Raw genomic sequence first — 114331 nt, 5'->3', positions numbered from 1 at the left:
GACTTTGCCGTTGCGCACCACCTTACCGGCATCGCCGGTAAAAATAATATCGTCGCCACAGGCATAAACGGCATTAATTCCGTGAGTGTCTTTAATTTCATTTTCCACCCACTCCCGTTTATCCAAATCATAAGTGGCGTATCTGTCGCCAAAAGTGACAAACACCAGATAGCGATCCCCAATGATGTCGCTGGAACGCGGCCAGACTTGCGGCAGTATTTTGTCTTGGTGAACCAGGCTTAATCCGTCACGCCCTAAATTCCATATTCTGAAATACCGATCGTAACTTAAGCTGATGACCGTGTTATTTTTGACAATCAGACGTTTGACGCCTGATTGATGCGCGTCCACTTGTGAAACCTGCCTCCCCTGCTCGTCGAATACCGTGATGCGGCCTTCGTCATCACCAGAAACCAGCAACCCTTCTTTCGTCAGGCACAGCGTATCCGTTTCCACCCCGACCATATCAATCATGGCGCTTTGTTTCTGCTGAGAGAGGCTCCAATAGCGGATCGTGCCGTCATCCCCACTGGACACCAATACGTCCTCATCCTTCCATTCAACGGAAATGACATCGGCAGTGTGCCCCGAAAACTTGACCAGCAGCTTACCGTGCAGATCAAAAACGCGAACGTGCCGATCGCGAGACGCCGTCGCTATCCAGGGCTGGGTCGGATGAAAACTGATGCCCTCGACGTCATCGTCGTGCCGCATGACCGCATAAAGTTGCAGATCCGGAACGCTCCACACACGCAGGCTGTAATCGCTGCTCGACGAGGCGACGAAACGGCCGTCAGGACTGAACGTCACCTGATTGGCCAAATGGTCGTGGTAACTGACAGAAAGAGGCAAATGCGTTTTCGCATCCCAGAGAATCACTTTATTGTCATAACCGGCAGTGGCAACATAAACGTTGTTTGTCGCTATACCGCTAATCGGACTGGTGTGATACATAGTCATCTCCTGGTTCTATTAGATAGAAACAACTTTTCCGAACGTATGTCTGGCGATATCCGCCTTTGCCTGTATGTATTTCTGGTTGTCGCGTCCCATAAAGCACGATGTGGAAACCACTTTTTCAACCGCGATGCCTGAATCGGTTAGCGCCTGATGTTTATCCGGATTATTCGTCAGCAAAAAGACCTTTTCTATTCCCACCGCCAACAGCATCTCAGAGACGCAATGATATTCCCGTGCATCTTCAGGGAATCCCAAGAGTTTATTCGCCTGGAACGTATCATGCCCCTGATCTTGCAAGGCATACGCATCGAGTTTGTTATACAGCCCTATGCCTCGCCCTTCCTGAGGCAAGTAAGCGATATATCCGCCATGCTCCGTCATGATTTTTATCGATTCGTGTAACTGGTTGCCGCATTCACAACGTTTAGAACCGAAAACATCGCCGGTTAAACACTGGGAATGAATGCGAAGATAAGGGGTTCCCTGCGATTGCGATGTAATCTCGCCACCTTCTTTATTCTGCTTTGGGATATGAATAAGAAGCGCCTCACAATCAATGTTATTGAAGCTATAAAACCATGACGTTATTTTATTGTCTGTGATAAAAATTTTTATCTTATTTCTGACTGTCAGCATAGCTATTCTCCTCAGAGATCATCGAAAAGAGAGTAAGTCAGCATGCTGGAATAAATAACTGTTAATCTTGACAGGTAAGAAGCCATTGGAAAACAAATGGCATAAAACCGCCACCAGGTAGAATAAAAAACCACAAAACAAAAAAAGCCGAAACATATCACCAAACAAAAACGCAAAGCAGCTCACAACCAGCAAAAAGAGAAAGTAGCCGCCCTGTAAGATTCAACAGTTTTACATCCTCAAACACATCAAGCAATACTGATTACAGCATGAAAAAAGTCATGCTAACTGCAAACCGACATAAACTTAGGAGATTCACATGAAAGTAATCAAAACCGCAACTGCCAATGCACCTAAGACTATCAGCGTTCAGAAAGCTATTCGCTCTGAGAAGTAATCTCTTTATTTTTTGTTAGTCATAAATGGTGAACAGGTGATCCTGCTCACCATTTATCAATATTGGCGCCGCTTACCAAAGGATACGATATGTCTAAAGAGAACATTAATGCTTTCGCCTACGACCGGGAAATGAATATTGCTTTCGCCGGCACGAAAGGCGGCGAGATATTAATCATACCTGTAGATTCGTTCACGGTAAGCATACGAAAAAAAATCCACTGGGGAACGATTGAAGCGATTGCCATTTCCCCGGAAAGAAAGTTATTGGCTTGTTTATCCGGCGACAGGAAAGTCTCCATCCTGCGCTACGATGCCGACCATCGCCTCGACATCGTCTCCCTGTTCTCGGTCCGCGATATCGGGCCGGACGATTTCGGCATCTTTCATTCGACCTCTCAGGCGATCGCCATCCACCCGACCAAAGCACAGATAGCCACGCGCAGCGGCAACAGCGCCGTCGTCGAACTGGACTTTACGGGAACGCAGCTTTCTCAAGTGCGCGTATGCGAAGAAGATATTGCAACGCTCTGCTATTCATCGTCAGGCCACTATCTGCTGGCAGGCAGCACGGGCGGCACTATCGGACTCATCGCCAACGGCGAGTTGCAAAACAGCATCAAACCCGAAGGGCTCACAGAAACCGTGCATTGGTTCGAACCGCTAGAGGACGATCGCTACATTGTCGCTTGCGACTCACGCCGCGTATTGGAATTGCAAATCGATGAGAACAGGCGGCTGACCTATCGCAACGGCGAAGTTTTCGCGCATGACGACATGGAGCATGTCACTCTCAGCCACGACAAGAAAACTTGCCTGGCCAGCAGCTTTGACAGACGGATCTACCGCATTGATCTTGATTCGCTGAAAAGCACGGGAGTGGCACTGACTGCGGCATTCAAACTGCGGTGGACAAAATTCGTTAAAAATAGCGATCGCATCGTCATTGTGCAAAATCGCGACGGCAGTTTACTCAAAAGCGATATCCTGACGGGGGAAACGCTGGCGATGATAAAGAATACGCCAGACGCCATCTGGACGGCCTATCGCCGCCGAGACGAAATCATTTGCGCCGGCGAACGCGGCTACATGTATCGTATTCCGCTGCAAGAGGATGGTGCCTTGCTCGGCCTTCCAACCAAACACCTTTTAACGGATACGGACAGTGGATACATCAAACGCATTGTCCCTATGGAAGACGATGACCTTATCGCCGTGATGAGCCGTGGACGCATCATCGTCAAGCAAAACGGCGCCAGCATGACGCACGACTTGCCCACCGCCTTTCGCGACGTCTGCTACTGCCCGCAGCGCCAGTGTTGCTATCTGGCCAGCGAAGACGGCACCGTCTATCAATATTACCGCGGTCAGATCACCGCTCTTCATCAGGGGGACGAACCGATTTGGTCACTGGGCGTCTCGCCGGATGGCGCGACGCTGGCCTTTGCTGAACGCCTGGGCAAAATCTATTTATATGACCTGGAACAGAAGCGGGTCGTTGAAACCACCGACTGCCGATTGCCCAAACGCCTCAAGTGGTTTGATAACCGGACGCTCTATATTTCTTACAGCGGCTCCATCCATAAAATCTTCTTTGATGAACAGTGGCAACACCATGTTGAATTTATTCGCCCGAATGACAATACGGTGGAGGACTTCGTTTTCATTGATGACTATATCGTTTTCATCACATACAACCGCAGAATCTGGCTCTATGACCGTTTGTCCGCGACTCAGTTAGACAGCGTCTATAACAGCGAGGACTACATGAAAAACATTATACATATCAATGATAATATATTTGCGACTTTAGGACGCTCAGGCTATCTTCAACAATACGAACTGCATAACGAGCAGATAAAACCCGGCGTACCGTTGAAGATGGCGTGATACTCATGAATTTTTCGCAAAACACTTGCCTGGCCTTATTGATAGCATCTAATTTCTTCTCCTCGGTCGCCGTCAGCATAGGGATGTATATCATCCCTTGGTATATCAGCAATGACGGTGAGCAACCCAGGTTATTGGCGATGATGGCGACAATGTCCTCATTAACGCTGATCTTCATCACGCCATGGATCGGCATGCTGGTCGACAAATTCAATAGGAAAAACCTGCTCACGGCGCTCAATGTCCTCATTTGCATCGCTTTCATTCTGGCTATTTGCAGCCGGTATTTCTCTTTTAGCATTATGCTACCTTTAGTCGCCTCCTATTTCGTCGTTCAATTTTATTACGCTATTTTTTATATCGCCCGGCAGGGGTTTATTAAAGATATTTTCAGCGGTGATTACCTGTCACGAACCAACTCTCTTCTTGAGATGGAATCGCAAGCATCGACGCTGATCTCTGCGCTATTGGTCATCTCCGTATCGTCCTATTTGAGCTATGACACTATTTTTGTGTTGCTGGTCGTGCTGATCGTCATCTCTCTGTTTATCTTGTTAGCCATCCCCTACCAGCGGCGCTCCCCTGTAAACGCTCAGATGCCAAAAAGTTCGCTCATTCAGTTCCAGCCGGAAAACCGGAATGTCATTTTGTATCTTCTGATCGGCGCGGTGCCCTTCGTCTGCATCATGGTGGTTAATGTGATTCAGGCCCCCTTTATGCATGAAGTTCTGCATGCCTCGATTGAGTCTTACGCTTCTTTCGGCATCATTTATGGCCTGGGCGCCATTTTAGTCAGCCTACTGTTGGGTTGGCTGGCACCCAAATTCCCCGCGAGGAAATTGGTTCACCTCTTTACCGGCGGTTTCGCCTTAACGGTTCTGCTGATCGCCAGCTCTCCCACGTTGCCGGTGATTTTATGCGGGGCCTTCTTCCTAGGCTTATTCAATTCCGCATCACGCATAAGCAGCCAGAATGTCGTTCTTACCGAAATAGACAGTGAAAAAATCGGACGCGTTTTTTCGACCGGCCAGTTATTCACCTTGATCAACCGCGTGCTTGCGACGGGGCTGGTCGTCATCCTATTCCAGGAAAGTTACGAATATGCCTGGTCCTATGTGCTGATGATCAGCGCCATCGCCCCTGTCAGCTTAATGTTGTGGTCGTTTTATGCCAATCGGCCGCAGAAAATAAGGAGATCGTAATGAATGTCGCTATCGTGACCGGCAGCCATCGCAAACAATCAAACTCCCGAAATGTGGCGAATTATATTGCCCGTCAGCTCCAACAGAAGGATCACTTTGTCGATACGCTTGAATTAGCGGAAATCAATCTTCCCCTGTGGGATGAAGATATGGAAACGAATGAGCAGAAATGGTCGGTGCTTAAAACGTGCCATGAACGCCTGAGCAAGGCCGAAGCCCTGATTATCGTTACCCCAGAGTGGAACGGCATGGCACCGCCGATGCTGAAAAACTTCTTACTGCTCTGCGAAGCAGAATATGTCGGCCATAAACCGGCGCTGTTGGTCAGCGTGTCATCGGGCATGGGCGGCGCTTATCCGATCCATGAACTGCGGAGCAGCGGCTATAAAAACAACCATATCTGCTATCTCCCGGATCATATTATCGTGCGCTATGCCAACGATACATTGAGCTCCCCGCTGCCCGCTGACGACCATGAGCAGCTACTGCGGGCAAGGATCGACTACCAGCTAAACCTGTTGCTGCAGTATGGCGCGGCGTTGTCTCAAGTGCGCGCGTCCGGCGCCATTGATTTTGAGCAATTCCGCTACGGCATGTGACTGTTCGCCGCACGCAATGCCCGGCGCGCTCAAAACATCGTGCGGCGGGCAGCGTCCCGCCACACATTATTTTGTTTAACCGTTGGCGTAAGCCACTTTCTCAGCCTGACGGTGGGTGAACAGCACCAACAGCAGCGCCAATCCGGCAATGATCGCCCCCATCAGCGGCACGAAACTGTATCCCAGCCCGGCGGAGACTACCGCGCCACCGGCGGCGGCGCCCAGCGCATTGCCCAGGTTAAAGGCGCCGATGTTGACCGAAGACGACAACCCCGGCGCTTCGCTGGCGACACGCATCACGCGCATCTGCAGCGGAGGCACCACCGCGAAGGTCGCCGCGCCCCAAATCACCATGCCGATCGCGGCGCCGATGTCACTGCGCACCAGGAAGGGGATCAGCAGCATGATGGCCACCAACAGCAGCAGGAAGCCCTTCAGCGTCGCGCTCTCGGAACGGTCGGCGAACTTGCCGCCGAGGTAGTTGCCGATGGAGAAACCGACGCCGATCAGCACCAGCATCACCGTCACGAACAGCGGCGTCGCCTCGGTGATGTGCTGCAATACCGGCGAGATGTAGGTATAGAGCGTGAACATCGCGCCCGCCCCCAGCACGGTGGTCAGCAGCGCGGTCAGCACCTGCGGCCGCACCAGCACCGACAGCTCGCGCTTGACGTCAGGGCGCGCGCCAGCGCTGCCTTTTGGCAACGAGAACCACAGCCCCAGCATGGCGATCACGCGCAACCCGGCGTTTTTTGGCAGATTACGGCTTTTCGGCGATCTTGCGCAGGTATTCGTTATTTTTAAACGCAATAATGATCATTTCGAACGCCACGCGTACAAACACGCCGCCGAGGATGAGGCCGAACAGGCCGCGGAAGAACTCGCCATAAAACATCATGCCGATACTGCTGATCAACACGCCCAACAGCGCCAGCCAATAAACAACGGTGATGATTTTCGGCGTCAGCATCGCGTCAAAGAAGAAAATATTTCTCATGGTGAATCTTTCCTTAGTTCAGTATGTCATTATCCCAGAGGCGCCGCGCAGCGCGGCAGCCGTTTTGTCACACCCGTAATGATAGCGGCTAATGCCGCATAGGGAAGAGAAGAATCGGCCTGCTGTGCAAGGAAGGTTAATCCGGTTCGAGGTTACCGCTAACGGCAAGGCGATAAATCGCCCCTACGACATTCCGATTAAAAAACATCTCATTCCAGGCCCACCCCATAAATCCGTATAAAACAAAAACCCATCCAGTTGATTAATCAAAATAAAAAAACCAAACAACCTCATCCAATACAATATAAATATTATTTATAAAAACACATCACATTAATCTATTGGTTAAAATAAAACACTGCCATATTCACAATTAGCGAACCCATGGCATTATAAAAAATAAAGTTCAGGCGTATATTTCATATTCAGACCTGCGGGTTGAATATATACAAGGACGTGTAAATATCTGTCTTAGCGACGCTACCCTGGCGCCGCCCTGATTAAGGAAAGATCGCTATGTCTAAAGCACCTATCGGCACTACCGCCTCCACCGGGCAAAAATGCCCGGAGAGCGGCGTTTGGAAAGTCGTCGGCACGCCATCCACCACCGCCCCAATCGCCAAAGGCAATATCATGCCGCCTTATGGCGGTAAGGGCGTTACCTGGAAGCTCACTCAGTACGCATAACCCGTTGGTTATTTAGCCTCTTTCTTTGGAAGGGGCTTTTCGCTCTATTTTCTTCCGTTGCGCACTTTACCGACGCGCCACTGCGGCAAAACCGGTGGGCTAGCCAGAATTTGGCGCTGTTACCCATTTTGCGAGCCCGATTCCAATCCCCGCAACGAATCCCTGTAAATCCATCCAGCCTGTTCCCTGAGCGTTATCGCCGGAATATAGTCTTCTTGCTGCGGCAAAATCCGTAGCCGGGATTGGAACCCCGTCCCCCTTCAACTCTGAAAAGACTTGTGTTTTTTCAGCGCCTACGTGCACACTCAGTTCGGTGGCTCAGGCAGGGCAACCGCAAGGTTGGCCGGTGATTGAAGGGCCGGAGTTCCAAACCTGTCTGGGCCACCACCAAAGCTTGGAACTCTTTGGCAGTGGTGATAACCACCCTTCAAGGGAACATCATCATGACTGAAATGAATCAAACAACCACCGACAGCTCCATCACCCTCTTCCGCAACCTCATTGCCGACCTGCAATTCTATAAGCTCAGCGATATTCAATTGTGCGATCTCAGCGCCGTGGCTCAGGAGTCCGCAGAAGGGTTATGTCATGGCTTAGCGTATCTGGCGGAATCGCTGGAAAATGGGGAACAGCACTCAACAAGCAGCAGGGTGCAAATCAGCGCCTGGCTCAAAGCCTCTGCGCATCTGCTCCCCGCCCTGTCGGAACTGAGCGAGCAGGCGAACAACCATCTGTTGCAGATGTATGAAGAGCATGTTTATCAGTCCTAGTTTGCCCGCTATGTATTATTGATTTAATGGCGAAACCTGCAAAAAAGACACCGACCGCGAGTGTCTTTTTGCAGACCAAATGCAGAGTGCCCTACCTAAGCCCAACACTAAAAGTGCTAATATTTTATCCTTTTAAAGGATTTATAGAAGTAATATTAGCACTCCATACCATGTCATCCAGCCTTCGCAAATATGCTAATATTATGGCTATATCTATCTCTTAAAGATAAAATATTATCACTATGGCTAAAAAAACAGCACCCTTGCTTCCTGGCACAAACCAGTTGCTTACTGACTTTGGTGAGCGGCTGAAACTTGCTCGCCTACGCCGGAAGCTGACGGCCAAACAGGTTGCAGAACGGGCAGGCATGACGCCAATGACGCTACGCTCCCTCGAAGCGGGGGGCGCAGGCGTCACGATTGGCGCTTACCTGTCCGTCATGCAGGTATTGGGGCTTGAAAATGACCTGAATAAGCTGGTAGCCGAAGACGAACTGGGTCGCCAGCTTCAGGATTCTCGCCTGATAAAGAACGTAAACGTTTTATCTTCTAAAGTTACCCCTCCGCGCAAAAAAACCATGACTGATGCCAGGAACGCAGAGTCAGATAAGCAAGCAACAACAAAAGCCGACTTGCCCCCAAACAATACCGTCCGAAAAACGACAGGCACAACCTCGGCGGATCTGGCTTCCTTGCTAAAACCATTGAAAAAACCAATAAAAGGCAATTAACAATGGCAATGATCGGTGTATACGCAGACTGGGATGGATTACCAGAGCCAAAACGGATGGGTTTCTTACATAGCCGACAAACGCGCATGCGAGAACTCTTTGAATTTGAATACGATCCTCTGGCATTGGCCGATCCCGCTCTTAATCATCTACAACTTGACCCAGAAATACAGCTAGTTACCGGTGCTCAGTATCCCACTCAGCCAAAGGATAAGTTCGGGGTATTTGGCGATTCCAGCCCCGATCGCTGGGGCCGGTTGCTAATGAAGCGTCGCCTTGAACGTGATATTCGTGCAGGCAGTAAAGCGGTGGGAACCCGACTATACGAATCAGGTTATCTCTTAGGGGTGCATGACCTTTATCGAGTAGGCGCTCTACGTTATAAACTTGAAGATGAAGGTGAATTTCTCGATAACAGAATTGGCGTGGCGGCTCCACCTTTTACCGAAATTCAAGCTTTAGAAAGAGCCAGCCGTGCACTGGAAGAGGATCCTGACAATACATCCCCGCAGGGCCAGGAATGGTTGCGGATGCTCATTGCTCCAGGTGGCTCTCTGGGTGGTGCAAGGCCAAAGGCCAGCGTTGCTGATGAGCACGGCCATCTTTATATCGCAAAATTCCCAAGTACCAGAGACGATTATGATGTCGGTGGTTGGGAGATGGTCGTCAATGCACTTGCCGTTGGCTGTGGGTTGAACGTCGCGGCAGCAGAAGCGCATAAATTTGCCTGCGATCATCACTGCTTTATGGTCCGTAGGTTCGATCGTACCTGCACCGGACGGCGCCTTCATTTTGCTTCCGCAATGACGATGACCCGGCATCAGGATGGTGATGATGCCTCGACCGGTGCCAGCTATCTGGAACTTGCCGAAGTTCTGATAAGAGAGGGTTCGCAAACCAACCCCGATCTTAGGGAACTCTGGTCGAGGATCGTTTTCAATATCCTCGTATCCAACACAGACGATCACTTGCGTAATCACGGGTTTATTTTGGTGCCCGGCAGGGGCTGGCGGCTTTCAGAAGCCTACGATATAAATCCGGCCCCTTGGTCTGACGGCCTGAAACTTAATATCACCGAGTCAGATAATGCGTTAGAGCTCGAATTGGCACGTGAGGTTGCCGGATACTTTCGCCTAAGCATGGATGAAGCAGATGAAATAATCGAAAATTTTATTGGCATCGTTAGCCAGTGGAGAACCATTGCTAATCGTTTGGCGCTGCCTCTACGGGAACAGGAACGCATGGCTGAAGCATTTAGGGTTGCAGAAAATTAAACAGGCAATTTTAGTTAATCACGACAATACCCCTATTATGCCCCCAGAACCGTAATGATTTCAGTGGACGTCGGTTGACACCCGTGGATGATTTTGTAAGGGGTTTATTGACTTGAGGAGACTTCAGAAGAACTTGATTGGCGGGATCACAGGAGTCAAACCATCAGAATAACATGCTGATATTAATGCATAAAATAAAATATCCACGAACCAATACACACACACCTATACACAATTACGCGTGGCGACAGAGACTCTTAAAGCAGGGGTGAATGAGTCGAGCTTTTAGCTAACGGGAAGAGCGAAGCGCCACAGTCGCTCCAACATCAGCTTCCCAGAGCAAAAAAGCCTCACGCCACAAGCTGCGTGCCCCTGTCGATCTGGCTTGATAAACTGATTTTCGGGTACCCGACGGTCAAACCTTACGCCTGCTCAGCTTTCTCTATGCCCTCAAGCACGCGCAAAAGCAATCCCTTGCCATCCTCTGGCGCAAAATAGTTAAAATAACGCGCTTTGAATTCAGACTCGATAATACTGTCATCGTTCGACAGGAACGCTAACACTTCTTTTTTCAAATCTTGACGATCTTGCGTTGTTAATCCTTTTGTATAGATATCGATTGCATCATCAATAGTCTCCGCCCCGGTAATATAATCGAAGTCCTGATTCAGCGTACCTTCAATCATAATGTCAATGTTAGTGGTTAAAAGCATAAGTTAAACCTCGGGGAATGCGGTTAAAATATAATATGACTTACCATTATAGGTTTCATATTTAAGCACGACCTTTACCTTAGTGGCATTTACCAGCTTGTCGCTACCTCGAAACAGAGTATAACCAATTACTTTTCCCGTATCGTATGCAATAACTAAATTATGCCGTGGCTGGCCTGCTGCCCAAAGCTTTATCCACTCTTTATTTACCTTCAGCGCGTTGGAGATGGATGCCTCTGCCAAATTGATATTACTAAACGAGCTGACTGCATTAGGCTTTCGTACCCGGTGTTCAGTACTTTTAAGACGTGCGGCCAATTCTTCCTTCGCTTTGGCACCATGCACAGCGCGGCCGCACCAGCAAGCTCCAGCGTACCCATGACAAGTCCAAGCCCGCCATATAAACGATTACTTAGCGTTTCGCCTTCCGTAACCGATTTATCAGACAGCGCAGCAGCAAGCTGAACCGGGGACATCACTATTTTTATGCCATCATCCATAATGAAACCTCAAGTGATTAAAAGACATACGACCAGAGTTTACCCGCTTTCCCAGCTTCGGCTCCACCAACTATAAGAAAATTTCACAGAAAACCGCTCTGATGCATTGCCGTAGTCGTTGAAAAAAATGATTTTTTGGATTTTATCGGATGAGTACGGAAGATGTTTTGGGATCACAGGAGTCGCATTTGATATCTATAACCATTGAGCTTACTTGGTTTTATCGTGTTCGATTTTGGTTGGTGCCCCCAAATAATTTTGCCTGTGGGGTTCAAGGGGCTTTATGGGCGCTCTTTAGTGTCGGTTTTCCACCGCAACAAACCGGCAATATCCTTTTCCCCCGCAGCTTCTTTTAAGCGGCGCTGCTGCTCGGCATACTGGACGTATTCAGCCTGCGCTTTTTCATCTGCCGCTTTCTTACTGACCGTGCCAGCCCCTTGCAGAACGTCACGGTCATTGAATTGCAGAAACTGATCCAGCTTATCCTGCCAGTCACGCAGGAACACCTGTTGACGCCGCCGCGCCTGATCTTCGGCAAAATCCAACCACATGTTAACCACGCGGTTGAGTTCGCTGACTTCGTCTTGATTGAGATAATTTTTCGCCACTGTCACATCGCTTTTGCGCAGCTGCTCGCCTTTATAGCTGCTCAACCCCATATGGGGCTGGTTGGCATCGGCACGCTGATGGATGAGTTCGGCAGCTGTGTGGCCGGTGCAGGCAAAATGCAGCTTGTTCTGGATGGTTTGAAAAAACAACGTTGTCTCTTTGAGTGAAGGTTGGTAGTCGGCGGCTAATGCGAAGATCTCCCTAACCCGCAAATAAACCCGACGCTCACTGGCACGGATATCACGGATGCGCTCCAGCATCTCATCAAAGTAATCAGGCACTGCGGATGAACCCACGGGCGGGTTTTTAAGCCGCTCGTCATCCATCACGAAACCTTTGATCAGGTATTCCTGGAGTGTTTGGGTCGCCCACTGGCGGAATTGAGTGCCTCGGGGTGAACGAACACGATAACCGACGGCAAGAATAACGGGCAGACTATAGTGCAGGATATTGCGACTTACCTGACGAGCCCCTTCCTGCTGAACTTGTAAGTAAGACTTACAGGTTGCGTTTTGTTCAAGTTCCGCTTCTTCGTAGATCGCTTTGATGTGCTGCGTAATCGCCTGGGGAGTCACTTGATAAAGATTCGCGATGGTCGCCTGGGGCAGCCACAGCGTTTCTTGCTCAAAACGACATTCGACGCGCACTTCGCCGTCATCGCTGGCAAACATCACAAACTCACCTGCCGGTGATTGGGTTAATTGCTTGTTTGTCATGTCGCCTCCGTTTTAATCTGACTTACCGTGCTGTAATGCACCTAGTATGCCAGAGATCCATGTAGGGGCTCATTACGCGTCTGGCGTTTATTTTGCCGGCAACATGCCTGGACAATGCTTAGCGATGATGTCGTTCATCTTCTCCACGAGCTCCAGGCGTTTGAACATCAGATGCGGTTCCCGAGCCTGTCAGCAATCACGCCCGCAATCATCTTCCCCATTACGACATATATCTCAATGACATCATCTCCAGAATAGCATCCATTCCATGCCCCCCATTATGCCCCCAGAACCGTATTGATTTCAGTGGACGTCGGTTGACACCCGTGGATGATTTTTTAAGGGGTTTATTGACTTGAGGAGACTTCAGAAGAACTCGAATGGCGGAAGATCACAGGAGTCGAACCTGCCCGGGACCGCTGGCGGCCCCAACCGGATTTGAAGTCCGGCCGCCCCACCGGGGACGAGGATCTTCCTTCGGGAGTCAGAAGAAGCAAGAGGCTGATTATAGCGCAGTTTATCCTTAGCGCTAAGAGGGAAATGGTGCGGCCGTCGGCGAAGCTGCCGGCGGCCGGCGGGGTTACTTCAGCAGGTCCTTCACGTCCAGCAGGATAAACTCGTTGTCGTCCGCCACGTTGGGCTGGCGGCTGGAGGAGAACGGGAAGTTGTTGTCGTTGCCGACGATGATATGGCTGGCGTCCACCACGTCGACGTTCTCGATGGTGAAGAACGGGAAGGTCAGCACGCCGTCGTTCAGCGGTTTGCGCGCCAGTTGGTTCGGGTCCTGAATTTTCAGCAGGTCGATATAGGCCTGTTTCTCCACCGGTTTGCCGAGGTTGTCGTCCGAAAAGGCGATTTTATACACCCGTTTGAACTTCGCCACCTGGCTGAAGCAGTTGTCGGTCGGCGCGCCGGCGGTGCAGGCTTTGTCCGGCGTGCCCTCGCCGTTATCGCGCTCGATCACCAGGCCATGCGTGGCGTCGATCATATTGAAATCGCCGATGGCGTTTTGGTTGTCTTCCAGCACATATTGCCAGCTGCGCCCAGTCCAGGCCTGTTTTTTCACGTCAAATTCCAGCACCCGCAGGTAGCGTTTGCCGTCGACGTTTTCGAACTTTTCGCCGTCCCACAGCGCGCCTTCCAGCAACGGATACAGCTTGCCGCCGTCCAGCGAAGCCGCCATGCCCTCAAAGCCTTTGGAGCGCGCCACCTGGAAGTTCTGCTTGCCGTCCGGCGCGCCCGGCAGGGTCAGCGTCGGGTTGTCCGGCGATTTCACCACCTTGCCGTCCACCAGGGTGTCGAACACCGCCAGCACCTTGCCGTTCAGGTCGGCCTTGATCAGATAAGGGCCGAACTCATCGCCGATCCATAGCGCATCATCGGCGAACTGGAAGCTTTCCGGGTCGAAATCGCTGCCGGTCAGGTAGCGCCGCTCGGTGCTTTCATTGACGATGTGGAAAGGCACTTTTTTATCAGGATCCTGCAGGAATACCGTTTTCAGCGGCGTGACCGTGCCTTCTTTGAAATCGATCCGGTAATGATTGAGGTACAGCATGGCGTCCGGCGAGTTGGCCTTGCTGCCGAAACCGTTGTCGGTCAGCACCCAGTAAGTGCCGTCGGGCAGGTGCTTGATGCCGGAATGGCCCTGCAGCGGCTGGCCTGCAATCGGCAGGCCGATGCCGGTCAGGCGATCGGCGGATTTGCCCGCTACGCTGCCCAGTGCGGTAACGCGCTTGCCGCTGGTGTATTTGCCGCTTTGCTGCAGATCGCCCGGCGCGTCCTTGGGTGCGGAAACGGCGGATTTCACCGGCAGCAGCGCATGCCCGGCCAGGGTAGCCTGCACCGGCTGCGCCTCGGCCCACAGGTTGGCGCTCAGCGCCATGCAGCCGATCAGCAGCGCCAGACGGGTTTTGGTGTTGTGCATCTCATGGTTCCCTTATCGTTGTTATCGCCCAGAAGTAAAAGCAACGTCACTATAGGGAGCCGCAATGACAGAAATATTATTCGGCGAACGCCCGCCGGTAGCTGTGCGGATGAAAGCGCCAGGTAATGGCGATCAATACCGCCACCAGCAGCGCGTGGATCTGCCAGTCGAGCACGAAGCCGCCGCTGTAGTCGCGCAGCAGGCCGGAGAGATAAGGCGTCACACCCGCCAGCAGAAAGCCGATGCCCTGCATAAAGGCCACCAGCCGCCCGGCCGCCGCCGGCTGATGAATATGATCGAGCGCCAGCACCAGGCACAGCGGGAAAGCGCCGCCCAGTCCCAGGCCGGAGACCAGCACCCACAGCCACGGCAGGGTCTGCGGCAGGTAAATCAGGCCGATAAAACCGATCAGTTGCATCAGCAGCGCCAGCAGCAACAGCGGCCGCCGGTCATGGCCGCGCGCCAGCGCCGGCAGCAGCAGCGCCCCCACCACCTGGCCGAAGGTCATCAGCGCCAGCAGCGAGCCGCTGGCCTGCGGCTGCCAGCCGAGCTGCATGTAATACGGCGGCAGCCAGGCGATCAGGCTGGTGTAGCCGCCGTTGATCAGGCCGAAATAGGCGCCGAGCAGCCAGGCGCGGCGGTTGGGCAGCAGGCTCTGGCCCCTGGCCGCGCCAGGGGCGGAAAGGCGAGACAGCCCGCGGCTCACCGGCCACCAGGCAAGCAGCGCCACCAGCGCCGGCAATGCCCACCAGGCCAGCGCGCTGTGCCAATCGTGGCCCGCGCTCATCAGCCAGGGAGCGATCGCCGCGCCCAGCCCGCCGCCGCCCATCAGCGCCGCCGACCACAGCCCGGCCACCAGCGCCATTTGCTTGAGGAAATGATGCTTGATGATGCCGGGCATCACCGCCTGGATCACCCCAATCCCCAACCCGCCCAGCACCGCGCTCAACAACAGCTGGGTGCTGCCCGGCGCCAGCTCACGCCAGCCGGCGCCAAGGCCGATCGCCAGCAGGCTCAGCGCCACGGCGGTTCTTTCGCTGAACAGCCGGTTAATGGCGCCGCCCGCCAGCGCCATCAGGCCCATCATCAGCACCGGCAGGGCGGTCAACAGGGCCGCGCCGCCGAAGCTCAGCCCGGTGGCCTGGCGCAGCGTCGGCAGCAGCGGACCGATCGAGGTCAGCAGCGGGCGCATATTCAGGCCGATCAGCACCAGCGCCCACAGCAGGGGGTTGAACCAGCGGCGCGGTGTGGATTGATTAACAGAATGATTTAACACGGTATATTCCTGGCACAGCGAGAGAAAGAGTGCGGCGTCACAGAGGAGGCGCCGCAGCGTTGCATTACTCTAGGCAACGCCGCTAGTATTGGGAAATTAAATAATAAAATAACCAACAGTGGGAAAATGAATCGTTACCCGATGTTCAATCCGCAGTTACTGCTCAGCTTCGTGGCGGTATGCGACAGCAACAGCTTCACCCGCGCCGCGGAGCGGGTGTTTTTGTCGCAGTCCACCGTCAGCCAGCAGGTGCGCCGGCTGGAAGAGATGCTGGGCAAACCGCTGTTCGAACGCTCGTCGCATCAGGTTCAATTGACCGAAGAAGGCGAGAAGCTGCTGAGCTACGCGCGGCGCATTATCGCGCTGAACGAAGAGGCGCACGACGCGCTGACCGGGGTCTGGCGCGACGGCGTGCTGCGGCTGGGCATGCCGGAGGATTTCGCCGTGCCGACCACCGGGCTGCTGGCCGAATTCAGCCGCGAGCACCCGCACCTGCGGCTGGACGTCACCAGCGGCCTGAGCGCCGATCTGCACAGCGCCTACGCGCGTGAAGAGCTGGATCTGATCCTGGTGAAGCAGCGCCGCCGCCAGCCGCCGCGCGCCGCGCGGCCGGAACCTCTGCTGTGGTTGGACAGCCTGGCCTTTCCGGCCATCGAGCAATCGCCGGTGCCGCTGGCGGTGTTTCCGCTCAACGGCCTGTACCGCGAGGAGCTGTGCCAGGCGCTGGATAACCTCGGCAAGCGCTGGCGCATCGGCTACAGCAGCGCCAGCCTGGCGGCGCTGACCGCCGCCTCCGCCGCCGGGTTGGGCGTTACCCTGTTGCCGGCCGGCTGCCGGCTGCCCACGCACCGGGTGCTGGGCGCGGCAGAAGGGTTACCGCCGGTCGACAGCCTCGAGCTGGCGCTGTATTACCGCGACGGCGCCCCCGCCGCCACCCCGGCGCTGGCGGAACGGCTGCAGGCGTTTTGCGGGTTGGCCTAAACCCGGCTAATACCCGCCTTCGCCATAGCGCTGGCGATACTCTTTCGGCGTGGCGTCATAGCCTTTCTTGAACACCGAATAAAAATACTGCAGCGAAGGATAGCCGCACATTTGGGAAATCTCGTTGATGGTCAGCGAAGTGGCGGTCAGCAGGTTTCTGGCGCGATCCAGCTTTTCCTGATGGATCACATGGTGGATGGTTTGGCCGGTCTCGTCCCGGAAGCGCTTCTCCAGATTGGAGCGCGACATGCCGACCGCGTCCAGCACCTGCTCGACCTTGATGCCCTTACAGGCGTGATGGCGAATGTAGTGCATGGCCCGAATCACCGCCGGATCGCGCAGCGAGCGGAAATCGGTGGAGCGGCGTGCTATCACCTTCACCGGCGGCACCAGAATGCGCTGCAGCGGCAGGTCGCGCCGGTCAAGCAGTTGGTGCAGCAGCTTGGCGGCGCGGTAGCCCATCTGCCGGGTGCCCTGCGCCACCGAAGACAGCGCCACCCGCGACAGGTAACGCGTCAGCTCTTCGTTGTCGATGCCGATCACGCACAGCTTTTCCGGCACCGCGATGTCCAGATGTTCGCACACCTGCAGCAGATGGCGCGCCCGCGCGTCGGTCACGGCGATAATGCCGGTCTGCTGCGGCAGGGTCTGCACCCAGTCCGCCAACCGATTCTGGGCGTACTGCCAGTTCTCCGGCGCGGTGGCCATGCCCTGATACACCACGCCCTGGTACCGCTCCGCCGCCACCCGCTGGCGGAAGGCGTGTTCACGCTCCTGCGCCCAGCGTTTGCCGCCTTCGACCGGCAGGCCGTAGAAGGCGAAGCGGTTGATGCCCTTTTCTTTCAGGTGCATAAAAGCCGCGTCCACCAGCGCCTGATTGTCGGTGGCGATATAGTGCACCGGCGGGTAGTCCGCTTCGCGATGATAAGAACCGCCCACGCCGACAATCGGCACCCCGACGTTATGCAGCAAGCGCTCGATTTCGCGATCGTCGAAGTCGGCGATCACGCCGTCCCCCAGCCAGTCCTTGATGTTGTCGATACGGCAGCGGAAATCCTCTTCAATGAAGATGTCCCAGTCGCACTGCGAAGCCTGCAAATACTCCCCGACGCCCTCAACCACCTGGCGGTCATACACTTTATTGGCGTTGAACAGCAACGTAATGCGAAAGCGCTTCTCGAACATGCGTGATCCCCGTTAAGCAAACAGCTCTCTGGGATAGCACAGCCAGCTTCGAGAGCGGAATGCCCCACTGCATAACTGTGACCCCGGGCGCGATTGTCACGCCCGCCGCTTGGTGGCGGAGTCCATCCACACCGCCAGCAGCAGGATGGCGCCCTTGACGATGTACTGCCAGAAGGTCGGCACGTCCAGCATGCTCATGCCGTTATCCAGCGAAGCCATGATAAACGCCCCCATCACCGCGCCGGCCACGCTGCCGACCCCGCCGGCCAGGCTGGTGCCGCCGATCACGCAGGCGGCGATGGCGTCCAGCTCGGCGATATTGCCCGCCGACGGCGAGCCGGCGCCCAACCGCGAGCTGAGGATCAGCCCGGCGATCGCCACCATCAGGCCGTTGATGGCGAACACCGCCAGCTTGGTGCGTTCGACGTTGACTCCCGACAGGCGCGCGGCGTCGATATTGCCGCCGATGGCGTAGATCCGGCGGCCAAAGGCGGTGCGGGCCGCCATAAAGACCCCCGCCAGCATCAGCGCGGTGAGGATCAGTACCGGCGTCGGCACGCCGCGGTAGTCGTTAAGCAAATACACCGCGCCCAGCACCGACAGCGCCAGAACGCTTTGCCGGGTAACGTCGCCTGCCGCTGCCGCCACCGGCAATCCCAGCTGCGCGCGCCGGCTGCGCCGCCGCCACTGCCAGGCGACGAACAGCATCAGACCGACGGCGCCGATGCCAAACCCCAGCCCGTCCGGCAGGTAGCTCTGGCCAATCTGCGACATGGCGCCGCTGGTCGGCGCCACCGTGGTGCCGTTGGTGATGCCGATCAGGATGCCGCGAAAGGCCAGCATGCCCGCCAGCGTGACGATAAACGACGGCACCTTGCGGTACGCCACCCACCAGCCGTTCCAAGCGCCCAGCAGCAGGCCGGCCAACAGCGTCACCGCGATGGTCAGCGGCAGCGGCCAGCCGAGCCAGACGTCGAAAATCGCCGCCGCGCCCCCCAGCAGCCCCATCATCGAGCCGACCGACAGGTCGATCTCCGCCGAAATAATCACGAACACCATGCCGACCGCCAAAATGCCGGTGATCGCCGTCTGGCGCAGCAGGTTGGAAATATTGCGCGCGCTGAGATAGGCCCCCTCGGTAGTGAAGGTGAAAAACAACATAATCGCGGCGATGGCCGCCAACATCACCAACACCTGAAAGTTGACGGATTTCAGCCCCAACATCGTTTTTTTCGCCGTAACTTGCTGCGCGATGGCTTCAGACTGCGTGCTTTTCAACATCGGTTTCACTCCTCAATGCGGCTTCCATCACCTGTTCCTGGGTCAGGCCGCGGTTGGCCAACGACGCCTTGATGCGCCCCTGATGCATCACCAGCACCCGGTCGCTCAGGCCCAGCACCTCCGGCAGCTCCGAAGACACCACGATCACCGCGATACCCTGCTGCGCCAGCTGGTTGATCAATTTATAGATTTCCTGTTTAGCGCCGATGTCTATGCCGCGGGTCGGCTCATCCAGAATCAGGATTTTCGGCTTCAGCAGCAGGCACCTGGCCAAAATCGCCTTCTGCTGATTGCCGCCGCTCAGCCGCGCGATCGCCAGCTCGGGCGAAGACGTTTTCACCTTGAGCTGCGCCAGCGACTGGCGAATGGTCGCCTGCTCCCGCGCATCGTCGATCACCGTCAGCGCCCCGCTGAAATCGCTCAGCGCCGCCAGCGTCATATTGGCGCCCACCCCCATCACCGGCACGATGCCGTCGCGCTTGCGGTCCTCCGGCACCATGGCGATGCCGTGCCGCATCGCTTCGCGGCAATGGTCGATGTCGGCCGGCTGACCGTCGATGCTGATGCGGCCCTGCCAGCGGCCGGGATAGACGCCGAACAGGCACTGCATGGTTTCGCTGCGGCCGGAGCCCACCAGCCCGGCGACGCCGAGTATCTCGCCGCGCCGCAGGCTGAACGACACGTCGTCCACCCGGCGTATGTGGCGGTTAACCGGGTGCCAGGCGGTCAGGTTGTCCACCTGCAGGATCACCTCGCCGATGGCGTGCTGCTGCTGCGGATACAGTTCGGTCAGTTCGCGCCCCACCATCATGGCGATGATGTCGTCTTCGCTCATCGACGCCGCCGGTCGGGTGCCGATATGCCTGCCGTCGCGGATCACGCAGATCAGATCCGAGATGGCCTTCACCTCGTTCAGCTTGTGCGAAATGTAGATGCAGGCGATGCCGTGATCGCGCAGATCCTGAATGATCGCCAGCAGCGTGGCGGTCTCGCTTTCGGTCAGCGACGCCGTCGGTTCGTCCAGCACCAGCAGCCGCACCTGCTTGTTCAGCGCCTTGGCGATCTCCACCAGCTGCTGCTGGCCCAGCCCCAGTTCGCCGACGCGGACGTTGGGATCGACGTCCAGCTTCACCTGCGCCAGCATGCGCCGGCAGCGCAGGTACATGGCGTCGTAATCCATCACCCCGCGGCGGCACTGCTCGTTGCCGAGAAACATGTTTTCCAATACCGTCATCTGTTTCACCAGCGCCAGCTCCTGATGGATGATGGCAATGCCTTTCAGCTCGGTATCGCGAATGTTTTTTGCCGCTAATAAATCGTCCGAAAAATAAATCTCGCCCCGATAACTGCCGTGCGGATATATTCCGCACAGCACTTTCATCAGGGTGGATTTTCCCGAACCATTTTCACCGCACAGCGATAATACCTGGCCGGCCTCTAATTGCAGGCTGACATTATCCACGGCCTTGACCGCGCCGAATTGCATGGTGATATTTTTCATTTCCAATAGGCAGGGCATTATTCCCTCCGCATCACCGGGTTCGGCATTAATTAACGTCAGACTTCTTGTGGAAACCGTCGGCAATAATAGTGCTGTCGATATTCGACTTGTCTACCTGGATTGGCGTCAATAACCAGGCCGGCACCGATTTACTGCCGTTATTCAACGCGGCGTTGGATTTCGGCTGCTCGCCCTTGCCCAGCTGCACCGCGATGCCCGCCGCCTCGTCGGCCAGCTGGCTGATCGGCTTGTAGACCGTCATGGTTTGGGTACCGGCGACGATGCGCTTCACCGCCGCTAAATCGGCGTCCTGCCCGGAAATGGCGACCTTGCCCGCCAGGCCCTGCGCGGCCAGCGCCTGGATCGCCCCGCCGGCGGTGGCGTCGTTGGATGCCACCACCGCATCGATGTGGTTGTTGTTGGCGGTCAGCGCATTTTCCATAATTTTCAACGCATTTTCCGGCAGCCAGCCGTCGACCCACTGATCGCCCACCACCTTGATTTTTCCACCGGCGATCAGCGGCTGCAGCACCTTCATCTGCCCCTGACGGAACAGCTTGGCGTTGTTATCCACCGGCGAGCCGCCCATCAGGAAATAATTGCCCTGCGGCACTCGCTGCACCAGGCTCTGCGCCTGCAGTTCGCCGACCTTTTCATTATCGAAGGAGATATAAAAATCGATATCGGCGTTGTTGATCATGCGATCATAAGCCAGCACCTTGATCCCTTCGCGCTTGGCCTCGCCGATCACGTTGCTCAATACCTGGCCGTTGTAGGGAATAATCACCAGCACGTCGACGCCGCGGTTGATCATATTTTCAATCTGCGCCATCTGGGTCTCTTCATTGCCGTTCGCCGACTGGACGAACACGTCCGCCCCCAGCGACTTGGCCTTGCTGACGAAAATATCACGGTCTTTTTGCCAGCGTTCCAGGCGCAGATCGTCGATCGCCATGCCGATTTTGACTTCTTTGCTCAGCGCCGGTTGGCTGGCCAGCGCCAGCAGCGCGCAGACCGACAGAAACAGGGGTTTTAATTTCATCTTATATACCTTTGTTATTAAACCTGTAGGGGCAATAATTGAAACGGGCCGGTGGTTCAGCTTAGGGCGGATTGTTGACGCTTATTCTCACTTCGGCAATTACTGATTTTTACCGGCGAATTATGATTTTTGGTTTAATCTCGGTTTTATGATGGCGGTCATGCTTTCTCCTTGTAAACGCGCATGGCGACCAATAAAAATCGAATCGGCAACAATTAAAAACCCTATTATGCGAGCCAGCGCACATTTAATAATTCTGTGAATTTAAGTGTGAAATAACGTAATTGAGGCGCCGGCGGCTTACTCCGAAGATAAATGCATCCCGAAAACCGGGCATCGCTACCCAGGAGTCGATAATGCAATCCTATTTTGATCAGCTTGAGCAGGTCCGCTACGAAGGCCCAGACAGCAACAATCCGCTGGCGTTTCGCCACTACAATCCCGATGAGCTGGTGCTCGGCAAGCGCATGGCCGACCACCTGCGCTTCGCCGCCTGCTACTGGCACACCTTCTGCTGGAACGGCGCGGACATGTTCGGCGTCGGCGCCTTCGATCGGCCCTGGCAGCAGCCGGGCGACGCCCTCGAGCTGGCGAAGCGCAAGGCCGATGTGGCGTTCGAGTTCTTCCACAAGCTGAACGTGCCTTACTACTGCTTCCACGACGTCGACGTCTCGCCGGAAGGCGCATCGCTGAAAGAATATCTGCACAACTTTGCGGTAATGACCGATGTGCTGGCGGAGAAACAGCAAAGCAGCGGCGTGAAGCTGCTGTGGGGCACCGCCAACTGCTTTACCCATCCGCGCTACGGCGCCGGGGCCGCCACCAGCCCGGATCCGGAAGTGTTCAGCTGGGCGGCAACGCAGGTGTTCGCCGCCATGAACGCCACCCAACGGCTGGGCGGCGAAAACTATGTGCTGTGGGGCGGCCGCGAGGGCTATGAAACCCTGCTCAATACCGATCTGCGCCAGGAGCGCGAACAGATCGGCCGCTTTATGCAGATGGTGGTGGAGCACAAACACAAAACCGGCTTCCAGGGCACGCTGCTGATCGAGCCCAAACCGCAGGAGCCCACCAAACACCAGTACGACTATGACGTCGCGACGGTATACGGCTTCCTCCGGCAGTTCGGGCTGGAGAAGGAGATCAAGGTCAACATCGAGGCCAACCACGCCACCCTGGCCGGCCACTCGTTCCATCACGAAGTCGCCAGCGCCATCGCGCTCGGCATCTTTGGCTCGGTCGACGCCAACCGCGGCGATCCGCAGCTGGGCTGGGACACCGACCAGTTCCCGAACAGCGTGGAGGAAAACGCGCTGGTGATGTTCGAAATCCTCAAGGCGGGCGGTTTCACCACCGGCGGGCTGAATTTCGACGCCAAGGTGCGCCGCCAGAGCACCGACAAATACGACCTGTTCTACGGCCATATCGGCGCGATGGATACCCTGGCGCTGGCGCTGAAGGTGGCGGCGAAGATGGTCGCCGACGGCCGGCTGCATCAGCAGGTATCCCGCCGCTACGCCGGCTGGAACGGTGAGCTGGGCCAGCAAATTTTGCAGGGCAAACTGTCGCTGGAAGCGCTGGCGCAGTACGCTGAGCAACATGCACTGGCGCCGCAGCATGCCAGCGGCCGTCAGGAACAGCTTGAAAACCTGATGAATCGCTACCTGTTCGGTTAACTATGCCCAAAATAATTCGAGTTGCATCATGGCGGCAACCAAGCGCATCCCCGGAAGCGTACGGCCAGTACCTGGCAGGGGGGCGCAGGCAGCCAACACAGATGCAGCCTGAAGAATGAAGGGCATACCCGCGCGGCGCCCGCCGCCGCGCTTTAAAGGATCCCAATCATGTACATCGGCCTCGATCTCGGCACCTCCGGCGTTAAAGCAGTCTTGCTCGACGAACAGGGCCAACTGCTCGCCAGCCACGGCGAGCCGTTGGCCATTTCCCGCCCCCATCCGCTGTGGTCCGAACAGGCGCCGCAGGACTGGTGGCGCGCCGCCGACAGCGCCATGCTGGCGCTGGGCAAGCTGCACGGCCTGCGGCAGGTCAGGGCCATCGGCCTGAGCGGCCAGATGCACGGCGCCACGCTGCTGGACGCGCGCCAGCAGGTGCTGCGCCCGGCCATCCTGTGGAACGACGGCCGCAGCCTCGCCCAGTGTCAGGCGCTGGAGCAGGCGGTGCCGCGCTCGCGCCAGATAACCGGCAACCTGATGATGCCCGGCTTCACCGCGCCGAAGCTGCTGTGGGTGAAACAGCACGAGCCGCAGCTGTTCAGCCGCATCGACAAGGTGCTGCTGCCCAAGGATTATCTGCGCTGGTGCCTGACCGGCGAATTCGCCAGCGATATGTCCGATGCCGCCGGCACCCTGTGGCTGGACGTGGCGCGGCGCGACTGGAGCGACGAATTGCTGGCCGCCTGCGGCCTGAGCCGCCGCCAGATGCCGCAGCTGTTCGAGGGCAATCAGCTGACCGGCCAGATCCGCGCCGAACTGGCGCAGCGCTGGGGCATGCCGCCGGTGCCGGTGGTGGCCGGCGGCGGCGACAACGCGGCCGGGGCGATCGGCGTCGGGCTGTATCAGGCCGGGCAGGCGATGCTGTCGCTCGGCACCTCCGGCGTCTACTTTGCGGTCAGCGACGGCTTCCTCAGCAACCCGGCCGGCGCGGTGCACAGCTTCTGCCACGCGCTGCCGAACAGCTGGCACCTGATGTCGGTGACGCTCAGCGCCGCCTCTTGCCTCGACTGGGTTTGCCGGTTGACCAACGTCGACGGCGTCGCCACGCTGCTGCACAACGTCGAGCGGGCCGCCCCGGCGGAAACGCCGCTGTGGTTCCTGCCTTATCTGTCCGGCGAGCGCACCCCGCACAACAATCCCAACGCCAAGGGCGCATTCTGGGGCCTGACCCACCAGCACGGGCCGAACGATCTGGCGCGCGCGGTGCTGGAGGGCGTGGGGTTCGCCCTGGCCGACGGCATGGATGCGCTGCATGCCGGCGGCCTGCAGCCCACCAGCATCCGGCTTATCGGCGGCGGCGCGCGCAGCCCGTTCTGGCGGCAGATGCTGGCGGACATCAGCGGCCAGCGGCTGGAATACCGCACCGGCGGCGACGTCGGCCCGGCGCTGGGCGCGGCGCGGCTGGCGCAGATTGCGCTCAACCCGCAGCGCCCGCTGGCCGAACTGCTGCCCGAATTGCCGCTCGAGCAGCGGCATGTGCCGGATGCCGAGCGCCACCGGCAATACGCCGCGCAGCGCGCCACCTTCCGCGAGCTGTACCGCTGCCTGCTGCCGTTGATGTGATCGGGCGGTCATTGCCAAATCGAATAGTCACTATTGGCAAATTTCGCTGCCAACCCGTCGGTTCCTCTCCTAAATTGGGGGGTATTTTGATGCACCTCCCCTCTGGATTAAGGAACCGAACGTGGAAAAAGCCCAACAACAAAGCCGCAGAGCCTTCCTCAGCCAAACCGGCAAAATCACCACCGCCTGCGCGGTGATCGGCCTGACCGGCGGCGTGGCGCAGGCCTCCCCGGCCGCCGCCGGCCAGTGCGATCCGCAGCCGATGAGCCTGACCGACCGCCACTACCTGCTGAGCGAAGTGCGGCTGGAAGACGGCTTCGAATACGACGGCGAGACGGTGATCGGCACCCGCACCGCGCTGTACCAGCTGGAAATCAAAGACGGCAAGGTGGCCGCCATCCACGCGGCGGACGCCGCGCCGCCGGCCGGCATTCCCCGCTATAAGGCGCAGGGTCAGCTGCTGCTGCCGACGTTCCGCGACATGCACATCCATCTGGACAAAACCTTTTACAGCGGCCCCTGGCAGGCGCCGCGCCCGCGCCAGGGCAAAACCATCATGGACATGATCGCGCTGGAGCAGACGCTGATCCCGCAACTGCTGCCCACCTCGCAGCAGCGGGCGGAAAACCTGATCGCCCTGCTGCAGTCCAAGGGCAGCACGGTGGCGCGCAGCCACTGCAATATCGACCCGGTCAGCGGGTTGAAGAGCCTGGAGCACCTGCAGCGCGCGCTGGAAAATCACCGGGCGGATTTCAGCTGCGAGATCGTCGCCTTCCCGCAGCACGGCCTGCTGCATTCCAGGGTTGACGGCCTGATGCGCGAAGCGATGCAGATGGGGGTACAGTACGTCGGCGGGCTGGATCCGACCAACGTCGACGGCGCGATGGAGCAGTCGCTGGACGCGATGTTCCAGATCGCCCTCGACACCGGCAAGGGCGTCGACATTCATCTGCACGAAACCAGCCCGGCCGGGGTGGCCGCCATCAACTACATGATCGCCACCGTGGAGAAGAACCCGGCGCTGCGCGGCAAGGTCACCCTCAGTCATGCCTTCGCCCTGACCACCCTCACCCCGGGCGAACTGGCGGAAACCGCCACCCGGCTGGCGGCGCAGCGGATCACCATCGCGTCGACGGTGCCGATCGGCAGCCTGATGATGCCGCTGCCGCAGCTGAGCGAAAAGGGGGTATTTGTGATGACCGGAACCGACAGCGTGACTGACCACTGGTCGCCGTTCGGCAGCGGCGACATCCTGGAGAAGGCCAACCTTTATGCCCAGCTGTATCGCGGCTCCGACGAATTCCATCTGTCGCGGGCGATGGCCATCGCCACCGGCGGGGTGCTGCCGCTCGACGATAAGGGCCGGCGTACCTGGCCCAAAGTGGGCGACGGCGCCGAGTTCGTGCTGGTCGACGCCAGCTGTTCCGCCGAAGCGGTGGCCCGCCTGCCGGCGCGCAGCGCCACCTTCCATCGGGGGCGCCTGGTGGCCGGGCAAGTCAGCAAAGCCTGACGCTGGTCCGCTGACGCCACCATGATGGCCGTTTTTGGCCTTCTGCCTTATCGATTAGCGGCGCAGTATGGCGCCATACCTGATTGGCGGAGGGCCGAAAATGTCACAGAGCGCATTATTGATCATCGATGTTCAACAATCATTCCAGCATCGTCCATTCTGGCGGGAAGACGACCTGCCCGCTTTTCAAGGCGCGTTGGCGCGCCTGATCGACGGCTGCCGCCAACGGGGCGTGCCGCTGGTCGACGTCTTCCACGTCTCGCAGACAGGGCCTTTCTCGCTGGCTTCCGGCCACGTGCAGCGCCTGCCGTTCCTCCGCCATCGGGCGGATTTCACCGTCCACAAGCGGGTGCACAACGCGCTGAGCGAAACCGGGCTGGACGCCTGGCTGCTCGAGCGGCACATCAAGCACCTGATCGTCTCCGGCATCCGCACCGAACAGTGCTGTGAAACCACCGCCCGGGTGGCGGCCGATTTCGGCTATCGGGTGACCTTCGTCACCGAGGCGACGCTGACCTTCCCGATGCGCCACCCCGACGGCGGGGTCTTTACCCCCGAGCAACTGAAGCGGCATACTGAGACCGTGCTGGCCGATCGTTTCGCCCGCATCGCCAGCGTGGATGAAGCCCTGGCGCAACTCGAACAGGAGTGATCATGCCGCAGGCCGTCTACTTTCTGCTGCTGCCCAACGTGCTGTCGCTGGACGTCAGCGGCCCGGCCGAAGCCCTGCGCCTGGCCGGGCAGTTCAGCCTGCGCTACCTCGGCCCGACGCCGCAGATAGTCAGCTCCATCGGCCTGACGCTGGGCGGCCTGGCGCCGCTGCCCGAGCGGCTGGAGGACGGCGCCATTCTGGTGGTGCCGGGCGTCAGCGATTCGCAGCATTTCGCCGCCCATGCGGAAGCCGAACAGGCGCGCCGCTGGCTGACGACGCTGCGGCCCGATCTGCAACGGCGGCGCATCACGCTGGTCTGCATCTGCTCCGGCGCGCTGCTGGCGGCGCAGGCCGGGCTGCTCGACGGCTATCGGTGCACCACCCATCACGATCTGATCGCCGATATTCGCCGCCAGGCGCCGGCGGCGCAGGTGAAAGAGAACCGCATTTTCATCGAGGACCGCGGCGTCTGCACCACCGCCGGCATCACCGCCGGCATCGATCTGGCGCTGCACCTGGTCCACCGTTACTGCGGCGCCGCTCAGGCGCGCGAGGTGGCGCGTGAAATGGTGGTGTATTTCCGCCGATCCGGCGATGACCCGCAGCTTTCGCCCTGGCTGCGCCATCGCAACCATCTGCACCCGGCGGTGCACCGCGCGCAGGACGTGATGGCCGCCGAGCCGGAGGCCGAATGGTCGGTGCCGCAGGTGGCGGAGAAGGCGCACGTCAGCAGCCGCCATCTGGCGCGGCTGTTCCGCAGCCACGTCGGCATCAGCGTACGGGAATACCACGAACAGCTGCGGCTGGCGGTGGCGCAGCAGCGGCTGCAGCAGGGCTATGGGCTGGAGAAGGCCGCGCTGGCGGCGGGCTTTTCCTCCGGGCGCCAGCTGCGGCGCGCCCAGCAACGCCAGCCGCCGCTATGACACCAGGCGGCGGGTATCCAGCCGTTGCAGGCCGGCCGACAGCAGCAGGCTGAGCGCCAGCGCCACGCCGAACACCCAGAAGATATCCAGCAGCGGGTAGGCGGTGAGCTCCAGGTGTCGGCTGCGCATAAAGTTGACGATAATCGCGTGAAAACCGTAGACAGCCAGCGAATGGCGGGAAAACAGGCTCAGCCAGCCGATCGGCTCCGGCAGGCAGTTTTTCACCCATACCAGCAGCGATACCGCGGCGACAAACACCAGCGGGCCGCAGTAGATGTAGTAGGTATCGGCGAAATTGCCGTTGATGAACAGCTGGCTCTTGGTGCCGCGCGCGATCAGCGCCACGCTGAGAGCAAATCCCAGCGCCGCCAGCCAGCCGACGCCGCGCCGCCCGGTATCCATCATGCCGATCGCCCGTCCGGCCAGCGCATACAGCAGGTAATAGAAGGTATCGCCGTAGATGTACAGGTTGACCGGCAGCAGGTGCACGTTGTCGAAGGCCAGCTTGCCGGTGTTGGGATTGGCGACCACCGCCAGGATCGCCAGCACCGCGGCCAGATAACGGCGCGACACCGGTTTGACGCTAATCAGCGGCGAGAGCAGGTAAATAACGGCGATGGCGTAGAAGAACCACAGGTGATAAAACACCGGCTTCAGCAGAATGCCGCGCAGCGACGGCCAGAAACCGATCTTGGTGCAGGCCGCGATATAGATCAGCGCAATGACGCTGTAGAACAGAATGCAGCAGGCGATGCGGGTAAAATGCCGGCGGCCGGCGCTTTTCTCACCGAAAAACAGGTAGCCGGAAATCATGAAAAACAGCGGCACCGACACGCGCGACAGCGAGTTCAGCACGTTGGCGACATCCCAGTTGTGCACCCCCACCGCCACGCCGCTGGTGACGTAATAGGTGGTGGCGTGGATCATCACCACCATCATGCACGCCAGCGCGCGCAGGTTATCTATCCAGCCGATTTTATTGCTCAAGCGCGAGTCCGATAGGGTGTCTAATACTCAAATATGGCGAGTATATTTATATGTTGATAAGAGGGTATAAGGCACGGCGGCCGGCGACAACCCCAAAGCGAAATATCAGAATGTGCTGAAACAACACCTTATGATTGCTAAGGTGAACAATTGGCGGCAAAATAGCCGCCATAACTCGCTCAGTTTGCGCTTCCCGCCCTGGCAGTTCCTTTTTTCTTCTTTACTATCAGTACTATAAATATGAAAACGACTTTACCACCTGCGGCACGTCTGGGCCGACAGGCGCTTTTATTCCCTCTTTGTCTGGTGCTGTTCGAATTCGCCACTTATATCGGCAACGATATGATCCAGCCCGGTATGCTGGCGGTAGTGGCGGATTTCAACGCCGGCGAAGAATGGGTGCCGACCTCAATGACCGCTTATCTGGCAGGCGGCATCTTCCTGCAGTGGCTGCTCGGGCCGCTGTCGGATCGCCGCGGCCGGCGCCCGGTAATGCTGGCCGGGGTGGCGTTCTTTATCGTCTCCTGCCTGGCCATCCTGCTGGTGACCAACATCGAGCAGTTCATCTTCATGCGCTTCCTGCAGGGCATCGGCCTGTGCTTTATCGGCGCGGTCGGCTACGCCACCATTCAGGAATCGTTCGAAGAGGCGGTGTGCATCAAGATCACCGCGCTGATGGCCAACGTGGCGCTGATCGCCCCGCTGCTCGGGCCGCTGGCCGGCGCGGCGCTGATCCACGTCGCGCCGTGGCAGAGCATGTTCGTGCTGTTTGCGGCGCTGGCGGCCATCGCCTTCTACGGCCTGTGGAAGGCGATGCCGGAAACCGCCGCGCTGCAGGGCGAGGCGTTTTCCGCCGCCAACCTGTGGCGCGACTATCGCCAGGTGCTGGGCAACCGCCGCTTTATCTGCGGCGCGCTGGCGATCGGTTTCGCCAGCCTGCCGCTGCTGGCCTGGATAGCCCAGTCGCCGGTGATCCTGATCAGCGGCGAATCGCTGTCGACGCTGGATTACGGCCTGCTGCAAATCCCGGTGTTCGGCGCGCTGATCCTCGGCAACCTGACGCTGGCCCGCCTGACCGGCAAAAACAGCGTGGAACGCCTGATCAAGCTGGGGGCGGGGCCGATGATGCTGGGGTTGTTCATCGCCGCGCTGGCGACCCAGTTCTCCGGCCACGCCTACCTGTGGATGACCGCGGGCCTGAGCCTGTACGCCTTCGGCATCGGCCTGGCCAACGCCGGCCTGTACCGCCTGACGCTGTTCTCAAGCGCCGTCAGCAAGGGGACGGTTTCCGCCACCATGGGCATGCTGAGCATGATGGTGTTTACCGTCGGCATCGAGCTGGCCAAGGTCGCCTACGTCTGGGGCGGCAGCGGGTTGTTCAACCTGTTCAACCTGGTCAGCGGCCTGTGCTGGCTGGCGCTGGTGGCGCTGTTCCTCAGCAAGCGCCGCAGCGGCGGCGTAACGCCGACGCCGAGCGAAGCGCTGTAACCACCAACGGGGCTAAGGCCCCGTTCTTGATTGGTACTCGTGATAATGCAGGGGATGGAGGCTAACGCTCTTCACGTGTATGCCAAATACGCAGGATATAAATTGTTGAGGATTGAAGTTGGTAGCGCATTTCATAACGACCAACGAGTATACGCCTCACCTCATGCGGCATAAATTCATCCAATTTCTCCCCAATACGGGGTTATCACGCAGTACTTTCGGTGCTGCAACCAAAGCCTGTACCGTATTAGCTGCGGCAGCATGATTAACCGATGCAAGCAACTCAAACAAACGCGCCAAATCCGATAGCGCTTTACTTGTCCATTTTAAATCCATTAGCGCGGTACCGGCAGAGGCTTATCGCTGCTCAGGCTCGCGGCCCAGGCTTCAACCGATTCATGATCGATAACATTCTGCTGTTCGACATCGGTCAATGCCGCCAGCGTTAATCGACGACGTTCTTCTTCCTGATCGAGCCATGCGGTGAGCGCCTGCTTAACGATCCATCCGCGTGAGCGCTCCAGCTTGGCAGCCATCTCATCGACTTTTTCCACCAAGGGTAACGGCACATGTGCGGTGATGACTTTAGTATTCATCTAAATTGCCTCTGAACGGAGTCAATATAATCAAAATGATTAATTTTGATTATAACGCACAGCGGAACAAAAAACACACAATCAACCGCCAAACAGCCCGCGATCGCGCAGCAGGTGCTGGTTGCCCTTGCGGCGGGTAAAGCCGCTGCGGTCGAAGAACTCCAGCACCTGGATCGCCAGCTTGCGGCCGACGCCGAGCCGATCGCGGAAGTCGGCGGCGTTGGCGCTGCCCTGCTCCGCGTCGAGCTGGCGGATCAGCGCGGCGAACTGTTCGATGCGGCGGCTGAGGTAGTAACGATCCACCACCACCGCGGTGACGTGGCCCAGCTGGGCCGCCTTGCGCAGCAGCGCCCGCACCCGCGCCTCGTCCGCGCCCAGTTCGGCGGCCAGATCGCGCACCCACCAGGCCTGGTCGCCGAACAGCGGTTCAATCCGCTGCCACAGCGGCGCTTCTTCGGCGCTGAACGCCAGGCCATGCTCCGGCAGATGCAGCCAGCCGCGCGTATTGCGCAGCGCACCGGCCTTCAGCAGCCTATCGATCATCATAAACACCAGCGCCTCGTCCAGCGCCGGCAGCGCCATGCGCCGCAGACGCGCACGCCCCAACCCCAGCTGATCGGCGTGCTGTTGATGGTACTCCGCCAGCACCTGCAGCAGGCGGCTTTCGGCCTGCCGCACGTTGTCCAGCGCCAGCCCATGGTCGCCGACCACCAGCAGCGGCGGCTCCGACAGCAATTCAGCCAGCCCGGCGTCGGTCAGCTGGCGCGCCCAGGCGAACGCCGCCAGCGACAGCGGCCCCTGGGGCAGCAGCAGCCGCAGCGCCTGGGCATCGTCCGCGGCCTGCGCCAGCGCCTGCAGCCAGGCCAGAAACTCCGGCTGCCGCTTGCCGCGCTTTGGCGCCGCCAGGCGCAGCACCCGGGCGGCGCCCAGCGTCTGGCGCGCGCCGATATCGCGCAGCACCAGCCGATCGTTTTCCGCCAGCCACAGCGGACGATCGAGGATCAGCTCCGCCAGGCCGTCGTTCAATAGTGAGAGCCGCCCGGTAATGTGGCTGGCGGCATGATGCAGATGCAGCGGCTGCCAATGGCGGATCGGCGCATCGGCTTCCAGCGCGACCAGAATGCGTTCTGCCGCCTGCGGCGGCCGCTGCGCCAGCAGCCAGTCACCGCGGGTAATCTGTTCTTTGCCGACGTCGCCGCTGAGGTTCAGCGCTATGCGTTGACCGGCCTGCGCTCGCTCGACCGCCTGATTCTGGGCGTGCAGGCCGCGCACCCGCACCGGCGTATCCGCGCCGGTCAGCCACAGCGTATCGCCCACCGCCACCCGGCCGCCGAGCGCGGTGCCGGTCACCACCAGCCCGGCGCCCTTGACGCTGAAGGCGCGGTCCACCGCCAGGCGAAACCGGCGCGTCACCCCATGTTCGCCGGGCCGCAGCGCCAGCAGATGCTCGCGCAGCGCGGCAATGCCGCGCCCCTCGGCGGCGGCGGTGACAAACAGCGGCGCCCCGGGCCACCCCTGGCGGGCCAGCTCGTCATTTACCTGCCGGCGCACTTCGTCGATGCGCGTCGCCTCCACCCGGTCCGCCTTGGTCAGGGCCACCGTCAGCGCCGGGCGGCCGCTCAACCGCAGGATCGCCAGATGTTCGCGGGTCTGCGCCATCACGCCGTCGTCGCAGGCCACCACCAGCAGCGCATGGTCGATGCCGCCGACGCCCGCCAGCATATTGGCGAGAAACTTCTCGTGGCCGGGCACGTCGATAAAGCCCAATACCCGGCCGTCGGGCTGCGGCCAATAGGCGTAGCCCAGATCGAGGGTCATGCCGCGGCGTTTCTCCTCCGGCAGACGATCCGCGTTGATCCCCGAGATCGCCTGCAGCAGGGTGGTTTTGCCGTGATCGACGTGGCCGGCGGTGGCGATTATCATGCGCTCAGCGCCTCAATCAACGCGCCTTCCTGTTCCAGACAGCGCAGATCCAGCCACAGCCTGCCTTCGCCGATGCGGCCGATCACCGGCTGCGGCAGGCGGCGCCAGCGTTCCGCCAGCGCTTCCAGCGTGGCGCCGCGGCCGTCGAGCGGGGTAAAGGTCAGGGCATAGCTTGGCAGGCGATCGACCGGCAGCGAGCCGCTGCCGATCTGCGACCAGCAGGCTTCGGCGCGCAGCTGGAAATGCTCGCCGTAGCGCGGCGCCAGCGCCGGCAACAGGCGTTCTGCCATGTCCTGCATCGCCCGCTGCGGGCGGGTCAGCAGCCGCAGCGTCGGCAGCCGTTGCGCCAACAGTTCCGGCTGCAGGTACAGCCGCAGCGTGGCTTCCAGCGCCGCCAGGGTTATTTTGCCGACGCGCAGCGCGCGTTTGAGCGGATGCTGCTGCAGGCGGGCGATCAGCGCCTTTTTGCCGACGATGATGCCGGCCTGCGGGCCGCCCAGCAGCTTGTCGCCGGAGAAGGTCACCAGGTCGACGCCGGCGGCCAGCAGCCGCTGCGGCATAGGTTCGGCCGGCAGGCCGTATTGCGCCATGTCGATCAGCGAGCCGCTGCCCAGATCGGTGGCGGTCGGGATGCCCTGCTCCGCCCCAAGCTGCGCCAGCGCCGCCTCATCCACCGCCGCGGTGAAACCCTGAATGCTGTAGTTGCTGGTATGCACCTTCATCAGCAGCCCGGTCTGCTCGCCGATGGCGTTGCGGTAATCTTTCAGGTGGGTGCGGTTGGTGGTGCCGACCTCCACCAGCTGGCAGCCCGCCTGACGCATCACGTCGGGGATGCGGAACGCGCCGCCGATCTCCACCAGTTCGCCGCGCGACACCACCACCTGCTTGCCGGGCGCGACGGCCGCCAGCATCAGCAGCACCGCCGCCGCGTTGTTATTGACGATGCAGGCGTCTTCGGCGCCGGTCAGCCGGCACAGCAGGTCCGCCACCACCCGATCGCGGTGGCCGCGGCCGGCGCCGTCCAGATCGTATTCCAGCGTCACCGCCGCGCCCATGGCGTCGGCCACCGACGCGATCGCCGGCTGCGCCAGCAGCGCGCGGCCAAGGTTGGTATGCAGCACCGTGCCGCTGAGGTTGAACACCGGCAGCAGCGCCGGGCGTTGTTGCCGGGCCAGCTCGGCGCGCAGCGCCAGCGGCCAGTCGGCGCACCAGGCCGGCAACCGCTGCTGCTGCTGGATGGCATCACGCGCCTGCGCCTGCAGCCGGCGCAGCAGTTCGCTAATCAGCGTCTGGCCGTGCTGCGCCACCAGCGGTTCGATCGCCGGTTCGCGCAATAGGCGATCGATAGCGGGTAGCTGGCTGTAAAGAAGGTGGGATTCAGTGCTCATGGTCGCTCGGTTTTCAGTTTAGGGGTATCGGCATAACACAGCCCCGCCGCAGCGGGGACGGAGGGCAATCAGGGGGCAGCGTGCGGGCAAAGCTTTGGCGGGCGAACAGGCGTTCGGCCAGTTTGACCAGCGCCGGGCGTTCGACGCACCAGTTGGGCAGAATGCGGCGGAAGTTCAGGTAGCCCAGCGCGCAGCCGGTGGCGATATCCGCCAGCGTCAGCCGTTCGGCGTTCAGCAGCGTTTTTTCCTGCGCCAGCTTTTCCAGCGCGTCCAGCCCGTGCGACAGTTTGTCGCGCTGGCGCAGGATCCAGTTTTCATCCTGCTTTTCCGGCGCGCGTTTGCTTTCGCGGAACAGCGTGGCGGCCGCCTCGGTGACGCCGTCGGCCAGCGCTTCAATCTGGCGGATACGCAGCGCCGCGGCGCGATCGGCGGGCAAAAACGCCGGCGCCACCGCCAGCAGTTCCAGATACTCGGCCACCACCGGCGAGTCGTAAAACACCTCGCCGTCGTCGGTCACCAGCACCGGCACCTTGGCGAGCGGATTCAGCTCCGCCACCCGGCTGCCCGCTTCATACGGCGGATCGTTGACGAACTCGAACGCGATCCCCTTCTCCAGCAGCAGCACGGAGATCTTGCGCACAAAAGGACTGGTGTAACTGCCGATAAGCTTCATCCGATCTCCCCCGTTTCGCTCAACCCTGGCCATGGATGAAATAACCTTATTTCACCGCCAGGGTGTCGATAATCCGCTGCACCAACGCCTGATGCACCTCCGGCGTTTTGGCCGGCGACAGCATTTGCAGCGTCACCACCCGCTTGTTGAACACCGTCAGCATAATGGTGGACATCACCTTCTGGCCGTTGATGCTCTGTTCGGTATCCACCCGGCGAAATTTCTGTTTGCCGACGGTGAAGTTGTCTTCTTTGGTGGTCTGGATATTCTGGTAGCGCCCGGCCAGCTCGGTCAGCATGCTCTGCGTCAGCTCTTTCAGCATTTTATCGCTGGAATTGAGCTTCATGCCGTCCGGCGGAATGACTTCGGAAGACACCGCGCTCTGGCGCGATTTGCCGTCGAGGAACCGCTGAATGGTGGAGGTGCTGTCGTTGATGATGCCGCTGTTTTGAGTCTGATCGCTAAAACCCGCCGGCAGCTCGAAGGTCAGCCGGCCCTTTTGCAGCGAAACGCTCAGCCCGGGCGGCGGCGCCGGGGTTTCCACCGCCGGCGGCGCAGGCTGCGTCACGGTCGGTTTGGTATCGGGCTTCGGCACCTCGGGCTTGGCGTCGTCCTGGTTGTCGCAGGCCGCCAGCCCGATCGCCAGCACGGCGACCGCGGTAAATTTTGCAATGGTCTTCAACATCGTCATCCCTTTCCTTTCGCTTTGCGCGTCATTGCGTAAACGTAGCAACTCGGCCGGGCGAATGCCAGAAGCCCGGCCGGAAATTCATGAACCTTCCCCGCGGCGCAGTCGCCGATCGTCACTCCGCCGGGAACAGGAACGGGTTAATGCTGCTGCGGCCGAAGCCTTCGTCCTCCATCCTGGCGTCCAGCACCAGCGACGCCAGATCGTCGGCCACCGCCTCCACCTTGGGATCTTTTTCCTGGTACAGGATTTTCAGGTAGGTGCCGCAGTCGCCGCAGCTTTCCGCCTTCACCGCCGCCTGTTCGCTGTCCAGCGACCAGTAGTTGAGATCGCGGGTCTGCTCGCAGTTGCTGCACTTCACCCGCACCACGTGCCATTCGCTTTCGCACAGGTTGCAATGCAGGTAGCGCAGGCCGTTAACCGTGCCGATATGCACCATGCTGGCGACCGGAATGCTGCCGCACACCGGGCAGAATTGGCGGTGTTCGCCGTACTCGGCGCGCGCCTTGCCGGGGATCAGGCTGGCCATCTGCGCCCAGTAAAGCGACAGCGCGGCCCAGATAAACGGCGCTTTCTCGCTGCCCACCCGGCTGAATTCGCGGTTGAGCAAGGCGTCGGCCATCAGCTCCAGCTCGTGCGCCGAGGCTTTTTCCAGGTTGTCCAGCACCGCCAGAATAGGCTCCGGCGCCTGCGGGCGCAGCTCGGCTATCAGCGAGGTGAGCAGCCGCCGCCAGTGTTCGCTGCGCGGGTAAACGCTCAGATCGAGCGGCGGCTTGCCGCTGGCGGCGCCCTGCTGCAGAACTTCGGTCAGATCCAGCTGCAGCGGGTTGTCGTGCAGCGCATGGTGCTGCGCTTCGGCCAGCTGGGCGGCGAAGTTGAGATAGTCGCCCAGCGGGTTGTCGGTCGCCAGCTGACGCAGACGTTCCGCCCGGCGGCTGTACAGGCTTTTCAGATTGGCGAAAAGCAACGGCGGGATGGTCTCCGCCGTTGTGGACTTCTCGCGCTGTGCCCCTAACTGCTCTTTAGGAACGATGCGGATGCTCATCAGGGTTTGTCTTCCTGTTGTTTCTCGCGGACCTCACGGTACCAGCGCGGATGATGTTTCTTGGCCCAGGCCGCCGGCACCCAGCCTTCGACCATCGCGGTAATGGTGCCCTTTACCCACAGCGCGGCGTAAATGTGCACCATAATCACGATGATCAGGCCGACCGCGGCCAGCGAATGCACCAGCAGCGCGATGCGGATCAGCGGTATCGGGAACGACGGCGCGAAGTACGGCCGCCAGATCACCACGCCGCTGGCCAGCAGCAGCACCAGGCTGACGATTGCCGCCCAGAATACGCATTTCTGGCCGAAATTATAGCGCCCGGTGTCGCCCACTTCTTCGTTCATGGCGATTTTGTGGATGTTTTTGGCCCAGAGGATATCCTCGCGGTTGATCAGATTATGCTTCCAGTAGCGCAGGAACATGATCAGAAAGGCCGCAAACATGATCACCCCGACGAAGGGGTGCAGAATGCGCGCCAGCTGCGGCGTACCCAGGATGTTCATCAGCCAGTTGAAGGACGGGAAAAAGAACCCCAGCCCGCTGATGGCGGCGAACACGAAGCAGAACGCCACGATCCAGTGGTTGATCCGCTCCGGCGCGCTGTAACGCTGAATGCGCTTTTCCTTTCTCATTTGCGCGTCTCCTCATCGTGCAGCTCGTCGTGGTCTTCCTCTTCGACGCGGTTGGGGCCGACGCCGACATAGTGGAACACGCTGGCTGCGAAGGTGGCGGCAAAGCCGATGGCCGCCAGGGGTTTCCACACGCCTTTCCAGAAGGTCACCGCCGGGCTGATGCTCGGGTTATCCGGCAAGCCGTGATACAGCTGCGGCTTGTCGGCGTGGTGCAGCACGTACATCACGTGGGTGCCGCCCACCCCCGCCGGATCGTACAGACCGGCGTTCTGATAGCCGCGGGTATTCAGCTCGCTGACGCGTTCGGCGGCCACCTGCTTCATCGCTTCCTTGGTGCCGAAATGAATGGCGCCGGTCGGGCAGGTTTTCACGCAGGCCGGCTCCTGGCCGACGTCCACGCGGTCGACGCACAGGGTACACTTGTACACCCGGTTGTCGTCCTTGTTCATGCGCGGCACGTCGAACGGGCAACCGGCGATGCAGTAGCCGCAGCCGATGCAGTGCTCCGACTGGAAGTCGACGATGCCGTTGGCGTACTGGATGATCGCCCCTTCCGACGGGCAGGCCTTCAGGCAGCCCGGGTCGGCGCAGTGCATGCAGCCGTCCTTGCGGATCAGCCACTCCAGCTTGCCGTTTTCCTCCACTTCGGAGAAGCGCATCACCGTCCAGGATTTGGCGGTCAGATCGGCGGGGTTGTCGTACACCCCGACGTTGTGCCCGACCTCGTCGCGAATGTCGTTCCATTCAGAACAGGCTACCTGACAGGCCTTGCAGCCGATACAGGTGGTGACATCGATCAGTTTGGCCACTTCTTCCTGGTGATCACGGGCGCGCGGCGCCGGCGTGAAGCCATTGGTGGCGGATTTACGAATGATGTCCTGGGATTGCATTGCCATAATTCGTCTCCGTTACACCTTTTCCACGTTGACCAGGAACGCCTTGAACTCCGGCGTTTGCGTGTTGGCATCGCCGACAAACGGCGTCAGCGTATTGGCGATAAAGCCTTTCTTCGCCACCCCTTCGTAACCCCAGTGGATCGGGATGCCGATGGTGTCGACCTCCTGGCCGTGCACCTGCAGCGTGCGGATGCGCTTGGTCACCACCGCCTTGGCCTTGATGTAGCCGCGGTTGGAGCTGACCTTCACGGTATCGCCGTGCTGGATGCCTATCTTCTGCGCCAGCTTTTCGCCGATCTCCACGAACTGTTCCGGCTGCGCGATGGCGTTGAGCAGCGCGTGCTTGGTCCAGTAGTGGAAGTGTTCGGTCAGACGATAGGTGGTGCCGACGTACGGGAACTTGTCGGATTTGCCCATCGCCGCCAGATCGTCCTTGAACACGCGCGCCGCCGGGTTGGACACCACGTTCGGGTGCAGCGGGTTGGTGCCGAGCGGCGTTTCGAACGGCTCGTAGTGCTCCGGGAACGGCCCTTCCGCCATCTTGTCGGTGGCGAACAGCCGGCCCATGCCCTCGGGCTGCATGATGAACGGCCCGACGTCGCTGCCCGGCGCGGCGGTGCCGTAGTCCGGGATATCCACCCCGGCCCACTTGGCGCCGTCCCACTCCAGCAGCTGCCGCTTGGCGTCCCATGGTTTGCCCTGCGGATCGGCCGAGGCGCGGTTATACAGGATGCGGCGGTTGAGCGGCCAGGCCCAGGCCCAGCCCAGCGTATTGCCGAGGCCGGACGGATCGGCGTTGTCGCGCCGCGCCATCTGGTTGCCGGCCGGCGTCCAGCTGCCGGCGAAGATCCAGCAGCCGCTGGCGGTGGTGCCGTCGTCGCGCAGCTGAGCGAAGGAGCTGAGCTGCTCGCCTTTTTTCACCAGCACCTTGCCGTCGGCGTCGAGCAGGTCCGCCAGCGCCTTGCCGTTGCTTTCCTGCGCCACTTCTTCGGCGGCGGGGTTGTCCGGCGTCAGGTAATCCCAGGTCATGTTCAGCACCTGTTCCGGCACCGCACCGCCGTCGCGCGCGTACATCTCGCGCAGGCGGGTGAAGATGCCCGCCAGGATTTCCCCGTCGTTCAGCGCTTCGCCCGGGGCGTCGGCGCCCTTCCAGTGCCACTGCAGCCAGCGACCGGAGTTGACGATGGAGCCGTTTTCTTCGGCAAAGCAGGTGGACGGCAGGCGGAACACTTCGGTCTGGATCGCCGACGGGTCGACGTCGTTGAACTCGCCGTGGTTCTGCCAGAAGTTGGAGGTTTCGGTGTTCAGCGGATCGATGGTCACCAGGAACTTCAGCCTGGACAGCGACGCCACCACCTTGTTCTTGTTCGGGAACGAGGCCACCGGGTTGAAGCCCTGGCAGAAGTAGCCGTTGACCTTGCCTTGCGACATCATCTCGAAGTACTGCAGCACGTCGTAGCCTTTGTCCCACTTCGGCAGCCAGTCGAAGCCCCAGTCGTTGTCCTTCTGCGCCTTGTCGCCGTAGAAGCTCTTCATCATGCTGACGAAGAATTTCGGGTAGTTGCCCCAGTAGTTCACCTGGCCCGGCAGCAGCGCCTTCGGCGTGTTGGCCTTCAGATAGGTGTCGAGATCCGTCTGCTTCTCCGACGGCAGCGTCATGTAGCCCGGCAGGCTCTGCGACAGCAGGCCCAGATCGGTCAGCCCCTGAATGTTGGAGTGGCCGCGCAGCGCGTTGACGCCGCCGCCCGCCATGCCCATGTTGCCGAGCAGCAGCTGGATCATCGCCATGGTGCGGATGTTCTGCGCGCCGACCGAGTGCTGTGTCCAGCCCAGGGCGTACAGGAACGACGCGGTTTTATCCGCCACGCAGGTTTCGGCGATGTATTCGCACACCTGCAGGAAATCGTCCTTCGGCGTGCCGCAAATGTTGGTCACCACCTCCGGCGTGTAGCGGCTGACGTGCTGCTTGAGCAGGTTCCACACGCAGCGCGGATCCTGCAGCGTGACGTCGCGCTTGGCGTAGCCGTTCTCGTCGAACTGATAGTTCCAGGTGGTTTTGTCGTATTTGCGGTTTTCCGCGTCGTAGCCGCTGAACAGGCCGTCGTCGAAGGCAAAGTCTTCCCGCACCAGCAGGCTGGCGTTGGTATAGGCCTCGACGTACTCGCGGTTGATCTTGTTGTTGGTCATCAGGTACAGCAGGACGCCCGACAGGAAAGCGATGTCGGTCCCGGAACGGATTGGCGTGTAAAAATCCGCCACCGATGCGGTACGGGTAAAGCGCGGATCGATGACGATCAGCTTGGCTTTATTGTGAATTTTGGCTTCCATCGCCCAGCGGAACCCCACCGGATGCGCTTCCGCCGCATTACCGCCCATGACGATAATCAGATTCGCGTTCTTGATATCAACCCAGTGGTTGGTCATCGCACCGCGACCAAATGTTGGAGCAAGACTTGCTACCGTTGGTCCGTGTCAGACACGCGCCTGGTTGTCTACGGCAAGCATGCCGAGAGCGCGACTAAATTTTTGCGACAGATAACCGGTTTCGTTGCTGGCGGCCGAGGCGCACAGCATGCCGGTGCTCAGCCAACGGTTGACGGTAACGCCCTGTTCGTTGGTTTTGACGAAGTTGGCGTCGCGGTCTTCCTTCATCAGCGTGGCGATGCGGGTGAAGGCGTCGTCCCAGCTGATGCGCTGCCATTTGTCTGAGCCTGGCGCACGGTATTCCGGGTACTTGAGGCGGCTTTCACTGTGGATGAAATCAACCAGGCCGGCGCCTTTCGGGCAAAGCGCGCCGCGGTTTACCGGGTGATCCGGGTCCCCTTCGATGTGAAAAATGCTTTCTTTGGCGTTTTTGGCGCCATCGCCAAGGCTGTACATCAACAGCCCACAGCCGACGGAACAATACGTACAGGTATTACGGGTTTCACGGGCGCGCAGCAGCTTGTACTGCCGGGTCTCCGCCAACGCCACTTCCGGGGCAAAGCCCAGCGCGGCCACCGTCGTTCCTGCCATACCGCCAGCGCAGATCTTAAAGAACTGCCTTCTGCTGACCTGCATGGGGATCTCCTTTCACTCTCGATTGTCACATTGTTTCAAATGGCGCATTCCCCCCATCAAGCGGGAAGCGCGAATGTCACTGTTGTTATGATTGCTGCAAGACGGCGATAATATTACCACAGCGTGCTTGTGGTTGTTACAAATCGGTGCCGGTAAAGTGAACACTATAGCCCCGGAGGCGCACATAAATGTGATCCGCTTCACACGGAGGCCCGATGCCCGGCGCACGACAGTAACAGTATAGAGAGTAACCAACATCGCCGCGGTTCGGTGATGCAAATAGAGCTGTCGCGCTGCAGATCGGGCCGCTGTCTGTTCGCCGGTCGGAATTAACCATTTACTTTGTAGGGCATTGATAATCATTTTCAATATCATTTAATTAACTATAATGATCCGACTGCTTACGCGGTGCTCGCACCTTGCGCCGCCCATACACCACTGGAGATGATGATTATGAGTTATTCACTGCCATCCCTGCCGTACGCCTACGACGCACTGGAACCGCATTTCGACAAGCAGACGATGGAAATCCATCACACCAAACACCATCAGACTTACGTCAACAACGCCAACACCGTGCTGGAAGCTTACCCGGAACTGGCTCAATACGGCGTTGAAGAACTGATCCAGGATCTGGATAAAGTGCCTGCCGACAAGCGCACCTTCATGCGCAACAACGCCGGCGGCCACGCCAACCACAGCTTCTTCTGGAAAAACCTGAAAACCGGCACCACCCTGGGCGGCGATCTGAAAGCGGCCATCGAGCGCGATTTCGGCAGCGTTGAGAAATTCCAGGAAGAGTTCGAGAAGGCGGCGGCCACCCGCTTCGGTTCAGGCTGGGCCTGGCTGGTGCTGAAAGGCGACAAACTGGCCGTGGTGTCTACCGCCAACCAGGACAGCCCGCTGATGGGCGAAGCCGTTGCCGGCGCTTCAGGCTTCCCGATCATTGGCCTGGACGTGTGGGAACACGCTTACTACCTGAAATACCAGAACAAACGCCCAGACTACATCAAGGCATTCTGGAACGTGGTTAACTGGGACGAGGCCGCTGCGCGCTTCGCCGCGAAGAAGTAATTCGCGTTATCCCCTGAAGATGCCCGCTGATGCGGGCATTTTTTTGCCGAAAATCCGCTAAAGTTTGACCACCCTTTGCCGATGGTTTGTTCAATCGACGTTCGCCCGGAAAGGAAAAAGACTATGGCGGCATTGCACACATCGGCAGGAAAATTCATTCATCTCACCGTGGGTAAAAAGCTCGGCCTCGGCTTTGCGCTGTTGCTGCTGCTGGCGGTCACCATCGCCGGCACCGGGGCGCAGTACCTGCACATCATCGAGTCCCGCGCCGATCGCATCGACTTCAGCAACCGGTTGAACGACGAGATCAATCAGGCCAAATATAACCGCGCGATGTTCGGCCAGACCTATCAACCGGAATATCTGCACAGCAACCGCGCCAACATCGAAAACGCCGTCAAACTGATCGGCCAGGGGCAAGACCTGGACTGGGACCCGCAGAGCCGCAAGGACCTGCAGCGGCTGGTGACGTTGATCGGCGAATATCAGCAGCAGCAAAACGCCTTCGAGCGGGCGGTGGCGGCGAAAGACGCGGTGCGCCAGAGCTGGAACATGTCTGAGGTGCAGGCCAGCCTGAGCCAGCTGGAGCGGCAGCTCACCAACGGCGATCTGCAGCTGGCGTTCATCCAGCTGAACCAGAAGCTGACCCAGGTGCGCTACGGCGCGCGCGGTCTGCTGCTGAGCCTGGATCAGCAAGCCGAAGCGCCGCTGATGGCCGCCATCGATGAGGCGCGCGACGCCGCCGGCGCCCTGAGCCGCCGGGTTAGCGATGCGCAGCGCCCCCAGCTGCAGCCGCTGCTGACCGCGCTCGACGATTACAAGAAGCGCATCGCCGCCTACCTGCCGGCCTATCAGCAGGAACAGCAGCTCAGCCGGCAGCTGGGCGAAAGCGCCCGACAGATCGGCACGCTGGTCAACGCCTTTATGCAGGATGAGCTGGCGCAGACCCACAGCGACATCAATCTGGCGCAGCTGCAGATGGGCGTCACCACCCTGATCGCCATCGTCGCCGGGGTGCTGATCGCCTGGCGCATCACGCTGCAAATCACCCGCCCGCTGCACAGCACCCTGGCGATGGCGGAACGCATCGCCAGCGGCGACCTGCGCCAGGCGCAGACCAGCCACCGCCGCGACGAACTCGGCCAGTTGCTCAACGCGGTGGCGGCGATGAGCCAGAACCTGCGCGATATGATCGAGAAGATCCAGATGGGCGTCAGCCAGGTGTCCACCGCCGCGGCGGAGATCGCCGCCGGCAATACCGATCTGTCTTCACGCACCGAGCAGCAGGCGGCCGCGGTGGAAGAAACCGCCGCCAGCATGGAACAGCTGACCGCCACGGTGAAACAGAACGCCGATAACGCCCACCACGCCAATCAGCTGGCCACCGACGCTTCGCAAACCGCGCAGCAGGGCGGCAAGCTGGTGGAGAGCGTGGTCAGCACCATGCGCGACATTTCCAGCAGCTCTCAGCGGATCGCCGAAATTACCACCCTGATCAACGGCATTGCCTTCCAGACCAACATTCTGGCGCTCAACGCCGCGGTGGAGGCGGCGCGCGCCGGCGAACAGGGCCGCGGTTTCTCGGTGGTGGCCAGCGAGGTGCGCAACCTGGCGCAGCGCAGCGCCCAGGCGGCCAAGGAGATCGAAGGGCTGATCGCCGAATCGGTCAGCCGAGTGCAAACCGGCACCGAACTGGTGGAAAACACCGGCAGCACCATGGAGCAGATTGTCCGCTCGGTGACCCACGTGCGCGACATCATGGCCGAAATCGCCGCCGCCTCCGACGAGCAGACGCGCGGCATCGCCCAGATTGGCCAGGCTATCGTCGAAATGGACCACACCACCCAGCAAAACGCCGCGCTGGTGGAAGAGTCCGCCGCCGCCGCCGACTCGCTGGAAGAACAGGCCGAGATGCTGCTGCAGAGCGTCTCGGTATTCCGCCTGGCGGAACAGGCCGAGCCGCTTGCCGCCAAAGTTCCGGCGCCGAAAGCGCCGACGGTGAAGCAGCCGGTCGGCCAGGCTGCCGCGGAAGACAACTGGACCGCTTTCTGACGCCGCTCCCGCCCGGCTACTTTCGGGCGGGTTATCCTGTTCCTGCCGATCAACTCAGGCTATGCTGAACCTTCGACGCGAGACACGGAGGCGCATATGCATCACCCAGAAGTTTATATCGGCGGCATCCAACCCTATGCAGGCGGGCGCCCCAGCGCCATCGCCAAACGTCAGGTGGATGGCGCCGTCAGGCTCACGCCGCTCGGCCTGGAAGGCGACGAGCAGGCGGAGAAAAGCTACCACGGCGGGCCGGACCGCGCGCTGTGCCACTACCCGCGCGAACACTACGCCCACTGGCGCGAGCAGTTCCCGGCGCAGGCGGAGCTGTTCAGCGCGCCGGCCTTCGGCGAGAATCTCTCCACCCGGGGGCTGACCGAACACAACGTGTTCATGGGGATATCTACCGCTGGGGCGAGGCGCTGATCCAGGTCACCCAGCCGCGCTCCCCGTGCTTCAAGCTCAACTATCATTTCGCTATCGACGACATCTCGGTGCTGATGCAGCAAAGCGGCCGCTGCGGTTGGCTGTACCGCGTAGTCTCCCCCGGCATGGTCAGCGGCGATCGCCCGCTGGAGCTGGCGGCGCGCAGCAGCGACCTGTCGGTCGCCGAGGCCATCGGCATCGCCTGGCACATGCCGTTCGACGAAGAGCAGTATCGCCGCCTGCTGACGGTGGCCGGGCTGTCGGCCAGCTGGAGCAAAACCATGCTGACGCGCATCAACGAAGGCCGCCTCGAAGACCATAACCGCCGCCTGCTGGGGCGCTGAAAAACACCGGCGGGTACCATACCGTTGCGCAACTTCTTTCAGGCAGGAGCAGAAGCCATGAACACCCCTTCTCATTCGATTCATCACGCCGCAGCCGTTGGCTACCAGACCAACGCCGACCGCTACGTGAAAGGCCGGCCGGACTACCCGCCGGAAATCGCCGGCTGGCTGCGTGAGGTCATCGGCCTGCACGCCGGCATGACGGTTATCGATCTCGGCGCCGGCACCGGCAAATTCACCCCGCGCCTGCTGGAAACCGGCGCGCAGGCGATCGCCGTGGAACCGGTGGCGCAAATGCTGGAGAAGCTGTCGGCGGCGCTGCCGCAGGTGAAAACGCTGGCGGGCAGCGCCGAATCCCTCCCGCTGCCGGACGAGTCGGTCGATGCGGTGGTGTGCGCGCAGTCGTTCCATTGGTTCGCCACGCCGCGGGCGCTGGCTGAAATTCAGCGCATCCTCAAGCCCGGCGGCAAGCTCGGCCTGGTGTGGAACATGCGCGATGCGCGCGTCGGCTGGGTGCGCAAGCTGAACCAAATCGTCGACCGCCACGAGGGCGACGCGCCGCGTTTCTATACCGGCGAATGGCGCAAACTGTTTCCGTTCAAAGGTTTCGAACCGCTGCAGGAGCAGGTGTTTATGCTCAACCATCGGGGCGCGGTTGAGGATGTGATTTACAACCGGGTGCGCTCCACCAGCTTTATCGCCGCGTTGCCGCAGCCGCAGCAGGAGCGGGTGATCGAACAGGTTCGCCAGCTGGTGGCGGAGGAAGGGGAACTGCAGGGCAAGGAAGAGGTGACCGTGCCCTATCAAACCAAGGCGTACTTCACGACCAAGGGATAACATCGCGGGCGCCGCAGGGCGCCCGGGCAATCAGAACGCTTTCTTGGCGTAGCCGGTGACCGCCTTCAGGCCCATCTCACGGCCCAGCGCGGTCATCGGGTGCACCACGATCAGGCCGCGCACGCTTTTCTTCAGCGAGCCCATGTCGGCCTGCTCTTTCTTGGTGATCTCGCGGCTGAACGGCAGCTGGCTCAGCTTCTGCGCTTCCGCGCTCAGCTTCTCGACGCGCACGCCTTTCAGGCGCTCGATTTCCGCCGCCAGCTTCTCTTTCTCTTTGCTGTGCTGGGCGATCAGGTCAGGGTTGCCCTGTTGGATCACGGTGGCGTCTTTGTGGTTCAGTGCGTCCAGCAGGTCGCTAAGGCGCTTAATCTCTGCCTTTTCTTTCTCTTTCATGGTGTCTGGCCTGTTGTGCTCAATATGGCACGCTAATCAATGATGCCCACATTGTAGCAAAATGCGCGCGCCGTTACCCGTCTTGCGCAATGCCCGGCGGCAGGCCGCTCATCTCGCAGGCTTTGGCGCCGACGCGGGCCAGCGCCTGGGTGTAGCGCGCGTTGAACGGGTAGCAGCAGGACAACCGCAGCGCGTTGCGGTAACGGCCGCTGGGCGAATACAGCGTGCCCGGCGTCAGGCAGATTTGCTCCTCCAGCAGCTGATGAAACAGCGCCACGCTGTCGACCCCGGCCGGAAACTCCACCCAAAACACGAAGCCGCCCGCCGGCTGCGTCGCCCGGGTGCCGCGCGGGAAGTGCCGGGCGATCAAGGCCCGCGCCTCATCCACCTGGGCGGCATAGCGCTTGCGCAGGTTGCGCAAGTGATGATCGTAACCGCCGCTCTCCAGGAAGGTGGCCAGCGTTTCCGACAGCAGCTGCGATTCGGACATCGACGAAACCGCCTTCAGCTTGCGCAACGCCTCGTTAAAGCGGCCGCCGCTGATCCAGCCGATGCGGAAATCCGGCGCCAGCGTCTTGGTGAAGCTGGAGCAGAACAGCACCCAGCCATCGCTGTCGAAAGACTTCACCGCCGGCGACAGCGCGGCGCCAAACTGGATCTCGGCGTACAACCCATCTTCGATTAAAGGCACCTGGTGATCGTTCATCAGCCGCGCCAGCCGCTTTTTCGCCGCCGGCGGCATGGTGCAGCCCAGCGGGTTCTGCACCGTCGGCATGACGATCACCGCGTTCAGGCGTTTTTCATTCAGCAACAGCTCCAGCGCGTCCAGCGACAGCCCGTGCTGCGGGTCGGTGGGGATCTCCAGCGCCTTCAGCCCCAGGCTGGCCAGCAGCGGCAGCAGGTAAAAATAGGTCGGCGACTCCAGCCCGACGCAATCGCCCGGCCGGGTGATCACCCGCAGCGCCAGCTGCAGCGCCTCCATGCAGCCGTGGGTCAGGGTAATGTCCCCGGGCTCCAGCAGCATGCCCAGCGTCATCGCGCGGCGGGCTATTTGCTGACGCAGCCGCAGGCTGCCGGGCGGCAGCGCGTATTGGCCGATCAGGTTGGGCTGCCGACGCAGCTGCGACGACAGCATGCGCCCCAGCTTGCCGCCGGGATAAAAATCGGCGGTCTGCGGGCAAGCCAGCGAAATGTTGGTGAACTGCGGGTTTTGCTGGGCGGCGAACACGGCGTCGATCAGCGCCAGCACGTCGTCGGCCGGCGGCTCGATGCGCCCGCTGGGCTGAGGGGCCATTTTCAGCGCCGGCAGCGTGCTGCGCACGTAGAAGCCCGACTGCGGCCGCGCTTCGATCAGCCCGCGGTCCTCCAGCGTGCGGTAGGCCGACACCACGGTATTGATGCTGACGCTGTGGGTCTGCGCGCAGCGCCGCACCGAAGGCAAACGGCTGCCGGGCAGCAGCGTGCCGCGGCGAATCGCCTCCGCCAGCGTATCCGCCAGCTGCAGGTAGCGGGTTTCCGGTGTTTCATCGAGCAGGGTCACAGTTTCTCTCCAGGCAGTGGGTACAGTTTGAATTTCAGGCAACTGTAACCATGACAATAGCTGATTTGTGGTTCTGTCACCATTCATCGCGGCAGATTATGCTGATGCCTTGTTATTCAGCCCTTGCAAGGAACCCGTCATGCTGGACTCCGCCTTTGTCAGTTACGTCACCGTGATGTCGATCACCCCCGGCCCCAACAACCTGCTGCTGGCCTCGTCCGGCGTCAACTTCGGCCTGCGCCGCACCCTGCCGATGCTGTTCGGCATCAGCCTCGGCTGCGCGGTGCAATTGGCGCTGACCACCAGCCTGCTGGCGCTGGTGCTCAGCTGGGCGGGATCGATACGTTTTCCGCTGGCGGTGGTCGGCTGCGCCTATCTGTTGTGGCTGTCGTGGAAGCTGTTTCGCGCCGGTTCGCCGGACGCCAAACAGCAGGCGCGGCCGATGCGGCTGCTCAATGGCGCGCTGTTCCAGGCGGTCAATCCCAAGGCCTGGCTGATGGCGATTAACGTGGCTATTCTGTTTACGCCGCGCGAAGGCGCCAGCCTGAGCCATACGCTGATGACCATCGCCGCGTTCACCGCGTTGAACATCCCCTGCGTGCTGGTCTGGGCGATATTGGGCGACCGCCTGCGCGATGCGCTGCGGGTCGGCTGGAAACTGCGGCTGTTTAACGGCGTGATGTCGGGATTGATGGCGGCAACCGCGCTGTGGCTGCTGTTTGACGAATGGCGCGCGGCCTTTGCCTAACCGCGGCCGAGCGGGGACAGCCGGGAAGGCTGTTTGGCGCCGATGCCGGCGATCAAATCGGTGACCGACAGCACCATGGTGGAACGCACCATCTGCTGGTAACGCTGACGCTGCATGGCGATCAGCGATTCATCCGCTTCGCCGGGCTGCAGGAAAGCCGGCGCCGGCGGCAATGCGGCCACGCAGTGCAGCTCGCCGAACGGACCGAGAATTTCGTCGTCGACAAAGCGGTATTCCGTGCCGTCGTGGTTCAGCTCTTCGCGCAGCGCCATCAACAGTTCGGCATCTTCATACTCATGACGTGAAATCACCCCCAGCCCGTACATCAGCTTCAGGCGCACCGACAGTTCGCCCAGCGGCCCGGCGCCGGACAACAGCGGCTCGACGGCATATTTCACCGCGTAGTCATCCTTGCGGAATACCTGCACCACCAGCACGTTGAGCGCCTCCGCCAGCAGCTCTACCGCCGCGATCAGGAAACTGCGCACCGTCTTGCCTGCGTTCAGCTTTTCCAGAACCTGGTTTTCAAATGCCTGTGCTTCTTCCATCGTCGCTTTTCGAATGGCGTGGGGAGGGCCGTCGATGCCGAACTCGGGTTGCAGGAGCGCAGCAAGCTGCGCTCGGGTGTTCATCATCACGATTCTACTTGTGCATGGCGTTATACACAGCAACGGCCTCTTCTACAACCTCGCTTTCCGCCGGCAGGCCGGAAATTTGCGCCAGCGCGGCTTTCGGCCCCAGCTGGTTCAGCAGTTCCACCAGCTCCTGCGCCTGCGGATCCTGCACGCTGCGGTAGCTCATGGCGGCCGCGATGCCCTGGATCAGATTGGCGTGTGGCAGGCCATATTCCAGCGTGCCCAGCAGCGGTTTGATCAGGCGGTCGCCGGCGCTCAGCTTGCGCAGCGGCTGGCGGCCCACGCGTTCGACGTCGTCGTGCAGATAAGGGTTTTCAAAGCGGCCGAGGATTTTGTTGATGTAGGCGGCGTGCTTGTCGGCGTCGAAGCCGTAGCGTTTGATCAGCACCGCGCCGCTCTCTTCCATCGCCCCCTTCACCACTCGGCGGATGGCCGGATCGAGGATCGCATCGCGGATGGTCTGCAGCCCGGCCCGCTGGCCGAGGTAGGCGGTGATGGCGTGGCCGGTGTTGAGGGTAAACAGCTTGCGCTCGACGAACGCCATCAGGTTGTCGGTCAGCTCCATGCCGGCGATGGCCGGCGGTTGGCCCTTGAACTGGGTCTGGTCGACGATCCACTCGCTGAAGGTTTCCACCGTCACTTCCAGCGGATCGCTGCTGCCCGCTTCCGCCGGCGGCACGATGCGGTCCACCGCGGAGTCGACGAAGCCGACGTGCTGCTCGACCCACGCCCGCTCGTCCTGCGGCAGCGCGTCGAATACGTGCTGCTTCAGCTGGCTGGTGCCGCGCACCATGTTCTCGCAGGCGATGATGTTCAACGGCTGCTCGTTGCCCTGCCGGTGGCGTTTGATCAGCCCCCTGGCGATAGCGCCGGCAATTTTGCCGAGGATCTGCGGGCCGACGGCGGTGGTGACGATATCGGCTGCGGCGATCAGATCCACCGCTTCCTCACTGCCGCTGTTGACCGCGCTGACGTTATTGACGCTCTCGACCTGCTCCTGCTCGCCCACCACGCGCACCTGATAGCTTTTGCGGCTGTTCAGTTGATCCAGCACCGCCTGGTTGACGTCGGCGAAAGTCAGTTCGGCATGCGCATCCGCCAACAGCTTGCCAATAAAACCGCGGCCGATGTTCCCGGCGCCGAAATGTAATGCTTTCATAACCTTACCTTCCTAATGTCGAAGGGTGCAGCAAGCTGCACCCCAAAAATGATTCTGTTGTCAGGCTTTCTTGCCGCCGAGCAGCTCCAGCACTTCCTGCACGCTGGTGGTGTGCGCCAGGCGTTCGATGACGTCCTCATCGTCCAGCGCATTGGTCAGGCTGGTGATCACCTGGATATGCTCGTTGTTGCGGGCGGCGATGCCGATCACCAGGCGGGCCACTTCGTCTTCTTCTTCGCCGAAGCGCACGCCCTGCGGATACTGGCAGAACACCACGCCGGTGCGCAGCACCCGATCCTTGGCCTCGATGGTGCCGTGCGGCACGGCGATCGATTCGCCCAGGTAGGTGGAGGTGAGTTTTTCGCGCTCCAGCATCGCCGCGACGTATTCCGGCTCGACGTAGCCGCCCTTCACCAGCTGCTCGCCGGCGAAGCGGATCGCCTGCTCTTTATCGCTGGCCTGCAGGTTGAGGAACACGTTGCTTTCGCTCAGTTTGAACAGGTTCTGCTCGCTGGCTTCGAAGCTGTCGTCCAGCGCGCCGATCACCTTCTGCTGGTGGTCGGTGGTTTTGTTGGCCGCGACCAGGCGCTCGACCAGATCGCTGTACAGCTTGCTGTCGAGGAAGTTGGTCAGCGAAATATGCTGCGCCTGCGGCGCATGGCGCATCGCCCGCTCGGTCAGATCGCGGTGGGTGATCACCAGGTCCACATCGTCCGGCAGGTTGTTGATGGCGCTGTTGGTCACCGAAATGTTGTTCAGCCCGGCATCGTTCACTTTCTTGCGCAGCACGCCGGCGCCCATGGCGCTGGAGCCCATGCCCGCATCGCAGGCGACGATGATTTTACGCACGGTGGTCAGGTCACCGTCGACCGCCGCCTGAGCGGCTGCGCCGCCCTTGGACTGGGACTTCATTTCCTGCATGCGGCGGGTGGCCTCTTCCAGATCGTCGTCCTCTTTCACCTTCGAGGTTTTCAGCAGGAATGCGGCGACCACGAAGGACACGGCAAAGGCCGCAACCACCGCCGCGATGTTGGCGAAGTAGGCGCCTTTCGGCGTCATCGCCAGAATCGCCAGGATAGAGCCGGGGGAAGCCGGAGACACCAGGCCGCCGTTCAGCAGCGTCAGGGTGAAGACGCCGGTCATGCCGCCCAGGATCACCGCCAGCAGCAGGCGCGGGTTCATCAGCACGTACGGGAAATAAATTTCGTGGATGCCGCCAAGGAAGTGGATGATCGCCGCACCGCCCGCAGACTGCTTGGCGCTGCCGCGGCCAAAGAACATGTAGGCCATCAGCACGCCCATGCCCGGACCCGGGTTGGCTTCAATCAGGAAGAATACCGACTTGCCGGCCTCTGTGGCCTGCTGAATGCCCAGCGGCGAGAAGATGCCGTGGTTGATGGCGTTGTTCAGGAACAGGATTTTCGCCGGTTCGACGAAGATCGACGCCAGCGGCAGCAGGTTGTTCACCACCATGACGTGCACGCCGGCCGCCAGCAGTTTGGACAGCACCTCCACCAGCGGGCCAATGCCCAGGAAGGCCAGGATCGCCAGCAGCATGCCGATGATGCCGGCGGAGAAGTTGTTCACCAGCATCTCAAAGCCGCTTTTGATCTTGCCGTCCACCCAGCGGTCGAAATGCTTGATGGCCCAGCCGCCCAACGGGCCGGCGATCATCGCGCCGAGGAACATCGGCATATCGGCGCCGACGATCACGCCCATGGTGGTGATGGCGCCGACCACGCCGCCGCGATCGCCGCCCACCAGCCGCCCGCCGGTATAACCGATCAGCAACGGCAGCAGGTAGGTGATCATCGGGCCGACCAGCTTGGCCAGGGTTTCATTCGGCAGCCAGCCGGTAGGAATGAATAACGCGGTTATGATACCCCAGGCGATAAAGGCGCCAATGTTGGGCATCACCATGTTGCTCAGGAAGCGGCCAAAGTTTTGCACTTTAACCTTGATGTCTGGTGAAAACATAAAACACACCCCTATTGTTACGCGCTGACAATAGAGCGCGTGATTATTGTTGTGACGATCCAGCCGTGTTTATCGCTGTATGCGCAGTGGACTCTATCACGCCGTATTGACCACGCGAACTTCGCGAAATTTTTGTGACAAACATCACGTATAACACCCCACAACACCGCCACTTATAGTGATTAAGATCACACTAATGCCGTGTAAAAAAGCCACAACGACCATAAAGCGCGCCTAAATCGCACAATAATGTGACTAATATCTCATTTTTAAATTGCGGGTTTGTTTTTATTTTGTGATAAACATCACAATTTATTTTGCCTGCGCGGGCCGAATCCTGGCCCTGCGGCGATCTTCCCTGTGAGCATTCATCCCGCCGGGAAATAGCGATGCGATGAATGAAAGAAAACTACATGATAAAACGGAATGATTACTCGAAGTGTAGTACAGAAGCGCAGCGCAAGAAGCGAGCAAGCTATTGGAAACGCTGAGGGGAAATAATAAAGGCCGGCAAGCCGGCCTTTAATGCGTAGTGAACAAGGCTTACTGCATCACGCTCTGGATGGTCCGTTGCGCATTCAGCAGATTCTGCTGCTTGGCCACCAGGTTCGACATCATGGTGTTGTACTGCGTCGCCTGTTGGGCGGTGCGGAACTGGACGCCATTGTTGTTGAAGCTCACCTGATTGCCCTGGGTCTGCAGGAAATCGCCCACCTGCACCAGATCCTGCACGAAGCCGGCGGTGGTCGGGATGGCCGGCATCAGCGCATTCGCCGGGCCGGTGACGATTTTGTCATAGGCCTGGTTATAGACCGCTTTCAGGTCATCCGGCTGCTTCAACGCCGCCCGGGCGGTATCCGCCTGCGATTTGGCCGACTGGATCTGCTGGCCGAGCAGGTTCAACGCCCCTACCGATTGCTGCAGCGCGTCGCGCTTGCTCATGTAGTCCTGCGCGGTGCGGATCTGGTTAATCTGATCCAGCGCCGGCGTCAGGCTGGCATCGACCGACTTGGACAACTGCTGGGAAAAGCCGACCAGAATGGCGTAATCCCCGGCATAGTTGCCGAATTTCTGTTTCTGATCTTCGCTCAGCGTGGGTATGCTCGCCCCGCTGCGCATTACCGTGTTCTGTAAGTAATCAATGAATGCCTTGCGTTGTTCCGGCTCTTTATCGCCGCAGGCGGTCAGCTGCATGACCACCAACAATGCCAATACCGGTGCCAACCAACGCGCGAAGCCTCTGCTCTGGATCCCTACCGCCATGTGACATAACTCCTGTTATAAACCTGCTTTTTCATCGGACTCCGTCCCTTTTTCTGCACTCCGTGCGCCTATAAGAATAGATCAACTGACGGCGATCCGATACGCGATTCCGTTTGCGGTGAACATTGTCTGGTTAAAAACGGCGTACTGCGTGTACCACGTACGCATGGTACACTTTTCCAACGTTTATCGTCGGGCCAACTTGCTCATGTCCTCTTATCAACCGCCGTTGACCATCACCCCCTCCATTCTGCATCTGGCGACAGACGTAGGGGCCGCGTTGGCCCGTTTGACGATGCAAGCGGAACAAGAGCACACGTTGCGGCTAAGGCGCATAAACCGCATTCGCACCATTCAGGGCTCGCTGGCTATCGAGGGCAATACGCTGAGCGAAGAGCAAATCACCGCGATTATTGCCGGTAAGCGCATCATTGCACCGCCGCGCGAGGTTCAGGAAGCCATGAATGCCATCCACTGCTATACGAACCTGAGTAATTGGCATCCGGACAGAGAAAACGATTTACTCGGCGCGCACCGCATGCTGATGAGTAGCCTGCTGGCGGACGCCGGTCACTACCGCCAGGGTGGCCTCGGCGTCATGAACGGCACCACCGTCATTCATATGGCTCCCCCGGCAGAACGAGTGCCGCTGCTAGTCCGTCAATTGCTAACCTGGCTACAGACAACCGATCTTCCTGCGCTCATCGCCAGCTGCGTATTTCATTATGAATTCGAATTTATTCATCCGTTTACCGATGGAAACGGCCGTATGGGCCGCTTGTGGCAAACGCTGATCCTGTCCCGCTGGAACCCGCTGTTCGCCAACGTGCCGGTTGAAAGCCTGGTGCACGACAACCAACCCGGCTACTACCAGGCACTAAACTTCAGCACGCTAAAAACCGACTGCGCCCCCTTTGTAGAATTTATGATGGAAATGATTCTGCAGGCGCTTAAGCAGAGCACTGGCCCCCAAGTCACCCCCCCAAGTCGCAGAGCTGCTGGAGGTATTACAAGGTGAGATGGCGCGCGAAGCGATACAGCTTGCGCTGCAGCTGCAGGATAGAAAATCTTTCCGCGAACGCTATCTGAAACCGGCTCTCAATGCAGGATGGGTCGAAATGACCCTGCCGGAAAAACCCAATAGCCGCCTGCAAAAATACCGCCTGACGACTGCCGGCAGCGCGCTGCGCCTGCGGATATAAAAAGGCGCCCAAAGGCGCCTTTTCAGGGTGAACCGCGATTACTGCAGCACGGAGATATCCGCCACCTGCAGGAACAGCTCGCGCAGCTTGCTCAGCAGCGTCAGGCGGTTGACGCGCACCGCGTCGTCTTCGGCCATCACCATGACGTTGTCGAAGAACGCATCCACCGGCTCGCGCAGCGCAGCCAGCTCCACCAGCGCATCCTGATAGTTGCCCGCGGCGAAATACGGCTCCAGCTTATCGCGCAGCACCACCAGATGCGTCGCCAGCTGGATTTCAGCCGCTTCCTTCAGCACCGAGGCGTGTACGCGGTCGTTCAGCGTATCGGTCGACTTGGCCAGAATATTGGAAACGCGCTTGTTGGCAGCGGCCAGCGCCGCCGCTTCGTCCAAGGTGCGGAAGTGGCTGACGGCTTTGACGCGCGCGTCGAAGTCGGCCGGTTTGGTCGGACGGCGCGCCAGCACCGCCTGGATGGTGTCGACCGCATGGCCTTCTTCCTGGTACCAGGCGCGGAAGCGGCCCAGCATGAATTCCACCACCTCGTCGACCACCTTGGCGTTGGTCAGCTTGCTGCCGTACAGGCGCACGGCCTCTTCGGTCAGGGTCTGCAGATCCAGCGGCAGGTTTTTCTCGACGATGATGCGCAGCACGCCGAGCGCGGCGCGACGCAGCGCGAACGGGTCCTTGTCGCCTTTCGGATGCTGCCCGATGCCGAAGATGCCGGCCAGGGTGTCCATCTTGTCGGCGATCGCCAGCGAGCAGGCCACCAGCGACTGCGGCAGCGCATCGCCGGCGAAGCGCGGCTGATATTGCTCGTTCAGCGCGACGGCCACGTCTTCCGCTTCGCCGTCGTGACGCGCGTAGTGCATGCCCATCACGCCCTGGGTGTCGGTGAACTCGAACACCATGTTGGTCATCAGGTCGCACTTCGACAGCAGGCCCGCGCGGGTAGCGTGGTTGACGTCGGCGCCGATCTGGCCGGCAACCCAGCCCGCCAGCGCCTGAATGCGGTCGGTCTTGTCGCGCAGGGTGCCCAGCTGCTGTTGGAACAGCACGGTTTCCAGACGCGGCAGGTTGTCTTCCAGGCGTTTTTTGCGGTCGGTGTTGAAGAAGAACTCGGCGTCGGCCAGGCGCGGACGCACCACCTTCTCGTTACCGGAAATGATTTGCTGCGGATCTTTCGATTCGATGTTGGCGACGAAGATAAAGTTCGGCAGCAGTTTGCCCGCGGCGTCGTACACCGGGAAATACTTCTGGTCGCCCTTCATGGTGTACACCAGCGCTTCCGCCGGCACCGCCAGGAATTTCTCTTCGAACTTCGCGGTCAGCACCACCGGCCATTCCACCAGCGAGGCCACTTCTTCCAGCAGGCTTTCGCTCAGATCGGCCTTGCCGCCAATCTGCTGCGCCGCCAGCTCGGCGTCGCGCTTGATCAGCGCCTTGCGGGCTTCGTAATCGGCGACCACTTTACCGCGCTCCAGCAGGATCTGCGGGTATTGGTCGGCGTTGTCGAGGGTGAACTCGGCTTCGCCCATAAAGCGGTGGCCGCGTACGGTGCGGGCGGACTCGATGCCCAGCACGGTGCCCGGGATCAGTTCCGAACCCAGCAGCAGGGTCACGGTGTGCACCGGGCGCACGAACTGCACCTCGGAATCGCCCCAGCGCATCAGTTTGGGGATCGGCAGCTTGCTCAGCGCAGTGCTGACCATGCCGGCCAGCAGTTGCTGCGCAGACTGGCCCTTGACGTGGGCGCGGTATAACAGCCACTCGCCCTTGTCGGTCACCAGGCGCTCGGCCTGATCGACGGTAATGCCGCAGCCGCGCGCCCAACCTTCGGCCGCTTTGCTCGGTTTGCCTTCGGCGTCGAACGCCTGGGCGATCGCCGGGCCGCGTTTTTCAACTTCGCGATCGGCCTGCGCCGCGCTCAGGTTGGCCACTTTCAGCGCCAGACGGCGCGGAGCGGCGAACCAGCTCACTTCGCCGTGTTCGAGGTTGGCGTTATCCAGCTCGGCGGTAAAATTGGCGGCAAAGGATTCCGCCAGTGAACGAAGAGCCTTCGGCGGCAGCTCTTCCGTGCCGATTTCCACCAGGAAAGTCTGTTGAGTCATGGCTGCCTCTTAGTTCTCGTTCTTTTTGCACATCGGGAAGCCCAGCGCTTCGCGGGAAGCGTAGTAGGCCTCGGCAACGGCTTTGGTCAGCGTGCGGATGCGCAGAATATAGCGCTGGCGCTCGGTCACCGAGATCGCCTTGCGCGCATCCAGCAGGTTGAAGGTGTGTCCCGCCTTCAGAATGCGTTCGTAGGCCGGCAGCGGCAGCGGTTTTTCCAGCGCCAGCAGCGACTGGGCCTCTTTCTCGTACTGCTCGAAGCAGGAGAACAGGAAATCCACGTCGGCGTATTCGAAGTTGTAGGTGGACTGCTCCACTTCGTTCTGATGGAACACGTCGCCGTAGGTGGTGACGCCCAGCGGGCCATCGCTCCACACCAGATCGTAAACGCTGTCCACGCCCTGGATGTACATCGCCAGGCGCTCCAGACCGTAGGTGATCTCGCCGGTCACCGGCTTGCACTCCAGGCCGCCGACCTGCTGGAAGTAGGTGAACTGCGTCACTTCCATGCCGTTCAGCCACACTTCCCAACCCAGGCCCCAGGCGCCGAGCGTCGGGTTTTCCCAGTTGTCTTCAACGAAGCGGATGTCGTGAATGGTCGGATCCAGACCCAGCTCTTTCAGCGAGCCCAGGTACAGTTCCTGAATGTTGTCCGGCGATGGCTTAATCACCACCTGGAACTGGTAGTAGTGTTGCAGACGGTTCGGGTTTTCACCGTAGCGGCCGTCGGTCGGGCGACGGGATGGCTGCACGTAGGCGGTAGCCATCGGCTCCGGGCCCAGTGCGCGCAGGCAGGTCATCGGGTGTGAGGTGCCCGCGCCGACTTCCATGTCCAATGGTTGAACGATGGTGCAGCCCTGGCGCGCCCAATAGTCCTGCAGTGTCAGGATCAGGCCCTGAAAGGTCTTGGTATCAAACTTTTGCATGTTGAATTCGCACGCGATACAAGTGGATTTAGATGGAATGCGCCAGTATACCCGTTGACCGTAAGATATACAGCCTGAATCCGGCAACAAGTGCGAATCGGTCGAGAAGCGTTGAATTTTCATGCACCCTAATGAGGCAACTGCGCCCGCAGAGTGCCCATTTTCCGCCGGGCGGCCGCCGCTCGCCGCCGCCGGCGCAAAAACGCCGCTGGCACCGATCTTGCTGCTTCCTGATATCCAACATGCCAGGAGGTTCGCTGATGACCCACGCCCTGACCGACAGCCGTTATCGTTACCGCATTTTCGCCATGGTGTTCTTTATTGCGCTGATCAATTACGTCGACCGCGGCGCGCTGTCTTTCGCCGCCAACGATATCTCTCGCGAGTTCAACTTCAACAAGGCGCAGCTGGGCGCCGTATTGGGCTATTTCGGCTTCGGCTATCTGTTCGGTTCGCTGTGCGGCGGTTTCCTGGCCGACCGCATCGGCACCAAAAAAGTCTGGCTGCTGGCCGGCGCCCTGTGGTCGCTGCTGGAGATCGCCACCGCCTGGGCCGGTGAGCTCGGGGTGGCGCTGTTCGGCGGCTCGGCGATCATGGGCTTCGCCGCGCTGCGCATCATGTTCGGCTTCGCCGAGGGGCCGGCCTATGCGCTGATGAACAAGACCATCGCCCACTGGGCGCCGCGCAAGGAGCGGGGCTTCGCGCTGGGGATTGGCCTGCTCAGCACCCAGGTCGGTTCGCTGCTGACCGCGCCGCTGGCGGTCGGCCTGCTGCTGCTGACCGACGACTGGCGCAGCATGTTTATCCTGCTGGGGCTGTTCTCGCTGCTCGCCATCCTGCTGTTCGCCCGCTACTTCACCGACGCGCCGCAGCAGCACCCGCAGGTCAACGCCGTCGAACTGGCGGCGATTGGCGCCGATCAGGAAACCGACACCGCGCAAGCGCGCCTGCCGTGGTGGGCGTTCTTCACCAACCGCACGCTGGTGTTCAACGCCCTGGGCTACTTCTCCTTCCTGTACGTGACCTTTGTGCTGGTCACCTGGGGGCCCAAATACCTGCAGGATACCTTTAACTACGACCTGCGTTCGCTGTGGTACGTGGCGATGATCCCCTGGAGCGGCGCCTGCTTCACCGTGTTGCTGGGGGGGCGCATTGCCGACGCCCTGCTGCGGCGCTTCGGCAACCTGCGGCTGGCGCGCAATCTGTTTGCCGCGCTGACGCTGCTGCTGACCGCCACCTGCTTCCTGCTGATCCCGTTCATGCGTTCGCCGACCGAAATCATTCTGCTGATGACCCTGGGCAATGCGCTGAATGCGTTGGTGAATAACGTCTACTGGTCGGTGGTGATCGACGTCACGCCCAAAGCCTCGGTGGGGGCGTACAGCGGCATGACGCTGGCGATCGCGAACATCGCCTCCATTACCGCCCCGATGCTGAGCGGCTGGCTGGCGCAACATCATGGCTACGGCGCGATGTTCTTCGCCACCGCGGTCGTCTCGTTCTGCAGCATGCTGTGCATGACCCTGCTGCAGCCGGAACGGAAAATGGCGGCGCCGCCGGCCAATCCGGGAAGCAACAAGCTGCAGCAAGCGCCGTTCTGAAACGCCGTCCGTACGGCTAATTATTCCCTGCCGGGCCCGGCACGCACCCGGCAGGGAATAATAACCGCGCCGGTGTTGAAAAACCTCCACGCAAGTAAATAGAATGAAAAAAACTATAACTCAGTGTTATATGATGCGTTTATCATGGCCATACCGCCGCCGGCTAAAATTTACTTGCCATAGTGACTCTGTTAGGATAAATAATTGTGGTTGCCTGGCGATTAAAAAATTAAATTCAATTAGGGAAAGTAGTTAAAATGATAGAGATCTTTGACGTAGGCTATAATCTGCTGTCTGATAATAGGTCGAGAGAGTTATTCTCTCTTAGAAAGAAAACGTTTAAAGATCGTCTCGACTGGATCGTAAATTGTGAAAACAACATGGAGTTTGACGCCTACGACGATCGTCACACCACCTATGTTTTCGGCACCTATAAAGACCAGGTCATTTGCAGCTTGCGTTTTATCGAAACCAAGAACCCCAATATGATCACCTGCGGGGAGTTCAACGAATACTTTAATAATATCAGCCTGCCCGAAGGGAATTATGTTGAAGCCAGCCGGTTGTTTATTGATAAAGAACGCGTACGTGCGCTGGAGCTCCGCCGGCAGCCGATCAGTTCGATACTTTTCCTGTCCATGATCAACTATGCCAGAAACTTTGGTTATCAAGGCATTTACGCCATCATCAGCCACCCTATGCTGGTTATTTTCCAACGTTCAGGCTGGCAGATCTCGGTGGTGGAAACCGGGTGCTCCGAGAAAAATCAAAATATTTATCTGGTCTATATGCCGGTAGATGACGACAACCAGCAGCGGCTGATCGCACGCATCGCCCAGCAAACCCCGCTGCCGGACAACGCTGCGGGCTCATGGCCGTTATCATTCCCCGTCGGCGGGAAGCGGGCGGATCAGCTGTAGCTCAACCCCCAGCCTGATGGCATGTTTGGCATTGGTGACGCCCAGCTTTTTGACCGCATTGCCAATGTGATATTTTACTGTGGTAAGTTTTATCCCCAGGATAAGCGCGATTTCCTGGTAGGATTTCCCCACGCTTGCCCAGTAAATAATCTCGTTCTCTCGTTTTGAAAAAAACTCCCGCTGGTTCATTCTTTCAAAATCTGCGGGGGTATTCACGTTCTGATAATTCGCCGTCAGCTCTTCATGCGTGGTAATCAATAACATCTGAATTTTGTCTTTGTTCTTTTCGAGCTGTTCTTCTATATCATCATCGCAATGTTTATCCAGCATAATGGAAAGCACCACCAGATTATGGTTGTGATCGTGCAGCACGAAGGTATATCCATTTATCACATTGTAATTCTTGCCCATATCAAATATTTTCGGCAACTTGAGCCCCGAACCGATCTTCAGATCTTTATCCCAGGTGAACGGAGTTATCCTGTGCGAGGCCGTAATCAGCACCGGATCGATAAATTGATAGTTGTTTTTAATATAAAACTCAAACCATTCCGTTCTGTTTGATATGATAGAAAAATTCGCCGGATTTCTTTTATTCATTATCGCATAAGCGTACTTGATGTTTTTGTATTCGCTTAGCGTTGCTTCCAGATGTTTTTTTATCGAGGCATTAATGTTTTCATCATTGAAAAATAAATTAGACACGCATCAACCCTCTTTAAAATAAAAACCAAAACACAAATAGCCGTCGAAGTATAACATAGAGTTATTCTCGAGCATAACCCTATTAAAATCCCAATAACCTTATATTATTGAGGAATATTAAAATATAAAACATCAATAATTAACGGCGCGCGTTCAGGATGAATAACGGGAATCTTTCATTTATCGGCCAGGATCATAATACAAGAACGGCTGGTGCGGCGCGCATTGGCGACATTAAATTAACACATCATGAACAAAACAATCACAATTGCGCATCATTAAACAAACAATATAAGGCGCGAATTTAAAAAAGAGAGGTGTTGGCGGGCAGCCGACAACGGGCTACGCGCCAGTGACTGCGGCGCCACTGGAGAAAGAAATTGACAGTGAATATTTGGTTATACAATAATAAGTAAAATTTTCCCTGGTGTTGGCCAAGTGGCTACCTGATCCTTAACCGGATCAGTTTTTTTTTGTACCTACTACTACCTTGTTGTTATGCAATAACAATAATGACTTTCCTCCCCCAATGATAGTTGTACTAAAGTACAGTTTTAGCCGTACCTTCGCCCTGAACCGCCCCCCGACGCCCCCACACATCGCCCGACTGCAGGCGGCCGCCGGCCTCAGAAACGCGCGCTGACGCCGACGTTATACATAAACTGTTCGCCGCTGCTCAGACCGCCGGTTTGCGATACCGTGGCGAATGCCGCCACCTGATCGGTCAGCGGCATATTGGCCCCCAGGGTAACGTCTACCCAGTTCTTGTCCTGGCTGGCGCTGTCGCGGGTGAAGGAAGTTTGGGTCGATTTCAAACCGCCGCCGGCGCGGTAGACCTCATCGCCGAACTGATGCTGATAGCTGACTTCGGCATAGGGATTAAACATGCCGAAGCGGGTGTCCAGCCGCCATCCCAACGCGCCAATCTGCGAATGATAGGTCTGATCGTTGAAACGCATGGCGGTGCTGTCATTGCCGTCTTCGCCGTAGCCGGCAACGCGGCTGTAGTCCCAGGCGAACTGCGCCATCGGCCCGGTGGTCAGGAAGTCGGCGATCGGGAAATCATAACCGGCAGTGACGCGCGCGCCCCACTGCTTGCCGTCCGTGCTGCCGGTCTCGGTGCGGGTCAGCGGCCCAAGCTGCACGCTGCGGCGGATATCGTCATAGTCCATCGCCGCATAATGCAGATCGGCGTTCACCCACCCCTGCTCAAAGATCGCCAGCGAAGTAAACGCCGAAAACAGCAAGCCCCGCGCCTTATAGTCATAACGGCTGGAGGGTTGCTGATCGTCGTTGGAACCGGAAATCAGCGCGCCGATCAGCCAACCGTCGGTCAGCTGATAATCCACCCCCACCGTCAAATTATGGGTGGTGGCATTGCCGTCGCCCGCCGCCAGGTTGGCGGAGTAGTCATAATGCTGGCCGGCATAGCCGCCGAATACGCCCAGCGATCCCTGCGGATTATCGCCGTTGCGCAGCTGCTGGAAACGGCTGTCGAGCGTGGCGCGGCTGTCGCGCGCCAACGCCGCCGTCGCCTGGTTCAGCGCCACCACCTGTGCCGGGCCGTCCAGTACCGCCTGAATATAATCGGCGATCAGCAAGTGCGCCTGCGGGCTGGGGTGAAAATGGTCGGAGAACAGGTAGGACTGGGCAGCGTCGAAGCCCGGCATGGCGGAACGGCATACCGCCGAGGAAACGCCGGCCGGGCAGGCCATCCCCGCGGTGTTGGCGAAGCCGAACTGCGCCGGATTGGCGATCGCCTCGCCGAACAGTTTATTGACGTCAACCCGCACGATATTGCCGCCGCCCTGCGCCAGCAGGCGGTCCTCGCTCTGGTTATAGAAATCGGTCAGCTGGGCGGCCTGGGCGCTCAGGCCGTCGTAGGCGGCGATCAGCTGGGCGGCGATCGCCTGCTGCACCTGCGGAACGGCGCTGCCCTGCTTCGCGGCGGCGGCCAGCGCGTCATGGATCGCCCGGGTGCGTGAAGCGTTGTCCGGAGTGGTCAGCGAATTGAGGGTGGCGTAAGCCGCCTGGATCGCGGCGCCCTGCACCGGCGGCAGCGCCTGCTGGATAATCAACTCCATCAGCTGCGGCGTGGAGCCGATATTCGGCACCGTGGGCACGATCACCGTGCCGGCGCCGGCATTCAGCAGGGAATGGACCTGCGCCGCCGCCGCCGCCGCGCTGTTATAAGCGACGCCGGGCGCGGTTGTCGGGTTTAACGCCGCCGCCGCCAGATCGTTGCCGCCGATCCAGTGAACATACAGACCGTCGCCGTCGGCCCGGCCATCGACCCGCTTGAGATAGCTCTGCAGCTGATCCTGAGTGTTGTCGGCCGGGTTCAGCGCAGGCACCGCCACGCCGCCGCCTGCGGCATAGTTGTCGCCGCCGTTGTCCGACGCCAGCAGCGCGGCGCCAATGCGCTGCGCCAACGCCTCGTCGTACAGCAGGTGCCGGTTGCCGTCATAGGTAAACCGGCCGTTGTTGCCGGTGTCGCTCAGGCTATCGCCAAATACGTAAATCCGATCGTAAGCCTGAGCCGGGGTCGTCATATAGCAGAATATTGCCACTGCAAGCGCCGCCGGGCGGGGCATGCGAGTTATTTTTAGAGGCATGAATCGACTCCTGAGAGCCAGCAAATGAAGGAAATCGCGTTTTTATCATTGGCCTGTTTTCACGTCGGCCATCTAGTAAATATTGCCGGCTTTTTCGCCACGTCAAGCCGGGTGATGATAAAACAATCAGAGGCTTGCCAAGTGCGCCGCTTCGGGCGATGATTACTGTAAATAAACACAGCACAGGGATAATCATTATGGCAGATGAACGTTGCGGTTGGGTGACGGCAGATCCGTTGTATCTCGCGTATCACGACAAGGAATGGGGGGCGCCGACCACCGATGCGCGCGAGCTGTTTGAAATGCTGTGTCTCGAAGGGCAGCAGGCCGGCTTATCCTGGATCACCGTGCTGAAAAAACGCGAAAACTATCGCCGCGCCTTCCACGATTTCGACCCGCAACGGGTGGCCGCCATGAACGAACAGGACGTGGAAAGGCTGCTGCAGGACAGCGGCATCATCCGCCACCGCGGCAAAATAGAAGCCATCATCACCAACGCCCGAGCCTATCTGGCGATGGAGGCGGCCGGCGAGGATTTCGTCACCTTCATCTGGCAATTCGTCGGCGGCCAGCCGCAGCTCAATGGCTGGCAGGCGCTGAATCAGGTGCCGGCCAAGACCGAGCTGTCGGACGCCATGTCCAAGGCGCTGAAAAAGCGCGGCTTCAAATTTATCGGTTCCACCATCTGCTACGCCTTCATGCAGGCCAGCGGCCTGGTGAACGATCATCTGACAGGCTGCATCTGCTACCCAAAGCCGCACTGATCCGCCCCTGCGGCCCGGCCGATCTGGAACGGCTGATGGCGCTGTGGCTGCCCAGCACCATCGCCGCGCACCCGTTCGTGGCCGAGGATTACTGGCGGCAAAGCGCCGCGCTGGTGCGGGAAAACTACCTGCCGCGGGCGCAAAGCTGGGCTTATTGTCAGGATGGCGAGATCGTCGGCTTCATCAGCGTGCTGGATGAGCAGTTTATCGGCGCGCTGTTCGTCGATCGCCGGTTTCATGGGCGCGGCGTCGCTGCGGCGCTGATGACGCAGGTGCAACGGCGCTACCGCCGGCTGAGCCTGGAGGTGTACCAGCAGAACCTGCGCGCCTGCGCCTTCTACCACAAGCGGGGTTTCCGGCCGACGCAGCGGCTGTTCAACGAGGAAACCCGGGCCTATACGCTGATCATGAACTGGTCATCGGCCGAAAACGGCGCGCCTTACGGTTAAAAATGGCGCATCCGGCTCGCGGATGCGCGCAATTCAGAATCCACTGCATGGCATTGCCCCGCGTTTTGCCGCATAACGGGTTCCTGCTGCTATGCGCTTATAATTTGTCACGTTTTTCTCCGGAACTGCCGGGGTTAAAACGCGTCATAGTAGCGCGGCGCGGCGGGCGTTTCCGTTGCGCTACCGATTTTTAGCGTCCCCGCCTGGATTGACGCACACAGATTCTGATGCCATTAAGGAAAAAAACATGAAAAAACGCATTGCGATTATTGCCGGCGCGGTGAGCATGGCGCTCACGCTGTCGGCCTGTACCACCAACCCGTACACCGGCGAATCAGAAGCCGGTAAATCCGGCATCGGCGCCGGCCTCGGCGCGGCGCTGGGCGCCGGCGTAGGCGTGCTGTCCTCATCCAAAAAAGACCGCGGCAAAGGCGCGCTGATCGGCGCGGCCGCCGGTGCGGCGCTGGGCGGCGGCGCGGGCTATTACATGGACGTGCAGGAAGCCAAGCTGCGCGACAAGATGAAAGGCACCGGCGTCAGCGTCACTCGCCAGGGTGACAACATCGTGCTGAATATGCCGAACAACGTGACCTTCGACAGCAGCAGCGCCACCCTGAAACCGGCAGGCGCCAACACCCTGACCGGCGTCGCCATGGTGCTGAAGGAATACCCGAAAACGGCGGTTAACGTTGTCGGCTATACCGACAGCACCGGTTCCCGTTCGCTCAACATGAATCTGTCGCAGCAACGCGCCGACGGCGTCGCCAGCGCGCTGATCACCCAGGGCGTGGCGGCGAACCGCATTCGCACCACCGGCGCCGGCCCGGACAATCCGATCGCCTCCAACAGCACGGCGGAAGGCAAGGCGCAGAACCGCCGCGTCGAGATCACCCTCAGCCCGCTGCAGTAATCCCGCGCGGGGCGCTCCGCCCCGCCGTTTCCCTCTTCCCCGCCATTCAACATTCCCGGCTGCGCATCGGGTGTGATAGTCTCCTTGGCAATTAACCGCAGGGGAGATCGGCTGTGAGCAGTGTGAAGGCAATGCGCGCTTCGGGGCGCGCCACCATCAGCGATGTGGCAAAAACCGCCAAAACCGGCAAAACCAGCGTGTCGCGCTATCTGAATGGTGAGCAGCATCTGCTTTCTGACGATCTCAAACGGCGCATCGAGCAGGCGATCCAACAGCTCGATTACCGGCCAAGCCAGATGGCCCGCAGCCTGAAGGGCGGCCAAACGCGCCTGATCGGTCTGATCCTCGCCGACATCACCAACCCCTATTCGGTCGACGTCATGCGCGGCATCGAAGCCGCCTGCCGCCAACACGGCTTTACCCTGCTGGTGTGCAACACCAACAACGAGGTCAATCAGGAACAGCACTACCTGCAGTTGCTCAGCAGCTACCGGGTGGAGGGCATCGTGGTCAACGCGGTCGGCATGCGTGAAGAAGCGCTGTCGACGCTGCAACAGTCGATGCTGCCAATGGTGTTGATCGACCGCAAAATCCCCGATTTCGACTGCGACGTGGTGGGCCTGAACAACCACGAAGCGGCGACCACCGCCACCGAACACCTGCTGCAACAGGGTTTTGAAGCCATTCTGTTCCTCAGCGAACCGATCGGCACGGTCAACACCCGGCTGGAGCGGCTGCACGCCTTCAATCAAACCATGGCGCAGCATGCCGATCTGCTGGCAGAGCGGGCGGAAACCCCGCTGAATGACCAGCAACAGCTGGAACAGGTGCTGAAGCACTTCAACGACGGCCATCGCGGCATGCGCAAGGCGGTGATCTCGGCCAACGGCGCGCTGACGCTGCAGGTGGCGCGCGCCATGCGCCGGCTGGGCATTCAATGGGGCAGCGATATCGGCCTGTTGGGCTTCGACGAGCTGGAATGGGCCGAGCTGGCGGGCGTCGGCATCACCACGCTGAAACAGCCGACCTACCGAATGGGCCATGCGGCGCTGGAACAGCTGGTGCAGCGCATTCAGGGGCTCGATGCGCCGATCGGCGAACGGATGTTCTCCGGCGAACTGATCGTGCGCGGCTCCACCACCCGCTAATCCGCTCTACGGGGCGCGCAGCGCACCCCGCTTTACGCTCCCCTCGCCTCTTTCGCGACTGTTTTTTGCGCAGCTTCGTGATTGCGATCATATTTTTACATTCTGTCGCTTTCGCTTGGAACCGGTTCCATTTAACGTGCTGGTAACAGCATTGGTGGGAACAACGCCACCTCAGGAGCCAAAATGAAAAAAGAAATTATCGTGGTGACCGGCGCATACGGCACCGATACCGTTCAACAGCACGGCGGCCAGGCCGCACTGTTGCCGATCATCGCCGGTGCGGGCGCCGACGGCGTGGAGATCCGCCGCGAACTGTTCGCCCCTCAAGAGCTGGACAGCCTGCCGGCGCTGGCGCTGGAGATTGAGCGCCAACGGCTGTTCGCGGTCTATTCCGCGCCTGAGGCGCTGTTCACCCCAGAACACGCGCTGAATCCCAACCTGCCGGCGCTGCTGGCGGAGGCCCAGGCGCTCAACGCGCGCCAGCTGAAGCTCTCGCTGGGCCACTACCAGCCGGGCTTTGATTTCACCGAGCTGAAGGTGGCGCTGGAGCAACATCCGGTCAAACTGGTGGTGGAAAACGACCAGACCCCGGACTGCGGCATTCTGTCGCTGCTGAACGCCTTCTTCCACGCGGCGGAAGATAACCATCTGCCGGTCAGCATGACCTTCGACATGGCCAACTGGCACTGGGTGGGGCAAGACGCCTTCGCCGCCGCCGACCGCCTGGCGCGCCACGTCAGCTATGTGCACGTCAAAGCCGCCACCCAAGGCCCGCGCGGCTGGCGCGCCATCGCGCTGGACGACACCGACGGCAGCTGGCGTACCCTGCTGGCCCGTCTGCCGCAGGATGCGCCGCGCGGTATCGAATTCCCGCTGCAGGGCGACTCGCTGGAAGCCGTCACCCGCCACTACGTTAACCTTCTGCGCGCGGAGTAAACATGATGACAACGCTGACAACCGCGCGCGACGCGCAATTGGACGTAGTTACGCTCGGTGAAGCCATGGCGATGTTCGTGGCGGCGCAAACCGGCGACCTGGCGGCCGTGGAGAGCTTCACCAAACGCATCGCCGGCGCCGAGCTGAACGTGGCGATCGGCCTGGCGCGCCTGGGGTTGAACGTCGGCTGGGTCAGCCGGGTCGGCAACGACTCGTTTGGCCGCTTTACCCTGCAACAGCTGAAAAAAGAAGGTATCGACTATCAGCAGGTGACGGTGGATGGCCATTACCCGACCGGTTTCCAGGTCAAATCCAAAAACATCGATGGTACCGATCCCAATGTGGAGTACTTCCGCAAAGGCTCCGCGGCCAGCCATCTGTCGACCGCCGATTTTAACCGCGATTACTTCGGTTCCGCGCGCCATCTGCACCTGAGCGGCGTGGCGGCGGCGCTGTCCGGCCAGTCGCTGGAGCTGTGCAACCATGCCGCTCGCGAAATGCGCGCCATGGGCAAAACCATTTCCTTCGACCCCAATCTGCGGCCGGTGCTGTGGTCCAGCCAGCAGGTGATGATCGAACAGCTGAACAAGCTGGCGTTCGCCGCCGACTGGGTGCTGCCGGGGCTGAAAGAGGGGCAGATCCTCACCGGGCAATCGACGCCGGAAGGCATCGCCGATTTCTATCTGGAGCGCGGCGTGCAGGCGGTGATCATCAAAACCGGCCCGGATGGCGCCTGGTTTAAAACCGCCGGCGGCGACAGTGCGGCGGTGGCGGCAATCAAAGTCAGCAACGTGGTGGATACCGTTGGTGCGGGAGACGGTTTCGCCGTCGGGACCCTCAGCGCCCTGCTGGAAGGCAAAACGCTGAAACAGGCGGTGCAACGCGGCAACAAAATCGGCTCGCTGGCGATCCAGGCCATCGGCGACAGCGAAGGGCTGCCGACCCGCGCGGCATTGGCTGAATAAATAAAATAAATACAAACAATTAAACCCAATCTCCAACACGGCCGCGCCTCTAGCCCTACAACTAGACCGCCGGGAGAGCATCTATACCCAACGATTTTCACGTTGCGGCGCGAAAGGCGAAGGGTATGCAACACCACTGAGGAACCCGAACATGAACAAAGCGACTATCGCCGCCAAACGCTGGTGGTACATCATGCCCATCGTGTTTATCACCTACAGCCTGGCCTATCTCGATCGCGCCAACTTCAGCTTTGCCTCGGCTGCCGGCATCAACGACGATTTGGGCATTACCAAGGGCATGTCCTCGCTGCTGGGGGCGCTGTTTTTCCTCGGCTATTTCTTCTTCCAGATCCCCGGCGCCATCTACGCCGAGCGTCGCAGCGTAAAAAAACTGATCTTCTGGTGTCTGATCCTGTGGGGCGGCTGCGCCTCGCTGACCGGCGTAGTGAGCAATATCCCGATGCTGGCCGCCATCCGTTTCATTCTCGGCGTGGTGGAAGCCGCGGTGATGCCGGCGATGCTGATTTACATCAGCAACTGGTTCACCAAGTCGGAACGCTCGCGCGCCAACACCTTCCTGATCCTCGGCAACCCGGTGACGGTGCTGTGGATGTCGGTGGTGTCCGGCTACCTGATCCACGCCTTCGGCTGGCGTGAAATGTTTATCATCGAAGGCATTCCGGCGGTGATCTGGGCCTTCTGCTGGTGGGTACTGGCGAAAGACAAGCCGGCGCAGGCCAAATGGTTGAACGAAGAAGAAAAACTGGCGCTGCAGCGTCAACTGGATGAAGAACAGAAGGGTATCAAAGCGGTACGCAACTACGGCGAAGCCTTCCGCTCGCGCAACGTGATCCTGCTGTGCGCGCAGTATTTCGCCTGGAGCATCGGCGTGTACGGCTTCGTGCTGTGGCTGCCGTCCATCCTGCGCAGCGGCATGCAGATGGGCATGGTGGAAGCCGGCTGGCTGTCGGCGGTGCCTTATCTGGCGGCGACCATCGCCATGGTGCTGGTGTCCTGGGCCTCCGATAAAATGCAAAACCGCAAGCTGTTCGTTTGGCCGCTGCTGCTGATCGGCGCGCTGGCGTTCTTCGGTTCTTACGCCGTCGGCGCCAACCACTTCTGGATCTCCTACGGCCTGCTGGTGGTCGCCGGCGCGGCGATGTACGCCCCGTACGGCCCATTCTTCGCCATCATCCCGGAAATGCTGCCGAAAAACGTCGCCGGCGGCGCGATGGCGCTCATCAACAGCATGGGCGCGCTGGGCTCGTTCTTCGGCTCCTGGTTCGTCGGTTACCTGAACGGCGCCACCGGCAGCCCGGCGGCATCCTATATGTTTATGGCCATCGCGCTGGTGGCGGCGGTGGTGCTGACGCTGGTGGTCAAGCCCGCCCGTAACGAGGTTCAGCCGCAACTGGCTTGATCTGGTTATACTTTATTTATACCTATGTTAAACGTGACCCAATGGATGTTCGTGATGAAGCCTTCTATCGTATTGTACAAAAGCCTTCCCGCCGACCTGCGCGAGCGGCTGGAACAGCACTTCACCGTGCACGCCTTCGACGGGCTGAACCCGCAAAACCGCGACGCGCTGCGCCAGACGCTGCAGCAGGCCGAGGGCATCATCGGCTCCGGCGGTAAAATCGACGAAGCCTTCCTGCAGCAGGCGCCCAAGCTGCGCGCCGCCTCCACCATTTCCGTCGGCTACGACAACTTCGACGTCGCGGCGCTTAACGCCCGCAACGTGCTGCTGATGCACACGCCAACCGTGCTGACCGAGACCGTGGCCGACACCATCATGAGCCTGGTGCTGGCCACCGCGCGCCGCGTAGTGGAAGTGGCCGAGCGGGTGAAAGCCGGCGAATGGCAGGGCAGCATCGGCCCGGATTGGTTTGGCGTCGACGTGCACCATAAAACCATCGGCATCCTGGGCATGGGCCGCATCGGCCTGGCGCTGGCGCAGCGCGCGCACTTCGGTTTCGGCATGCCGGTGCTGTACAACGCCCGCCGCACCCACGCGGAAGCCGAGCAGCGTTTCAACGCCCGTCGTTGCGATCTGGATACCCTGCTGGCCGAGTCCGACTTCATCTGCATTACGCTGCCGTTGACCGACGAGACCTTCCACCTGATCGGCCGTGACCAACTGGCGAAGATGAAAAAGAGCGGCATATTGATCAACGCCGGCCGCGGCCCGGTGGTGGATGAGCAAGCGCTGATCGAAGCCCTGAAAAACGGCACCATTCACGCCGCCGGGCTGGATGTGTTCGAGAAAGAGCCGCTGCCGGCGTCTTCGGCGCTGCTGACGCTGCCGAACGTGGTGGCTCTGCCGCATATCGGCTCCGCCACCCATGAAACGCGCTACGGCATGGCCGCCTGCGCGGTGGATAATCTGATCGCCGCGCTGACCGGCACGGTGAAAGAAAACTGCGTCAACCCGCAGCTGTTGCAGAAATAACCTATCGCGGCCGGTTATCTGCGGATAGCCGGCCGTGGTTTTCTTCCGGCGCCGGATGAAACAACGCCTGCAGCTGATGCTCTTCGGCGAAGTCCCGCAGCTCCGCCTCCTGAATCGCCTGCACTATTTCTTCCCGCCATCCTTTATCCGTCATCATTCGCCTCCTTGATTCGGTTGAACGAATTCAATCTGACCCAGGATGCGGATAAAACCAAGCGGAATCTGTCCGAAAACGCTCCCCCCTCCTCCTCATCCTCTAAAAATTCACGCCGGGATGAGGCCGTTTTCTCTCCTTTCGGCACACTGGCGACTCCCCTGGGATAAAAACGCTTCCTGCCCCGCGTAAGGAGAGCCATGAAACGCCTGACCCTACCCCTGTTAATGCTGCTGTCGCCGGCAGCGATGGCCGGCTGGACGCTGCAGGGCTTGCCGCCCTTCGACGAAACCGCCCCCGGCCTGTTTATCAGCCAGGCCACGCTGGCCAAAGGGCAGCTGCCGCTGCGGCTGCATCAGGACCAACAGTGCTGGCAACCGGCGGCGGCGGTGAAGCTGAACCAAACCCTGTCGCTGCAGCCTTGCGGCGCCAACCCGCCGGTCAACTGGCGGCTGTTCCGCGGCGGCGACTACCAGGTGCGGATCGATACCCGCAGCGGCACGCCGACGCTGCGGCTCGGCCTGAAGAGCGCGCCGCAGGCCGCCACGGCCGCCGTTACCCGCCGCTGCCCGCGCTGGGACGACGCGCCGGTGACGCTCGACGTCTCCGCCACCTTCGCCGAAGGCGAAACGCTGCGCGACTTCTATTCCGGCCAGACGGCGCAGGTGCGCCGGGGCAAGGTCACCCTGCAGCCGGCCGAGGGCAGCGGCGGGCTGCTGCTGCTGGAATCCACCGGGGCGAGCGAGCCGGCGGCCTTCAGCTGGCACAACGCCACGGTGTATTTCGTTCTCACCGATCGTTTCGAGAACGGCAATCCGGCCAACGATCACAGCTACGGCCGCCGCAGCGACGGCCTGCAGGAGATCGGCACCTTCCACGGCGGCGATCTGGCCGGCCTGACGCAGAAGCTGGATTACCTGCAGCGGCTCGGCGTCAACGCCCTGTGGATCAGTTCGCCGCTGGAGCAAATCCACGGCTGGATCGGCGGCGGCACCAAAGGCGATTTCCCGCACTACGCCTACCACGGCTACTACGCGCTGGACTGGACCCGGCTCGACGCCAATATGGGCAGCGAACAGGATCTGCGCACGCTGGTCGAACAGGCGCACCGGCGCGGCATCCGCATCCTGTTTGACGTGGTGGTGAATCACGTCGGTTACGCCACGCTGGCGGACATGCAGCAGTTTCAGTTCGGTTCGCTGTACCTGAAGGGCGAGGCGCTCGAAAAAAACCTGGGCAAACGCTGGAACGACTGGCGGCCAGGCCCCGGCCAAAACTGGCACAGCTTTAACGATGTCATCAACTTCAGCGACCGGGCCGGTTGGAGCACATGGTGGGGGAAAAACTGGATCCGCACCGATATCGGCGACTACGACTCACCGGGCTACGACGATCTGACCCTGTCGCTGGCCTTTCTGCCGGACATCAAAACCGAGGCGCCCGGCGCCAGCGGCCTGCCGCCGTTCTATCGCCACAAACCCGACACCGCCGCACGGGACATTCCCGGCGCCGCCACCCGCGACTACCTGACCACCTGGCTCAGCCAGTGGGTGCGCGATTACGGCATCGACGGTTTTCGCGTCGATACCGCCAAACATGTGGAAAAACCGACGCTGGCGCTGCTGAAACAGCGCGCCACGGCGGCGTTGGCGGCGTGGAAAGCCGATAATCCGCAGCAGGCGCTGGACGATGCGCCGTTTTGGATGACCGGCGAAGCCTGGGGCACGGCGTGATGAAAAGCGACTATTACCAGAACGGCTTCGACGCGATGATCAACTTCGATTTTCAGGACCAGGCGTCACAGGCGCTGGGCTGCTTCGCCGACATCGACGCCACCTACCGCCAGATGGCCGACAGGCTGCAGCAGTTCAACGTGCTGAGCTATCTCTCCTCGCACGACACCCGGCTGTTCTTCGCCGACGACGCCAAAGGTTCGCTGGCGCTGCAGCGGCGGGCGGCGGATCTGCTGCTGCTGGCGCCGGGCGCGGTGCAGATTTACTACGGCGATGAAAGCGGCCGCTCGCTGGGCCCGGCCGGTTCCGATCCGCTGCAGGGCACCCGTTCCGATATGAACTGGCGCGAACTTCAGGGCGACAAGGCGCCGCTGCTGGCCCACTGGCAGCGGCTTGGGCAGTTCCGCGCCCGCCATCCGGCGATCGGCGCCGGCGTGCAGCAGCCGCTGCCAAACGCCGGCTACTACGCCTTCAGCCGCCGGCTCGGCGAGGATAAGGTGATGGTGGTGTGGGTTGGCGATCGGTCATAATAATTCAGCGTAATATGCTGGAGATGAGCCTGTGGGCGAAGTTTATGCCCAAAGGCCGTTTTATGAACCGCATTGCACCCTGATTTATCTGGCGGTATGGTGGGCGATTACCTGCTAAAAACAATACTGCTGCACCTATGACTTTTTCACTTTTCGGCGACAAATTTACCCGTTACGCGGGCATCACCCGCTTGATGGACGACCTGAACGAAGGCCTGCGCACCCCCGGCGCCATCATGCTTGGCGGCGGCAATCCCGCGCAGATCCCCGAGATGGAGAGCTACTTCAAACAGCTGTGCCAGGACCTGCTCGACCAAGGCAAACTGACCGAGGCGCTGTGCAACTACGACGGCCCGCAGGGCAAGGATGCGCTGCTGAAAGCCTTGGCCAATCTGCTGCGCGACGAACTCGGCTGGCAGATCTCTCCACAGAATATTGCACTGACAAACGGCAGCCAGAGCGCGTTTTTCTACTTGTTCAACCTGTTCGCCGGCCGCTACGCCGACGGTTCGCGCCGCCGCGTGCTGTTCCCGCTGGCGCCGGAATACATCGGCTATGCCGACGCCGGGCTGGACGAAGGGCTGTTCGTTTCGGCCAAGCCGAACATCGAGCTGCTGCCGGAAGGCCAGTTCAAATACCACGTTGACTTCGAGCACCTGAATATCGGCGACGATATCGGCATGATCTGCGTGTCGCGCCCGACCAACCCGACCGGCAACGTGATTACCGACGAAGAGCTGATGAAGCTCGATCTGCTGGCGCAGCAGCGCGGCATTCCGCTGGTGATCGACAACGCCTACGGCGTGCCCTTCCCCGGCATCATCTTCAGCGACGCCACGCCGCTGTGGAACCCGAACATCATTCTGTGCATGAGCCTGTCGAAGCTCGGCCTGCCCGGCTCGCGCTGCGGCATCGTGATCGCCGACGAGAAGGTCATCAGCGCGCTGACCAACATGAACGGCATCATCAGCCTGTCGCCTGGCAGCATGGGGCCGGCGCTGGCGGCCGAAATGATCGAGCGCGGCGATCTGCTGCGCCTGTCGAACGAGGTGATCCGTCCGTTCTACCAGCAGCGCGTCGAGCACACCATCGAGATCATCCGTCGCTACCTTTCGCCGGAGCGCTGCCTGATCCACAAGCCGGAAGGGGCAATTTTCCTCTGGCTGTGGTTCAAGGATCTGCCGATCACCACCGAGCTGCTGTATCAGCGCCTGAAGCAGCGCGGCGTGCTGATGGTGCCGGGGCACTACTTCTTCCCGGGGCTGGAGCATGAGTGGCCGCACACCCACCAGTGCATGCGCATGAACTATGTGCCGGATCCGGAGAAAATCGAACGCGGGGTGGCGGTCCTGGCGGAAGAGATCGAGCGCGCGCATCAGGAAGCGGGCTGACGTCGGATAAGGGCGCATCGCCGCGCCCTTCGGTCATATCGCCCAGAACAGCACCGCCAGCAACTGCGGCGACATGATGCGCAGGAACATCGCCAGCGGATAAACCGTGGCGTAGGACAGCGCAGCGGCGCCGCAGCTGGGGTGCAAACCGTTGGCGAAGGCCAACGCCGGCGGATCGGTCATCGAACCCGCCAGCATGCCGGAGAGCGTCAGGTAGTTCATCTTGCCCAGCGTGCGCGCCAGAATGCCGACGCAAAGCAGCGGGATCGCGGTAATCAGCGCGCCATAGCCGATCCACGCCAGCCCTTCGCCATGCAGCAGGGTATCGACGAAATTACCGCCCGATTTCAACCCGACCACCGCCAGAAACAGCACGATGCCCAGTTCGCGCAGCGCCAGGTTGGCGCTCGGCGGCATAAACCAGTACAGCTTGCCGATGCTGCCGATGCGCCCGAGGATCAGCGCCGCCACCAGCGGCCCGCCGGCCAGGCCCAGGCGCAGCGCCGCCGGGAAACCGGGCACGAACAGCGGAATGGAGCCCAGCAGCACCCCCAGGCCGATGCCGATGAACACCGGCAGCATCTGCACCTGCTGCAGCTTCTGCTTCGCGTTGCCGACGATCGCCGCCACCGCGTCGATGGCCTCCGGCCGGCCGACCAGATTGAGGATATCGCCAAACTGCAGCGTGACGTTGCTGCCCGCCACCAGCTCGACCCCCGAGCGATTGAGGCGCGAGATCACCACGTCATATTTTTGTTTCAGGTTCAGATCGCGGATTTTGCTGCCCAGCACCCTTTCGTTGGTCACCACCGCCCTCACCACCTGCAGCGCGGTGCCGCGCGTCGACAGCGAAGCGTCCACCTCTTCGCCGATCACCAACCGGGCGTTTTCCAGACTCTCGCGTTTGCCCACCAGATGCAGGTAATCGCCGAGCTCCAGCCGCTCAAGCGGCGCCGGCACCATCAGCAGCTCGCCGCGCTTCAGCCGGGAACAGATGATGTCCTCGCCGTTGAGCAGCGGCACGTTCTTGATCGCCATGCCCTGCAGGTTAGGATTGCGCACCGCCACGTTCATGGCGTGCAGCAGCTCGCGCCGGCTCCCCGGGCCGCTGTCAAACGCCTGCGCCTCGCGCTCGATATTGATGCGGAAAAACAGGCGAATCAGCCACATCACCAGCAGGATGCCGCAGATGCCGAACGGGTAAGCCATGGCGTAACCCATCCCCATACCGTCGACCAATGACGGGTCCGAGCCGAGATCGGTGAGGATTTGCTGGCCCGCGCCAAGCGCCGGGGTATTGGTGACCGCGCCGGAGAACACGCCAAGAACGATCGGCAGCGGCACCTCGAACAGCTTGTGCACCGCCGCCGCCACCAGGCCGCCGGCCAGCACCAGCAAAATCGCGAAGCCGTTGAGCCGCAGGCCGGATACCCGCAGGGACGAGAAGAAACCCGGGCCGACCTGAATGCCAATGGTATAAACGAACAGGATCAGGCCAAACTCCTGGATAAAATGCAGCATATCGCCGTTCAGGTCGATCTGCCCCATTTGCGCGAAGTGCCCGACGATAATGCCGCCGAACAGCACGCCGCCGATACCCAGCCCAACCCCATACACTTTCCAATTGCCCATCCACAGCCCGAGAACGGCCACCAGCGCCAACATGCTGACGGTCAGGGCGATATCGCTCATAGCTCACATCCTTGCCAAAGTTGAACATCCGGCGCGCGGCCAAAGGCACACATTTTAAAGGGATTATGACACTCGCGATGCGGGGGGAATGTGGGGTACGCCACAGAACGCAACGGGGGAGATCCCGCTGGACCTCCCCCGTATCATTATCGCCGTTTTTCAGACGGTTATTTGGCTTCCAGCTCCGGCGTGCTGCCGATGGCGATGCGCTGCGGCTGCAACGCTTCCGGCACCTGACGCACCAGATCGATATGCAGCAGGCCATTTTCGAATTTGGCCTCGGCAACCTGCAGGTGTTCCGCCAGGGTAAACGTCAGCTGGAACTCTTTGCACACCAGCCCCTGATGCAGGTACTCGACCTGCTTTTCCGGCGGAGTCGGCTTGCCGCTGACGCTCAGGCGCGGGCCTTCCACTTCGATATCCAGCTCACTCTGCCGGAAACCGGCCAGCGCCAGGGAAATGCGATAATGGTTGTCGTCGCTTTTCTCAATATTGTAGGGCGGGAATCCCTGAGGCTCCTGGCCCCCATTGAGCTGGCCAGTTTATCAAAACCAATCCATTGACGCAGAAGCGGGGATAAATCGTAATTACGCATAGGGACAACTCCTTCTATTTAAGCGAGATGTGTTTATTCAGCCCCCTGTCGGCGGGCCGATAGCTATTGCATATTCACCGACGCGGCATGGCGCCGGTGAAAGAAGAATTATTTAATTTCGATGCGACGCGGTTTTAATGTTTCCGGCACGATACGCTGCAGATCAATATACAGCAGGCCGTTTTCCAGTTTGGCGCCCTTAATGTGAATATGCTCGGCCAGCTGGAATTTACGCTCGAAGTTTCTCTCGGCAATACCTTGATACAGGTAGGTTTTTTCTGCCGGTTCGTGATTATGGGCGCCGCGTACAATCAGCAGATTGTCCTGCGTGGTGATCTCCAGCTCCTGCTCGGCAAACCCGGCCACCGCGATGGCGATGCGATAATGGTTTTCATCCACCAGCTCGACGTTATAAGGCGGATAGCCGCCATTACCCTGGCTTTGTCCCGCCTCCAGCGCATTGAACAGGCGGTCAAAACCGATCGCGGAACGGTATAGCGGGGAAAGATCAAAGTTGCGCATAAAACAGCCTCCTAAGGCACTTCAGCGAGGTTTACATAAATAAGCCTTCCACTCCGGACAGGCTAATTGGCCAGAATTCCCTTACGGCAAATTCTTAATTCGGCCTTGCTAACAAAATGGGGGTCAGCTTCGTCATTTCAAGCCGGCGGCAGGCAAAAAATTGACAATCTGTGCTGCGAATGTTTTTTTATCACTTACACTAAAGTGAGAGAACCGCCACAGAGCGGGACTTTGCTTCTTTTAAAACATCGACGGGATGTTATAAATCAGGAAATTTTAGGGGCACAGCAACCCTGCAGGATGGATCAATGACAACGATAAAAGTGATAGCGACCAGCTGCATGCTGTTGGCGACCAGCGGTTGCTCCAGCGTGATGAGTCATACCGGCCCGAATCAGGGCTACTATCCCGGCACCCGCGCCAGCGTAGACATGCTGAAAGACGACAATACCAGCTGGGCGATGATGCCGCTGGTGGCGTTGGACCTGCCGTTCTCGGCGGTGGTGGATACCGTGCTGTTGCCTTACGACTACCTGCGTTCCGGCAGCGACGGCACCGCAGACTCACCGAAAGCGCGCATCCTGCGCGGCGAAGAGCAAAACCTGGCGGCCACCGGCAACCCGGGCCAGGGCGCCGATACCACCCCTCATTAATTCTCGCGGCGGGCGCTGCGCCGGCCGCCGCAACGCTTAGGCTTGCGCGACAAAAATCTGGCTGAACCCGCCGACTTCACGCATAAACGCCACTTTTTTACCGTCGGGTGAAAACACCACCGCGTCGCCCGACGGCGGCTGGGCGCTGCGCTGCGTCAAACGCCGCATGCGGCCGCCGGCGATGTCGCACAGCATCACGCTGTTATCGCACACCAGCGCCACCCTGTCGCCCTGCGGGTGCCAGCTGAACGCCGACTGCACGCCATGCTCGCCGTGCGTCACCTGATGCGGTTCGCCGCCGTTCGGCGACACCGTCCACAGTTGCACCACGCCGTTGTCGTCTTTCATCAGGAAGGCTATCCGGCTGCCGTCCGGCGAGCTGCGCAGCCAATGGCGCGGTGCGGTGGCGACGCCGGGATAACGCCGCCCGCCGGTAAAGGTCAACCGCCGCTGGCTCACGCCGCGCGGCGGCGCCGGCAAGGCGTCCTCGGTGCCCTGAATCGGCCGCGCGCCCGCTTTGGCGTAGTCGGCGTCGTGGTGCGGCAAATCGACAATAAACACCTCCGGCAGCTTCTCGCCGGCGGCGGACAGCGTATCGCCAATAAACGCCAGCGCCCAGCGCTGCCGCTGGCCGTCGGGCTTCAGGTAGCCATTGCCGCCAATCCAGCCTTCTTCATAGGCACGGGTGATCTGATCGCTGCCCGGCTGCGGCTGCGGCGTAGTCTCGCTGACCAGCACGCAGTAATGGCTGCCGTCATATTCACGCGGATGCTGTTTTGGCGGGTTCACGCCCTGCAGCGGCACGGCTACGCCGACGTTGCGCAGATCCAGCGCCGGATCGCGCTCATGCATCACGTGATCGTTATAGGTAAAGCTGAGCCGGCTGCCGTCCGGGCTGAACACGTGCACATGGCTGCCGCCGCGCAGCGCGCCGGGGGTGTAAGGCGCGGTAATGTCCAGCGCATCGAGGGTGATGGCCAGTTCGCGATCGGGTTCGCTGACGATCACCCCGCGACGATGGTGAAAATCGTAATGCCAGGCGCTGTCCGGATGTTCAGGGCCGTGGATAAAGGCGTAGCGGGCCGGCGCATCGGGGCTGACGGTGACCACGCCGACGTGAGCGCCGTGCTGGGCGCGGTACACCACCTCAACGTCGCCGCTGGCGACGTTGACCCGTTCAATGCTCAGGCCGGTGAAGGAGACGCCGGCGGGCCGCACGTCGTAGGCCAGCCACCGGCTGTCCGGCGTCCAGACGTTGATGTTGGTTAACTGATGTCCCCGTGGGTCGAAAGTCAGCTGTTTTTCCCGATGGCTCATGGCGGCTCCCCTGCGCATGCTGGCACTGAGCCGCCATCTTACCGGATCAGCCGACGCGTTTCACATCGCCGACCAGCAGCAGATACGACAGCGCGCCAATCAGCGCCACCGCGGCGATGTAGATCAACGAGGGCGCAAAGCCGTAATCCTGCGCCAGATAGCCCACCACCAGCGGCACCGTGATGCCGCCCAGCCCGCCGACGAAGTTGAACACCCCGCCGGTAAGGCCAATCAAGCGGGTCGGCGCCAGCGATGAAACCAGCGACCAGGTAATGGAGGCGAAGCCGTTACCGAAGAACGCCAACGCCATCAGCGCCATAATCCACAGCGGATCGTCGGTGTAATTAGCCCCCATGATGCAGGTGGAAAGCAGCAACCCGCAGACGATCGGCGTTTTGCGCGCGAAGCCGATGGATCGGCCGCTGCGCAGCAGCCGATCGGCGACAAAACCGGACAACAGCACGCCAAAGAACGCCGCCAGGAACGGCACCGTGGTCATGAAACCGGCGGTCAGCGCGGCGATATGCTTTTCCTGCGTCAGATAGTTCGGGAACCAGGTAAGAAAGAACCACAGCGTCGAAGTGATGGCGAACTGGCCCAGATAAACCCCGATCAGCTTGCGATGAAACACCAGCTTCCAGTCGGCGGCGGTCAGCGCCACGCGGTGCTTTTTCTCCGCCGCCGCGTCGCCGTCCACCATGCCGCCGCCGGCCTGAATATACGCCAGCTCGGCCGCATTCACGCCTTTGCTGTTGCGCGGCGACCGGTAAACCCGCCGCCACACCAGGGCCCAGACGATGCCGACGGCGCCGGTGATGATAAATACCCAGTGCCAGCTCAGCAGCTCCTGAACCCAAATCAGCAACGGCGTGAGAAACGCCAGCCCGACAAACTGCCCCGAAGTATAGAACCCGACCGCCGACGCGCGCTCCTGCTCGGGAAACCAGCTGGTGACGATGCGATTGTTGGTGGGAAAAGCCGGCGCCTCGAACAGCCCGGTCACCGCACGCAGGCCGATCAGCGACGCCAGCCCGCCGGCGAACCCCTGCAGCAGCGTGGCGACCGACCAGCCCATGATGGCGATGAAATAGGTCAGCCTGGAGCCGACGCGATCCAGGAACCAGCCGCCGGGGATCTGACACAGGGTGTAGGTCCAGGCAAAGGCGGAAAAAATATAGCCCATCTGCGCCTTGCTGATGCCGAACTCTTGCTGAATATGCGCCGAGGCCACCGCCAGGTTGGCGCGATCGACATAGCAGATCACTACCGTGACAAATATCATGAATAACGTCAGGTAGCGGCGTTTGCTTTTTGGTGTTGAGGTCAAGGTCATGTCCATTATCGTTATTCCGTTATGTTTCGGATTTTAATCATGGCGGGGCGCTGTTGTAGGGTAAGCCCCGCCGGGTCAGGGTTACGGATGATGATCGGCGGCGTTGACCGGGCCCGATGACGCGGCCGGGCGCGGATTTCGCCCCAGCCGCAGCCCCATCAATCCGCCGACGATGAGCGCCGCGGCGACCAGGATCAGCGCGGCGGTATAGCTGTGAGTGACGTCCTTGATTCGCCCCATCACCGGCGGAAATATCAGCCCGGCAATATTGGCCACCGCATTGATCAAGGCGATCGACGCCGCGCCGGCCACGCCCGCGACGGTTTCGGTCGTCACCGCCCAGAACACCGGCGTGATCGCCCAGTTCAGACCGACGGTCAACGCCAGCAGCCCGTAGGCCAGCACCAGGTTATGGCTGTAAAGCGCCAGCAACAGCAACAGCCCGGCCCCCATCAGCGGCAGCCCCAGATGCCGGGAGCGCTCTTTGGTGATATCGGAGTGCCTGCCGTTCAGATACATGAAAATGCAGGCGAACAGGAAGGGGGCGGCGGACAACAGGCTGACGATGAAATTGCTCTGTTCCGTCACCACGCCCTTGACGATCAGCGGCAAAAACAGGGTGATGCCGATGGTGCCGAACGCCTGCAGCAGCCACAGCACGCTTAACCACCATACGCGCCGGTTTTTCAGCGCCGTTTTCCAGCCGTGGCGATGGCCGATCGGCGCCTGGGCAGACTCCGCCGCCAGCGTGGCGGCCAGCCACGCTCGCTGCGGCGGGCTGAGCCAGCGCGCCTGCGCCGGCGAGTCATCGAGATAGAAATACACCACCACCCCCAGCACCATCGCCGGAATGCCCTCCAGCACAAACAGCCAGCGCCAGCCTTCGATACCGAAAAAACCGTGCATATTGAGGATCGAACCGGAAATCGGCAGCCCGATCACCGAAGCCAGCGCGGCGCCGATATAAAACAACGACATGGCGCGCGCCCGATCGCTGCGCGGATACCAGCAGGAGAGATAGTAGATGATGCCGGGGGTGAAGCCGGCTTCGGCCACCCCGAGTAAAAAACGCATGACATACAGCTGGAACGGGGTTTGCACCAGGCTCATGCCGGCGGCGATCGCCCCCCAGGTCAGCATAATGCGCGCGATCCACAATTTCGCGCCGACGCGGGTTAAAATAACGTTGCTGGGCACCTCAAATAAAATATAGGAAATATAAAATATGCCGGCGGCGATGCCGTACATTTCCGCCGTCATGGCCAGATCGGCATTCATTTGCAAGGCCGCAACGGAAATATTCGCGCGATCGATATAGGCGATCAGATAAAGAATCATAATAAAAGGTATGATTCTGACATTCATTTTTTTAATTGTTGAGGAGTACAGATCGTTATTCATCGCCTACCCTCACACGGTTTATTTGCAGGTGAACGCCTCGCCTAACGGCGACGTTAAGCGAGACAGGCTTGAGATGTCTTATTTAGCGTGACTTTAAAATTTTTTATTTATTTCGGACCAGCCCCTTACCACTCAGCGACGGCGCCGTCCGGATAACGCCACACCGGATTACGCCAGTCCGGCGCCTGCTTGCTGCGCGCGATCACCAGCTCTTCGTCGATTTCCACCCCCAGACCCGGCTTGGTGAGCGGATAAAAGTGGCCGTCGGTCATTTTGAAGTCGTCTTTATTCACCACATAGTCCAGCAGCTCGGCGCCCTGGTTATAGTGAATGCCCATGCTTTGCTCCTGGAACACCGCATTGCGCGCCACGAAGTCCACATGCAGGCAGGCGGCCAGCGCAATCGGCCCCAGCGGGCAGTGCGGGGCCAACGCCACGTCGTAAGATTCCGCCATCGCGGCTATCTTGAAGCATTCGGTGATGCCGCCCGCATGGGACAGATCCGGCTGAATAATCGCCAGGCCGCCGTCCGCCAGCACCCGTTTGAAGTCGAAGCGCGAATACATGCGTTCGCCGGCGGCGATCGGTATATGGGTCTGCGCCGCCAGGCGCGGATAATATTCCGCCTGCTCGGCCAGCACCGGCTCTTCGATAAACAGCGGACGGTACGGCTCCAGCTCCTTGATCAGGATTTTCGCCATCGGCGCGTCGACGCGACCGTGGAAATCCAGGCCAAACTCAATGCGGTTGCCGAACGCCTCGCGGATCTGCGCCACCACCGCCACCGCCGCATCCACTTTGCGCGCGCTGTCGATGATGCCCATTTCTTCGCAGCCGTTCAGTTTGAAGGTATCGAAGCCGATTTCCGTCAGCGTGTTGATGCCGGAAATAACGTCGGCGGGACGATCGCCGCCTACCCAGCTATAGGCCTTGATTTTGTCGCGCACCAGCCCGCCGAGCAGCTGATACACCGGCACGCCCAACGCTTTGCCCTTGATGTCCCACAGCGCCTGATCGATGCCGGCGATGGCGCTCATCAGGATCGGGCCGCCGCGGTAGAAACCGCCGCGATACAGGGTTTGCCAGATGTCGTTGATGCGCGCCGGATCCTGCCCGACCACATATTCCGCCAGCTCGTGCACCGCCGCCTCCACGCTGCGCGCCCGCCCCTCGATCACCGGCTCGCCCCAGCCGACGACGCCCTCGTCGGTTTCGATTTTCAGGAACATCCAGCGCGGCGGCAGCCGGTAGGTGGTCAGTTTGGTTATTTTCATTTTGTGGCTTCCTTATAGGCTCGAACAAAAGCGGCGGCCTGGTGCGCAGTACGCTCCAGCGGCTGACCGGCGCGATAGAGATCGCTGCCCAGCCCGGCGCCCACGCAGCCTGCGGCCAGATACCGATGCAAATTTTCCGGCGTAATGCCGCCAACGGCGAATACCGGCACCTGCGGCGGCAGCACGGCTTTCAGCGCCTTGATATAGTCCGGGCCGAAGGAAACGGACGGGAAGATCTTCAGCGCCTGCGCGCCGGCATCGAGCGCATTGAAGGCTTCGGAAGCGGTGGCGCAGCCGGCGCAAACCGTCATCCCAAGCGCCACCGCCCGCCGGATCACCGCCGGTTGGGTATTGGGCGTCACCACCAGCTTGGCACCCAGCGCCGCCAGCTCGTCAACCTGCGACGGCTGCAGCACGGTGCCGGCGCCAATCAAGGCGCGATCGCCGAAGGTTCTCACCGCATCGCCGATGCTTTGCCGCCAGTCCGGCGAGTTCAGGGGGATTTCGATCGCGTCGAACCCCGCCGCCAGCAACGTCTGCACGTGGGCGCCCGCCTCCTGCGGCAAAATGCCGCGCAGAATGGCGATCAGCGGCAGCTCAGTATTCCAGCTCATGCACAATGCTCCTTATTCCCGATTGGAAAGCCCGGTCGCCATCCAGAAAACGGTGGCGGATCCCGACCTTGTTCATCGCCTGGGCGTAGCGTTCGCCCAGCCGCGGATTGCCGATCAGCGTCAGCTCCGCGCCGGCGGGCAGCGGATATTGGCGCTGCATTTGCGCCACTTCGCTGCCGATCAACAGCCCGGACAGCCAGTCGCTAACCGCGCTTTTCTCCAGCCGGCCCAGCAGGTGCGCGGCGCGGGTTTCGAACAGGCGCTGCACGAGGTGGCCGTCGTTGACGCCGGCCTCCAGCCCGCGGGAAAACGCCCGAGCATCCGCTTGCTGGGCGCCCAGCCCCGCGCCGATCAGCGAGTGATGCAGCAGCAGGTGGTGCAGCTCGCCGGTCATCAGGGTGCGAAAATCCACCAGCGCGTCCCCTTCCATTCGCACCCATTTGCTGTGGGTGCCGGGCATCACATACAGCGCCGCAGGCCGCTCGGCGTAAGCGCCGATCAGTTGCGTTTCTTCACCGCGCATCACGTTGCAGTTGTCTTCGCGTTCGACGCTGATGCCCGGAATAATCCAGGCTTGATAAGGTAAAGCCGGCTCTACCGCGGTTAATCGCCGGGCAACCTCCGGCAAACGCGTCGGGCAAGGCAGATAAGGCACCTGCAGCCAGCCGGCGTTGCTGCCGATCATTCCCGCCATCACTACCGGCAGGGGTTCCGCCCAGCGCGCCATCAGTTCGCTGAATACCCGCTGCGGCGTTCGGCCGCCAAGACGGGTAACCCCGGCCTCGGACTGCAGGCTGTCGACGCAGGCGCCCTGCTCATAGCGCCAGGCGCGCAGGTTGGTGGACCCCCAGTCAATCGCGATAAAGCTGTCACTCATGTAATGTCCTTCAGGCGTTTGGTCGAGCTGGCGATCATCGTCAGCGCCGCACGCTCCGCGGCATCCGGATCCTGATGACGAATGGCGTCATACAGCTCCTGGTGCTCACGCAGGGTGCGCGGCATATTGTCTTCGTCCGGCATATAGGTGCGCTCAAACACCGCGCGCTGCAAAGAGCTGATCGCCACGCTGAGCTGTTGCAATACCGGGTTATGCACCGCCGCCAGTACCGCTTCGTGATAACGGATATCCGCTTCGTTAAAACGTTCGCGCTCCTGGTGGTGGGTGATCATGTCGTTCAGCGCGGCCTCAATCACCGCCAATTCGCTGGAGGTGGCGCGCTCCGCCGCCCAGCGGGCGATGGTCGGCTCCACCAGGTTGCGCACCTCGCTCATCGCCGCAATCAGCCGCGGGTCATAATCCTGAGCCAGCACCCAGTTCAACACCTCGGTGTCCAGATAGTTCCACTGGTTGCGCAGCGTCACGAAGGCGCCGCGGTAGCGTTTGACCTCCACCAGTCGCTTCGCCATCAGCGCGCGCAGCACTTCGCGAATGATGTTGCGCGAGGTCTGAAACTCCTCGCAAAGTTCGGCCTCCGCCGGCAAAGGTGACCCCGGCGGGTACTTGCCGCCGACGATCTGCCGGCCAACCTCGATGATGATCCGGTCCGTTTTACCGATCTGCTGCTTGTTCATGATTGCTCCGTGGCCTCGCCATAGTGATAACGGATTTACTTTACCCCGCGCCTCCGGCTGGCGTCCTGCGGTTGCAGCACAATCTTCGCTACTGTCCCATCAATCTATGCCAGATTGTAGTACCAACAAATAATGTTGTACTACAATCTGGATCACAAAATAGACAAAGCGCATCAGGGAATATGGGAAATTAAAGCGGGGAGGCCAGCCGACGGCTGGCCTTTTTGGCAGTAAAAGCTTACTTTTTCAGGCCGTTGAATTCGTCTTTGGCCTTTTGCAGCTGGGCGGCGAAGGTGGGTTCGGCATGCAAACGCGCCACCATGGCCGACGCCGCCATGCGCGCCGCAGTCACGTCGCTTTGCCAGTGATAACCGCAGATAACCCGGCTTTGGCCCATATCATAGCCGCGCTGCAGGATTTCACCCTGCCTGGCGGGGTTGATTTCAGCCAGCACCAGCGCGGTCGCCCAGCCGATGGTGGTATGGCCGGAAGGGTAAGAACCGTTCTTCGACAGGGTGCTTTCTTCGTCCGGTCGGCAGGTCGCTTCGTTATAAAACGCAAAGGGGCGAATGCGCATATAGTGATTTTTGGCGCTGCGGGTCGCCAAATCGCCGGCGTCTTCACGCATTTTAATCACCAGCTTAAACAGCTCCGGCGTTTTCCGTTGGGCTATTTCCAGGCCGAAGGCGTTGGAAAATGCGGCGGCAACGCCGTCCCCGGCAACGTGGGCGTCATCATAAGCCTGCTTGCCACGCGGAGTATTGCGCACTATTTTCCCGGCGTCGTATTGCGCTTTGTCATTCAGGAAATCAATGCTGTCCATCGCCGGCGGCGGCGGCAATAGTGCCAGGCTGTCGATGGACTGTGATTCTTGCAGAAAATAAACCTCAGGGTGGGTAGTGACATCTTTGGCGGCAAAGGAAAACTGCGTCAACGCGGCGCAGCTTAATGTGGCTAATAATATTTTTTTCATATCTATTCCCTAATTAAAATAATTAATATGGATGCAACTTCCTTGAAGAAAATAAGTTAAAAATATGGCCGGTTAACTATAAATTAATAAGAACTTTTCACCTCAATAGCGATCACAGAACTCAACATTGGCCTGCCGATCGAACCTGGGTTGTCAGGGGTTTACAAAGAAGACTAAAAAGTACATATTGGATTTTTAAGTCTACACATTACCCGTCTACAGGAGCCGGTATGAGCCACCTCTTCGATGCCATTGTTTCCGCCCACCGACAGCTGCGCCCGCAGGTTCGCGTCACCCCGCTGGAGCGCAGCGTACTGCTGTCTCGCCAGCTGGGCTGCGAACTGTATCTGAAATGCGATCACCTGCAGCCCACCGGCTCCTTCAAATTTCGCGGCGCCAGCAACAAGCTGCGGCTGCTGAACGACGAACAGCGCCGGCGAGGCGTGATTGCCGCCTCCTCCGGCAATCACGGCCAGGCGATGGCGCTGGCGGGCCGGATGATGGGCGTCGGCGTCACGGTGTACGCGCCGGAAACCGCGGCGGCGGTCAAGCTTGAGGCCATCCGCGCGCTGGGCGGCCAGGTGGAGCTGGTGCCGGGCGATGCGCTGAACGCCGAACAGGCGGGCGAAAAGGCCGCTCATGAGCAGGGCAAGGTTTATATCTCGCCCTACAACGACGAGCAGGTGATCGCCGGCCAGGGAACCTGCGGCATGGAGCTGGTTGAGCAGCAGCCCGACCTGGACGCGGTGTTCGTGGCGGTGGGCGGCGGCGGTTATATTTCAGGAATAGGTACCGTTCTGAAGCGATTGTCGCCGAAAACGCAGCTTATCGCCTGCTGGCCGGAAAATGCCACCAGCATGTACAGCGCGCTGGAAGCCGGCCATATCTTCCCGGTGGACGAACAGGATACGCTGTCCGACGGCACCGCCGGCGGCGTCGAGCCGGGTGCAGTGACCTTCCCGCTGTGTCAGCGGCTGATCGATCGCAAAATCTTAGTCAGCGAAGCGGAAATCAAAGCGGCGATGCGCCAGCTAGCCGCCAGCGACCGCTGGATCATCGAGGGCGCGGCTGGGGTGGCGCTGGCGGCGGCGATCAGGCTGGCGCCGGAATTCCAGGGGAAAAAGGTGGCGGTGGCGCTGTGCGGCAAAAACATCGTGCTGGAAAAATACCTCAAGGCAATCGCCGATGAAGACCGTTAATCGCCAACAGATCCTCGAGGTTTTCGATGCCGACAGCTTCACCTTGCTGCAGAAAGCAGGCTTTATCGCCTATTCGCAGCGGCGGGTGCAGCAGCCCCCGGTGCAGCATTTCCTGTTCGCGCAGGCCGACGGCGACGGCTGCATAAAATCCGCCTGGCTGGAGGGGGATCGGCAGTTTGTCGTTAAGGTTTCCACCGGTTTTTATCGCAACGCCGAGCGGGACCTGGCCAGCAATCAGGGGCTGATGATGGCCTTTTCCGCCGAGACCGGCCAACCGCAGGCGCTGCTGCTGGACGAAGGCTGGCTGACGGCGCTGCGCACCGCGCTGGCCGGGCGCATCGCCGCCGAACTCTGCGCCCCGGCGGAGGTTCAGGCGATCGGCATTATCGGTTGCGGCCTGCAGGCGCGCCTGCAGCTGCAGCAGCTGAAAGCGGTGACCGCCTGCCGCCAGGTGTGGTTATGGGGCCGCAGCGAGCAGGCGCTGCACACCTTGCGGCGCGACGCCGAGGCCGATGGGTTTCGGGTGCGGGTTACGCAGGATGCCGCGCAGCTGGCGGCGCACTGCCGGCTGATCGTCACCACCACCCCCAGCCGCGAACCGATTCTGCAGGCGGCGGATATCCGACCCGGCACCCATATCACGGCGGTGGGCGCAGACGCCGACGGCAAGCAGGAACTGGCGACCGAGCTGGTGGCCAAAGCGGATGCGATTGCGGTCGACGCGTTATCGCAATGTACGCAATACGGCGAGATAGCAACGGCTTATCGGCAGGGATTGCTGGCATCGACGCCGATTGTCGAGCTGGGCGCGGCGCTGCAGCAGGGGGCGAAAGTGCGCGGCAACGCGCAGCAAATCACCCTGGCCGATTTAACCGGGCTGGCGATTCAGGACGTGCAGATGGTGAAAGGGGTGCTGGCGGCGCTGTGAAGGGGCGCCAAAGCGCCCCTCGGCCTTAGGCGTCAAGCACGAACTTTTCGATGGCGCGCGCCACGCCGTCTTCGGTATTGGCGGCGGTGACGAACTGCGCCACCGCTTTCAGCTCAGGGATGGCGTTGCCCATCGCCACGCCGACGCCGGCGTATTCGATCATCGCCGTGTCGTTGGCCTGATCGCCCAGCGTCATCACGCTTTCCCGCGCAATGCCGAGATGCTCGGCCAGCATTCTGACGCCGGCGCCCTTATCGACGTTCTTGTGCAGAATTTCCAGATAGTAAGGCGCGCTTTTCATGATGGTGTAGCGCTCCCGCGTCTCGACGGGAATGCGCGCAATGGCGCGATCCAGCAGCTCCGGCTCGTCGATCATCATCACCTTCGGGAAGCGGATCTGGCGATCCATCTCCTCCACGCTGCGGTATTTCAACGGGATGCCGGTCATTTCCGACTCGTGCACGGTGTATTTGCCGATATCCTTGTTCGGGGTATACAGGGTATCGAAATCGAATGCCTGGAAGTGGACGCCAAACTCTCGCGCCATCTGCTCGAAGTGCAGGTAGTCTTCAAAGCCCAGGGTTTCCTGCAGGATGCAGGCGCCGTCGACCGCCTGCAGCACCAGCGCGCCGTTGTAGGTAATGCAGTAATCACCGGGCCCCTGAATGTCCAACTGACGCAGATAGTCCTGCACGCCGACGTAAGGCCGCCCGGTAGCCAGCACCACGTGCACCCCTTTGCGCCGCGCTGCGGTAACCGCCTGCTTTACCGCCGGCGTAATCTGGTGCTGCGGGTTGAGCAGCGTGCCGTCCATATCGATCGCGATCAGTTCAATAGCCATTCGAGCCTCTCCCAGTGGTTTTTTCCCATGCTAACGCGTTTCAGCCCATGCTGTCAGCGCCAAAAAAGGCGTAAAAAAATCCGCGCAAGTCACCCGGCGCGGATTTTGTTGGCCATTCAGCCCGTTAAATATCGATGTTCGCCGCTTTCAGGGCGTTTTCTTCGATAAAGGCGCGGCGCGGCTCAACCGCATCGCCCATCAGGGTGGTGAACAGCTGGTCAGCGGCGATGGCGTCCTTCACGGTCACGCGCAGCATGCGGCGGCTTTCCGGATCCATGGTGGTTTCCCACAGCTGCTCCGGGTTCATCTCGCCCAGACCTTTATAACGCTGCACCGACAGACCGCGGCGCGACTCTTTCACCAGCCACTCCAGCGCCTGCTCGAAGCTGTCGACCGGCTGGCGACGCTCGCCGCGCTCGATGTAGGCGTCTTCTTCGATCAGCCCGCGCAGTTTCTCGCCCAGCTGGCAAATCTTGCGGTATTCGCCGCCGTGGATGAAATCGAAGTCCAGCTGATAGTCGGTATCCACGCCGTGGGTACGGATGCGCAGCGCCGGCTCAAACATCTGGCGCTCGCGATTTTCGTGGATCACGAAGTCATAGCTGCTGCCGTGCTGCTCTTTGTCGTTCAGCAACTGCACCAGCGCAGAGATCCACGCCTTCACCTTGGCTTCGTCGCTCAGATCGGCTTCGTTCAGGGTTGGCTGGTAGATCAGGCTGTTCAGCAGCGCGCGCGGGTAGCGGCGCTCCATGCGGCCGATCAGCTTCTGCACGCTGTAGTGCTCAGCCACCAGCTTTTCCAACGGCTCACCGGCCAGGGCCGGCGCGCTGGCATTGGTGTGCAGCGTCGCGCCGTCCATCGCGATGGAAATCTGATACTGGTCCATCGCCTCGTCGTCTTTAATGTACTGCTCCTGCTTGCCTTTCTTCACCTTGTACAGCGGCGGCTGAGCAATGAACACGTGGCCGCGCTCAATGATTTCCGGCATCTGGCGGTAGAAGAAGGTCAACAGCAGCGTACGGATGTGCGAGCCGTCGACGTCGGCATCGGTCATGATGATGATGCTGTGATAGCGCAGCTTGTCCGGGTTGTACTCGTCGCGGCCGATGCCGCAACCCAGCGCGGTGATCAGCGTCGCCACCTCCTGCGAAGACAGCATCTTGTCGAAGCGCGCCTTCTCCACGTTGAGGATTTTACCCTTCAGCGGCAGGATAGCCTGGTTCTTGCGGTTGCGCCCCTGCTTGGCAGAGCCGCCCGCGGAGTCCCCTTCCACCAGGTACAGTTCGGACAGCGCCGGGTCGCGTTCCTGGCAGTCCGCCAGCTTGCCCGGCAGGCCGGCCAGATCCAGCGCGCCTTTACGGCGGGTCATTTCGCGCGCTTTACGCGCCGCTTCACGCGCGCGGGCCGCATCGATGATCTTGCCGACGACGATTTTCGCGTCGCTTGGATTTTCCATCAGGTAATCCACCAGCTTCTCGTTCATCAGCGTTTCAACCGCGGTTTTCACCTCGGAAGACACCAGCTTGTCCTTGGTCTGGGAAGAGAACTTCGGATCCGGCACCTTCACCGACACCACGGCGATCAGGCCTTCACGCGCATCGTCGCCGGTGGCGCTGACCTTGGCCTTCTTGCTGTAGCCTTCCTTTTCCATGTAGCTGTTCAGCGTACGGGTCATCGCGGTGCGGAAGCCGACCAGGTGGGTGCCGCCGTCGCGCTGTGGAATGTTGTTGGTGAAGCAGTAGATGTTTTCCTGGAAACCGTCGTTCCACTGCAGCGCCACTTCCACGCCGATGTCGTCTTTCACGGTGGAGAAATAGAACACGTTCGGGTGGATCGGGGTTTTGTTCTTGTTCAGGTACTCGACAAACGCCTTGATGCCGCCTTCGTAGTGGAAGTGGTCTTCTCTGTCGGAACGCTTGTCCTTCAGGCGGATAGACACGCCGGAGTTGAGGAAGGACAGCTCGCGCAGGCGCTTGGCCAGAATGTCGTATTCAAAGTCGGTGACGTTGGTGAAGGTCTGGTGGCTCGGCCAGAAACGCACCATGGTGCCGGTCTGATCGGTTTCACCCACCACTTTCAACGGCGCCTGCGGCTCGCCGTGGCCGTAGGTCTGCTCATGCACCTTGCCTTCGCGGCGGATCACCAGCTCCAGCTTCTCCGACAGGGCGTTAACCACCGAGACGCCCACGCCGTGCAGGCCGCCGGACACCTTGTAGGAGTTGTCGTCAAATTTACCGCCGGCGTGCAGCACGGTCATGATGACCTCTGCGGCGGAAACCCCTTCTTCCGGGTGAATACCGGTCGGGATGCCGCGGCCGTCATCCTGCACCGAAACCGAGTTGTCGGCGTGGATGGTCACCTGAATGTCGCTACAGTGGCCAGCGAGTGCTTCGTCGATAGCGTTGTCCACAACCTCGAATACCATGTGGTGCAGACCGGTGCCGTCATCGGTGTCGCCGATATACATGCCCGGGCGCTTACGCACCGCATCCAGCCCTTTTAATACCTTGATACTTGAGGAGTCATAAGAATTCGACATCAACGTTTCTCGCTCATTTTAGTCCTGTGGTTGAACCTCTATTTTACCTTGTTCCACGCGGAACATCTTGCCCTTTTCACCGGCCATGTCGGTCACTTGTTCAGCGCTGACTGCGCTGACAAAGACCTGGGCCTGGGTGGCTTTCAGGCGATCGGCCAGCAACCGGCGACGGCCGGTGTCCAGCTCGGAGGCAAAATCATCAATCAGATACAGGCAACGCCGCCCGCTCTGCCGGGTGAGAAACTCACCCTGCGCCAAGCGCAACGCGCACATCAGCAGCTTCAGCTGACCGCGCGATAACAAATCCTCTACCGGCGTGCCGTCGGCACGAATGCGGAAGTCCGCCTTATGCGGCCCCACCGCGGTATAGGTCAACGCCCTGTCGCGCTCGAACTGGCGCTCCAGCAGCTCTCCGTAGTCGCTCTCTTTGTCCCAGCCGCGCTGGAAAGAGAAACTCAGGGCGAATTCGGGCAGAAACTGCGCGCAGGTCGCGGTGATATCCGCGGCGATCGCCTCGCTGTATTCTGCCCGCCACTCGCTGATGCGCTCGGCCAACGGGATCAGTTCCTGATCCCAGGCGCGGATCTGCGCATAGCGACTGACCTGGCGCAGCGCGGCATTGCGCTGCTTCAGTAACCGTTTCAGGTTGCTCCAGGCGGTGAAAAAACCGGGTTCGTTATGGAAACATCCCCAGTCCAGGAAGGCGCGCCGGAATTTCGGCCCGCCGTTTAGCAGGGTAAAGCCTTCGGGAGTGATCAGCTGCATCGGCAATAGCTGCGCCAGCTCAGCCACTTTGTGGCCGTCGCTGCCGTCGATGCGCACTTTGCTGTCACCCTGACGGCTCTTGCTCAATCCTACGGATATTTCACGTTCTGCGCCTTCGATGCGGCCGTGCAGCACGAACTCCGGCTGGTCGTGGCGGATCACCCGCCCGGCCTGCAGGCTGCGAAACGCGCGCCCGTGGCCGAGGGTATACACCGCCTCCAGCACGCTGGTCTTGCCGCTGCCGTTGGCGCCAACCAGGAAGTTGAATCCCGGCGCCAGCGCCAAATCCGCCGCTTCTATATTGCGGAAGTCTTTAATCAGTAAACGCGTTAATGCCATGCCAATTCCATCACCGGGAAATTACGCTCTATGTGAGGGCGTTATCGGCGCTGGCAGTTTACGTGCGGACAGCGCGCAGCAACCGGAGCGTACACAGAGTACGTGAGGATTGCGAGCACTGCCCAAGCGTAAAATGGCAAGCAAGATAGCCCGGATATCGGTCACAACCGCATCGGCATGACGACGTATGCCGCCGCCTGGCTGGCGCCGTCTTCGATCTGCACGCTGGAGACCGAATCGGTCAGCAGCAGGCGCACATCTTCGCACTTGAGCGCGTTCAACACGTCGAGCACGTAGCTGACGTTGAAGCCGATTTCCATTTCGGTGCCGTCATAGCTGACATCCAGGATCTCTTCCGCCTCTTCCTGCTCCGGGTTGTTGGCGGTGATCTTCAGCTGGTTCTGGCTCACGTACAGGCGCACGCCGCGGAACTTTTCGTTCGACAGAATGGCCGCGCGGGCAAACGCCTGCTTCAGCAGATCGCAGCCGGCTTCCAGCGTTTTGTCGGGGTTTTTCGGCAATACGCGGCGATAATCAGGGAAACGGCCGTCGACCAGCTTGGAAGTGAAGATGAAATCGCCGACGTGGGCGCGGATGTTGTTGCTGCCGATCTGCAGCTGCAGCGGCGTATCGCCGCCGTCCAGCAGACGCACCAGCTCCATCACCCCTTTACGCGGCACGATCACCGAATGCGACGGCAACTGCTGGCCGATCGGCATCGAACACACCGCCAGGCGGTGGCCGTCGGTCGCGACGGTGCGCAGCTCTTCGCCTTCGGTTTCGAACAGCATGCCGTTCAGATAGTAACGCACGTCCTGATGCGCCATCGAGAACTGGGTGGCTTCGATCAGGCGCTTCAGCGTCGCCTGCGGCAGGGTGAATTCCACCTCGCTCTGCCAGTCGTCCAGATTCGGGAAGTCCGCCGCCGGCAGCGTGGACAACGAAAAACGGCTGCGGCCGGAACGCACCAGCATGCGCTCGCTTTCCAGCGTCACGGCGATCTCCGCCCCTTCGGGCAGGCCACGGCAGATATCAAAGAATTTACGCGCGGGCACGGTGGTCGCGCCCGCCTCATGCGGCTGGGACAGGGCGACGCGCGCCACCATCTCCATCTCCAGATCGGTACCGGTCAGCAGCAGGGAGCCTTCCGTCACCTGCAGCAGCAGGTTACCCAGAATCGGCAGCGTCGGGCGGCCGCCCAGCGGGCTGCTCACCTGTTGCAGCGGTTTTAGCAGATGCTCACGTTCAACGATAAATTTCATAGCGCTAGGAAGATAATGTTCTGATTAAATTGGAGAAATCTTCTTTGATGTCGTGACTTTCCTCACGCAACTGCTCGATCTTCCGGCAGGCGTGCAACACCGTGGTATGGTCGCGGCCACCAAACGCATCGCCGATTTCTGGCAGGCTGTGGTTGGTGAGTTCCTTTGCCAATGCCATCGCCATCTGGCGCGGGCGGGCAACCGAACGCGAACGCCGCTTGGACAGCAAATCCGCGACTTTAATTTTATAGTACTCGGCCACCGTCTTCTGAATATTGTCGATGGTGACCAGCTTTTCCTGCAGCGCCAGCAGATCGCGCAGCGCTTCACGCACGAAATCGATGGTAATGGCGCGGCCGGTAAAGTTGGCGTTGGCGATCACGCGGTTCAGCGCCCCTTCGAGCTCACGCACGTTGGAACGCAGGCGCTTGGCGATAAAGAACGCCACTTCGCCCGGCAGACGGATATCGTTCTCGTCGGCCTTTTTCATCAGGATCGCCACGCGGGTTTCCAGCTCCGGCGGTTCGATCGCCACCGTCAGCCCCCAGCCGAAGCGGGATTTCAGACGATCCTCCACCCCGTTAATCTCTTTCGGGTAGCGGTCCGAGGTCAGGATGATCTGCTGATTGCCTTCCAACAGGGCGTTGAAGGTATGGAAGAACTCCTCCTGCGAACGCTCCTTGTTGGCAAAAAACTGGATGTCATCGATCAGCAGCGCGTCGACCGAGCGGTAATAACGCTTGAATTCTTCAATGGCGTTGTTCTGCAAGGCTTTGACCATGTCCTGCACAAAGCGTTCCGAGTGCATGTAAACCACTTTGGCGTTGGCCTTGCGCGCCATGATGCCGTTGCCGACCGCGTGCAACAGGTGAGTCTTACCCAGGCCGGTGCCGCCATAGAGGAACAGCGGGTTATAGGCGCCGCCCGGGTTGTCCGCCACCTGGCGTGCCGCCGCGCGTGCCAGCTGGTTGGATTTACCCTCAACGAAGTTATCGAAGGTGTGCTTCGGGTTAACGTTGGAGCGGTAGGAGAGTTCAGGCTGCGGCGCCGCGTTGTCCCAGCTAGGGCGCGAAGGCGCCGCGGCGCGGGCTACCGGCGCGGCGGGCGCGCTGCTGCTGCTGACGCTGGCGGTGACGGTTTGGCTGATCATTTGGGTGATCGGTTTGCTGCCCACTTCAAAACGCAGCAAAGGCGCGTCCGTACCGCAGAAATCATTCAGCAGACCATTGATATTGTTTAAGTACTTATCGCGAACCCAATCCAGCACAAAACGGTTAGGCGCATACAGCGCCAGTGTGTTGTCACTCAGTTCCGCCTGCAATGGGCGTATCCACATACTAAATTCTGTGGCAGGTAACTCATCCTGCAATCGGGCAAGACACTGCTGCCAAAGCGAAAGTGACACGGCGGACTCCACTCGAACAAGATCAATAAAGAAAAGAATCAGGCTACTTTTTTATGACTCATGATTTTTGACACATACCCGGCATCGGCTGTTTGCCTGTGGGGGATGCGAACCGCCTTTCACGGTTTATGTCCCTCAGGATCTCCGCTTGAGAGATCGCGATCGGAATGACGGATCATAGCGCAATCCGCGCAAGAGATCCTCCCCTTCCTCACAGATTAGATCCATTTTATCCACAGGCCGCGGCGGGCGGCGATCTTTTCGCCGCCGCCGCCGAATTACAGGCGAGATCCCGGCCGCTGCGCCGTGATTTTTACATTGTCAACCGGTTATACCCTGTTATCCACGGAGGATCCTGCGCGATAAAGCAAAGGATCTCGCCGGGATCCTTGCGATTTCACCCCGAGTCCGTATAATCTTCGCCCTACGTGTGATACCTGGTTCCTTAACGGTGCGTCATTGGCCAGACAGGATTCTGCGGTGACCACGGGCCAAAACCGGATTTTACTCCGTATTGGCAGACAACCAGGTAGGCTAGCGCAATGTGAATTGACTCAGGACTGTACAATTATTACAATCCCGCCTCTTTATGTATTGCGATTGAGGCGTCGGTCATCTTCACGCCGAGTAGCCAAACGCGTTTACTGATCAGTAATTATTTTAAGTTTAGGTAGAAATCGCTATGAAACGCACTTTCCAACCGTCCGTACTGAAGCGCAACCGTAGCCACGGTTTCCGTGCTCGTATGGCCACCAAAAATGGTCGTCAAGTTCTGGCCCGCCGTCGTGCGAAAGGCCGTTCTCGTCTGACTGTTTCTAAGTAATAAAAGCTAACCCACTGAGTGGTTAAGCTCGCTTTTCCCAGGGAGTTACGTTTGTTAACTCCCACTCATTTCACTTTCGTCTTCCAGCAGCCACAACGGGCTGGCACGCCGCAAATCACCATCCTCGGCCGCCTGAACCAGCTGGGGCATCCCCGCATCGGTCTTACCGTCGCCAAAAAACACGTCAAACGCGCGCATGAACGCAACCGGATCAAACGCCTAACCCGCGAAAGCTTCCGCCTGCGTCAGCACGAGTTACCGGCGATGGATTTTGTCGTGGTGGCCAAAAAAGGGATAGCGGATTTGGATAACCGCGCGCTGACGGAAGCTTTGGAAAAATTATGGCGTCGCCACTGTCGCCAGGCTCCCGCATCCTGATCGGGCTGGTGCGAGCCTACCAGCTCGTCATCAGTCCGCTGCTTGGGCCTCGTTGTCGCTTCCAGCCGACATGCTCTCATTACGCAATTGAGGCATTAAGCAGGTTTGGCATGATAAAAGGCAGTTGGTTAGCATTGAAACGCGTATTAAAATGCCACCCCTTGAACCCAGGTGGCGATGATCCCGTGCCGCCGAAAACCGACGATAACAGAGAACACTAACGATGGATTCGCAACGCAATCTTCTCCTCATCGCTCTGCTGTTCGTGTCTTTCATGATCTGGCAGGCATGGCAAACGGACAACGCTCCGCAGCCGGCCGCACAGACCACGCAACAGACTTCGAACGCCGCTACCGGTGATGCCGCCAGCCAGGCTGTGCCAGCCAGTGGCCAGGGTAAACTGATTACCGTTAACACCGACGTGCTGTCGCTGACCATCAACACCCGTGGTGGCGATATCGAGCAGGCCAAACTGTTGGCCTACCCGGATACCCTGGGTTCATCGACTCCATTCCAGCTGCTGGAAACCACCCCGTCATTTGTCTATCAGGCGCAAAGCGGCCTGACCGGCAGAAACGGCCCGGATAACCCGGCAAACGGCGAACGCCCTCTGTTCCAGGCGGCGCAGGACAGCTACACCCTGCCGGAAGGCCAGGACGAGCTGCGCATTCCGCTGACCTTCACCGGTAAAGACGGCGCAACCTACACCAAGACTTTCGTGCTCAAGCGCAACCATTACGCGGTCGCCGTTGATTACAGCATCGACAACAAGAGCGCCACTCCGCTGGAACTGACCCTGTTCGGCCAGCTGAAGCAGACCACCGAGCTGCCTAAGCACCGCGACACCGGCAGCAACAACTTCGCCCTGCACACCTTCCGCGGCGCGGCGTACTCTTCCAGCGAAGACAAATACCAGAAGTATGCGTTCGACAAGGACGAAAACCTGAACGTCACCACTCAGGGCGGTTGGGTTGCCATGCTGCAACAGTATTTCGCCACCGCATGGGTGCCGGCGACTCAGGGCAGCAACACCTTCTACACCGCCAAACCGGGCGACAACCTGTCCACCATCGGCTTCAAATCTACGCCGGTCGTGGTGCAGCCCGGCGCGCAGCAGCAGCTGAACGCCACCCTGTGGGTCGGCCCGGAGCTGCAGGATCAGATGGCCCAGCTGGCGCCGCATCTGGACCTGACCGTGGACTACGGTTGGCTGTGGTTCATCTCCCAGCCGCTGTTCAAACTGTTGAAGTTCATCCACGGCTTTATCGGTAACTGGGGCTTCTCCATCATCATCATCACCTTCATCGTGCGCGGCATCATGTACCCGCTGACCAAGGCGCAGTACACCTCGATGGCGAAAATGCGCATGCTGCAGCCAAAACTGCAGGCGATGCGCGAGCGTATCGGTGACGACAAACAGCGCATGAGTCAGGAAATGATGGCGCTGTACAAGTCGGAGAAAGTGAACCCGCTGGGTGGCTGCCTGCCGCTGATCATTCAGATGCCCATCTTCCTGGCGCTGTACTACATGCTGATGGGCTCGGTCGAGCTGCGCCATGCGCCGTTCGCCCTGTGGATCCACGACCTGTCGGCGCAGGACCCGTACTACATCCTGCCAATCCTGATGGGCGTGACGATGTTCTTCATCCAGAAGATGTCGCCGACCACCGTGACTGACCCGATGCAGCAGAAAATCATGACCTTCATGCCGGTGATCTTCACCGTGTTCTTCCTGTGGTTCCCGTCCGGTCTGGTGCTGTACTACATCGTCAGTAACCTGGTGACCATTCTCCAGCAGCAGCTGATCTATCGCGGCCTGGAAAAACGTGGCCTGCACAGCCGCGACAAGAAAAAAACCTAAGCGTATTGTAGGGGTTCGGCGCGCCGGACCCTTGCAGTAACACCAAGAGGCGGTCATTAGACCGCCTTTTTGCATATTGAATCGTCAGAGAGAACCGTTATGAGCACTACCGATACCATCGTAGCCCAAGCCACCCCGCCGGGACGCGGCGGGGTCGGCATTTTGCGCATTTCCGGCCACGGCGCCAAAGACGTCGCTCAGGCGCTGCTCGGCAAGCTGCCGAAGCCGCGCTACGCGGACTATCTGCCGTTCCGCGACGCCGCGGGCGCCACGCTCGATCAGGGCATCGCGCTGTGGTTCCCGGGCCCGAATTCGTTTACCGGCGAAGACGTGCTGGAGCTGCAGGGCCACGGCGGGCCGGTGATCCTCGATCTGCTGTTGAAGCGCGTGCTGGCGTTGCCCGGCGTGCGCATCGCGCGGCCCGGCGAGTTCTCCGAGCGCGCCTTCCTCAACGACAAGCTCGATCTGGCGCAGGCGGAGGCAATAGCCGATCTGATCGACGCCAGCTCCGAGCAGGCGGCGCGCTCGGCGATGAACTCGCTGCAGGGGGCGTTTTCCACCCGTATCCACCAGCTTGTGGAAGCACTTACTCACCTGCGAATCTATGTGGAGGCTGCGATCGACTTCCCGGACGAGGAAATCGACTTCCTGTCGGACGGTAAAATCGAGGCGCAGCTCAACGGCGTGATGGCCGATCTGGACAGCGTGCGCGGCGAAGCGCGCCAGGGCAGCCTGCTGCGCGAAGGCATGAAAGTGGTGATCGCCGGGCGACCGAACGCCGGAAAATCAAGCCTGCTCAATGCGTTAGCCGGCCGAGAGGCGGCGATTGTCACCGATATCGCCGGTACTACCCGCGACGTGCTGCGCGAACATATTCATATCGACGGCATGCCGCTGCACATTATCGACACCGCCGGCCTGCGCGACGCCAGCGACGAAGTTGAGCGTATCGGCATCGAACGCGCCTGGAACGAGATCGAACAGGCCGACAGAGTGCTGTTTATGGTCGACGGCACCACCACCGCCGCCACCGAGCCGGCGGAGATCTGGCCGGAGTTTATGGCGCGGCTGCCGCAGCGCTTGCCGATCACCGTGGTGCGCAATAAGGCCGACATCACCGGCGAGACGCTGGGCATGACGGAAGTGAATGGCCACTCACTTATTCGCCTGTCGGCGCGCACCGGCGAAGGCATCGACCTGTTGCGCGACCACCTGAAGCAGAGCATGGGCTTCACCAGCAACATGGAGGGCGGCTTCCTGGCGCGCCGCCGCCACCTGCAGGCGCTGGAACAGGCGGCACAGCATCTGGTACAGGGCAAAGAACAGTTAGTAAGCGCTTACGCGGGCGAGCTGCTGGCCGAAGAGCTGCGGCTGGCGCAGCAGGCGCTGAGCGAAATCACCGGCGAATTCACCTCCGACGATCTGCTGGGGCGCATTTTCTCCAGCTTCTGCATCGGTAAATAACGAGGGTTCCACGGAAACAGCGAATGGGTCCTGCCTGGACGCGGCTCTCTGACCAAGCCGTTCGCACATAACGCACTGAACAAGGCGTTCAAGGTCGCATTGCAAGGGCAGGAGATTCCAGCCTTCACCATCCACGACTTGCGGCGTACGGCATCTACCCTGTTGCACGAAAAGGGTTGGGCATCTGACGTTGTGGAAAAAGCGCTAAACCACACCATCGGTGGCGTGCATGGTGTGTACAACCGCGCTGAATATTCAGAGCAACGCAAAGCTATGTTGCAAGCCTGGGCCGACACCATCGACTCTCTTGTACCTGCTACGAATCTTGTGGTTCTGCGGGTTTGAATCTGAAAACCAGGAGTTGGGCGCCAGAACTGCCGATTTTTTCGCTGGTCCGGTGCCCAACTTTTTTAGACGAACCATCACTGAACTGACATTTTATTTTTACTAAGCATCTGCATAACAGGCGTTGCAGAGATTGCTAACATCATCATGAGGCACCCCGAAGCCTGCCAAACAGAAATCGATTCGCCATTAATCAAACCAAACAAGGAGGCAAATACCAGGTCCATGTTAAAAATAAGTGCCGTTTGGGTGTCAGTGATTCTACGTTGCCAGGTCACCTGGATGAATAGACATACCGCAGAAACGAAGACGCCAGCGAAAAGCACAGCCACGATCACGTGCATCTTGAACATGCCGCTAACTCCATGCGCTACTGGCCAGTAACTCATAATCAATGTACCTGCCAGTAACTGCCAAAAAACTAGAGTAAAGCGGCTCACATCAAGAAGTCGAGAGAGAAAGCCGGTGATAATTATGGCCGCCGATATACAAAAAGCTGCCATTAAACCATACATGTAACCAATGCCGAGTCCATTCAGATGTAGGCCAGACATGAGAGCCACTCCCAAGAGTGATAGAACTACGGCTATTGCATCGCCCGCAGGAATGCGCCGATAATAACAAAATTCATAAACAGCAATGATCGCTGCACTCAGGCATACACAAAAGGCTGTTTCGGCTGAGCTGATGGTTTGAAGTGCCTTTGCCTGAAAAAAAGCCGAACCCATCTGCATGATCCCAATAGCCATACTGGCAATAAGTGTTTTTGTTGAGACTCGAATTCCCGCTTTAAGTGCAAATGGTGTGATAACAAGTAACGCTATCAGGTATCGCCCAAAGATATAAACACCAGGTTCGACGTCTGATACGGCGTTGTGGGTCAACGGGAAACCAATTCCCCATATCAGGGGAATCAGCAGCATTATTCCGATTGCCTTCCAATCTGTAAAATGGCTCATGCCTTTCTATCCACAAAATCGAGAACCTGGTTAGGCGAATATACCCACTCGGTGACTCTTGAGCTATTGCCGAGCTGTATAGACGCTTTCCTGATATCTCGGGTAACCAAAACCCGCTGCATCCATCGGTCCGTACCATCATAGCAAGCTTTAAATGCGGTCCTTCCATGAATAGTACGAAGGTTATCTAGTATGAGAATTTCCCCTTGTTCCAGTTCAAAACCATACAACGTATTATGCAAGAGGGTTCGTAACCGATCTAATGCCGCTTGTGATTCTACATCTATGCCAGCAATATATTCATCGTCGTAAGCGATAAAAGAACTATCTGAGGGGCCAAACAACACCTGAATCAACACGCCAGAGCCACGTTTCGCCAAGGTATTGCCGAAGTTGAAGTCAACACTGGTCCTGAATCGCTTACTTCGTAATATGGGTATATCATCAGGAAGAATGTTTTTATAAAAATCATCAACACTCACAACTATTGTTTTAGCTTTTCCTCCCGGGTCTTTACGTAATCCACAAAAAAGAAGGTAGTCTGGGTAAACTGGATGGTAGATATTCTCGTTATGTAAGTCGAGAAGAATCTCTGAACTTTCCGAAGATATCTCATTTTCACTACCCCGCTTTGGTCTCATATTGTGAATTATGGTTCCATTCCTCTCTTGTCGGTAGCTGAAAGGCTCGCCGAGAAAGCGAGACAGCATCATTAAATAAAATTCGCTGTAGTAAGTGTTCTTGCTACCGATAAGCTCATCAATACTATCGATTGTTGGGGGTAAATTTTCATCAAGCAACGCACCTTTGATGAGCAAGGCCCCATTGATATTTTTTCCTTTTCGAAAATCGATTAACCCAGGGTATTTATAAGGGTTAACCCGTTGCAAACACTCTTCCGCAAGGTCGGTGAAATCCTCAAAACTCTGGTACGGATTGAACAGATTTGCGTATTCCTTCACGTTATCTGCCCATCCAGATATATCAACTGTATCTATCGACTTTTTACGAATAATCATTTGGCTGTTTCTCCCCCGTCAATTATGAAATTTTGCCCAGTTATAAACGCCGCCTCATCTGAGCAAAGGAACGCAGTCATCGCTGCAATTTCGTCAGGCCGAGCATGCCTGCCCAATGGAATTCCTTTATTCACATCTTCAATCATTTCAGAAGTATATTCGGCGAGTTGCATGGGCGTGAGAACCGCGCCGGGAGATATTGAGACGACACGGATTTTAGGAGCAAGTTCGATAGCCATAGTACGAGTGAGTGAAATGATCGCCCCCTTCGATGCGTTGTAGTCCGCGTAGTGCGGGAACGCTCCTAAAGCATTCACAGATGCCGTATTAATAATTACACCTTCATGCATGATCTCCAGGGCTGCTTTGCTAACGTTAAATAGTCCATTGAGGTTAGTATCTATCACCTTATTCCATGCTTCGGATGAAATGCACCTGAAGCTTTGGTGGCGGATACTGATCCCTGCATTGTTTACGAGGATATCGATGCCGTTCCAACATTCACGAATGATAGAAAAAGAGTCGTAAACTGATTTTTCACAACAAATATCGCAAGCGAGGAAAATTTCGATTCCATTTTCTTTATGCGTTTGATCGGTAAATGGCGTGGTATTTAAATCTATAACAGCAACTCTTGCACCCTCTGATGCAAATCGCTTAGCAGTAGCTAATCCAATCCCACTTGCTCCTCCAGTCACAATCACCCGCTTATTCTCAAACCGCCTCATTTTTATTTGCCTCAAAATCAGGATTGTAAGTGGCGTCAACTTTGTGACGAAGATAAGGGAAGTCTCGGGTCAGTTGCGAAATGAGATGGCGTCCAATATTAAAATCGGGTGCACCAACCCGCTTTAGTTGCGTATCTGGGTTTAAATTCATGAAGAATGGGAAACTGTATCGTTCATCACCATTAGCTACTACTCGGTGATTAAGTGATTGAATCTCACCGCCTGATAGTATTTCCAAGACATCACCAGCAATCAGTAAAAGGGAGTTCCGCATTGCAGGCACGGCCTGCCAATCCCCATTTTTCTTGTAGAACAGTCCAGGAGAATCCTGCAACATAAGAGTGAAAAGCTCGTAATCGGTATGGGCTCCCATGCTTGATGCCAATTGGGTCTCTTCTGGTTCATGCGAAAGATAGTGGATCAGTCTGAGCTGACTTGCAGGACTACGGGTTGCATCAATAGCTCTGATACCGTGATGATCATAGTGTGATAAGAGATGTGATGTGATGGAACGTCCGAGTGCGAGGGAAAAATCAAAGTACCTGTTGATAACCTTAGCTGCATCCGAAATCTGCTCTGGATAACGATTCTCTCCGCTTAGAATCCAGTTTGATTCTCCTGTAAAGCCAATATCAAAAGCCTCGTAAACTCTCTTGTTTTCGTCAGCATATTGTCCTTTCTCTGTTATCGGGACGTATCCTCGATGGCCAATAGAGTCTCCAATATAGAGCTACATTTTATTTTCGTGAGATAATCCAAACAGTTGTTGGGCAACACGTTTTAGATGCACTGCCCCAGCACAAAATGCAGGGTCGGTGATATTTATGATGTGAATATGTCCAAACTCTTTAAGGGCTCCGATAAATTGTTTTACCTGAAAGTTATTGGTAGAAAAATCCGCATGCTCTATGACTGGTATTTTTTGAATGTTCATTTCGTGATTCCCTGATAGGTAAGCTTGAACGCTTATTTATTTACGAAAACAAATGAAACATCAGACCTGTCTTTTCGCGTACGTTAATCATCACTCAGTAAAATATTTTTTACCGTGCTATTTGATTAACTTATAGGAACATCTATATTTATCTCCATATGATTTATTGCATAATAAAAAATTTAAAACCAGAAAAAATCTCCACTAAAAAGCTAATACGGTCTATTGGATAGGTAAACAGGATCTATCATTAAGATAAATGATGATTTATTTTTTGGCTCAGATGCAATATTGGTGTCATGGTGGTATTTACTCGAGCGAGTAAAGGCAACAAGTGCAAACTTTTACCTGCCCAAGTACACCGCCGTAATCTGTGTCCTCTCGTGCCCCAGTTCCCGACGGATGGTTTGCCGCACCTGCATATCCAGCGCGCGCTGATCAGCAGTCAGTGACCACGCCGTAGGCCCACCAGCAGCCGGCGCTTTCCAGCCCGTCAAGCGCAGCACGATAAGCGCACGCCAGGCTGTTTCGTAGCCAGCACGCTGTCCTAGCGGCGTGGTGGTGAGATAAGGCCGCAATTGCGCCAGACTGGCCAGCGCACTGCGACCATCGACAGCGCGCAGCATGCGCAGAACCTGCCATGCATTGCGCTCTACCGGGGTGAGGCAGGCATCAAGCAGCAACGCTAGTGGTGTGATGAACGGAACGACATGCGCCTGCGGGATGAAGTTGCTGTGATTGCCTGTCATGAGAGATTTCCTGGATATAGGCCACGACGGCCCGTCCTTTGAATCTCATCGCATGGGGCTCCACACTTCCTCGAACAATACGGTCTGCAATACCACCGGGTTGATCGAGAAAAATCGGGGTGAAATACGTAGTGTTCGGCAGAGGAATCAGGAGAGTTTGGCATCAACGATGCGTCATTGGCGCGTCTTGAACGGCGTTGGCAACGGGGAACTTATCCACATCTCTCTATAGCCGCCAGATCGCGGGTCTTCCATTGTTATCCACAGCAGCATATGGAAGGCTGGACTCCAAAGTATGTCCAAGTTTATGTCCAAGATTTTAAAATACTCACAAAAAAGTGCTTTATAATCAAATTTGTAGGTGGCTTTCTCCAGCTTCTGCATCGGTAAATAAACTTGATTTGCCCCCCCGCCGTTGCGCGGGGGCATCTTCCGCTCATTATCTCCCAGAAGACTCAATAAATAGGATAAAACGCATACCGTTTTTTGATGATAAATCCTCGACTTAGGCTTAATCTAACACCCCTGCGTTATCAGCGACCCCTCTGTCATGGAGTGAACAATGGCGTGTCATTTTGCCCGATGGAGCCCAGCCTCCACCGTTCTGGATACCCGGAGACTCTCCGCCGAGGTGATTGCCGCAACCGCCGCATTTTCCATTAAGCGCCGCCAGCGTTTCCTGCAGGGGCGCATTTTGCTCGCCGAGCTGATGTTCTATCTGTATGGGCTGCCCCTGCTGCCGCCCATCGCCACCACGCCGACCGGCCGTCCCTGTTTCGCCGATCACCATCTGCCGGATTTCAGCCTGGCCTATGCCGCCAATACCGTCGGCGTGCTGCTGAGCGCCGAAGGCAAGGTCGGGCTGGATATCGAGGTGATGCGCGCGCGCGGCGGGCGTCAGAATGCGCTGCAGCCCCCGCACCCAACGCCGGCGGAAACCGCCTGGATCGCCGCGCAGGACGATCGGCTGGAGGCGGAAACCCAGCTGTGGAGCATCCGTCAAAGCGTGTTGAAAATTTCCGGGCTGGGCAACAGTGGCCAGTCGACGCTGCGTTTGCACCCGTTCTCCGGCCATCTGCGCTCCAGCGCCACCCCCGAAGTGCAGGTGATGAGCGATGCCGATGAGTACCTGAGCTGGGCCTGCGCGCGCGCGCCGGGACTGGAACGGCTGGTGTGCTGGCAATACGAAGATCCGCAGGGGCTGCAAAAGGACGGCGAGATCTCTGTGCGTTCTCCGGCCGAATCGACCCGCTTCGTCAGGCTGACCAGCCTGAACACCCCCGGCTGAAAGCGGCCACGGCGCAGACACCAAGATAAAACTTTCTTTAACGGATTAATTTCTGAAGAAAATTGTAAAGTCAGCTAAATATTCAGCAATTGCCTATTCTCACCTGCCCGTTTGGCCTACTATTTGTCCACGTTAGCCGCTGAATCTGTTCATTCGAAAGGGAGAATCACCATGTCAGACCAAGCATTAAAAATCGTCACCCTGCTCGGCAGCCTGCGCAAAGGCTCTTACAACGCCATGGTGGCTCGCGCCCTGCCAGGGCTTGCGCCGCAAGGCGTCGCCATCGAAGCGCTGCCTTCCATCCGCGATATTCCGCTATACGACGCCGACCTGCAGCAGGAGGACGGTTTTCCCGCCGCGGTTGAAGCCATCGCCGAGCAAATCCGTCAGGCCGACGGCGTGATTATCGTCACCCCCGAATACAACTACTCGGTGCCGGGCGGGCTGAAGAATGCCATCGACTGGCTGTCGCGCTTGCCGAATCAGCCGCTGGCCGGCAAACCGGTCGCCATTCAAACCAGCTCCATGGGGCCGATCGGCGGCGCGCGCTGCCAGTATCACCTGCGTCAGATCCTGGTGTTCCTCGATGCGATGGTGATGAACAAGCCGGAGTTTATGGGCGGCGTCATCCAGAACAAGGTGGATGAGCAGGCCGGCGAGCTGATTGAACAAGGCACGCTGGATTTCCTGACCGGCCAGTTGTCCGCGTTCAGCGACTTTATTCGTCGCGTGGAGTGATCGCCCCTGCGGCGCCCGCTCAGGCGCCGCGGCAGGACAAGAAGTCCTTAAACTCATTAAAAATTAAAGCCATACCATTATGCATTTTTTTATTTTAGCCGTGCTTTTCGCTTTCATCACCAGACCCGCATTCGCCGCAGAGGTGCGCTATCCCGCCGGCGAAGAACCGATAGCATTGCCGGCGCACAGCCCGCTGAACGCCCAGCTGTCGCGCTCGGCGCAGAACCAGGATGATAAAAAGCTCGAGGCCATGTCGCTGTACCTGACGCTGATGCGCGAAGACGGCCGCAACGTCTGGGCGCCCTACCAGCTGGCGGCCTCTTCGGCGGAAAAAGGGCAAACCGAGCTGGCGGAGCGCTATCTGCAGCTCAGCGCCAACCGCGGGCTGTGGTATTACTACAATTTGCTGGAGGACGACGCTTTCAACAGCATCCAGCACAGCGCCACCTATCAGTCGATCCTCGCCGCCACCAAGGCGCGCTATCTGCAGCACGCCCGGCAGTTTGAAGGCAAGGCCAGCGTTGCCCTGCCTGACGGCGCGCCGCCGCCGGAAGGCTGGCCAACGGTGATCTTCCTGCATGCCTACGGCAAAGCCGCCGCCATCAGCCCGGAAGAGCGGCTGCTGTTCGGCGAAATGGGCGTGGCCTACATCGAGATTAACGGTACCCAGATGCTGTCGGAAAACAGCTTCCGCTGGTCGAACTACAGCGATGAAAGCACCCAGAGCGCCATCCAGCGCACGCTCCGGCAGTACGCCCCGCAGTTGAAGCTGAATACCCAGCGGGTTTATCTCAGCGCCCGCGGCCAGGGCGCGCTGCATGCCGCCAACCTGGTGGCGAAATACCCGCAGTTTTATGCCGGGGCGTTACTGATCGCCCCCAACGGCGACATCGAGCCGGCGCAGCAGTCGCTGGCGGCGCATAAAAGGATTGTGGTGGCGTATTACGATCGGCAGAAATTCAGCGATCAGGCGCTGGCGCTGCATTTCGCCAATCTGTTCGGCGAGGAGAATCAGGTGCGAACGCTGCATTTCGCTCAGGGCGAGGATGTGGCCGGCAGCTGGCAGGCGCGGTTCAAACGGCCGCTGCAATGGGTGCTCAATCAGGCGCCGGACGCGACGCCGGGAGCGTAAATCAGCGGGGCCGGCACACGCGGCCCCGTTTGCATCAATGACCGTCGACGAAGGCAATCTTCAGCACAAACAGCAGCGCCACCACGATCACGCACGGGCCGATCTCGCGCCAGCGGCCGGTGCCGAGCTTCATCACGCAGTAAGAGATGAAGCCGAGCGCGATGCCTTCGGTAATCGAGAAGCTGAACGGCATCATCACCGCGGTGACGAACGCCGGCACCGCCTCGGTCAGGTCGTCCCACTTCACCCGCGCCAGGCTGGCGGTCATCAACACGCCCACGTAGATCAGCGCACCGGCGGCGGCGTAAGCCGGCACCATGCCCGCCAGCGGCGAAAGGAAGATCACCAACAGGAACAGAATGCCGGTCACGACGGCGGTCAGGCCGGTACGGCCGCCGACGGCCACGCCGGACGAGCTTTCGATATAGGCGGTGACGGAAGAGGTGCCCGCCAGCGAACCGGCGACCGAGCTGATGCTGTCGACGAACAGCGCCTGCTTCATGCGCGGGAATTTGCCGCTCTCATCGGTCAATCCGGCCTTGTCGGTCACGCCGATCAGCGTGCCGGAAGAGTCGAACAGGTTAACCAGCATGAAGGAGAAGATCACGCCGGCCAGGCCAAGGTTCAGCGCGCCGGTCAGATCGACCTGGCCCACCACCGAGGTGATGCTCGGCGGCATGGAGAACACGCCGCCGTATTTGACGTCGCCCAGCGCCCAGCCGATCAGGGTGGTCACCACGATGGATACCAGCACCGCCGCATGGAAGCTGCGTGAAGACAGCACCGCAATGATAAAGAAGCCGAGCGCCCCCAGCAGCACGTTGTGCGAGGTCAGGCTGCCGATGGTGACCAGCGTGTCCGGGTTGGCCACCACGATGCCGGCGTTTTTCAGCCCCATCATGCCGATAAACAGGCCGATGCCGCTGGTAATGCCGATCCTCAGGCTGACCGGGATGTTGGCGATCATCCAGTAACGAATGCGGAAAATGGTCAGCAGCAGCAGGCCGACGGCGCCCCAGAAGATAGCGCCCATGCCCACCTGCCAGGAAATGCCCATCGCCCCGACCACCACGAAGGCGAAGAAGGCGTTCAGACCCATCGCCGGCGCCAGCGCCACCGGCAGATTCGCCAGCAGCCCCATCAGAATGCTGCCGAAAGCGGCGATCAGGCAGGTGGTCACAAACACCGCCTGCGTATCCATGCCCGCCGCGCCCAGGATTTGGGGGTTAACGAACACGATATACACCATGGTCAGGAAGGTGGTGATACCGGCAATCGTTTCCGTACGCGCCGTGGTTCCATGCTGCTTGAGTTTGAACACGCGCCCAAGCAAACCTTGCTCTGCGGCAAGGCCAGATACTGGTTTGGTCATTATCAGAATTCCGAAGAGAGGAATGGACAGTCGCCGCTATCCCATACCCAAAATAATTTGGACTCGCATCACGACGGCAAGGACGCCCCCGGAAGCTTACACAAGTAAGTGACTGGGGTGAGCGCTCGCAGCCAACACAGATGCGGTTTCAAGTATGACGGGTATATAACAAAAAGTCAGGCTTTTGACGTCGCTCACAGGTTTTTTTCGCCGTCTTTACGGCCATAATCCCCAACTCATCGGCAAACCGGCATTAAGGGGTCGCAATCCTGGCCGATACGGTTAAAGTGAGGTATCTCCCCCTTTAACCCAGGACCCTTATCCCGATGGCTCAGATCGACTGCATTTTATTTGATTGCGACGGCACGCTGGTGGACAGCGAAGTGCTGTGCAGCAAGGCCTATGTGCACATGTTCGCCCACTATGGCATTCAGCTGTCGCTGGAAGAGGTGTTCAAAAAGTACAAAGGGGTGAAGCTGTACGAGATTATCGATCGGGTCAACGCCGAACACGGCGTCGCGCTGGCGAAAGAAGAGCTGGAGCCGCTGTACCGCCAGGAAGTGGCGCGGCTGTTCGACAGCGAGCTGCAGGAGATCCCCGGTGCGCGCAAGCTGCTGGCGCAGGTGACGGCGCCAATCTGCACCGTTTCCAACGGGCCGGTCGGCAAGATGCAGCACTCGCTCGGCCTGACCGACATGCTGCCCTATTTTGATGACCGGCTGTTCAGCGGCTATGACATCCAGCGCTGGAAACCGGATCCGGCCATCGTCTTTCACGCGGCGGAAAAGATGCGGGTGCCGGTGGAGCGCTGCATTCTGGTGGACGACTCCCCCGCCGGCGCCCAGGCCGGCATCGCCGCCGGCATCCCGGTGTTTTACTTCTGCGCCGATCCGCACAATCCGCCGATAGACCACCCGTTGGTGACCCCCTTCGACGATTTGAGCCAGCTGCCCGCGCTGTGGCGCGCACGCGGCTGGCAACTCACCCGCGATTAGCCGGCCGGCAGCGGCGGCTTGTTGCGCCACCAGCGCCAGGACCGCTTCAGCGCCCGGGTTTGCTCGCTGAAGCGGCGATTGACCGCGTTGGCCAGCAGGTCGAGCGCCAAACAGAAAATGAAGTATACCAGCGCGACGAACAGGAATACCTCCATCGGGTACACCATGCTGCGGTTGTTGACCTGCGTCGCCAGGAAGGTCAGCTCGCCGACGCCGACGATATAGGCCAGCGAGGTGTCCTTGATCAGGGAGATCCACTGGTTGATGAACGACGGCGCCATCATGCGCAGCGCCTGCGGCAGCACGATCATGCGCAGCGTTTGCCAACGGGTCAGCCCCAGCGACAACCCGGCCTGCCACTGCCCGGGGCCGATAGCGGCGATGCCGGCCTTCACCGCATGGGCCAGATAGGCCGAGGCGATCAGCGCCAGCGCGCACACCACGGTGGTAATTTCCGGGATGTCGACGCCAAATACGATGGGCAGCAGGAAATAGGTCCAGAAAATCAGCATGATCACCGGAATGGCGCGGAAAAAGCCCAGCGCCGCCGCCAGCAGCCCGGCCGCGACGCCGCGCGACATCGCCAACGCCACGCCGAGCAGCGTGCCGAGCATGGCCGAGGCCACGCCGGCCATCAGGCTGATCGCCAGCGTCAGCGCCGCGCCGCCCAACGGGCCGTCCGGCCAGGTGCCCCACAGCAGGTAGCCCAGGTTGTCGTAAATTACGCTGAAATCCATCTTAGTGCCCCCTCAGCGGCTTGCGCTGCTGGCGCCACATGCCCCAGCCTTCCAGCAGCGCGATGATGGCGATGTACAGCACCGTGGCGACGCCGAACGCCTGGAAGGTGCGCAGCGTTTCGGTTTCCACCTGTCGCGAAGCGTACGACAGCTCGGCGACGCCGATCGCCATGGTCAGCGACGAGTTCTTTATCACGTTCATGTACTGCCCCAGCAGCGGCGGCAAGGCGATTTTCAACGCCTGCGGCAGCACCACGTAGCGCATCGCCTGCCAGCCGGTCAGCCCCAGCGCGTTGGCGGCGTATTTTTGCCCGCCGGCGACGCCGCGGATGCCGGAACGGATCTCTTCGGCGATAAAGGCGGTGGAATACAGCGTCAGGCCGAAGAAGCCGGCGAGAAACTCAAACGACGGCCACTCAAGCGGGCCGATGCGGTGCGAGGCGTTCAACCACTGCATGGAGCCGGCAGGCAGGATCTGCCCGGCGGCGAAGTACCAGAAAAACAGCTGCACCAGCAGCGGCGTATTGCGGAACAGCGAACTGTAGGCCACCGCCAGCCAGCGCAACGGGCGCAGGCTGCTGTCGCGCATCGCCGCCAGCAGGAAACCCAGCAGCGTAGCCGCCAGGCCCGCACAGGCGGAGAGCCACAGCGTCAGCAGAAACCCTTGCCACAGCCAGCTCAGGTATTGCGGCGCCAACAGCCAGTCCAGATTCATGGTCATTCCTTGTCTTGCAAAATGCGTCAGGGGCGCAGCAAGCTGCGCCCCTACTCTCGCCTATCAGCCTGCCGACAATCAGGCCTTCGGCTGTTGATCCAACGGCGCGATCTTGAAATCGCCGCGCGGCTGCGCCGACTTGGTGTCCGGCCCGAACCAGCGATCGTAAATTTTCACCGCTTCACCGTCTTTTTCCAGCTTGATCAACGTGTCGTTGATGGTGGCGGTCAGGCGATCCTCGCCTTTCGGGATCCCCACGCCCTGGTATTCTTTGGTGATGCTGAACGGCGAGATCTCGAAGTCCGCCTTCTGCGCCGCCGGCAGGTTGCCGAGCAGGCCCACCAGCTTGGCGTCGTCCTGGGTGATCGCCTGCACGTTGCCGTTGCGCAGTGCCACAAACGCCAGCGGGGTATCGTCGTAAGAGATCACCTTGGCCGTCGGGTAGTGTTCGCGCAGCGTGATCTCCTGCACCGTGCCCTTGTCCGCGCCGATGCGCAGCTTTTTGATGTCTTCCGGCGTTTTCAGCACGCCCTTGTGGGCGATAAATTTCTGGCCGGTGGCGAAATACGGCACGCTGAAGTTCACTTCCTTGGCGCGCTCGTCGGTAATGGTGAAGTTGGCGGCGATCAGATCGACCTTCTTCGACACCAGCAGCGGAATGCGGTTGGCCGGGTTGGTGGCGCGCAGCTCCACCTTCACGCCCAGCGCCTTGCCGATCGCCTCGGCGACGTCAACGTCGTAGCCCACCAGCTTTTTGCTTTGCGGATCGATATAGCCGAACGGCGGGTTGCTGTCGAACACCGCGATGCGCACCACGCCGGCTTGCTTGATATCGTCGAGTTTGTCCGCGTGCGCGGCGCCGGCGGCAAGGCCGGTCAGACTGGCTAACAGCGTTAAGGCCAAAGCGCGATGTTTCATAAACAGCTCCTAAGTGGTTGATGTCCTGCTGGCTGATAAGCTAGCAAGAGCCACATAGGTCAGGAAATAATATAAAAAGCTATATTTATAACCTTTATATCTTTAGGCGTTTCAGATGGAATAAAGGCGCAGAATACTGCGCCTTCAGAGGACAATGCCCGGGGAGAGTTACTCTTTTTCTTCGTTTTTGCCGTCGGCGGAAAGCAGCTTTTCCAGCGCGTCGCCGCCGATATGGCGAAAATCCTGGCCTTTAACGAAGTAGAAGATAAATTCGCAGATATTCTGGCAGCGGTCGCCGATGCGTTCGATCGAACGGGCGCAGAACAGCGCGGTCAGCACGCTCGGAATGGTGCGCGAATCTTCCATCATG

The 114331-nt window shown here is 59.5% G+C and carries 102 protein-coding genes, 1 tRNA gene and 7 pseudogenes (2 of these 110 cut by a window edge); 46 read left to right on the top strand and 64 right to left on the bottom strand.

Going from position 1 to position 114331, the window contains the following annotated elements:
* Together D7I37_RS07640 and ribA are read right to left on the bottom strand one after the other, a co-directional pair.
* A protein-coding gene (locus tag D7I37_RS07640) for a WD40 repeat domain-containing protein (RefSeq protein WP_073970307.1) crosses the window boundary here: on the bottom strand, nucleotides 1–954 show its 5' portion. 762 nt of this gene lie to the left of the window's left edge; only the first 954 of its 1716 coding nucleotides appear in the window; the start codon lies at nucleotides 952–954; its stop codon lies off the left edge, out of view.
* An 18-nt stretch (nucleotides 955–972) separates the two neighbouring features.
* A complete protein-coding gene (gene ribA, locus D7I37_RS07635) occupies nucleotides 973–1596 on the bottom strand; it encodes a GTP cyclohydrolase II RibA (protein ID WP_061797898.1) in 624 nt (207 codons plus the stop codon).
* A 486-nt stretch (nucleotides 1597–2082) separates the two neighbouring features.
* Here ribA and D7I37_RS07630 point away from each other — a divergent pair, with 486 nt between their 5' ends.
* The 3 genes from D7I37_RS07630 to D7I37_RS07620 are packed head-to-tail and all read left to right on the top strand — an operon-like array spanning nucleotide 2083 to nucleotide 5683.
* A complete protein-coding gene (locus D7I37_RS07630; protein ID WP_061797897.1) occupies nucleotides 2083–3882 on the top strand; it encodes a WD40 repeat domain-containing protein in 1800 nt (599 codons plus the stop codon).
* Nucleotides 3883–3887: 5 nt separating this feature from the next.
* Entirely contained in the window at nucleotides 3888–5084 is a 1197-nt protein-coding gene (locus D7I37_RS07625) for an MFS transporter (RefSeq protein WP_095094941.1), read from the top strand.
* Entirely contained in the window at nucleotides 5084–5683 is a 600-nt protein-coding gene (locus tag D7I37_RS07620) for an NADPH-dependent FMN reductase (protein ID WP_061797895.1), read from the top strand. Before D7I37_RS07625 ends, D7I37_RS07620 begins: the two co-directional genes overlap by 1 nt.
* A gap of 75 nt (nucleotides 5684–5758) precedes the next feature.
* Here D7I37_RS07620 and D7I37_RS07615 read toward each other — a convergent pair.
* Nucleotides 5759–6430: pseudogene (locus D7I37_RS07615) on the bottom strand (MFS transporter); the annotation flags it as partial.
* Between the two features lie 13 nt (nucleotides 6431–6443).
* Nucleotides 6444–6680 carry a DUF4282 domain-containing protein gene (locus tag D7I37_RS07610; RefSeq protein ID WP_061797970.1) on the bottom strand — a complete coding sequence of 79 codons (237 nt, stop codon included), beginning with the start codon at nucleotides 6678–6680 and terminating at the stop codon, nucleotides 6444–6446.
* A 516-nt stretch (nucleotides 6681–7196) separates the two neighbouring features.
* Between D7I37_RS07610 and D7I37_RS26990 the strand changes: the two genes are divergently transcribed.
* From D7I37_RS26990 to D7I37_RS07590, 4 genes are all read left to right on the top strand, one after another.
* A complete protein-coding gene (locus tag D7I37_RS26990) occupies nucleotides 7197–7367 on the top strand; it encodes a hypothetical protein (protein WP_165283088.1) in 171 nt (56 codons plus the stop codon).
* Nucleotides 7368–7810: 443 nt separating this feature from the next.
* The gene (locus D7I37_RS07600; RefSeq protein ID WP_129543516.1) at nucleotides 7811–8137 is read left to right on the top strand and encodes a hypothetical protein; all 327 of its coding nucleotides are present in this window, start codon (nucleotides 7811–7813) and stop codon (nucleotides 8135–8137) included.
* 242 nt (nucleotides 8138–8379) lie between these two features.
* Nucleotides 8380–8868: a helix-turn-helix domain-containing protein gene (locus D7I37_RS07595; RefSeq protein ID WP_129543515.1), complete on the top strand. Its 489-nt coding sequence runs from the start codon at nucleotides 8380–8382 to the stop codon at nucleotides 8866–8868.
* A gap of 2 nt (nucleotides 8869–8870) precedes the next feature.
* Nucleotides 8871–10142 (top strand): type II toxin-antitoxin system HipA family toxin, encoded by a 1272-nt coding sequence (locus tag D7I37_RS07590; RefSeq protein ID WP_129543514.1) that lies wholly within the window; start codon nucleotides 8871–8873, stop codon nucleotides 10140–10142.
* Nucleotides 10143–10564: 422 nt separating this feature from the next.
* On the opposite strand, the gene D7I37_RS07585 is transcribed toward D7I37_RS07590, so the two are convergent.
* From D7I37_RS07585 to D7I37_RS07555, 7 genes and pseudogenes are all read right to left on the bottom strand, one after another.
* Entirely contained in the window at nucleotides 10565–10855 is a 291-nt protein-coding gene (locus D7I37_RS07585) for a contact-dependent growth inhibition system immunity protein (RefSeq protein ID WP_129543513.1), read from the bottom strand.
* A gap of 3 nt (nucleotides 10856–10858) precedes the next feature.
* Entirely contained in the window at nucleotides 10859–11200 is a 342-nt protein-coding gene (locus D7I37_RS07580) for an RNase A-like domain-containing protein (RefSeq protein ID WP_242502876.1), read from the bottom strand.
* Nucleotides 11201–11636: 436 nt separating this feature from the next.
* On the bottom strand, nucleotides 11637–12680 hold the full coding sequence (locus D7I37_RS07575; protein ID WP_129543512.1) for a virulence RhuM family protein: 1044 nt from the start codon (nucleotides 12678–12680) through the stop codon (nucleotides 11637–11639).
* Between the two features lie 87 nt (nucleotides 12681–12767).
* A pseudogene (locus D7I37_RS07570) lies at nucleotides 12768–12854 on the bottom strand (restriction endonuclease subunit M); the annotation flags it as partial.
* A 207-nt stretch (nucleotides 12855–13061) separates the two neighbouring features.
* Nucleotides 13062–13156: transfer RNA gene (locus D7I37_RS07565), tRNA-Sec, on the bottom strand.
* A gap of 104 nt (nucleotides 13157–13260) precedes the next feature.
* Complete coding sequence (locus D7I37_RS07560) at nucleotides 13261–14604, bottom strand: esterase-like activity of phytase family protein (RefSeq protein ID WP_129543511.1); 1344 nt, start codon at nucleotides 14602–14604, stop codon at nucleotides 13261–13263.
* 76 nt (nucleotides 14605–14680) lie between these two features.
* Nucleotides 14681–15880 carry a cyanate transporter gene (locus tag D7I37_RS07555; protein WP_129543510.1) on the bottom strand — a complete coding sequence of 400 codons (1200 nt, stop codon included), beginning with the start codon at nucleotides 15878–15880 and terminating at the stop codon, nucleotides 14681–14683.
* A gap of 126 nt (nucleotides 15881–16006) precedes the next feature.
* Between D7I37_RS07555 and D7I37_RS07550 the strand changes: the two genes are divergently transcribed.
* Entirely contained in the window at nucleotides 16007–16861 is an 855-nt protein-coding gene (locus tag D7I37_RS07550) for a LysR family transcriptional regulator (RefSeq protein WP_061797890.1), read from the top strand.
* Between the two features lie 6 nt (nucleotides 16862–16867).
* On the opposite strand, the gene xylR is transcribed toward D7I37_RS07550, so the two are convergent.
* The 4 genes from xylR to xylF all read right to left on the bottom strand — a co-directional run bounded on the left by xylR (nucleotide 16868) and on the right by xylF (nucleotide 21870).
* Nucleotides 16868–18046, bottom strand: a complete 1179-nt coding sequence (gene xylR, locus D7I37_RS07545) for a D-xylose utilization transcriptional activator XylR (protein WP_061797889.1) — start codon at nucleotides 18044–18046, stop codon at nucleotides 16868–16870.
* A gap of 96 nt (nucleotides 18047–18142) precedes the next feature.
* Entirely contained in the window at nucleotides 18143–19327 is a 1185-nt protein-coding gene (gene xylH, locus D7I37_RS07540; RefSeq protein WP_129543509.1) for a xylose ABC transporter permease XylH, read from the bottom strand.
* Entirely contained in the window at nucleotides 19305–20846 is a 1542-nt protein-coding gene (locus tag D7I37_RS07535) for a xylose ABC transporter ATP-binding protein (RefSeq protein ID WP_061797886.1), read from the bottom strand. The genes xylH and D7I37_RS07535 overlap by 23 nt, the downstream gene beginning before the upstream one ends.
* Before the next feature lie 28 nt (nucleotides 20847–20874).
* Nucleotides 20875–21870 (bottom strand): D-xylose ABC transporter substrate-binding protein, encoded by a 996-nt coding sequence (xylF, locus tag D7I37_RS07530; protein ID WP_061797885.1) that lies wholly within the window; start codon nucleotides 21868–21870, stop codon nucleotides 20875–20877.
* Nucleotides 21871–22226: 356 nt separating this feature from the next.
* Between xylF and xylA the strand changes: the two genes are divergently transcribed.
* The 5 genes from xylA (at nucleotide 22227) to D7I37_RS07505 (ending at nucleotide 28251) form a co-directional block, all read left to right on the top strand.
* Nucleotides 22227–23546, top strand: a complete 1320-nt coding sequence (gene xylA, locus D7I37_RS07525; RefSeq protein ID WP_061797884.1) for a xylose isomerase — start codon at nucleotides 22227–22229, stop codon at nucleotides 23544–23546.
* Between the two features lie 168 nt (nucleotides 23547–23714).
* The gene (gene xylB / locus D7I37_RS07520; RefSeq protein WP_061797883.1) at nucleotides 23715–25166 is read left to right on the top strand and encodes a xylulokinase; all 1452 of its coding nucleotides are present in this window, start codon (nucleotides 23715–23717) and stop codon (nucleotides 25164–25166) included.
* Between the two features lie 121 nt (nucleotides 25167–25287).
* The gene (locus D7I37_RS07515) at nucleotides 25288–26676 is read left to right on the top strand and encodes an amidohydrolase family protein (RefSeq protein WP_129543508.1); all 1389 of its coding nucleotides are present in this window, start codon (nucleotides 25288–25290) and stop codon (nucleotides 26674–26676) included.
* A 100-nt stretch (nucleotides 26677–26776) separates the two neighbouring features.
* Nucleotides 26777–27328 carry a cysteine hydrolase family protein gene (locus tag D7I37_RS07510; RefSeq protein ID WP_129543507.1) on the top strand — a complete coding sequence of 184 codons (552 nt, stop codon included), beginning with the start codon at nucleotides 26777–26779 and terminating at the stop codon, nucleotides 27326–27328.
* A 2-nt stretch (nucleotides 27329–27330) separates the two neighbouring features.
* Nucleotides 27331–28251 (top strand): GlxA family transcriptional regulator, encoded by a 921-nt coding sequence (locus tag D7I37_RS07505; protein WP_061797880.1) that lies wholly within the window; start codon nucleotides 27331–27333, stop codon nucleotides 28249–28251.
* Here D7I37_RS07505 and D7I37_RS07500 read toward each other — a convergent pair.
* Nucleotides 28246–29238, bottom strand: coding sequence for an acyltransferase (locus D7I37_RS07500; RefSeq protein WP_129543506.1), 993 nt, complete (start codon nucleotides 29236–29238; stop codon nucleotides 28246–28248). The genes D7I37_RS07505 and D7I37_RS07500 overlap by 6 nt on opposite strands.
* 240 nt (nucleotides 29239–29478) lie before the next feature.
* Between D7I37_RS07500 and D7I37_RS07495 the strand changes: the two genes are divergently transcribed.
* The gene (locus tag D7I37_RS07495; protein WP_095094918.1) at nucleotides 29479–30726 is read left to right on the top strand and encodes an MFS transporter; all 1248 of its coding nucleotides are present in this window, start codon (nucleotides 29479–29481) and stop codon (nucleotides 30724–30726) included.
* Nucleotides 30727–30787: 61 nt separating this feature from the next.
* Here D7I37_RS07495 and D7I37_RS07490 read toward each other — a convergent pair.
* The 10 genes and pseudogenes from D7I37_RS07490 to fdnG form a co-directional block, all read right to left on the bottom strand.
* Nucleotides 30788–31062: pseudogene (locus D7I37_RS07490) on the bottom strand (type II toxin-antitoxin system RelE/ParE family toxin).
* Nucleotides 31062–31322: a CopG family ribbon-helix-helix protein gene (locus D7I37_RS07485; protein ID WP_061797877.1), complete on the bottom strand. Its 261-nt coding sequence runs from the start codon at nucleotides 31320–31322 to the stop codon at nucleotides 31062–31064. Before D7I37_RS07485 ends, D7I37_RS07490 begins: the two are co-directional and overlap by 1 nt.
* A gap of 81 nt (nucleotides 31323–31403) precedes the next feature.
* The gene (gene selB, locus D7I37_RS07480) at nucleotides 31404–33245 is read right to left on the bottom strand and encodes a selenocysteine-specific translation elongation factor (RefSeq protein WP_129543505.1); all 1842 of its coding nucleotides are present in this window, start codon (nucleotides 33243–33245) and stop codon (nucleotides 31404–31406) included.
* Nucleotides 33242–34633 (bottom strand): L-seryl-tRNA(Sec) selenium transferase, encoded by a 1392-nt coding sequence (gene selA / locus D7I37_RS07475; RefSeq protein WP_129543504.1) that lies wholly within the window; start codon nucleotides 34631–34633, stop codon nucleotides 33242–33244. The genes selB and selA overlap by 4 nt, the downstream gene beginning before the upstream one ends.
* A gap of 13 nt (nucleotides 34634–34646) precedes the next feature.
* Nucleotides 34647–35306, bottom strand: coding sequence for a glutathione S-transferase (locus tag D7I37_RS07470; protein WP_129543503.1), 660 nt, complete (start codon nucleotides 35304–35306; stop codon nucleotides 34647–34649).
* Between the two features lie 46 nt (nucleotides 35307–35352).
* Complete coding sequence (locus D7I37_RS07465) at nucleotides 35353–35991, bottom strand: DcrB-related protein (RefSeq protein ID WP_061797966.1); 639 nt, start codon at nucleotides 35989–35991, stop codon at nucleotides 35353–35355.
* A gap of 118 nt (nucleotides 35992–36109) precedes the next feature.
* Nucleotides 36110–37039, bottom strand: coding sequence for a formate dehydrogenase accessory protein FdhE (fdhE, locus tag D7I37_RS07460; protein ID WP_061797872.1), 930 nt, complete (start codon nucleotides 37037–37039; stop codon nucleotides 36110–36112).
* The gene (fdoI, locus tag D7I37_RS07455; protein WP_061797871.1) at nucleotides 37039–37674 is read right to left on the bottom strand and encodes a formate dehydrogenase cytochrome b556 subunit; all 636 of its coding nucleotides are present in this window, start codon (nucleotides 37672–37674) and stop codon (nucleotides 37039–37041) included. The genes fdhE and fdoI overlap by 1 nt, the downstream gene beginning before the upstream one ends.
* Nucleotides 37671–38570 carry a formate dehydrogenase subunit beta gene (gene fdxH, locus D7I37_RS07450; RefSeq protein WP_061797869.1) on the bottom strand — a complete coding sequence of 300 codons (900 nt, stop codon included), beginning with the start codon at nucleotides 38568–38570 and terminating at the stop codon, nucleotides 37671–37673. The genes fdoI and fdxH overlap by 4 nt, the downstream gene beginning before the upstream one ends.
* A gap of 12 nt (nucleotides 38571–38582) precedes the next feature.
* A complete protein-coding gene (gene fdnG, locus D7I37_RS07445) occupies nucleotides 38583–41630 on the bottom strand; it encodes a formate dehydrogenase-N subunit alpha (RefSeq protein WP_154900074.1) in 3048 nt (1015 codons plus the stop codon).
* A gap of 453 nt (nucleotides 41631–42083) precedes the next feature.
* Here fdnG and sodA point away from each other — a divergent pair, with 453 nt between their 5' ends.
* The 4 genes and pseudogenes from sodA to D7I37_RS07420 all read left to right on the top strand — a co-directional run bounded on the left by sodA (nucleotide 42084) and on the right by D7I37_RS07420 (nucleotide 46360).
* The gene (gene sodA, locus D7I37_RS07435; protein WP_061797965.1) at nucleotides 42084–42704 is read left to right on the top strand and encodes a superoxide dismutase [Mn]; all 621 of its coding nucleotides are present in this window, start codon (nucleotides 42084–42086) and stop codon (nucleotides 42702–42704) included.
* A gap of 123 nt (nucleotides 42705–42827) precedes the next feature.
* The gene (locus D7I37_RS07430) at nucleotides 42828–44756 is read left to right on the top strand and encodes a methyl-accepting chemotaxis protein (RefSeq protein WP_129543502.1); all 1929 of its coding nucleotides are present in this window, start codon (nucleotides 42828–42830) and stop codon (nucleotides 44754–44756) included.
* A gap of 96 nt (nucleotides 44757–44852) precedes the next feature.
* A pseudogene (yiiM, locus tag D7I37_RS07425) lies at nucleotides 44853–45523 on the top strand (6-hydroxyaminopurine reductase).
* Between the two features lie 57 nt (nucleotides 45524–45580).
* Nucleotides 45581–46360, top strand: coding sequence for a class I SAM-dependent methyltransferase (locus D7I37_RS07420; protein WP_129543501.1), 780 nt, complete (start codon nucleotides 45581–45583; stop codon nucleotides 46358–46360).
* A gap of 30 nt (nucleotides 46361–46390) precedes the next feature.
* Here the strand turns inward: D7I37_RS07420 and D7I37_RS07415 are convergent, their stop codons facing one another.
* The gene (locus tag D7I37_RS07415; protein WP_061797862.1) at nucleotides 46391–46753 is read right to left on the bottom strand and encodes a YibL family ribosome-associated protein; all 363 of its coding nucleotides are present in this window, start codon (nucleotides 46751–46753) and stop codon (nucleotides 46391–46393) included.
* 73 nt (nucleotides 46754–46826) lie between these two features.
* Nucleotides 46827–48293: a PLP-dependent aminotransferase family protein gene (locus D7I37_RS07410; protein WP_061797861.1), complete on the bottom strand. Its 1467-nt coding sequence runs from the start codon at nucleotides 48291–48293 to the stop codon at nucleotides 46827–46829.
* A gap of 139 nt (nucleotides 48294–48432) precedes the next feature.
* Between D7I37_RS07410 and D7I37_RS07405 the strand changes: the two genes are divergently transcribed.
* Entirely contained in the window at nucleotides 48433–49041 is a 609-nt protein-coding gene (locus tag D7I37_RS07405; protein ID WP_061797860.1) for a LysE family translocator, read from the top strand.
* Here D7I37_RS07405 and D7I37_RS07400 read toward each other — a convergent pair.
* From D7I37_RS07400 to D7I37_RS07385, 4 genes are all read right to left on the bottom strand, one after another.
* On the bottom strand, nucleotides 49038–49589 hold the full coding sequence (locus D7I37_RS07400) for an MltR family transcriptional regulator (RefSeq protein WP_061797859.1): 552 nt from the start codon (nucleotides 49587–49589) through the stop codon (nucleotides 49038–49040). The genes D7I37_RS07405 and D7I37_RS07400 overlap by 4 nt on opposite strands.
* A 94-nt stretch (nucleotides 49590–49683) precedes the next feature.
* Nucleotides 49684–50835: a mannitol-1-phosphate 5-dehydrogenase gene (gene mtlD / locus D7I37_RS07395; protein WP_095094897.1), complete on the bottom strand. Its 1152-nt coding sequence runs from the start codon at nucleotides 50833–50835 to the stop codon at nucleotides 49684–49686.
* 60 nt (nucleotides 50836–50895) lie between these two features.
* Nucleotides 50896–52812 carry a PTS mannitol transporter subunit IICBA gene (locus tag D7I37_RS07390; RefSeq protein ID WP_061797856.1) on the bottom strand — a complete coding sequence of 639 codons (1917 nt, stop codon included), beginning with the start codon at nucleotides 52810–52812 and terminating at the stop codon, nucleotides 50896–50898.
* Nucleotides 52813–53355: 543 nt separating this feature from the next.
* The gene (locus D7I37_RS07385; protein WP_129543500.1) at nucleotides 53356–54075 is read right to left on the bottom strand and encodes a DUF3053 domain-containing protein; all 720 of its coding nucleotides are present in this window, start codon (nucleotides 54073–54075) and stop codon (nucleotides 53356–53358) included.
* Between the two features lie 151 nt (nucleotides 54076–54226).
* On the opposite strand from D7I37_RS07385, the gene D7I37_RS07380 reads away from it, so the two are divergent.
* Nucleotides 54227–55093 (top strand): Fic family protein, encoded by an 867-nt coding sequence (locus D7I37_RS07380; protein WP_242502874.1) that lies wholly within the window; start codon nucleotides 54227–54229, stop codon nucleotides 55091–55093.
* Nucleotide 55094: 1 nt separating this feature from the next.
* Complete coding sequence (locus D7I37_RS27270) at nucleotides 55095–55277, top strand: Fic family protein (RefSeq protein WP_242502872.1); 183 nt, start codon at nucleotides 55095–55097, stop codon at nucleotides 55275–55277.
* A gap of 38 nt (nucleotides 55278–55315) precedes the next feature.
* On the opposite strand, the gene glyS is transcribed toward D7I37_RS27270, so the two are convergent.
* Together glyS and glyQ are read right to left on the bottom strand one after the other, a co-directional pair.
* On the bottom strand, nucleotides 55316–57385 hold the full coding sequence (gene glyS, locus D7I37_RS07375) for a glycine--tRNA ligase subunit beta (protein WP_061797854.1): 2070 nt from the start codon (nucleotides 57383–57385) through the stop codon (nucleotides 55316–55318).
* A gap of 9 nt (nucleotides 57386–57394) precedes the next feature.
* Nucleotides 57395–58309, bottom strand: coding sequence for a glycine--tRNA ligase subunit alpha (gene glyQ, locus D7I37_RS07370; protein WP_044554320.1), 915 nt, complete (start codon nucleotides 58307–58309; stop codon nucleotides 57395–57397).
* Nucleotides 58310–58569: 260 nt separating this feature from the next.
* Between glyQ and D7I37_RS07365 the strand changes: the two genes are divergently transcribed.
* Nucleotides 58570–59910 (top strand): MFS transporter, encoded by a 1341-nt coding sequence (locus D7I37_RS07365; protein ID WP_061797963.1) that lies wholly within the window; start codon nucleotides 58570–58572, stop codon nucleotides 59908–59910.
* 257 nt (nucleotides 59911–60167) lie between these two features.
* Nucleotides 60168–60830 carry an acyl-homoserine-lactone synthase gene (locus D7I37_RS07360; protein WP_061797853.1) on the top strand — a complete coding sequence of 221 codons (663 nt, stop codon included), beginning with the start codon at nucleotides 60168–60170 and terminating at the stop codon, nucleotides 60828–60830.
* Here the strand turns inward: D7I37_RS07360 and D7I37_RS07355 are convergent.
* Both D7I37_RS07355 and D7I37_RS07350 read right to left on the bottom strand, forming a co-directional pair.
* Complete coding sequence (locus D7I37_RS07355) at nucleotides 60792–61535, bottom strand: LuxR family transcriptional regulator (protein ID WP_061797852.1); 744 nt, start codon at nucleotides 61533–61535, stop codon at nucleotides 60792–60794. The two genes, D7I37_RS07360 and D7I37_RS07355, sit on opposite strands and share 39 nt — an antisense overlap.
* Nucleotides 61536–62161: 626 nt before the next feature.
* Complete coding sequence (locus D7I37_RS07350) at nucleotides 62162–64150, bottom strand: autotransporter outer membrane beta-barrel domain-containing protein (protein WP_061797850.1); 1989 nt, start codon at nucleotides 64148–64150, stop codon at nucleotides 62162–62164.
* A 197-nt stretch (nucleotides 64151–64347) separates the two neighbouring features.
* Here D7I37_RS07350 and D7I37_RS07345 point away from each other — a divergent pair, with 197 nt between their 5' ends.
* The 8 genes from D7I37_RS07345 (at nucleotide 64348) to ghrB (ending at nucleotide 71774) form a co-directional block, all read left to right on the top strand.
* Nucleotides 64348–64914 (top strand): DNA-3-methyladenine glycosylase I, encoded by a 567-nt coding sequence (locus tag D7I37_RS07345; RefSeq protein ID WP_061797849.1) that lies wholly within the window; start codon nucleotides 64348–64350, stop codon nucleotides 64912–64914.
* Nucleotides 64911–65363 (top strand): N-acetyltransferase, encoded by a 453-nt coding sequence (locus D7I37_RS07340; RefSeq protein ID WP_061797962.1) that lies wholly within the window; start codon nucleotides 64911–64913, stop codon nucleotides 65361–65363. Before D7I37_RS07345 ends, D7I37_RS07340 begins: the two co-directional genes overlap by 4 nt.
* A gap of 247 nt (nucleotides 65364–65610) precedes the next feature.
* A complete protein-coding gene (locus D7I37_RS07335) occupies nucleotides 65611–66273 on the top strand; it encodes an OmpA family lipoprotein (protein WP_061797848.1) in 663 nt (220 codons plus the stop codon).
* A 131-nt stretch (nucleotides 66274–66404) separates the two neighbouring features.
* On the top strand, nucleotides 66405–67421 hold the full coding sequence (locus D7I37_RS07330; RefSeq protein ID WP_061797847.1) for a LacI family DNA-binding transcriptional regulator: 1017 nt from the start codon (nucleotides 66405–66407) through the stop codon (nucleotides 67419–67421).
* Between the two features lie 183 nt (nucleotides 67422–67604).
* Complete coding sequence (locus tag D7I37_RS07325; protein ID WP_061797846.1) at nucleotides 67605–68357, top strand: sugar phosphate isomerase/epimerase; 753 nt, start codon at nucleotides 67605–67607, stop codon at nucleotides 68355–68357.
* A gap of 5 nt (nucleotides 68358–68362) precedes the next feature.
* On the top strand, nucleotides 68363–69322 hold the full coding sequence (locus D7I37_RS07320; RefSeq protein WP_061797961.1) for a sugar kinase: 960 nt from the start codon (nucleotides 68363–68365) through the stop codon (nucleotides 69320–69322).
* A gap of 151 nt (nucleotides 69323–69473) precedes the next feature.
* A complete protein-coding gene (locus D7I37_RS07315; protein ID WP_061797844.1) occupies nucleotides 69474–70742 on the top strand; it encodes an MFS transporter in 1269 nt (422 codons plus the stop codon).
* A gap of 54 nt (nucleotides 70743–70796) precedes the next feature.
* On the top strand, nucleotides 70797–71774 hold the full coding sequence (gene ghrB / locus D7I37_RS07310) for a glyoxylate/hydroxypyruvate reductase GhrB (protein WP_129543499.1): 978 nt from the start codon (nucleotides 70797–70799) through the stop codon (nucleotides 71772–71774).
* A 1-nt stretch (nucleotide 71775) separates the two neighbouring features.
* Here ghrB and D7I37_RS26985 read toward each other — a convergent pair whose 3' ends face one another.
* On the bottom strand, nucleotides 71776–71931 hold the full coding sequence (locus tag D7I37_RS26985; RefSeq protein ID WP_157079238.1) for a hypothetical protein: 156 nt from the start codon (nucleotides 71929–71931) through the stop codon (nucleotides 71776–71778).
* 197 nt (nucleotides 71932–72128) lie between these two features.
* Between D7I37_RS26985 and D7I37_RS07305 the strand changes: the two are divergent.
* Nucleotides 72129–74191: pseudogene (locus tag D7I37_RS07305) on the top strand (alpha-amylase).
* A gap of 137 nt (nucleotides 74192–74328) precedes the next feature.
* Nucleotides 74329–75582 (top strand): valine--pyruvate transaminase, encoded by a 1254-nt coding sequence (locus D7I37_RS07300; RefSeq protein ID WP_061797842.1) that lies wholly within the window; start codon nucleotides 74329–74331, stop codon nucleotides 75580–75582.
* A 33-nt stretch (nucleotides 75583–75615) separates the two neighbouring features.
* Here the strand turns inward: D7I37_RS07300 and D7I37_RS07295 are convergent, their stop codons facing one another.
* The 3 genes and pseudogenes from D7I37_RS07295 to ibpA all read right to left on the bottom strand — a co-directional run bounded on the left by D7I37_RS07295 (nucleotide 75616) and on the right by ibpA (nucleotide 78391).
* Nucleotides 75616–77274, bottom strand: a complete 1659-nt coding sequence (locus D7I37_RS07295) for a putative transporter (RefSeq protein WP_095094887.1) — start codon at nucleotides 77272–77274, stop codon at nucleotides 75616–75618.
* Between the two features lie 167 nt (nucleotides 77275–77441).
* A pseudogene (gene ibpB, locus D7I37_RS07290) lies at nucleotides 77442–77869 on the bottom strand (small heat shock chaperone IbpB).
* A 108-nt stretch (nucleotides 77870–77977) separates the two neighbouring features.
* The gene (ibpA, locus tag D7I37_RS07285; protein ID WP_061797838.1) at nucleotides 77978–78391 is read right to left on the bottom strand and encodes a small heat shock chaperone IbpA; all 414 of its coding nucleotides are present in this window, start codon (nucleotides 78389–78391) and stop codon (nucleotides 77978–77980) included.
* A 308-nt stretch (nucleotides 78392–78699) separates the two neighbouring features.
* On the opposite strand from ibpA, the gene D7I37_RS07280 reads away from it, so the two are divergent.
* Nucleotides 78700–79044, top strand: coding sequence for a YceK/YidQ family lipoprotein (locus tag D7I37_RS07280; RefSeq protein WP_061797837.1), 345 nt, complete (start codon nucleotides 78700–78702; stop codon nucleotides 79042–79044).
* A 36-nt stretch (nucleotides 79045–79080) separates the two neighbouring features.
* On the opposite strand, the gene D7I37_RS07275 is transcribed toward D7I37_RS07280, so the two are convergent.
* From D7I37_RS07275 to D7I37_RS07240, 8 genes are all read right to left on the bottom strand, one after another.
* On the bottom strand, nucleotides 79081–80361 hold the full coding sequence (locus tag D7I37_RS07275) for a DUF3748 domain-containing protein (protein WP_129543498.1): 1281 nt from the start codon (nucleotides 80359–80361) through the stop codon (nucleotides 79081–79083).
* Nucleotides 80362–80407: 46 nt separating this feature from the next.
* Complete coding sequence (locus D7I37_RS07270; protein WP_061797835.1) at nucleotides 80408–81700, bottom strand: MFS transporter; 1293 nt, start codon at nucleotides 81698–81700, stop codon at nucleotides 80408–80410.
* A gap of 75 nt (nucleotides 81701–81775) precedes the next feature.
* On the bottom strand, nucleotides 81776–83095 hold the full coding sequence (locus D7I37_RS07265; protein WP_129543497.1) for an MFS transporter: 1320 nt from the start codon (nucleotides 83093–83095) through the stop codon (nucleotides 81776–81778).
* Between the two features lie 125 nt (nucleotides 83096–83220).
* On the bottom strand, nucleotides 83221–84369 hold the full coding sequence (gene dgoD / locus D7I37_RS07260; protein ID WP_061797832.1) for a galactonate dehydratase: 1149 nt from the start codon (nucleotides 84367–84369) through the stop codon (nucleotides 83221–83223).
* Entirely contained in the window at nucleotides 84366–84983 is a 618-nt protein-coding gene (locus D7I37_RS07255; RefSeq protein WP_061797831.1) for a 2-dehydro-3-deoxy-6-phosphogalactonate aldolase, read from the bottom strand. Before D7I37_RS07255 ends, dgoD begins: the two co-directional genes overlap by 4 nt.
* Nucleotides 84967–85860 carry a 2-dehydro-3-deoxygalactonokinase gene (locus D7I37_RS07250; RefSeq protein ID WP_061797830.1) on the bottom strand — a complete coding sequence of 298 codons (894 nt, stop codon included), beginning with the start codon at nucleotides 85858–85860 and terminating at the stop codon, nucleotides 84967–84969. The genes D7I37_RS07255 and D7I37_RS07250 overlap by 17 nt, the downstream gene beginning before the upstream one ends.
* On the bottom strand, nucleotides 85857–86555 hold the full coding sequence (gene dgoR / locus D7I37_RS07245; protein ID WP_061797829.1) for a D-galactonate utilization transcriptional regulator DgoR: 699 nt from the start codon (nucleotides 86553–86555) through the stop codon (nucleotides 85857–85859). Before dgoR ends, D7I37_RS07250 begins: the two co-directional genes overlap by 4 nt.
* Before the next feature lie 238 nt (nucleotides 86556–86793).
* A complete protein-coding gene (locus D7I37_RS07240; protein WP_129543496.1) occupies nucleotides 86794–87528 on the bottom strand; it encodes a phosphatase PAP2 family protein in 735 nt (244 codons plus the stop codon).
* Between the two features lie 230 nt (nucleotides 87529–87758).
* On the opposite strand from D7I37_RS07240, the gene D7I37_RS07235 reads away from it, so the two are divergent.
* The gene (locus tag D7I37_RS07235; RefSeq protein WP_061797823.1) at nucleotides 87759–88727 is read left to right on the top strand and encodes a threonine/serine dehydratase; all 969 of its coding nucleotides are present in this window, start codon (nucleotides 87759–87761) and stop codon (nucleotides 88725–88727) included.
* Nucleotides 88714–89655, top strand: a complete 942-nt coding sequence (locus D7I37_RS07230; protein ID WP_129543495.1) for an ornithine cyclodeaminase family protein — start codon at nucleotides 88714–88716, stop codon at nucleotides 89653–89655. Before D7I37_RS07235 ends, D7I37_RS07230 begins: the two co-directional genes overlap by 14 nt.
* Before the next feature lie 25 nt (nucleotides 89656–89680).
* Here D7I37_RS07230 and yidA read toward each other — a convergent pair whose 3' ends face one another.
* The 5 genes from yidA to dnaA all read right to left on the bottom strand — a co-directional run bounded on the left by yidA (nucleotide 89681) and on the right by dnaA (nucleotide 96806).
* A complete protein-coding gene (yidA, locus tag D7I37_RS07225; protein ID WP_129543494.1) occupies nucleotides 89681–90496 on the bottom strand; it encodes a sugar-phosphatase in 816 nt (271 codons plus the stop codon).
* A 124-nt stretch (nucleotides 90497–90620) separates the two neighbouring features.
* A complete protein-coding gene (gene gyrB, locus D7I37_RS07220; RefSeq protein ID WP_061797818.1) occupies nucleotides 90621–93035 on the bottom strand; it encodes a DNA topoisomerase (ATP-hydrolyzing) subunit B in 2415 nt (804 codons plus the stop codon).
* A gap of 18 nt (nucleotides 93036–93053) precedes the next feature.
* On the bottom strand, nucleotides 93054–94139 hold the full coding sequence (gene recF, locus D7I37_RS07215; protein WP_061797816.1) for a DNA replication/repair protein RecF: 1086 nt from the start codon (nucleotides 94137–94139) through the stop codon (nucleotides 93054–93056).
* A gap of 161 nt (nucleotides 94140–94300) precedes the next feature.
* The gene (gene dnaN / locus D7I37_RS07210) at nucleotides 94301–95401 is read right to left on the bottom strand and encodes a DNA polymerase III subunit beta (RefSeq protein WP_095094874.1); all 1101 of its coding nucleotides are present in this window, start codon (nucleotides 95399–95401) and stop codon (nucleotides 94301–94303) included.
* 4 nt (nucleotides 95402–95405) lie between these two features.
* A complete protein-coding gene (gene dnaA / locus D7I37_RS07205) occupies nucleotides 95406–96806 on the bottom strand; it encodes a chromosomal replication initiator protein DnaA (protein ID WP_083950370.1) in 1401 nt (466 codons plus the stop codon).
* Nucleotides 96807–97488: 682 nt separating this feature from the next.
* Between dnaA and rpmH the strand changes: the two genes are divergently transcribed.
* The 6 genes and pseudogenes from rpmH to D7I37_RS27675 form a co-directional block, all read left to right on the top strand.
* Nucleotides 97489–97629, top strand: coding sequence for a 50S ribosomal protein L34 (gene rpmH / locus D7I37_RS07195; RefSeq protein WP_003849659.1), 141 nt, complete (start codon nucleotides 97489–97491; stop codon nucleotides 97627–97629).
* 18 nt (nucleotides 97630–97647) lie between these two features.
* Nucleotides 97648–98007: a ribonuclease P protein component gene (rnpA, locus tag D7I37_RS07190; RefSeq protein WP_004950547.1), complete on the top strand. Its 360-nt coding sequence runs from the start codon at nucleotides 97648–97650 to the stop codon at nucleotides 98005–98007.
* On the top strand, nucleotides 97971–98228 hold the full coding sequence (gene yidD / locus D7I37_RS07185; protein WP_004933881.1) for a membrane protein insertion efficiency factor YidD: 258 nt from the start codon (nucleotides 97971–97973) through the stop codon (nucleotides 98226–98228). Before rnpA ends, yidD begins: the two co-directional genes overlap by 37 nt.
* Before the next feature lie 2 nt (nucleotides 98229–98230).
* The gene (yidC, locus tag D7I37_RS07180) at nucleotides 98231–99868 is read left to right on the top strand and encodes a membrane protein insertase YidC (protein ID WP_061797812.1); all 1638 of its coding nucleotides are present in this window, start codon (nucleotides 98231–98233) and stop codon (nucleotides 99866–99868) included.
* 99 nt (nucleotides 99869–99967) lie between these two features.
* A complete protein-coding gene (mnmE, locus tag D7I37_RS07175) occupies nucleotides 99968–101332 on the top strand; it encodes a tRNA uridine-5-carboxymethylaminomethyl(34) synthesis GTPase MnmE (RefSeq protein ID WP_061797811.1) in 1365 nt (454 codons plus the stop codon).
* Nucleotides 101333–101356: 24 nt separating this feature from the next.
* Nucleotides 101357–101677 (top strand): annotated as a pseudogene (locus D7I37_RS27675) (tyrosine-type recombinase/integrase); the annotation flags it as partial.
* A 77-nt stretch (nucleotides 101678–101754) separates the two neighbouring features.
* Here the strand turns inward: D7I37_RS27675 and D7I37_RS07165 are convergent.
* The 6 genes from D7I37_RS07165 to D7I37_RS07140 all read right to left on the bottom strand — a co-directional run bounded on the left by D7I37_RS07165 (nucleotide 101755) and on the right by D7I37_RS07140 (nucleotide 106066).
* Complete coding sequence (locus D7I37_RS07165; protein ID WP_129543493.1) at nucleotides 101755–102636, bottom strand: DMT family transporter; 882 nt, start codon at nucleotides 102634–102636, stop codon at nucleotides 101755–101757.
* Nucleotides 102633–103655: a TauD/TfdA family dioxygenase gene (locus D7I37_RS07160; RefSeq protein ID WP_129543492.1), complete on the bottom strand. Its 1023-nt coding sequence runs from the start codon at nucleotides 103653–103655 to the stop codon at nucleotides 102633–102635. The genes D7I37_RS07165 and D7I37_RS07160 overlap by 4 nt, the downstream gene beginning before the upstream one ends.
* Nucleotides 103652–104383: an SDR family NAD(P)-dependent oxidoreductase gene (locus D7I37_RS07155; RefSeq protein WP_095099922.1), complete on the bottom strand. Its 732-nt coding sequence runs from the start codon at nucleotides 104381–104383 to the stop codon at nucleotides 103652–103654. The genes D7I37_RS07160 and D7I37_RS07155 overlap by 4 nt, the downstream gene beginning before the upstream one ends.
* Nucleotides 104370–104804 carry a 2OG-Fe(II) oxygenase family protein gene (locus tag D7I37_RS27265; RefSeq protein WP_371415258.1) on the bottom strand — a complete coding sequence of 145 codons (435 nt, stop codon included), beginning with the start codon at nucleotides 104802–104804 and terminating at the stop codon, nucleotides 104370–104372. Before D7I37_RS27265 ends, D7I37_RS07155 begins: the two co-directional genes overlap by 14 nt.
* Before the next feature lie 309 nt (nucleotides 104805–105113).
* Nucleotides 105114–105317 carry a hypothetical protein gene (locus D7I37_RS07145; RefSeq protein WP_129543490.1) on the bottom strand — a complete coding sequence of 68 codons (204 nt, stop codon included), beginning with the start codon at nucleotides 105315–105317 and terminating at the stop codon, nucleotides 105114–105116.
* A 344-nt stretch (nucleotides 105318–105661) separates the two neighbouring features.
* Nucleotides 105662–106066, bottom strand: a complete 405-nt coding sequence (locus D7I37_RS07140; RefSeq protein WP_129543489.1) for a hypothetical protein — start codon at nucleotides 106064–106066, stop codon at nucleotides 105662–105664.
* Nucleotides 106067–106628: 562 nt separating this feature from the next.
* On the opposite strand from D7I37_RS07140, the gene D7I37_RS07135 reads away from it, so the two are divergent.
* The 3 genes from D7I37_RS07135 to D7I37_RS07125 all read left to right on the top strand — a co-directional run bounded on the left by D7I37_RS07135 (nucleotide 106629) and on the right by D7I37_RS07125 (nucleotide 109224).
* A complete protein-coding gene (locus D7I37_RS07135) occupies nucleotides 106629–107354 on the top strand; it encodes a 4'-phosphopantetheinyl transferase superfamily protein (protein WP_129543488.1) in 726 nt (241 codons plus the stop codon).
* A 171-nt stretch (nucleotides 107355–107525) separates the two neighbouring features.
* Complete coding sequence (locus D7I37_RS07130) at nucleotides 107526–108092, top strand: NADPH-dependent FMN reductase (protein ID WP_129543487.1); 567 nt, start codon at nucleotides 107526–107528, stop codon at nucleotides 108090–108092.
* Nucleotides 108093–108171: 79 nt separating this feature from the next.
* Nucleotides 108172–109224 carry a hypothetical protein gene (locus D7I37_RS07125; RefSeq protein WP_129543486.1) on the top strand — a complete coding sequence of 351 codons (1053 nt, stop codon included), beginning with the start codon at nucleotides 108172–108174 and terminating at the stop codon, nucleotides 109222–109224.
* A gap of 34 nt (nucleotides 109225–109258) precedes the next feature.
* On the opposite strand, the gene D7I37_RS07120 is transcribed toward D7I37_RS07125, so the two are convergent.
* On the bottom strand, nucleotides 109259–110596 hold the full coding sequence (locus D7I37_RS07120; RefSeq protein ID WP_129543485.1) for an NCS2 family permease: 1338 nt from the start codon (nucleotides 110594–110596) through the stop codon (nucleotides 109259–109261).
* A 326-nt stretch (nucleotides 110597–110922) separates the two neighbouring features.
* Between D7I37_RS07120 and yieH the strand changes: the two genes are divergently transcribed.
* The gene (gene yieH, locus D7I37_RS07115) at nucleotides 110923–111591 is read left to right on the top strand and encodes a 6-phosphogluconate phosphatase (protein ID WP_095099902.1); all 669 of its coding nucleotides are present in this window, start codon (nucleotides 110923–110925) and stop codon (nucleotides 111589–111591) included.
* Here the strand turns inward: yieH and D7I37_RS07110 are convergent.
* The 4 genes from D7I37_RS07110 to phoU all read right to left on the bottom strand — a co-directional run.
* Nucleotides 111588–112328 (bottom strand): amino acid ABC transporter permease, encoded by a 741-nt coding sequence (locus D7I37_RS07110; protein ID WP_129543484.1) that lies wholly within the window; start codon nucleotides 112326–112328, stop codon nucleotides 111588–111590. The two genes, yieH and D7I37_RS07110, sit on opposite strands and share 4 nt — an antisense overlap.
* A 1-nt stretch (nucleotide 112329) precedes the next feature.
* The gene (locus D7I37_RS07105) at nucleotides 112330–113043 is read right to left on the bottom strand and encodes an amino acid ABC transporter permease (protein ID WP_129543483.1); all 714 of its coding nucleotides are present in this window, start codon (nucleotides 113041–113043) and stop codon (nucleotides 112330–112332) included.
* Between the two features lie 78 nt (nucleotides 113044–113121).
* A complete protein-coding gene (locus D7I37_RS07100; protein WP_061800288.1) occupies nucleotides 113122–113961 on the bottom strand; it encodes an ABC transporter substrate-binding protein in 840 nt (279 codons plus the stop codon).
* A gap of 168 nt (nucleotides 113962–114129) precedes the next feature.
* Nucleotides 114130–114331, bottom strand: partial view of a phosphate signaling complex protein PhoU gene (phoU, locus tag D7I37_RS07095; protein WP_061800286.1) — the 3' portion only. It continues 533 nt past the right edge of the window; 202 of the gene's 735 nt are visible here — the last part of the coding sequence; its start codon lies off the right edge, out of view; it ends in the stop codon at nucleotides 114130–114132.

Origin of the sequence: Serratia sp. 1D1416, assembly GCF_003641105.1 — a bacterium.
Lineage (GTDB): Bacteria > Pseudomonadota > Gammaproteobacteria > Enterobacterales > Enterobacteriaceae > Serratia > Serratia ficaria.
The sequence above is the reverse complement of the archived record's forward strand: the minus strand, read 5'-3'. Positions and strand labels throughout refer to the sequence as shown.

What these genes read in the sequence shown, in the direction of transcription:
- ribA (WP_061797898.1), bottom strand. Translation starts at nt 1,596, where the DNA reads ATGCTGACAGTCAGAAATAAGATAAAAATTTTTATCACAGACAATAAA.
- D7I37_RS07630 (WP_061797897.1), top strand. Translation starts at nt 2,083, where the DNA reads ATGTCTAAAGAGAACATTAATGCTTTCGCCTACGACCGGGAAATGAAT.
- D7I37_RS07625 (WP_095094941.1), top strand. Translation starts at nt 3,888, where the DNA reads ATGAATTTTTCGCAAAACACTTGCCTGGCCTTATTGATAGCATCTAAT.
- D7I37_RS07620 (WP_061797895.1), top strand. Translation starts at nt 5,084, where the DNA reads ATGAATGTCGCTATCGTGACCGGCAGCCATCGCAAACAATCAAACTCC.
- D7I37_RS07610 (WP_061797970.1), bottom strand. Translation starts at nt 6,680, where the DNA reads ATGAGAAATATTTTCTTCTTTGACGCGATGCTGACGCCGAAAATCATC.
- D7I37_RS26990 (WP_165283088.1), top strand. Translation starts at nt 7,197, where the DNA reads ATGTCTAAAGCACCTATCGGCACTACCGCCTCCACCGGGCAAAAATGC.
- D7I37_RS07600 (WP_129543516.1), top strand. Translation starts at nt 7,811, where the DNA reads ATGACTGAAATGAATCAAACAACCACCGACAGCTCCATCACCCTCTTC.
- D7I37_RS07595 (WP_129543515.1), top strand. Translation starts at nt 8,380, where the DNA reads ATGGCTAAAAAAACAGCACCCTTGCTTCCTGGCACAAACCAGTTGCTT.
- D7I37_RS07590 (WP_129543514.1), top strand. Translation starts at nt 8,871, where the DNA reads ATGGCAATGATCGGTGTATACGCAGACTGGGATGGATTACCAGAGCCA.
- D7I37_RS07585 (WP_129543513.1), bottom strand. Translation starts at nt 10,855, where the DNA reads ATGCTTTTAACCACTAACATTGACATTATGATTGAAGGTACGCTGAAT.
- D7I37_RS07575 (WP_129543512.1), bottom strand. Translation starts at nt 12,680, where the DNA reads ATGACAAACAAGCAATTAACCCAATCACCGGCAGGTGAGTTTGTGATG.
- D7I37_RS07560 (WP_129543511.1), bottom strand. Translation starts at nt 14,604, where the DNA reads ATGCACAACACCAAAACCCGTCTGGCGCTGCTGATCGGCTGCATGGCG.
- D7I37_RS07550 (WP_061797890.1), top strand. Translation starts at nt 16,007, where the DNA reads ATGAATCGTTACCCGATGTTCAATCCGCAGTTACTGCTCAGCTTCGTG.
- xylR (WP_061797889.1), bottom strand. Translation starts at nt 18,046, where the DNA reads ATGTTCGAGAAGCGCTTTCGCATTACGTTGCTGTTCAACGCCAATAAA.
- xylH (WP_129543509.1), bottom strand. Translation starts at nt 19,327, where the DNA reads ATGTTGAAAAGCACGCAGTCTGAAGCCATCGCGCAGCAAGTTACGGCG.
- D7I37_RS07535 (WP_061797886.1), bottom strand. Translation starts at nt 20,846, where the DNA reads ATGCCCTGCCTATTGGAAATGAAAAATATCACCATGCAATTCGGCGCG.
- xylF (WP_061797885.1), bottom strand. Translation starts at nt 21,870, where the DNA reads ATGAAATTAAAACCCCTGTTTCTGTCGGTCTGCGCGCTGCTGGCGCTG.
- xylA (WP_061797884.1), top strand. Translation starts at nt 22,227, where the DNA reads ATGCAATCCTATTTTGATCAGCTTGAGCAGGTCCGCTACGAAGGCCCA.
- xylB (WP_061797883.1), top strand. Translation starts at nt 23,715, where the DNA reads ATGTACATCGGCCTCGATCTCGGCACCTCCGGCGTTAAAGCAGTCTTG.
- D7I37_RS07510 (WP_129543507.1), top strand. Translation starts at nt 26,777, where the DNA reads ATGTCACAGAGCGCATTATTGATCATCGATGTTCAACAATCATTCCAG.
- D7I37_RS07505 (WP_061797880.1), top strand. Translation starts at nt 27,331, where the DNA reads ATGCCGCAGGCCGTCTACTTTCTGCTGCTGCCCAACGTGCTGTCGCTG.
- D7I37_RS07495 (WP_095094918.1), top strand. Translation starts at nt 29,479, where the DNA reads ATGAAAACGACTTTACCACCTGCGGCACGTCTGGGCCGACAGGCGCTT.
- D7I37_RS07485 (WP_061797877.1), bottom strand. Translation starts at nt 31,322, where the DNA reads ATGAATACTAAAGTCATCACCGCACATGTGCCGTTACCCTTGGTGGAA.
- selB (WP_129543505.1), bottom strand. Translation starts at nt 33,245, where the DNA reads ATGATAATCGCCACCGCCGGCCACGTCGATCACGGCAAAACCACCCTG.
- selA (WP_129543504.1), bottom strand. Translation starts at nt 34,633, where the DNA reads ATGAGCACTGAATCCCACCTTCTTTACAGCCAGCTACCCGCTATCGAT.
- D7I37_RS07470 (WP_129543503.1), bottom strand. Translation starts at nt 35,306, where the DNA reads ATGAAGCTTATCGGCAGTTACACCAGTCCTTTTGTGCGCAAGATCTCC.
- D7I37_RS07465 (WP_061797966.1), bottom strand. Translation starts at nt 35,991, where the DNA reads ATGTTGAAGACCATTGCAAAATTTACCGCGGTCGCCGTGCTGGCGATC.
- fdhE (WP_061797872.1), bottom strand. Translation starts at nt 37,039, where the DNA reads ATGAGCATCCGCATCGTTCCTAAAGAGCAGTTAGGGGCACAGCGCGAG.
- fdoI (WP_061797871.1), bottom strand. Translation starts at nt 37,674, where the DNA reads ATGAGAAAGGAAAAGCGCATTCAGCGTTACAGCGCGCCGGAGCGGATC.
- fdxH (WP_061797869.1), bottom strand. Translation starts at nt 38,570, where the DNA reads ATGGCAATGCAATCCCAGGACATCATTCGTAAATCCGCCACCAATGGC.
- sodA (WP_061797965.1), top strand. Translation starts at nt 42,084, where the DNA reads ATGAGTTATTCACTGCCATCCCTGCCGTACGCCTACGACGCACTGGAA.
- D7I37_RS07430 (WP_129543502.1), top strand. Translation starts at nt 42,828, where the DNA reads ATGGCGGCATTGCACACATCGGCAGGAAAATTCATTCATCTCACCGTG.
- D7I37_RS07420 (WP_129543501.1), top strand. Translation starts at nt 45,581, where the DNA reads ATGAACACCCCTTCTCATTCGATTCATCACGCCGCAGCCGTTGGCTAC.
- D7I37_RS07415 (WP_061797862.1), bottom strand. Translation starts at nt 46,753, where the DNA reads ATGAAAGAGAAAGAAAAGGCAGAGATTAAGCGCCTTAGCGACCTGCTG.
- D7I37_RS07405 (WP_061797860.1), top strand. Translation starts at nt 48,433, where the DNA reads ATGCTGGACTCCGCCTTTGTCAGTTACGTCACCGTGATGTCGATCACC.
- D7I37_RS07400 (WP_061797859.1), bottom strand. Translation starts at nt 49,589, where the DNA reads ATGGAAGAAGCACAGGCATTTGAAAACCAGGTTCTGGAAAAGCTGAAC.
- mtlD (WP_095094897.1), bottom strand. Translation starts at nt 50,835, where the DNA reads ATGAAAGCATTACATTTCGGCGCCGGGAACATCGGCCGCGGTTTTATT.
- D7I37_RS07390 (WP_061797856.1), bottom strand. Translation starts at nt 52,812, where the DNA reads ATGTTTTCACCAGACATCAAGGTTAAAGTGCAAAACTTTGGCCGCTTC.
- D7I37_RS07385 (WP_129543500.1), bottom strand. Translation starts at nt 54,075, where the DNA reads ATGGCGGTAGGGATCCAGAGCAGAGGCTTCGCGCGTTGGTTGGCACCG.
- D7I37_RS27270 (WP_242502872.1), top strand. Translation starts at nt 55,095, where the DNA reads ATGGCGCGCGAAGCGATACAGCTTGCGCTGCAGCTGCAGGATAGAAAA.
- glyS (WP_061797854.1), bottom strand. Translation starts at nt 57,385, where the DNA reads ATGACTCAACAGACTTTCCTGGTGGAAATCGGCACGGAAGAGCTGCCG.
- glyQ (WP_044554320.1), bottom strand. Translation starts at nt 58,309, where the DNA reads ATGCAAAAGTTTGATACCAAGACCTTTCAGGGCCTGATCCTGACACTG.
- D7I37_RS07365 (WP_061797963.1), top strand. Translation starts at nt 58,570, where the DNA reads ATGACCCACGCCCTGACCGACAGCCGTTATCGTTACCGCATTTTCGCC.
- D7I37_RS07360 (WP_061797853.1), top strand. Translation starts at nt 60,168, where the DNA reads ATGATAGAGATCTTTGACGTAGGCTATAATCTGCTGTCTGATAATAGG.
- D7I37_RS07350 (WP_061797850.1), bottom strand. Translation starts at nt 64,150, where the DNA reads ATGCCTCTAAAAATAACTCGCATGCCCCGCCCGGCGGCGCTTGCAGTG.
- D7I37_RS07345 (WP_061797849.1), top strand. Translation starts at nt 64,348, where the DNA reads ATGGCAGATGAACGTTGCGGTTGGGTGACGGCAGATCCGTTGTATCTC.
- D7I37_RS07335 (WP_061797848.1), top strand. Translation starts at nt 65,611, where the DNA reads ATGAAAAAACGCATTGCGATTATTGCCGGCGCGGTGAGCATGGCGCTC.
- D7I37_RS07330 (WP_061797847.1), top strand. Translation starts at nt 66,405, where the DNA reads ATGCGCGCTTCGGGGCGCGCCACCATCAGCGATGTGGCAAAAACCGCC.
- D7I37_RS07325 (WP_061797846.1), top strand. Translation starts at nt 67,605, where the DNA reads ATGAAAAAAGAAATTATCGTGGTGACCGGCGCATACGGCACCGATACC.
- D7I37_RS07320 (WP_061797961.1), top strand. Translation starts at nt 68,363, where the DNA reads ATGACAACGCTGACAACCGCGCGCGACGCGCAATTGGACGTAGTTACG.
- D7I37_RS07315 (WP_061797844.1), top strand. Translation starts at nt 69,474, where the DNA reads ATGAACAAAGCGACTATCGCCGCCAAACGCTGGTGGTACATCATGCCC.
- ghrB (WP_129543499.1), top strand. Translation starts at nt 70,797, where the DNA reads ATGAAGCCTTCTATCGTATTGTACAAAAGCCTTCCCGCCGACCTGCGC.
- D7I37_RS26985 (WP_157079238.1), bottom strand. Translation starts at nt 71,931, where the DNA reads ATGATGACGGATAAAGGATGGCGGGAAGAAATAGTGCAGGCGATTCAG.
- D7I37_RS07300 (WP_061797842.1), top strand. Translation starts at nt 74,329, where the DNA reads ATGACTTTTTCACTTTTCGGCGACAAATTTACCCGTTACGCGGGCATC.
- D7I37_RS07295 (WP_095094887.1), bottom strand. Translation starts at nt 77,274, where the DNA reads ATGAGCGATATCGCCCTGACCGTCAGCATGTTGGCGCTGGTGGCCGTT.
- ibpA (WP_061797838.1), bottom strand. Translation starts at nt 78,391, where the DNA reads ATGCGCAACTTTGATCTTTCCCCGCTATACCGTTCCGCGATCGGTTTT.
- D7I37_RS07280 (WP_061797837.1), top strand. Translation starts at nt 78,700, where the DNA reads ATGACAACGATAAAAGTGATAGCGACCAGCTGCATGCTGTTGGCGACC.
- D7I37_RS07275 (WP_129543498.1), bottom strand. Translation starts at nt 80,361, where the DNA reads ATGAGCCATCGGGAAAAACAGCTGACTTTCGACCCACGGGGACATCAG.
- D7I37_RS07270 (WP_061797835.1), bottom strand. Translation starts at nt 81,700, where the DNA reads ATGGACATGACCTTGACCTCAACACCAAAAAGCAAACGCCGCTACCTG.
- D7I37_RS07265 (WP_129543497.1), bottom strand. Translation starts at nt 83,095, where the DNA reads ATGAATAACGATCTGTACTCCTCAACAATTAAAAAAATGAATGTCAGA.
- dgoD (WP_061797832.1), bottom strand. Translation starts at nt 84,369, where the DNA reads ATGAAAATAACCAAACTGACCACCTACCGGCTGCCGCCGCGCTGGATG.
- D7I37_RS07255 (WP_061797831.1), bottom strand. Translation starts at nt 84,983, where the DNA reads ATGAGCTGGAATACTGAGCTGCCGCTGATCGCCATTCTGCGCGGCATT.
- D7I37_RS07250 (WP_061797830.1), bottom strand. Translation starts at nt 85,860, where the DNA reads ATGAGTGACAGCTTTATCGCGATTGACTGGGGGTCCACCAACCTGCGC.
- dgoR (WP_061797829.1), bottom strand. Translation starts at nt 86,555, where the DNA reads ATGAACAAGCAGCAGATCGGTAAAACGGACCGGATCATCATCGAGGTT.
- D7I37_RS07240 (WP_129543496.1), bottom strand. Translation starts at nt 87,528, where the DNA reads ATGAAAAAAATATTATTAGCCACATTAAGCTGCGCCGCGTTGACGCAG.
- D7I37_RS07235 (WP_061797823.1), top strand. Translation starts at nt 87,759, where the DNA reads ATGAGCCACCTCTTCGATGCCATTGTTTCCGCCCACCGACAGCTGCGC.
- D7I37_RS07230 (WP_129543495.1), top strand. Translation starts at nt 88,714, where the DNA reads ATGAAGACCGTTAATCGCCAACAGATCCTCGAGGTTTTCGATGCCGAC.
- yidA (WP_129543494.1), bottom strand. Translation starts at nt 90,496, where the DNA reads ATGGCTATTGAACTGATCGCGATCGATATGGACGGCACGCTGCTCAAC.
- gyrB (WP_061797818.1), bottom strand. Translation starts at nt 93,035, where the DNA reads ATGTCGAATTCTTATGACTCCTCAAGTATCAAGGTATTAAAAGGGCTG.
- recF (WP_061797816.1), bottom strand. Translation starts at nt 94,139, where the DNA reads ATGGCATTAACGCGTTTACTGATTAAAGACTTCCGCAATATAGAAGCG.
- dnaN (WP_095094874.1), bottom strand. Translation starts at nt 95,401, where the DNA reads ATGAAATTTATCGTTGAACGTGAGCATCTGCTAAAACCGCTGCAACAG.
- rpmH (WP_003849659.1), top strand. Translation starts at nt 97,489, where the DNA reads ATGAAACGCACTTTCCAACCGTCCGTACTGAAGCGCAACCGTAGCCAC.
- yidD (WP_004933881.1), top strand. Translation starts at nt 97,971, where the DNA reads ATGGCGTCGCCACTGTCGCCAGGCTCCCGCATCCTGATCGGGCTGGTG.
- yidC (WP_061797812.1), top strand. Translation starts at nt 98,231, where the DNA reads ATGGATTCGCAACGCAATCTTCTCCTCATCGCTCTGCTGTTCGTGTCT.
- mnmE (WP_061797811.1), top strand. Translation starts at nt 99,968, where the DNA reads ATGAGCACTACCGATACCATCGTAGCCCAAGCCACCCCGCCGGGACGC.
- D7I37_RS07165 (WP_129543493.1), bottom strand. Translation starts at nt 102,636, where the DNA reads ATGAGCCATTTTACAGATTGGAAGGCAATCGGAATAATGCTGCTGATT.
- D7I37_RS07160 (WP_129543492.1), bottom strand. Translation starts at nt 103,655, where the DNA reads ATGATTATTCGTAAAAAGTCGATAGATACAGTTGATATATCTGGATGG.
- D7I37_RS07155 (WP_095099922.1), bottom strand. Translation starts at nt 104,383, where the DNA reads ATGAGGCGGTTTGAGAATAAGCGGGTGATTGTGACTGGAGGAGCAAGT.
- D7I37_RS07145 (WP_129543490.1), bottom strand. Translation starts at nt 105,317, where the DNA reads ATGAACATTCAAAAAATACCAGTCATAGAGCATGCGGATTTTTCTACC.
- D7I37_RS07140 (WP_129543489.1), bottom strand. Translation starts at nt 106,066, where the DNA reads ATGACAGGCAATCACAGCAACTTCATCCCGCAGGCGCATGTCGTTCCG.
- D7I37_RS07135 (WP_129543488.1), top strand. Translation starts at nt 106,629, where the DNA reads ATGGCGTGTCATTTTGCCCGATGGAGCCCAGCCTCCACCGTTCTGGAT.
- D7I37_RS07130 (WP_129543487.1), top strand. Translation starts at nt 107,526, where the DNA reads ATGTCAGACCAAGCATTAAAAATCGTCACCCTGCTCGGCAGCCTGCGC.
- D7I37_RS07125 (WP_129543486.1), top strand. Translation starts at nt 108,172, where the DNA reads ATGCATTTTTTTATTTTAGCCGTGCTTTTCGCTTTCATCACCAGACCC.
- D7I37_RS07120 (WP_129543485.1), bottom strand. Translation starts at nt 110,596, where the DNA reads ATGACCAAACCAGTATCTGGCCTTGCCGCAGAGCAAGGTTTGCTTGGG.
- yieH (WP_095099902.1), top strand. Translation starts at nt 110,923, where the DNA reads ATGGCTCAGATCGACTGCATTTTATTTGATTGCGACGGCACGCTGGTG.
- D7I37_RS07110 (WP_129543484.1), bottom strand. Translation starts at nt 112,328, where the DNA reads ATGGATTTCAGCGTAATTTACGACAACCTGGGCTACCTGCTGTGGGGC.
- D7I37_RS07105 (WP_129543483.1), bottom strand. Translation starts at nt 113,043, where the DNA reads ATGAATCTGGACTGGCTGTTGGCGCCGCAATACCTGAGCTGGCTGTGG.
- D7I37_RS07100 (WP_061800288.1), bottom strand. Translation starts at nt 113,961, where the DNA reads ATGAAACATCGCGCTTTGGCCTTAACGCTGTTAGCCAGTCTGACCGGC.